Here is a 112,630-nt window from a genome sequence, read left to right as displayed (position 1 = left end):
TGCTTCGGCAAGGGCACGGCCACGTTCATGATCATGGGCGACAAGTGCACCCGCCGCTGCCCGTTCTGTGACGTGGGCCATGGCCGCCCCGACCCGCTCGACACCAAGGAACCGGAAAACCTCGCGCGCACCATCGCCGCGATGAAGCTGTCGTACGTGGTGATCACCTCGGTCGACCGCGACGATCTGCGCGATGGCGGCGCCGGCCATTTCGTCGACTGCATCACCCACATCCGCGAACTGTCGCCCAGCACGCGCATCGAGGTGCTGGTGCCCGATTTCCGCGGCCGCCTGGATCGCGCCCTGACCATCCTGAACGCCGGCCCTCCGGACGTCATGAACCACAATCTGGAAACCGTGCCGCGCCTGTACAAGCAGGCCCGCCCGGGTTCGGATTACATGCACTCGCTCAAGTTGCTGGCCGAGTTCAAGAAGCTGCACCCCGACGTGCCGACCAAGTCGGGCCTGATGCTCGGCCTGGGCGAGACCGACGAGGAAATCCTGCAGGTGATGCGCGACATGCGCGAGCACAACGTCGACATGCTCACCATCGGCCAGTACCTGCAGCCGTCGGAACACCACCTGCCAGTGCTGCGCTACGTGCATCCCGACACCTTCGCGATGTTCGAGCGCGAAGCCTATGCGATGGGCTTCTCGCACGCGGCGGTGGGCGCCATGGTGCGTTCGTCGTACCACGCCGACGAGCAGGCGCATGCGGCGGGCGTGCCCAACTGAGGGCCGCATCATCGCCAGGCCAGAATGAAAAATGCCCCGCAAGGGGCATTTTTCATTCCGTGGCCTGGCGCGACACCCGGCTGGTCCAGAACACGTCAGGCCTGCCGGCCTCGCGGTTCAGGTAGCGCGCGAGGACGAACATCAGGTCCGACAGCCGGTTCAGGTATTGCCGCACAGGGGCGTTCACCGCTTCCTCGCGCGCCAGCGCCACCACGGCGCGTTCGGCGCGGCGGCAGGCGGTGCGCGCCAGGTGTGCCTGCGCCGCCGCGCGCGAGCCGCCCGGCAGGATGAATTCGCGCAGCGGCGGCAGGGCCGCGTTGTAATGCGCCAGCCGCGCATCCAGGTGCGCCACCTGGGCGTCTTCCAGCGCGACATGGCCGGGAATGCACAATTCGGCACCCATATCGAACAAATCGTGTTGGATCGTCAGCAGATCGGCGGCCACGTCGGCCGGCATGGGCTCGGTCAGCAGCAGGCCGATGACGCTGTTCAGTTCGTCCACGTCGCCCAGCGCGGCAATGCGGGTCGCGTCCTTGGGCACGCGCGACCCGTCCCCCAGTCCGGTGCTGCCGTCGTCTCCGGTGCGGGTGGCGATGACTGACAGGCGATTGGCCATGAAACGTCCTTTGCAAACAACCGTCAGAATTGTTGCGTTATTGCGGGGAAACTATTGCACGAGGACGGTATCCTAGCATTGTGGAAAGCGTGCGCGGGCCGCAAGGCCGGCATGGCGCTTTCGTCGCAATCGGAGGATAAAGCATGGCTTTCAACCGCAAGTACGCAACGCCCATGGCTGTCGCCACCGCGATGGCCGTCGTGTCGCTGGCCACGCCGCTGGCGTTCGCGCAGCAGGCCGAGGCCAGCGGCGAGGTGCGGCGCGTGGACCCGGGCGCGGGCAAGGTCACCATCAAGCACGACGCCATCAAGGCGCTGGATCTGCCGGCCATGACGCTGGTGTACGACGCCGATCCGGCGTTGCTGGCCAAGATCAAGGCCGGCGACAAGGTGCGTTTCACCGCGGAGCGCAAGGATGGCAAATACGTGGTGACCGCGATCACCAACTGAACTGCCTGGCCGGGCGCCGCTGGCGCGTCCGCCCGGCGACAGATTCCGCTGCCGGTGGTTTCGGTGGAGGTGGCCTTCGCACGAAAAAGGCCCGCCGCAATTGCTTGCGGCGGGCCTTTTCGTATTCGTGCCGCCGGCCAGGCCGGGACGCGAGGCTTAGAGCACGTAGCGGGCCAGGTCCTGGCTGCTGGCGGCTTCGGCCAGTTGCGCGTTCACGTAGGCGGCATCGATCTTGACCGTCTTGTCGGTGCTGGAGGTCGCGTCGAACGACAGTTCGTCCAGCAGCTTTTCCATCACGGTGTAGAGGCGGCGGGCCCCGATGTTCTCGGTGGTTTCGTTGACCTCGTAAGCCAGTTCGGCCAGCCGGCGCACGCCTTCTTCGGTGAATTCCAGCTGCACGTCCTCGGTGGCCATCAGCGCGGTGTACTGCTTGGTCAGCGAGGCGTCCGTATCGGACAGGATGCGCACGAAGTCCTCGGCGGTCAGCGATTCCAGTTCGACGCGGATCGGGAAGCGGCCCTGCAGTTCGGGAATCAGGTCCGACGGACGCGCCAGGTGGAAGGCGCCCGAGGCGATGAACAGGATGTGGTCGGTGCGGACCATGCCGTAGCGCGTGTTGACGGTGGTGCCCTCGACCAGCGGCAACAGGTCGCGCTGCACGCCCTGGCGCGAGACGTCGGCGCCGCCGCTTTCCTGGCGCGCAGCGATCTTGTCGATCTCGTCCAGGAACACGATGCCGTTCTGCTCGACGTTGTTGATCGCGGCGGTGCGCAGGTCTTCCTCGTTGACGCGCTTGGCGGCTTCCTCGTCGACGATCAGCTTGAAGGCCTCGCGCACCTTCATCTTCTTGGATTTCTTCTTGTCGCGCGCCATCCCGGCGAACATGCCGCGCAGCTGCTCGGCCATTTCTTCCATGCCAGGGGGCGTCATGACGTCCATGTGCGGCGCGGTCTGGGCCACTTCGATCTCGATTTCCAGATCGTCGATCTTGCCCTCGCGCAGGCGCTTGCGGAACGTCTGGCGGGCGCTGTTGTCCTCGCCGCGCTCGGGCTCGCCCGAGGTGCCGCGGGGCGGAGGAACCAGGGCGTCGAGGATGCGGTCTTCGGCGGCGTCCTCGGCCTGGGTGCGCACGCGGCGCATTTCCAGTTCGCGGGTCTGCTTGATCGAGTATTCGGTCAGGTCGCGGATGATGGTGTCGACGTCGCGGCCGACGTAGCCCACCTCGGTGAACTTGGTGGCCTCGATCTTGATGAACGGCGCGTTGGCCAGCTTGGCCAGGCGGCGCGCGATCTCGGTCTTGCCCACGCCGGTGGGGCCGATCATCAGGATGTTCTTGGGGTGGATCTCGTGGCGCAGCGGCTCGGCCACCTGCTGGCGGCGCCAGCGGTTGCGCAGGGCCACCGCCACCGCGCGCTTGGCGCGGTTCTGGCCGACGATGTACTTGTCGAGTTCGGAGACGATCTCTCCGGGCGTCATGTTGGATGCGGACATGAGGGCGGATCCTTGAAGCAGGGCTGGGCTGGGGGACGGGCCGCGGCGCCCCGGACGGGCGCCGCGAGGTTGGCGTCAGTCGCCCAGCGTCTCGATGACGTGGTTCTGGTTGGTGTAGATGCAGAGGTCGCCGGCGATCTCGAGCGATTGCTTGACGATGGTCTCGGGCGCCAGCTCGGTATTGCGCAGCAGCGCCAGCGCGGCGGACTGGGCATAGGCGCCGCCCGAGCCGATGGCGGCCAGGCCGTGCTCGGGTTCGAGCACGTCGCCGTTGCCGGTCAGCACCAGCGTGTGCTCGGCGTCGGCCACGATCAGCATGGCTTCGAGCCGGCGCAGGACGCGGTCGGTGCGCCAGTCGCGGGTCAGTTCGACCGCCGCGCGCATCAGGTTGCCTTGGTGTTTCTCGAGCTTGGCTTCGAAACGCTCCTGCAGCGTGAACGCGTCGGCGGTGGCGCCGGCGAAGCCGGCCAGGATCTTGTCGTGATACAGGCGGCGGATCTTGCGCGCCGTGCCTTTGATGACGATGTTGCCCAGGGTGACCTGGCCATCGCCGCCGAGCGCGACGCGGTTACCGCGACGCACGCACACGATGGTGGTGGCGTGAAATTGTTCCATGCGTTCCTTCCTTTGAAAGGACTAGCTGGGGGCGATGCGGACGAAATCAAGCCTTGCGGGTCGATGAAAATCGATCCGCGCGTCGCGCCTTCGGCTTTGCTGGCGCAGATTGCGGGCGCTTTCGCCCCGAGGCGGTGCGGCAATGAAAAAAGGCCATGCTGGAAACCAGCATAGCCTTTTGGTGTGGCGCTTGAATAACGGGACGGATCAGTCGCCGTACAGCTTCTGCCGCATTTCGCGCCGTTCCTGCGCTTCCAGCGACAGGGTGGCGGTGGGACGGGCCAGCAGGCGCGGGATGCCGATGGGTTCGCCGGTTTCCTCGCACCAGCCGTATTCGCCACTGTCGATGCGGGCGATGGACTGTTGCACCTTCTTCAGCAGCTTGCGCTCGCGGTCGCGGGTGCGCAGCTCCAGGGCGTGTTCTTCCTCGATGGTGGCGCGGTCGGCGGGATCCGGCACGAATTGCGTTTCACGCAGGTGCTCGGTGGTTTCGCCGGCGTTGGCCAGGATGTCCTGTTCGAGTTGTTTGAGCCGTTCCTTGAAGAACGCCAGCTGGCGTTCGTTCATATAGTCGGACTCGGGCATGGCCAGCAATTCCTTCTCGCTGGGCAGATCAATCGCCGTATCGCTCGTCGACTTGCTTGATTTTTTGGTTGCTGCCTTGGTAGCCATGAAAACACTCCACTATGAATCGATCCTGGCGCGGGCTTGTCTTCCCGGTCCGTGTGCTTGCTGCCTACGCTATTCGTACCTCACAGTACTGCCTTCGTCGCACCGCGTCACGTATCCAAAAAGGGGATCACCCCGCCAGGCACTGCTCCAAGCCCCGGGTAAAAATCTCCTGGGGCAGCTTGCGGCCAATGAAGACCATCTTGGTGGACGGCTTTTCGGCCGCGGTCCACGGTTTGCCGGGTTCGGCGCCCATCATCATGTGCACACCCTGGAACAACATGCGGCGGTTGATGCCCTTCATGTACAGGATGCCCTTGTAACGCAACAGGTCCGGGCCATAGACCTGCACCACGCCGCCCAGGAATTCCTCGAGGCGGGCAGGATCGAACGGCTTGTTGGAGCGGAACACGAAGGCGCCGATCTCGTCGTCGTGCTTGGGGTGGTGATGATGCGCGTGATTGCAGTGCGCCCCGCATTCGCCGTCGTGATCGTGGTCATGGTCGTGACCGTGGTGGTCGTGGCCGTGATCATGATCGTGGCCGTGCCCGTGGGCATGGCTGTGGGCGGCATCGGGATGCTCATCGGCCAGGAAGTCCGGGTCGATGTCCAGAATGGAATTCAGGTTGAAGCCGCTGATGTCGATGATCGACTTCAGGTCGGCGTCGCCGAAGTTGACCGCGGTGATGGGCGCGCGCGGATTCATGCGCAGCAGGCGGTTGCGCAGGGCTTCGTAGTCGACGTCGTTGACCAGGTCTTTCTTGGAGATCAGGATGCGGTCCGCGAAGCCAACCTGCTTCTGGGCTTCGGGCTGTTCATCCAGCGTCGCCATGCCGTGCTTGGCGTCGACCACCGTGACCACCGCGTCCAGGCGGTAGTACTCGGCGATGTCGTCGTCCATGAAGAACGTCTGGCACACCGGGCCGGGATTGGCCATGCCGGTGGTTTCCAGGATGACGCGTTCGAAATTCAGGGTGCCGGCCTCGCGCTTGGCGCGCAGGTCGGACAGGGTGCGCATCAGGTCGCCACGCACCGTGCAGCAGACGCAGCCGTTGGACAGTTCGATGATTTCCTCGTCGCTGTCCTGCACCAGCAGGTCGTTGTCGATGCTTTCCGGCCCGAATTCGTTTTCGATGACGGCGACGCGGCGGCCGTGGAATTCGGTCAGGATGCGCTTGAGCAGGGTGGTCTTGCCCGCACCGAGAAAGCCGGTGAGGATGGTGACGGGAACCATTTTGTCCAAACTGCGCGGGGTGTTCATGGCGAAGCTGCTTGCGTGAAGTAAAGGCGGTTAGACACGGCGGTCAGGCGCTGGGGTCTGGCGGGCGGCAGCGGGTGCCGATTGCCTGCCAGACATCGCTCGACCGATGTTACTGCCACAGGCTGCGAGGGCCGCCGTTAGCGGCCGGACGCAGGATTACAGCACAGTCGGGGGCGGGGGGCAAACCCCGGGCCAACCCGGGGGCGTAGCCGCCCAGATCGCGGCTGTACGCCGTCAAGTATCGGGCGATATCACTATTTTGGGGCGATTTTCCGGATTTCAAGGGCCGGATCGAGGCGCACCCGATGGGACGGGCGACCGGTGAGCCCGTCGGGCGCCGGCGGCCGTGCCCGATGCCTTCAATGATGATGGTGATGGTGCCCGCCATCGGCGGGTTGCTGCTTCTGGCACTGCGGGCACAGCGCGCGGATTTCGGTCTCGTGGGTGGCCAGCGTGTAGCCGGTCTGGGCAACGCGCTCGGCCAATTGCCGGCTCATGGCGGGATCGGACACCTCGGCCACCGCGCCACAACTGGTACAGACCACCAGCAGATCGTGGGGAGCGCCGCCAGCGTCGTGGCAGGCGCTCCAGGCGTTGACGGCGTCCAGTCGGTGGATCAGGCCTTCGTCCATCAGGAAGTCGAGGGCGCGGTACACCGTCGGGGGCGCGGCGCCCGGATGCACTTCACGCATGGCGTCGAGCAACTCGTAGGCTTTCAGGCTGCGGCCATGGCGCAGCAGCAGTTCCAACACCTTGCGGCGGATGGGGGTCAGGCGGCGGCCGCGTTGTTCGCACAGCGCCTCGGCGACGCTGAGTTGGGCGCCTACGGTGTCGCTGCGGGGAGAGCGGGGCGGAGCGGGCATGGCGGGTTTCATCTGGAAAGGGAACGCGCGCGAGCGCGCGAGATGCCTGGAAGGTAGCAGAAAACCTCCAGGTGCGGGCGAAACCCTCCCATTCAAGCGGGTGTAGTTATGATATAACATAATAATATTCCGCTGTTTCTCTTCGTCATGTCCCATTTTTCGCTTTTGCCCCCGCGGTCCGGCGCCGCGCCGGGTCCGGGCGCCTCCTTGCGCTCCGCTTTCCTCGCCTCCGCCTGGCGCCGCATGGCTGCCGCGCTGGCCGCGGCGGCGGCGTTGTGGGCGTTGACCGGCTGGGCGCTGGACTGGTGGGCGCGATGAGCGTTGCGCCGGTGGCCATCGAGTTGTGCAACGCCTCCTTCGGTTGGCATGGCCATGCCGCCTTGCGCGGCGTGTCGGGCCGCTTCGAGGCGGGCGCGATGACCGCCGTGGTCGGTCCGAACGGGGCCGGCAAATCCACCTTGATCAAAGGCATCATGGGCGTATTGCGGCCCCTGTCCGGCAGGGTCAGCGTCGGCGGCGTCGGCCGTTCCGAACTGGCGTGGTTGCCGCAGGCCGCGGAGCTGGATCGCTCCTTTCCCGTGACGGTGCTGGACCTGGTCGCGATGGGAGCCTGGCGCCGGGTCGGCGGTTGGCGGCGCTATGGCGGCGAAGAGATCGACCGCTGCATGCAGGCGTTGCAAACCGTTGGCCTGGCCGACATGGCTGGCCGGGGGATCGATACGCTGTCCGGCGGACAGCTGCAGCGCACGCTGTTCGCGCGCATGCTGGTGCAGGATGCGCCGGTGTTGCTGCTCGACGAACCCTTTACCGCTGTCGACAGCCATACCGCCGATGAGCTGATGGCGTTGCTCTGCGGCCTGCACGGCCAGGGGCGTACGGTGATCGCGGTGCTGCACGACATGGACCTGGTGCGTGACCACTTTCCACAGTGCCTGCTGCTGTCCGGTTCGGTGGTGGCGTGGGGCGATACCGCCGAGACGTTGACCGAGGCGAATCTGAAGACGGCGCGCCAATGGCACGCGAGGGCCTTCGCATGAGCGTGTCGCAATGGTTGATCGGCCCCTTTCTCGACTACGGCTTCATGCGGCGCGCGCTGGCCGGCGCCAGCGCCCTGTCCCTGGGGGCCGCGCCGCTGGGCGTCTTCCTGGTGCTGCGGCGCATGAGCCTGATGGGGGATGCCATGTCGCACGCGATCCTGCCGGGCGTGGCGGCGGGCTTCCTGCTGGCCGGCCTGTCGTTGGGCGCGATGATGCTGGGCGGCATCGCCACCGGGCTGGCCGTGGCGCTCCTGGCCGGCCTGGTCGCGCGCCTGACGCCGCTGCGGGAAGACGCCAGCTTCGCCGCCTTCTACCTGATATCGCTGGGCCTGGGGGTGCTGCTGGTGTCGCTGCGCGGGTCGAACATGGATCTGCTGCACGTGCTGTTCGGCACCGTGCTGGGGCTGGACGACGCGGCGCTGCTGCTGGTGACGGCAACGGCCAGCATCACGCTGCTGGCATTGGCCGCGCTTTATCGCATGCTGGTGGCGGAATGTCTCGATCCGGGCTTCCTGCGCGCCAGCGGCGGCCAGGGCGGCTGGGTCCACATGGGCTTTCTGGTGCTGGTGGTGGTGAACCTGGTGGCCGGCTTCCAGGTGCTCGGCACGCTGATGGTGGTCGGCATCATGATGCTGCCGGCCGCGGCCGCCCGCTTCTGGATGCGTTCGGCTGCCGGCCAGATCCCGCTGGCCGGCGGCGTTGGCGTGGCCGCTTCGGTGACGGGCCTGCTGGTGTCGTATCACTTCAACGTGCCGGCCTCGCCCGCGATCATCCTGGCGGCCGGCGGTTGCTATCTGTTTTCCATCGTCTGCGGCCCGTATGGCGGGCTGCTGCGGGCGTCGCGCGCATCGCGCCGGGCCTGAACCCTCAAGGAGATTCGCTATGCGTTCCATTCTGCCGGCGTTCCCGCGCCGCCGCGCCTTGCTGGCCGCCGCCGGCCTGTGGCTGTCCACGGCCTTCGGCGCGGCGCATGCCGCCGAACCGCTGCCGGTCGTGGCGAGCTTTTCGATCCTGGGCGACATCGTGCGCGAGGTGGGCGGCGACGATATCAAGCTGGGCACGCTGGTGGGCCCGGACGGCGACGCCCATGAATACGAGCCAACGCCAGGCGATGCCAAGAAACTGGCGGCTGCCAGGATACTGTTCGTCAACGGCCTGGACTTCGAAGCGTGGTTGCCGCGGCTGGTGAAGGCCGCGGGCTTCACGGGTCCGACCGTCGTCGCCTCCAAGGGAGTGACGCCGCGCAAGTTCGCCGGCCATGAGCATGGCAAGCACGATCACGGCCATGGCGACAAGGACCATGACCATGACCATGGCGCTGGCGAGGGCCATCACCATCATGGCGACGCAGACCCGCACGCCTGGCAGAACCTGGCCAATGGCGTGACCTATGCGCGCAATGTGGCCGCGGGCCTGGCCGCCGCCGATCCCGCCCACGCCGACGCCTATCGCAAGCGCGCCGATGCCTACATCGCCCGCCTTCAGGCCGCCGATACCGCCGCGCGCAAGGCCTTCGCGGCGATCCCGGCCGAACGCCGCAAGGTAGTCACTTCGCACGATGCCTTTGGCTATTTCGGCGATGCGTATGGCGTGGATTTCATTGCGGCAATGGGCGTATCGACCGCGGCCGAACCGTCCGCCGGCGACGTGGCGCGCATCATCGAGCAGGTCAAGCGCGACAAGGTGCCGGCGGTGTTCGTCGAGAACATCACCAGCCCGCGCCTGGTGCAGCAGATCGCGCGTGAAACGGGCGCCAAGGTGGGTGGTACGCTGTATTCCGATGCGCTGTCCAAGCCTGGACAGCCCGGCGCCACCTACCTGGAAATGTTTGAATGGAACGTACGTCAGCTCACCGCCGCGTTGCGGCCCTGATCGCTGTCACGGGCGCACTGGCGGCCAGCACCGCCGGCGCCCATCCGCACATGTGGATCGATGCCCGCGCCGTGATCGACCTGGACGAGCAACATCGGGTCACGGCCGTGAGGCAGGTCTGGCTGTTCGACGAAATGTTCGGCGCCTATGCCACCCAGGGTCTCAAGAAGGGCAAGGGCGGCGCCCTGCCCGACGACACCTTGAAGACCATGGCGCAGGATTGGATGAAGGCGCTGGGCGAGCCGGTGTCGCATTACTTCACGCGTGTCACCGTGGCCGGCAAGAGCGCGGTGTTCGCCGCGCCGCGCGATGCGCGCGTGACCTGGAACCCCAAGACCGGTCGATTGGCGTTGGCGTTCACCTTGCCGCTGGCCGAGCCTGCCGCGCTGGACTCCGCCGGCGCCCAGGTCGATATCTATGACCCGACCTATTTCGTGGCGTACGCCTTCGAAGAAAAAGGGGCGGTCGCGTTGGGCGGACCCGGCGCGGCGGCCTGCAAGCAGGCTTACCGCAAGCCCAAGGAACTGGATTGGAACACCATGCAGCAACTGGCCGCGATCCCGGCCGATCCGGATGCCCTGCCGGAAGAGCTTTTCGCCATCACCAAGGGGCTGACGCACCGCATCGAGGTGCAATGCTCCTGACGCGGGGGCGGCCCATCGTGGCGGCCGTGTGCGCGTGGCTGCTGGCCCTGGGCGCGCTGGCCTGGACCGGCATGGCCGCGGCGCAGGGCGCCCATCCTTTCGGCGTGCCGGAAAGCGGCGCGGGGCTCGCGGGCGGTCCCGGTTGGTTGTCCGCGTTTTTCGGCCAGGTGTCGGTGTGGCAGACGCATTTCTATCGCCAGCTCACTGCCGCCGTGCGTGCCTGGCAGGCCGACGGCGGCGCTGCCTGGACGCTGATCGGCCTGTCTTTTGCGTACGGCGTGTTCCACGCGCTTGGGCCGGGACACGGCAAAGCGGTGATTTCCTCTTATGTGCTCGCCAATCGCCAGACGGCCCGCAATGGCGCGCTGCTGGCGTTGCTGTCGTCGTTGGTGCAGGCCCTGGTGGCCATCGCGATGGTGGCGGCGCTGGCGTTGGTGTTCAACGCCACGGCGGCGGTGATGAATCAGGCGACGCGTTGGCTGGAGCTGGCATCGTATGCGTTGGTGACGTTGCTGGGGGCCTGGCTGGTCTGGATCAAGGCGATCCGGCCGTTGTTGCGCCGTCGGCGGGCCGCGGCAATGGCCACGGTCGCAGCGCCGACACCCGTGGCGTCCGCCCCGGCCTTGAAGGGCGCCGCGGCCTTGCGAGCCATCGCCGTACGGGCCTCGGCGCCGCATGGGGATGCGGCGGCACCTGCCCAACCGCATGACCATGCCCATGGCCATGCGCATCACGACGATTGCGGCTGCGGCCACGCGCATGTGCCGCCGCCCGACCAGGTGGCGGGGCCGTTGAATTGGCGTCGCGCCTGGTCCGCGATCTTCGCGGTGGGCCTGCGGCCCTGCAGCGGCGCGTTGATCGTGCTGGTGTTCGCGTTGTCCCAGGGATTCTTCCTGGCGGGGGTGGCGTCGGCGCTGGCGATGGGGCTGGGCACCGGCCTGACCGTGGCCGCGCTGGCCTGCCTGGCGGTCGCGGCCGGCGGCGCCGCCACGACACTGGGATCCCGCCTGTCGGGCGTGGCGGCGGCGCGGTTGCGCTACGGCGTGGAGGCGTTGGCCGCCCTGGCCGTGCTGGCATTGGGCGTGTTGCTGTTGGGCGGCATGCTGGCCGGCGGCGGATGAGCGCGCCCGGTGCTCAGGATTTGCGGCCGGCGCGTGGATGCGCCTGGTCGTAGGCGCGCGCCAGGTGTTGGAAATCCAGCCGGGTATAGATCTGGGTCGTGGAGATGTTGGCGTGGCCGAGCATTTCCTGCACGGCGCGCAGATCCTGCGCCGATTGCAGCACATGGCTGGCGAAGCTGTGGCGCAGCACGTGCGGATGCACGTGGGTCGGCAGGCCCGCGGCCTGCGCGACGTGCGCCAATTGCAGCTGCACCACGCGCGGCGAGATGCGGCGTCCGCGTGCGCCCAGGAACAGCGCGGCGGCATCTGACGGCGATGCGGCGGGCGGGGCCAGTTGCGGCCGCACCTCGATCCAGCGTTGCAGCGCCGCCACGGCCGCCTGGCCCACGGGCACGGAGCGGCGCTTGCCGCCCTTGCCCAGCACGATCACTTCCGCTTCCTCCAGATTGAGCCAGCCGCGCGATTCATAGTCGGCCGAGCGCGCGTAGCGCAGGTCGAGCCCGACCAGTTCCGACAGGCGCAAGCCGCTGGAATACAACAATTCGAACATGGCCTGGTCGCGCAGCGCGGCCGGTTCGGTCGTCACTTTGGCAGGCGCGCGGTCCAGCAGGGCCTGCGTCTGTTCCACCGACAGGGCCTTGGGCAGGCTGCGCGGCGCCTTCGGCGCGCGCACGCCGGCGACCGGATTGCCGGCCAGGCCGACGGCGGGCGCCCACCACTGGTAGAAGCCGCGCCAGGCCGCCAGCGTGCGGGCCAGGCTGCGCGGGCCGCGGCCCTGGGCATGCAGCCGCGCGACGAACTGGCGGATATGGCCGTTGCCGAGCCGCTCGAGGGGCAGTTTGGCGCGTTCGGCCAGTTCAATCAGGAAACCCAGCTCGCGCCGGTAGCCGTCCAGCGTGTGGGGGGAATAGCGGCGGTTGCTTTCCAGATGGCGCAGCCATGCGGCCATCGGATCGGGCAGGGGAGCGTCCGGCGCCGGGTCCTGCATGGCGTGTTCCGGGGCTCCCGCGCTCATGGCTGGATCACGCCTTGGGGGCGGCCGGGTTCAACCGGTGCAGCGCGGCCGAGGCCAACTGGCCGATGGACTCGAGGAACGCGGTGCCCATGTCGGGCGTGAAACGCTCGGCGTCGTCCGAACCCAGCACCAACAGGCCCACGCTGGCGCCTTCGGCCTCCAGGCGCAGGGGCACCAGCGCCAGCGACTTGGGCTTGGCGTCCAGCCAGGCGACCGCCTCGAAGGCCGTGTCAGTGCCGCAGTACGGCGCCTTCAGGCTGTCGGTGAAGGTGCGCACGTCCTGGCTGACGGGTTCGCCGTAGCCGGTTTCGGGCAGGTCGGGCAGGTTCCACAGGCGCAGCGCCACGTGGTTCAGTTCGAACTGTTCGGCCAGCCCCAGGGCGATCTCGCCAGGCACCAGCTGCGGATCCGGTTCAGACAACAGTCGGCAGCACCATTTGGAGATGTGGCTGCCGATGGTTTCGTTGGCGGTGGCGTTGCGCACCAGTTCGTTTAGGCGCCATTCGAGTTCGCGGTTGCGTTCGCGCAGCGTGAGGATCTGGCGTTCGCCCAGCGAGATGGCGCGCGAGCCGTGCGGATGCGGCACCTGCAGCGTGGCGAAGACGTCGGCGTGTTCGTCGAAGAAGCCGGGATGTTCCTGCAGGAAAGCGGCGATGTCCTGGGCGGTGAAAGCGGTATCGGTCATGGGGTCAGCGGTTCAGCGCCATGGAGAAGACGAGCTTGTCGATATCGACCTGGCCCGTGAAGACGGATTCGGCAGGGCCGGTCAAGCGCAGTTGTTCGCCATTCCAGGCGATGGTCAGCACGCCGCCGCGCGTCTGCACGCGCACCGGGGAGTCGAGCAGACCGCGGCGGATGCCGGCAGCGACGGCGGCGCAGGCGCCGGTGCCGCAGGCCAGCGTCTCGCCGGCGCCGCGCTCATGCACGCGCAGGCGGATGCTGTGGCGATCGACGATCTGCATGAAGCCGGCGTTGACGCGGCGGGCGAAGCGAGGATGGTTTTCGATCAGCGGGCCGACGATGGCGACGGGCGCGGTGTCGACGTTGTCCACCACTTGCACGGCGTGCGGATTGGAAATGGCCACGGCCGACAGGGCCACGCTGCGCGGCAGGCCGGCGGGCACGTCGAGCTCCAGCTGCCAGAGCGTGTCATGGCCTTCGGTGCGCGAGGCCAGGCCGGCGGTGTCGAACGGCAACGCGGCCGGGTCGAAACGGGTGCTGCCCATGTCGACCGTGACCTGTTCGTCGTCGCCTTCGTCCAGCACCAGGATGCCGGTGGCGATTTCGGCGCGCAGCGGGTTACGGTCGGACAGGCCTTGTTCATGCACGAAGCGCACGAAACAGCGGGCGCCATTGCCGCAATGCTCGACCTCGCTGCCGTCGGCATTGAAGATGCGGTAGCGGAAGTCGGCATCGGGCCGGGTGGAGCGTTCGACCAGCAGGATCTGGTCGGCGCCGATGCCGAAATGGCGGTCGCCGAGGGCGCGGGCGCGCTCGGGCGTCATTTCGATGGCCTGGCGGACACCGTCCAGGACGACGAAATCGTTGCCCGCGCCATGCATTTTGGTGAAATTCCAGTTCATGGGAGGATTATCGCCCATTCTGGCCCTGAAAACCGCGCCGCCGCACGGTGCATGTCCGAACGCGCGCTAGTAGATCTTGGGCTCGCCCGGCGGCCGCGTCTTGAAGCGGCGATGCACCCAGTAATACTGGCTGGGACAGCGGCGCACCCAGGCTTCCAGTTCCCGGTTCAGGCGCGCGGTGGCCTCCTCCAGCGTATCGTCGCCGGGGAAGTTCTCGAGCGGCGGCAGCACTTCGGCATGGTAGCGGCCTGTTTCCGGGTTCCAGAAATCCAGGATGGGCAGCACCGCCGCATTCCATTTCTTGGCCAGTTGGGCGGTCGCCAGCAGGGTCGCCGCGGGAATGCCGAAGAACGGCACGAATACCGAGCCCTGGCGGCCGAAATCCATGTCTGGCAGGTAGTACACCGGCCGCGGTGCGCGCAGATGGCGCAGCAGTTCGCGCACGCCGTCCTTGCGGCTGACCAGGAAGACCTCGTTGAAGCGGGCGCGTCCGGCCGCGACGACCGCGTCGATGTGCGGATCGCTTTGCGGCGTGTACATGGTGGCCGCGCTCGGCACTTCCATGGTGAGGCGGGTGGCGGCGGCATCCAGGCCGATGAAATGCGGCGCCAGCAGGATGACCGAACGGCCCTGGGCGGTCAGCTCGTTGATGCGCTCGGCGCCGCTTTGCGTGACCATGTCCTGGATTGCCTCGGGCGTGCCGTACCACAACACGCCGCGGTCGACGATGGACTGCGCCAGCGCCCTGAAGTGTTCGCGCACCCAGCGTTCGCGCACCTGCGCGGGCTGTTCGGGGAAGCACAGCTCGAGGTTGCGGCGCACGATGCGGGTGCGCGATCTGGCCAGCCGCATGGCGAGCCAGCCGAGCGCGGCGCCGATGCGTTGCCGGTTGGCGGGCCGCATGCGGCCAAACCACTTCAGCAGGGAGACCAACGTGCGCGTTTTTGAATCGTTCATGGGTAAAAAGCGTGGGACCAGGGCGGCGGGACGGAATGGGGCGACGGCCTCAGCCGGAGGCGGCGGCGGTGTCGTCGGCTGGCGCCGGGGGCGCGCCGCGAGGGGTCTTGTAGCGGTTGTAGCTCCAGAGATACTGCTGCGGGCAGCGGCGGATCAGGGTTTCCATGGCGGCGTTGAGCAACGCCGCCTGGGCCTGGGGATCGGCCGGCAGCGGTTCCGGCACCCGCACGTAGTGGATGCGCCAGCCGCGCCCGCCTGGCAGGCGCTCGCCCGCGGTCAGGATGATCGGCACGCCGGTCTGGGTGGCCAGCTTGCCCGGCAGCGTCATGGTGTAGGCCATGCGTCCGAAAAAAGGCGCCCAGACGCCGTCGCCGACGCCCGGAGCCTGGTCCGGCAGCATGCCGACGGATTCGCCGCGTCGCAGGGCGCGCACGAATTCGCGCACGCCCTGCATGGTCGCCGGCACGGCATTGACGGCCGAGCTGTTGCGCGCGGTTTCCAGCAGCGGCGCCAGGATGTCCTTGCGCGGCGGGCGGAACATCACGGTCATGGGCATCAGGCGGGCCAGGTAGCGCGCGGTGATCTCGAAACAGCCCAGGTGCGGGGTCAGGAACAGGATGCCGCGGTTTTCGGCGCGTGCGGCGCTGACCACGTCGTTGTCATCGGAAACGACCTGGGCCAGGCTTTGCTCGTTGCGAAACCAGACCCGCGGCATTTCCAGGATCATGGCGCCGGCCTCGCCCGCCGCCCGCCGGGCAAAGGCCGGCTCGGGATAGCCCGCCTGCGCCGCATTGGCCTGCAGGCGGCGCCGGTACTTGCCCGGAAACGCATACGCGGCGCGGCCAAGCAGGCGTCCCAGCGCGTGCGCGACGGGCAGGGGCAAAGAGGCGAACAGGCGAAATAGGACGAGCAGCATGCGGCAAATGAGCGATATCGGGCATGGTGATGCCGGTGCTCGCGGGAAAGACCCCACCCCCGGCACAAGCATAAGACCGACATTTTCGCTTAAAATCGACCCGTCGCCGAGTTAACCGACAACTTGCGGGGCGACGGCAGGATACCGATGCGTCATGCATCGCTTGCCAAATCCGCTAAAGCGTCGCGCCCAGATTAGCGTATGCCATGCAGTCCGGGGTGCAACGCGCCTCGTGAACCCATGTTCCGGCTGTATCGGACACGAAAGGACGCATCTGTGGCCAATAACGACTTTCTCTTCACTTCCGAATCCGTTTCCGAAGGGCACCCCGACAAGGTAGCCGACCAGGTTTCCGACGCGATTCTGGACGCCATCTTCACCCAGGACCCCAACGCCCGCGTGGCGGCGGAAACCCTGTGCAACACGGGCCTGGTCGTGCTGGCCGGTGAAATCACCACCACCGCCAACGTCGACTACATCCAGGTCGCGCGCGACACGATCCGCCGCATCGGCTACGACAACACCGAGTACGGCATCGACTACAAGGGTTGCGCGGTGCTGGTCGCCTACGACAAGCAATCGCCCGACATCGCCCAGGGCGTGGACCGCAGCTCGGAAGACTACCTGAACCAGGGCGCGGGCGACCAGGGCCTGATGTTCGGCTACGCCTGCGACGAAACGCCCGACCTGATGCCGGCCCCGATCTGGTACGCGCACCGCCTGGTGCAGCGCCAGAGCGAACTGCGCAAGGACGGCCGCCTGCCGTGGCTGCGCCCCGACGCCAAGTCGCAAGTGACCTTCCGCTACATCGACGGTCGCCCGGCGGAAGTCGATACGGTGGTGCTGTCGACCCAGCACGCGCCGGAAGTCACGCAAGAGACCATCCGCGAAGCGGTCATCGAAGACATCATCAAGCCCAGCTTCCCCGAAGGCCTGATCACGCCCAAGACCAAGTTCCTGGTCAACCCGACCGGCCGCTTCGTCATCGGCGGCCCGCAAGGCGATTGCGGCCTGACCGGCCGCAAGATCATCGTCGACACCTACGGCGGCGCATGCCCGCACGGTGGCGGCGCGTTTTCGGGCAAGGATCCGTCCAAGGTCGACCGTTCGGCCGCCTACGCCGCCCGCTACGTGGCCAAGAACATCGTGGCCGCCGGCCTGGCGCGCCAGTGCCAGGTGCAGGTCAGCTACGCCATCGGCGTGGCCGAGCCGATCAACATCACCGTCTACACCGAAGGCACCGGCGTCATCCCCGACGACCAGATCGCCAAGCTGGTGCGCGAGCACTTCGACCTGCGTCCGAAGGGCATCGTCAACATGCTGGACCTGCTGCGTCCGATCTACACCAAGACCGCCGCCTATGGCCACTTCGGTCGTTCCGAGCCGGAATTCTCGTGGGAAGCCACGGACAAGGTGCAGGAACTGAAGAAGTCGGCCTGAGCGTCGCGCCTTCGCAAAAAAAGCCCCTGCAGGGGCTTTTTTTTACGGCCGAGGTTGGGATCAGAGACCCCAGGCTGACAGGTCGGGCGTGCGCAAGACCGGCGCCAGGATGCGTTCCAGCGCGGCGGCGCAGTCCAGCAGCGCGGCATCCGCGCCGGCGGGCGCCAGCAACTGCACCGCCATCGGCATGCCGTCGACGTCATGGCCGGCCGGCAATGCGATGGCCGCCGCGCCCAGGAAGTTGGCCGGACGCAGCAGCTTGCCCAGGCCGGTGTGGCGCGTGTCGGCAGGGTCCAGCGCCTGTGCGGCCTGGTCGCAGGCCGGCATCAGCAAGGCATCGATGCCCTGCATGGCGGCGGCGAACGTGGCCATGTCCGCATGCCGCCGTTGCAACGCGGCGGCGTAGTCGGCCGGCGCGATGCGGCCGCCGGCGGCGATGCGCGTGCGCACCACTTCCCACAGCGGTTGATCCGGGTCGTCGGCCAGGTGGCCGAAATGGCGGTAGGCCTCGTAGGCCAATACCAGCGAGTTGTCGTCCGCCATGCGCGCGAACGACAACGACGCCGGCGGATGCCAGGCCTGGGGCGTGATGCCGGCCTGGTCCAGCCGTTCCTGCGCTTCGTGCCAGATCCGCAGGCCTTCGTCGGCCAGTGTCGCGGGCCAGGCCTGTGGCGCGAGCACGGCCACGGCGCCGCCACGGCGGGCGGCGGGACGCCGCAGGGCGGCGATGCTGGCAGCGGGCAGGGCCTGCGTGGCGACATCATCGATGTCGGGGCCGGCCAGCAATTGCGTCAGCAGGCGGGCGTCGGCCACGCTGCGGCAGATCGGGCCCAGCACGTCCAGCGTTTCGGACAAGGGCAGGCAGCCAGCGCGGCTGATCACACCTGAGGACGGCTTGTAGCCGACCACGCCATTGAGCGCCGCCGGCGCGCGCACCGAGCCGCCGGTGTCGCCGCCCACCGCCAGGGGCGCCAGGCCGGCCGCCACCGCCACGCCGGCCCCGCTGGACGAACCGCCGGGCGCGCGCGCCGTGATGGCATCCCACGGGTTGCGGGCCGTGCCCTGTGTCGGGTTCTGGCCCGACAGGCCGAACGCGAATTCAGTCATGCGGGTCTTGCCCAGGATCACCATGCCCTGCGCGGCCAGGGCGCGTACGGCGGCTGCGGTTTCGTCGCTGATGACGCCGCTGCGGGCTTGCGATCCGCCGCTGGCGACCGTGCCGGCCCAGTGCAGGCTGTCCTTCACCGCCACCGGCACGCCGTGCAGGGGCCCCATCGAGATGCCGGCTGCCAACAGCCGGTCGGCGGCTTCCGCCTGGGCCAGCGCGCGCTCGGCCGTGACCTGGCTGTAGGCGGCCAGCGCCGGCGCGCGCTCGATGCGGTCGAGAAAGTGGACGGTGACCTGGCGGGAGCTGATTGCGCCGTCACGGATGGCGCGCGCGAGTTCGCGGGCTTCGCGGAAATGCAGGGGAGTGTCTTGGTCGGGCATGGCGCTCACGGAAATGGAAAAGCTTTCCGGCCCTGGCGGAGCCGGAAAGCGCTGTGGGGAGGCGTCGGGGCGCGGTTGCGCACGCGTCGAGGATTACTTCAGCGACTGCCCGCGGGTCTCCGGCATGCGGATGAAGGTGATCAGCGTGATGACGGCGCCGGCCAGCACGTAATAGAAGAACCAACGCTCCATGCCCTTGCTTTGCAGCCAGGTCAGCAGGTACGGGGTGGTGCCGCCCAGCAGCGCCACGACCAGGTTGTAGGGCGTGCCGATACCGACGGCGCGCACGCTGGTGGGGAACTGCTCGGACATGATGGCCGGCGCGATCGAGGTGTACATGGCGTACAGCACCAGGCCGAATAGTTCGACGGCGAGGATCGAGCCGAACGACGGGCCCAGCGTGGTCATCAACGGGTAGAAGAACACCAGATAGCCGGCGGCGAAGAAGATCAGCTGCGGCTTGCGGCCGATGCGGTCCGACAGCATGCCGAACACGGGCTGCACCAGCATGAACACGATCAGCGCGACGGTGTTGGCGGCGAACGCGACCTGCGGATCGGCCTTGACCTGGCGGATGGCGTAGGTCGGCACATAGGCCACGAAGATGTAGAACGCGAACGTGGTCAGGATCGAGAAGCCGACGATGCGCAGCACTTCACGCGGATGTTCGCGCATCAGGGTGCGCAGCGGCTGCTTTTCGACGCCGGCCTTCTTGGCGTGCGAGAACGCCTCGGTTTCCGGGATCGCGCGGCGGATCCACATGCCGGCCAGGCCACCCAGCGCGCCCAGGAAGAAGGGGATGCGCCAGCCCCAGTCGGCCATTTCGGCCTTGCTCAGGGTCGAGGTCAGCAGCCAGCCCACGGCGGACGCGGCCAGGATGCCCACCGCGGCGCTGAAGAAGACGAAGCTGGAATAGAAGCCGCGCTTGTTGGGCGGCGCCATTTCCGCCAGGAAGGTCGTGGCCGAGGCATACTCTCCGCCCAGCGACAGGCCTTGCAGCAGGCGCGCGGCGGTCAGCAGCAGCGGGGCGGCCAGGCCGATGGTGGCGTAGGTCGGGGTGACGGCGATGATCAGCGAGCCGCCGGCCATCATCAGGATGGTCAGGCCCAGCGCGGCCTTGCGGCCATAGCGGTCCGAGAAGATGCCGAGCACCCAGCCGCCGACGGGCCGCATGAAGAAGCCGACGGCAAAAATACCGAAGGTCGCCAGCAATGCGGCGGTTTCGTTGCCCTCGGGGAAAAACTGCTTCGAAAAGAAGATGGCGAACGACGCATAGATGGTCCAATCGAACCATTCCACCGCATTGCCTACACTACCGGCCAGAATCGTGCGGACGCGCGACACGGGCGCGGCGTTTGCCCCCTGCGTGGCGCGCAGGGTTGCGGAAGGGGTACTCATAACGTCCTCTGTTTTATTTTTGGTCAAATAGACCGTTAAATTTTGTGTTTTTTTCAATGCGCGAACGTTAGATTAATGAATATAGTCACGTCAAGTAAGGGTAAGCCCCTAATGCCGGCGCTCGATGACACCGATCTCGCCTGCCTGATCGCCCTGCAGGCCGACCCGCGCGCGTCCTGGCGCGAGCTGGGCGCGGCCACTGGTATCGCCGAACGCACCGTGGCGCGGCGCATCAAGCGGCTGATGGACGCCGACGCCCTGCGGGTCATCGCCGAAGCCGATCCGCTGGCCACGGGTCGTGGCGTGGTGCTGCATGCCTGGGTGCGCTGCCGGTCGGGACGCGTGGCCGAGGCGGCCGACGCCCTGGCGCAGCTTGGCATCACTCAGCTCGTGGTGACGCTGGCCGGCACGGCCGATTTGATGGCGGAACTGACGCTGGCGGACGCGGCCGACATGCCCGACGTGGTGACGCGGGTGCTGCCGTCGATCGATGGCGTCGAGCATGTGGAGGCGCGATTGGTGCTGCGGCCATTCCGCCGCGCTGGTCAATGGCGCATCCAGGCCGGCGACGCCCCGCCCGAGGGGCCGGAGTCCGCCGTTACGCAGCCGCCCGCAGCGCTGACCGAGTCCGAACAGCGCATCGTCGCGCACCTGATGCGCGACGGCCGCGCCAGCCTGGCCGAGCTGGCCGCGCATGCCGACGTCAGCGAGCCCACTGCCCATCGCCTGCTGCAGCATCTGGTGGAGCGGCGCGCGCTGAGCTTTCGCGTGGAAGTCGAGCCCGCCCTGGTGGGCTTTCCGGTCGAGGCGGTGATCTCGGTGCAGGTGCGGCCGCAGGCGGTCGATGCCCTGGCCGCGCACCTGGCGCTGGATCCGAATACGCGCTGCCTGTTCGGCACCAGCGGCGCCTCGCAACTGTTCTGGCACGTGCTGTGCCGCGACAGCCTGCACCTGTGGGACGTGGTCACGCGCAGGCTGGGTGAACTCGATGGCGTGTTGGCCAGTGAAGTGGGCGTGGTGATGCGCGCCTACAAGCGCTGCGGCATCGTGCGCGAGGGCGCGCGGCTGGGTGCTGACGCCGCCTGAGTCTGCGCAAAAGCAAGCCTGGTGTGCCAGGCTTGCTGCATTCAGGTGCCGAGGTAGGCGCGCGCCAGCGCCCCATCCGCGGCGATTTCCCGCGCCGTGCCGTGCGCCGTCACGCGGCCGGACTCCAGCACGTAGGCGCGGTCGGCCAGCGCCAGCGCCAGCGCGGCCATCTGGTCCACCAGCAGGATCGTCATCGATTCCGCCCGCAGCCTGTCCAGCGCTTCGAACAATTCGTCGATGATCTTCGGCGCCAGGCCCAGGGATGGCTCGTCCAGCAACAGGATCACCGGCTTGGACATCAGCCCGCGCGCGATCGCCAGCATCTGCTGTTCGCCGCCGGACAGCAGGCCGGCCCGCTGGTGCAGCCGTTCGCGCAGGCGCGGAAAACGCGTCAGCATCTCCTCTACGCGCGCTTCGCGATCGGCCGGATGCAGGAAGGCGCCCAGCCGGATGTTCTCTAGCACGCTCAGGTCCGGGAACACCTGCCGCCCCTCGGGCACCAGGACCAGCCCTCGCGCCACGATGCGGTCCGCGCTCAGTCCCTGCAATTCCTGCCCTTGCAGGTGCATGCCGCCCTGGACGGGCCGGTGCAGCCCGGCCAGCGTGCGCATCAGCGTCGACTTGCCGGCGCCGTTGGCGCCCAGCAGCGCGACCATTTCGCCCTCGCGCACCTGCAGGTCGATGCCATGCAGCACCGGGTTGGCGCCGTAGCCGGTGGTCAGGTTGCCCACTCCCAGCACTTCCGGCGCGACGCCGCCGGTAACCGGACGCGCACGCGCCGTGGGCGCCTGGCGCGCCGCATCGTCGCCCAGGTAGGCTTGCCGCACGGCTTCGGACTGCTGGATCTCGCCGGTGGATCCCTGCGCCAACTCGCGCCCCGCGTCGATGGCGACAACGTGGTCCGAGACGCCCATCACCAATGCCATGTCGTGCTCGACCAGCAGCACGCCGGCGCCGGCCTCGGCAATGCGCCGCAGCAGGGCGGCCAGTCGTGTCTTGTCCTCGCGGGACAGGCCCGCCGCGGGCTCGTCCATCAACAGGACGTCGGCGTCGGTGGCCAGCGCGCGGGCGATCTCCACCAGCCTGCGATCCACGTGCGCAAGATCGGCGGCCGGCGTGTCCAGGGCGCCTTCGTATCCGCAAAAGGCCAGCAGGGCGCGGGCCCGCTCGCGCGCATCGGACGACAGATAACGGCGCGCGGCCAGCAGGCCGCCCAGCCGGCCGCGCAACAGGCCCAGTGCGACGTTGTCCTCGACACTCAAAGTGTCGAACAGCTGCGAGGTCTGATAGGTGCGCGCGATGCCCTCGCGCGCCACGCGGTGGGCCGGCAGGCCGGCCAGTGGCGCGGCGCCCAGCGCGACGTTGCCGCTGGTGGGCTGGTAATAGCCGCTGAGCATGTTGATGACGGTGGACTTGCCCGCGCCATTGGGGCCGATCAACGCGGTGATGGCGGCGGGCGCGACATGAAACGATACGCCCTGCACCGCGCGCACCCCGCCGAACGTCATGGTCAGCGTGTCGGCGCGCAGGGCGCGGCGGGCCCGGCCGTTGGCGGCCAGGCCACCCTGGCGTGGGGCCAGACGCGGTGTCAGGGCGCGTCGCCGCCAGCGGGCCAGCAGTCCCGCCGCGCCTTCGGGCGCCGCCCACAGCACCACGAGCAGGAAGGCGCCGAAGAACAACAGGCGATATTCCTCCAGGCTCGACAGCAGTTCGGGCAGCAGTCCGACCACCACCGCGCCCAGCAGGGGCCCCGCCAGCGAACCGGCGCCGCCGATGGTGACGGCCAGCACGAACAGGATCGACTGCATGAAGTTGAAGTTGTGCGGCGTGATCATGCCGGCCTGCGGCGCATACAGGCCTCCCGCCAGGCCGACCACGGCCGCCGACACCATGAAGGCCACGGCCTTCACCACCAGCGGGTTGATGCCGATGGATTCGCTGGCCGTTTCACTGTCCTTGACCGCGCGCATGGCCGCGCCCCAGCTGCCGCGCGCCAGCAGGGCATAACCGGCCAGCGCGGCGAACACCGTCACGATCGCGAGCATCGCCACCCCGCGGTCTCCGCCCAGCGCGCCGAGCGCGGGCTGGGCGATGCCCATCAACCCGTTCTGGCCGCCTGTGAGATCGCCGCCCTCGACCAGGGTGTGTTCCACGATGAAGCCGAAGGCGATCGTGATCATCGCCAGGTAGGGCCCTTGGACTCGCAGCGCCGGGAGCGCCAGCAGCAGCCCGAACACGCCCGCCACCGCCGCGGCAACGGGCCATGCCAGCCAGAAATTCCAGCCCGCCTGGCCGGTGAGGATCGCCACCGTGTACGCCCCGATGGCGTAGAACGCGGCATGGCCGAACGACATCTGGCCGGTCAGCCCCAGCAGCACGTTCAGGCCGATGCCGGCAAGCGCCAGCAAAGCCACGTTGCCGATCACGAAAACGTAATAGCCGTTGACGCTGGCCGCCAGGGCCAGGCTGACGACCGCCAGCACGGCATAGACGGCCAGCGCCGGCCAAGAGAATGCAGATCGCCGGGCCATCAGACTTTCCTCACGGCCGCGCGGCCGAACAATCCGTTGGGCCGCATGGCCAGGATGGCGATGACCAGCGTGAAGCTGATGATCTGGGTATAGCCGGAACCCAGGGCGACGGTGATCAGCCCTTCGGCCACGCCGAACAGCAGGCCGGCGAGCATGACGCCCCAGGCGCTGGTGATGCCGCCCAGGATGGCGACCACGAAGGCCTTCAGTCCGAACAGGGTGCCCATGTCGGCCTGCACGTTGAACAGCGGCGCGACCAGCGCGCCAGCCACGCCAGCGAACAGGGTCGAGACGGCAAAGGCGACCATGATGGCGCGCCGCACCGGAATGCCCATCAGGCGCGCCGCGTTCGGGTTCTGCACCACCGCAAGCAGCGCCACTCCCCAGCGTGTGCGGCGCGACAGCGCATGCAGGGCGGCAGCCAATGCCAGTCCGACCAGCGGGATCAGCAGTTGCAGCGGATACACGCCCAAGCCCATGCCGCCGATTTCCAGCGGCGCTTGCGCCAGCGCAGACGGCAGGCTGCGCGGCTCCTTGCCGAAGGTGAACATCACCAGGTTGTCCAGCACGATGCCCAAGGCCACCGTCGACATGAGCCAGGCGTTCGAGCCGCGGCTGGCGAACGGTCGGACCGCCAGCCGCTCGACCACCAGGCCATACAACGCACACAGGGCCAGCGCCAGCGGCAAGGCGGCCAGCAGCGGCCAGCCCAGCGTCTGCGCAAAGGTAAAGGTCAGCACCGCGCCCAGCATCATGGAGCTGCCTTGCGCGAAGTTGACCGTGCCGGATACGGCGTAGGTCAGGTAGAAGCCCAGGGCCATCAGCCCATACATGCTACCCAGGCCCAGGCCGCTGACAATGGCGGACATCCACAGCATGCGTCTCTCCCCTAGCGCTTACTGCGCGCCCTTGACGGGCAGGATGCGGTTGTCGACGAAGTGCGTCCACACGTAGTCGTCTTCGCGCAAGGCGTCGTGCGAGGCCGGCGTGAAGGGCTGCTCGTAGGTCTTGATCAGGCCTTCGTATTTGCCGATCTTGTAGAAGCCCTGGCGCACGGCGTCGCCGTCGGTGGAACCGGCCTGCGCGATCGCCAGCGCCGCCAGTTGCATGCCGTCATAGGCATTGGCCACGCCCACGGCCGGGGTGATGTCCTGCGGGTCCTTGATGTCGGAATACTTGGCCTTGAGCGCCTGCATCACTTTCTCGCCCACCGGGCCCTGCTTGCCGAAGAAGCTGTAGGTCTGCACGAAGTGCACGTTCTTGGCGTTGGGGCCGGCCAGCTCGGTGAAGCGGCCGCCGGCCGGGCCCCAGTGCGACACCACCGGCACCTTCCAGCCCATGCGGTCCAGCGACTTCACCACCTGCGCCGAGGGCCCGACGTTGCCGACCAGGAACAGCGTGTCGGCGCCGGCCGCTTTCAGGCGGCTCAGCTGCGGCGTGACGTCGAGGTCGGCGGGCTGGAATTTCTCGACGCCGGCCGGCGTGATCTTGGCGGCGGCGAGCGCGGCGTCCAGCCCCTTTTCGTTCGATTCGCCCCAGGGGTTGTTCACCAGAATCATGCCCGGCTTGGCGCTCTGGAACGTCTTGCGGGCGTACTGCACCATGGCGCTGTCGACGATCTCGTCCATCGCCGAGACGCGGAACACGAAGTTGGGGTTGCCCTTGTTGTGCGTGATCGCGGTGCCGGCGGCCCAGGGCCCCATGAATGGCACCTTCTCCTGGTTGACGATGGGCACGATCGCCATCGACACCGGGGTATCCAGGCCGCCGAACAGCACGGCAACCTTTTCCTTGTAGATCAGCTCGCGCGCCGCGGCCATGCCCTTGGCGGGGTTGCCTTCGTCGTCGCGTCGCACCAGCACCACCTGGCGCCCGCCCAGCAGGCCGCCCTTGGCGTTGATCTCGTCGATGGCGACGGTCATGCCGCGGGTCAAGGCTTCGCCGGCACGCGCCGATTCACCCGACAGGGCGGTGATCAGGCCAATCTTGATGGGGTCGGCGGCCAGCGCGGGTTGCGTGACCAGGCCGGCCGCGAACAGGGCGGCGGCAGTGGCGCGGAGCATGAAGGAACGGCGGGTCGGGCGCATCGGGGCACTCCTGGAAAGTGGAATGGATCTTGCATGGGAGAGGTGCTGCTGCCGTTCCCGATGCAAGATCCATGCCACCCGCGCTTCGGTGGCGTGCCCCAGGGGAAAAACGGTGGTTTGTCGACGTTGGATCCTGTTTTTGTTTTCAAAAGAACAGGGTTTTTGTTCACAATCATGCATCAGGATTTGCACCAAAATGAATCCATCCCTGCTTCAAGGCACTAATGCGGGGCCTGCCGCGCCCTGGACTCCCGCGCCGCTGGCCGGCCACGACCGTTTCGCCTACCAGCCCATCACCGGCCGCGCGGACTACGCCTGGCCCAACGGCGCGCGGCTGGCCGTCTACCTGGGGTTCAACATCGAGCATTTCGCCTTCGGCGAGGGGCTGGGCGCCGAGTTGGGGCCGGCCTCGCCGCATCCCGATGTGCTCAATTACGCCTGGCGCGAGTACGGCAACCGGGTGGGCGCCTGGCGCTGCCTGGAACTGTTCGACGCGTTGGGTCTGCCGACCGGCGCGCTGATCAACACCGCGCTGTATGACCATTGTCCGGAACTGGTCGATGCCTGCCTGGCGCGCGGCGACGAGCTGATCGGCCACGGCTACAGCAACGCGCATCGCCAGGGGGGGCTGGGCGAAACGGAGGAGCGGGCGTTGCTGGAACACTGCCGCGACCGCATCGGCCGCCACGCCGGCAGCGCCCCGGCCGGCTGGCTGTCGCCGTGGATTTCGGAAAGCCGCGCCACCCCGGACCTGCTCGCCGAGACCGGCTACCGCTACACCTTGAACTGGTGCCACGACGACCAGCCCACGCGCATGCGCACGCGTGCCGGCGATCTGTGGGCGATTCCCTACCCGCAGGAGCTGAACGACATCCCCATGATCATGGGCCGCAAGATGGATGCGCGCGATTTTGCCGATATGATTCTCGACCAGTTCGAGGAAATGCGGCTCCAGGCGCAGCGCCAGCCCCTGGTGATGGGCATCGCGCTGCATCCGTATATCGTGGGGCAGCCCTACCGCCTGCGGCACCTGCGCCGGGCGCTGGCCCCGTTGGCGGCCGCGCGCGACCGGGGCGAGATCTGGTTCCCCACGCCGGGCCAGATCTGCGCGCACGTCGATGGGCTGCCACCGGCGACCGGACTGTCTTCCCGTTGATCGACCCTTTGCCTTCGTTGCCACCGAGTCCGCCATGCCTACCCGCGATCCCGCCAAATCCCGTCCCAGGGCGACGCCTTCGCGCCGCGCCGCTACCGCCGCCGTGTCCGAACACCTGGAGGACACGGCCCCCGATGCCGACATGGAGCGCCGCATTTGCGAGGCGGTCTATGAAAGTGTCATGAGCCAGCGGCTGACGCCCGGCACCAAGCTGCCCGAGGCGGCGCTGTGCGACATCTTCGGCGTTTCGCGCTCGGTCGCGCGCAAGGCGCTGCAGCGCCTTGCCCACGAGCATGTGGTCGACCTGCACCACAACCGCGGCGCGGTGGTGGCCGAACCCACCCCCGAGGACACGCGCCAGATCTTCGAGGCGCGGCGCGCGCTGGAAGCGGCCCTGTTGCCGCTGGCGGCCGCGCGCGCCACCAAGGCCGACTACGCCTCGCTGCGCAAGCAGTTGCGCGACGAGCATGCCTTGCTGCACCGCGCCGGCCAGCCTGCCTGGGCGCGCCAGGCCAGCGCCTTCCATGTGCGCCTGGGCGAACTGTCGGGCAACGCCATCCTGCACGGCTACCTGGCCGAACTGGTGTCGCGCTGCTCGCTGATCGTGGCGCTGTATGAACCGCCCGGCAACGCCGCCTGCGAGCATGGCGAACACGTGCAGATCGTCGACCTGATGGAACAGGGGCAGGTGGCCGAGGCGGTCAAGATCAACGACAACCATCTCGCGGACCTGGAGCGGCGCATCAGCCTGGAGCGCCCGCAGCCCGCACAAACCCTGGCCCAGATGCTGGGAATGGCCTGACATGGACATCGACTTCGATTCAATCACCGAATACCAGCGCTACAAGCTGATGGCCAGTCTGATCGTGCCAAGGCCGATCGCGCTGATCACCACCCTGTCCGAAACCGGCGTGGTCAATGCCGCGCCCTTCAGCATGTTCAACATGCTGGGCGAGGATCCGCCCATCGTCATGGTCAGCATCAACCGGCTCGAGGACGGCAACCTGAAGGACACGGCGCGCAATATTGCGCGCGACCGCGAATTCGTGGTGCACCTGACCGATGAGGCCATGGCCGAGAAGATGCACCGCTGTGGCGATCGCCTGCCGGCCGACGTCAGCGAGCTGGCGCACGCCGGCCTGGACGCCGCGCCGAGCCAGCGGGTGGCGCCGCCGCGCATCGTGCAGGCGCCGGTGGCATTCGAATGCACCCTGTTCGAGACCCTGGAAACCGCCAGCCGCCAGATCTTCATCGGCCAGGTGCGCTGGCTGCATGCACGCGACGGCCTGATCGACACGGACACCTGGCGCGTGCGGCTGCAGGATTATTTTCCGGTGGGCCGCTTTGGCGCCAGCTTCTACGTCACCACGCGCGACCGCTATGCCATCGGCGACATGCCGGCCAGCACCGCCATCGACGAGATCTGACAGCGCGCGGGACGTCCGTCACCACACGGCGGCCTGCGAACCCGGCGCGCGCAGATGGCGGGCGAAGCGCTGCGCCAGGAAATCGACGAAGGCCAATGTCTTGGCAGGCAGGTTTAGCCGCTCCGGGTACAGCACATGGATGTCCGCCGGCGGCGTCGCCCAGTCGGTCAGCACCTGGCGGAGGCGGCCGGCGCGCAGCAGCGCGGCGGTCTCCCATTCCGAACGCATGACGATGCCGTGGCCGTCTAGGGCCCATTCCAGCGCGCTCTGGCCGTCATTCGAACTGACCGGGCCGCGCACTTTCACCGTTTCCGTGCGTGTGCCGGATTCGAGCCGCCAGGTGCCGTAGGCGACGTCGTTCTCGCGCACCACGATGCAGCGATGCCGTTGCAGCTCGCCCGGCGCGCGCGGCTCGCCAAAGGTGTCCAGGTAGCGCGGCGACGCGCACAGCAGGCGCCGATTGGAGGCGATCTTGCGCGCGGTCAGGCGGGCGTCGGGCAGGTCGCCGAAGCGCACCGCGGCATCGAAGCCTTCTTCGATCAGGTTCAGGGGCCTGTCGGTCAGGCGCAGCTGCACTTCGACTTCAGGGTATTGCCGCGCAAAATCGGAGATGGCGGGCGCCACGTGGGCACGGCCGAAACCGAAGGTGGCGTTCAGGCGCAGCAAGCCCTGCGGCTGGGCGCGGCTGCTGGACACGGATCGTTCCAGTGCCTGCAGATCGGCCAGGATACGGCTGCCCTCGGCCAGGTACAGCTCACCCTCCTGCGTGACGCTGACGCGTCGCGTGCTGCGATTGAGCAGCCGCACGCCCAGGCGCTGCTCAAGCTTGGCCAGCCGCGTGCTGACGGCGGGCGGCGTCAGACCCAGTTCGCGCGCGGCCGCCGACAGGTTGCCGTGCTTGACCAGTAGCGAGAAGAAGGCGAGATCGGAGAGCGCATCCATGGCTTTATTTATAAATCAAATTTAATAAAGATTTATTTATTTCACAAATTATAAGAATGGAATGGGCTTATACACTGGCCTGACCGATAGCAGAGCCGCCTGACGCGGCCACCCATGAGGAGACCCGACCCATGAAACCCCCCCATCTGTTGCGCACGGTGTGCGCGTTGGCCGCCGCGGCGTCCTGTTGGATGACGCCAGCCACTGCCGCCGACGCCTTCCCGCAGCGTCCGGTCACCTTGATCGTGCCGTTCGCGCCCGGCGGCAGCGTCGATATCGCCGCCCGCCTGATTTCCGACGCCTGGGGCAAGACCCTGGGCCAGAGCATGATCGTCGAGAACCGCGCCGGCGCGTCCGGCAATATCGGCATGGCCGCCGTGGCCCGCGCCGAGCCGAACGGCTACACGCTGGCCATCAACACCATGTCGCTGGCGATCAACCCGGCGCTGTTTCGCAACATGCCGTTCGACACCGCGCGCGACCTGCGTTCGGTCGGCACGGTGGGCACCTCGCAGCATGTGCTGACGGTGTCGCCGTCGCTGCCGGTGAACAATGTCAAGGAACTGCTCGACTACATCCGCGCGCGTCCCGCCAATGAACTGAGCTTCGGTTCGGCCGGCACCGGCAGCACCTTCCACATGGCCGCCGAACTGTTCAAGTCGGTGTCCGGCACGCAGATCCTGCACGTGCCCTACAAGGGCGGCGGTCCGGCCATGGTGGACACCATCAGCGGCCAGGTGCAGATGAGCTTCCCCGTGCTGTCCGCGGCCAAGCCGCAGGTGGACGGCAAGAAGCTCAAGGCGCTGGGCGTCACCGGCACCACGCGTTCGCCGCTGCTGCCGGACGTGCCCACCATCGCCGAGTCCGGCCTGCCCGGCTACGCTTTCACCACCTGGTTCGTGATCAGCGCGCCCGCCGGCACGCCGCAGGCGGTGGTGGACACGCTCAACGTCAGGCTGGCGCAGGCGCTGCAATCGGCCGAGCTGTCCGAACGCATGCGCCGCGAGGGCTTCGATCCGCTGGTCTCCACGCCCGCCGAGACCGATGCCATGGTCAAGGGCGAGATCACGCGCTGGGCCGGCATCGTCAAGGACGCCGGCATCGAGGCGAACTGAGCGGCGACACAGGTTTCATCGCGCCCCCGCGCGGGCGCGTTTTTTTGCAAGGAAGCACCGACATGCCCGGCATGACGCTATACGACAAGCTGGTGGCCAGCCATGAGGTGGCCCGCATCGACGATGAACACATCCTGCTGTACGTCGACCTGCACATCATGAACGAGTACACCAGTCCGCAGGCCTTCAGCGGCCTGGCCGCGCGCGGCCGCCAGGCGCTGCGGCCCGGCCAGCAGATGGCGGTGGTGGATCACATCATTCCCACCCATCCGGTGCCGGCCGCGCTGCGCGTGATTCCCGACGATGCCTCGTCGCGCCAGGCCAGCAATCTCAAGCGCAATTGCGACGAGCAGCGCATCGCGCTGTTCGACACCACCGACCCGCTGCAGGGCATCGAGCACGTGATCGCGCCCGAGCACGGCATGATCCTGCCGGGCATGGTGGTGCTGTGCGGCGACAGCCACACCACCACCTATGGCGCGCTGGGGGCGCTGGGCTTTGGCATCGGCACCTCGGAAGTCGAACACATCCTTGCTACCCAGACCCTGGTGTACCGGGTCGCGCGCAATATGCGCATCCGCGTCGACGGTCATCTGCCCGCCGGCGTGTCGGCCAAGGATTTGGTGATCTACGTGGTGCATCGCATCGGCGCGCAGGGCGCGCGCGGCCACGCGGTGGAATACTGCGGCAGCGCCATCGATGGCCTGTCGGCAGAGGCCCGCATGACCCTGTGCAACATGACGGTGGAAGCCGGCGCCCGCGCCGCGCTGATCGCGCCCGACGCCACCACCGACGCCTATGTCGCCGCCCGTGCCCGGCACCTGGACGCCGCGGAACTGGCGCAGGCGCGCGCCTATTGGGCGACCCTGCGCTCGGACGCCGATGCGGCGTTCGACGCCGAACATGTCTTCGACGCCAGGCAAATCGCGCCCTTCGTGACCTGGGGCACCAGCCCCGACCAGGCCATGCCGATCACCGGCACGGTCCCCGATCCCCAGTCCGAGCCGGACGCGCTGGCGCGCCTGGCGCTGGAAAAGGCCGTGGAATACATCGGCTTGCAACCGGGCGCGCCGATCGCCGGCGTGCCCATCGATCGGGTCTTCATCGGCTCGTGCACCAACGGCCGCATCGAGGACCTGCGCGTGGTGGCCGATGTCGTGCGCGGGCGCAAGGTGGCCGGCGGCGTGCGCGCGATGGTGGTGCCCGGCTCGGGCGCGGTGCGCGCCCAGGCCGAGGCCGAAGGCATCGCCGCCACGCTGGTCGACGCCGGTTTCGAATGGCGCCAGCCGGGCTGTTCGATGTGCCTGGCCATGAACGACGACGTGCTGCGGCCGGGCGAGCGCTGCGCGTCCACCACCAACCGCAACTTCGAAGGCCGCCAGGGCCGCGCCGGACGCACCCATCTGATGAGCCCCGCCATGGCCGCCGCCGCCGCCCTGGCCGGCCGCATCGTCGACGTGCGCGACCTGGAGAACCCGCAATGAACCAGATCATCAGCGGCGTCGCCGCGCCCCTGCCGTATTCCAATCTGGACACCGACCAGATCATGCCCAAGCAGTTCCTGCGCATCATCGACAAGGCCGGGCTGGATCGTGGCCTGCTCTATGACCTGCGCTTTGACGCCGACGGTGCGCCGCGTCCGGACTGCGTGCTGAACCAGCCCGCCTACGCCGGCGCCGCGGTGCTGGTGGCAGGGCCCAATTTCGGTTGCGGCTCCAGCCGCGAGCACGCGGTCTGGGGCCTCATGCAGTACGGCATCCGCGCGGTCGTGGCCGCCAGCTTCGGCGAGATTTTCTACTTCAACGCGCTCAACAACGGCCTGCTGCTGGTGAGCCTGCCGCCGGCCGACGTTGACGCGCTGCTGGCGCGGGTGTCCGATCCCGCCGGCAACCGCGTCGAGATCGATGCGCTGGCGGGCACGGTGCGGGCCGCGGACGGCTGGAGCGGGCATTTCGACCTGCCGGCGCGGCACCGCCGCATGTTTTCGCAGGGGCAGGACATGGTGGGTGCCTCGTTACAGCAATTGGCGGATGTGGAACACTTCGAGGCCGGCCACTGGGCCCGGCATCCCTGGATGAAAGACGTGGCGCGCCGCGTGCGCGACCGGCTCGGCCAATGAATGCCACAGACTGAGAGGCACAGACCGCAATGACCGCATTCTTCAATCTGCCCGTGCGCCGCCACGAGGTCAATGGCATCCACATCGCCGCCCGTGTCGATGGCTCGGGACCGCCCTTGCTGCTGTTGCACGGCCATCCGCAGACCCACGCCATCTGGCATCGCGTCTGGCCCGAACTGACGCGCCGCCACACCTGCGTGGCCGCCGACCTGCGCGGCTATGGCGACAGCGACAAGCCCGCGGCCACGCCGGACCACGCCGCGCATTCCAAGCGCGTCATGGCGGCCGATATGGTGGCGCTGATGCGTGCCCTGGGGCACGAGCGCTTCGACGTCCTGGCCCACGACCGCGGCGCCCGCGTGGCGCACCGGCTGGGCCTGGACCACGCGGAGGCGGTCGGACGCATGATGCTGCTGGATATCGCGCCGACGCTGGACATGTACGAAAACACCACCCGCGCCTTCGCCCAGGCCTACTACCACTGGTTCTGGCTGATCCAGCCCGCGCCCATGCCCGAGACCATGATCGAGCGCGATCCGGTGTTCTACCTGCGTTCGGTGATGGGCGGCCGCCCCGGCGGGCTGGCGCATTTTTCCGACGAGGCGATGGCCGAGTACGAGCGCACGGCGCGCCTGCCGGGCTGGGCCACCGGTATCTGCGAAGACTACCGCGCCTCCGCCACGCTTGACCTGGAGCATGACCGCCAGGGCCGCGCGGCCGGCGAGCGCCTGCGCATGCCGCTGCGCGTGCTGTGGGGCGCGCGCGGCGCGGTCGGGCGCAATTTCGACGTGCTGGGGTTGTGGCGGGCGGTGGCCGACGAGGTCGACGGCGGGCCGTTGCCCGGCGCCCACTATCTGGCCGAAGAAACCCCGGACGCGTTGCTGCGCGAGGTATCCGCCTTCTTCGGCTGGGAGCGGAAGTAGGGGCAAATGCGGCCCGGATTGACCCCTTCCCGCGTTGTCAATCAAGCCACGGCGGGCGATAGGGCTATCCAAAAAGGGACGCACCGCTGGTGTTAACCTTTCGGCCATGAATCCGTCTTTTGCCGATCTGACCGAGTTGCCCGAGCCCGAGGACGCGCAGCGTGCCTTCCGCACCTCGGATTCCCCCTGCGTTGCCGTTTGTTCCACGCTGTTCGACGATATCTGCCGGGGCTGCGGCCGCACGGCCATGGAAGTGGCCAACTGGGTCTTCATGACGGAAGAGGAAAAGCGCGAGGTCTGGACCCGCATCAAGGCGCAAGGGTATCCCCGCCGCAACAACTAGGCCGGCCGCGCCGGGCGCGGTCTTGAGGGTGTCACATGGCGCGGGCTAAATCGCGCTATTGCCCACTTCCGGCCCCATCATGCGCATCGTCCTGGTTACGGATGCCTGGCATCCGCAAGTCAATGGCGTCGTCCGCACCTGGACGACCATGCAGCAGATCCTCACCGAGTGGGGCCACGAACTGATCGTGGTGAATCCCCAGGGCAGCCGCACCGTGCCGGCCCCATCCGAGCCGGACCTGCGGCTGTGCCTGCAGCCCGGACGGCAATTGCGCCGCATCCTGGGCGATACCGTGCCCGACGCGCTCCACATCGCCACCGAAGGCCCGCTGGGCCTGGCGGCGCGCCGCATGGCGCTGTCGCGCGGCTGGCGCTTCACCACTTCGTTCCACACGATGTTCCCCGACTACCTGCAGGCGCGCATGGGCATTCCGGCCGCGCTGCCGTGGCGCTTCCTGCGCTGGTTTCACCGGCCGTCGCAATGCGTGCTGGTGCCCACGCCGACGGTGCGCGACATCCTGGTGCGGCGCGGCTTCGCCAATCTGCGCATCTGGTCGCGCGGTGTCGATCCCCGCAAATTCCAGCCCACCCCCGGCCAGGCGTTCCAGGACCTGCCGCGGCCCGTCTTCCTGTCGGTCGGCCGCGTGGCGCGCGAGAAGAACCTGGATGCTTTCCTGTCACTGGACCTGCCCGGCAGCAAGGTGGTGGTGGGCGCGGGGCCCGACGAGGCGCGTCTGAAAAAGCGCTTTCCCCAGGCGGTGTTCCTGGGCATGCAGAACGACGAGGCCCTGCCGGCGTTCTACGGCGCGGCGGATGTCTTCGTGTTTCCCAGCCTGACGGACACGTTCGGCCTGGTGATGCTGGAGGCCATGGCCTGCGGCACGCCGGTGGCGGCGTTCCGCAGCGAAGCGCCGCTGGCGGTGGTGACGCAAGGCGTCACCGGTTTCTTGGATGACGACCTGGTCCATGCCTGCCGCGCCGCCTTGCCGCTGGACCGGCACGCCGTGCGCGAGCACGCCCTGACGCGCAGCTGGGACGCCGTGGCCACGGATCTGCTGGCATCGCTGGTGCCGCTGACCCCCGGCGCGGAGCTGGCCGGGCCCTTGGCCCCGGCAGGCTGACCGCCGCCGATCCGACATTGCATGCCGGGCTTTCCACTGCCCGGGCCAAACCGGTACAATGCCCGTCAATCCTGAGGAGCGTTGCGACGACCTTGCGGTTCCCGCCATGTCTCATGGCCCGCGGAACCCGGTTCGCCAGGCTCAGGAATCCTTGTTCAAGCGCCGTGCCTTGCACGGCGTTACAGCAACGGCGCTCACCTTTGTCGCGTACGGCGGAAAAGGCGAGCACTCGATTGTCGTGGTGGTTTCGCGTTGTCCGGCCGTATCGTGCGCCGTTCGTCATTCACGTGGAGCCTACACACCATGAACGCTGTCACCGATAAATCCTTCTCCGACTACATCGTCGCCGACCTGTCGCTGGCAGGCTGGGGCCGTCGCGAGCTGGCCATCGCCGAAACCGAAATGCCCGGCCTGATGGCCATCCGCGAAGAGTTCGCCGCCAAGCAGCCGCTCAAGGGCGCCCGCATCGCCGGCAGCCTGCACATGACCATCCAGACCGGCGTTCTGATCGAAACGCTGGTGGCGCTGGGCGCCGAAGTGCGCTGGGCCTCGTGCAACATCTTCTCGACCCAGGACCACGCCGCCGCCGCCATCGCCGCGTCGGGCACGCCGGTCTTCGCCGTCAAGGGCGAAACGCTGGAAGAGTACTGGCAGTACACCCACAAGATCTTCGAATGGCCCAATGGCCAGAACGCCAACATGATCCTCGACGACGGCGGCGACGCCACGTTGATGCTGCACCTGGGCACCAAGGCCGAGAAGGACATCTCGGTGCTGGCCAACCCCGGCAGCGAAGAAGAGCGCGTGCTGTTCGCCGCCATCAAGAAAACGCTCGAGCGTGATCCGAAGTGGTACTCGACGCGCCTGGCCCTGATCAAGGGCGTGACCGAGGAAACCACCACCGGCGTGCACCGCCTGTACCAGATGTCGCAGAAGGGCGAGCTGGCCTTCGCGGCCATCAACGTCAACGACTCGGTCACCAAGTCCAAGTTCGACAACCTGTACGGCTGCCGCGAATCGCTGGTCGACGGCATCAAGCGCGCCACCGACGTGATGGTCGCCGGCAAGATCGCCGTGGTCGCCGGCTATGGCGACGTGGGCAAGGGTTGCGCCCAGGCGCTGGTCGCCCTGCGCGCCCAGGTGTGGGTCACCGAAATCGACCCGATCTGCGCCCTGCAGGCCGCCATGGAAGGCTTCAAGGTCGTGACCATGGAAGAAGCCGCCGCCCATGGCGACATCTTCGTCACCGCCACCGGCAACTACCACGTCATCACGCGTGAGCACATGAACGCCATGAAGGACCAGGCGATCGTCTGCAACATCGGCCACTTCGACAACGAAATCGACGTCGCCAGCCTGGCCGACTGCAAGTGGGAAGAGATCAAGCCGCAAGTCGACCACGTCATCTTCCCGGACGGCAAGCGCATCATCCTGCTGGCCCAAGGCCGCCTGGTGAACCTGGGCTGCGCCACCGGCCACCCCTCGTTCGTGATGTCGTCGTCGTTCGCCAACCAGACCATCGCCCAGATCGAGCTGTTCACGCGCAACGAAGCCTACAAGTCGGGCGAAGTCTACGTGCTGCCCAAGCACCTGGACGAGAAGGTCGCGCGCCTGCACCTGAAGAAGCTGGGCGTGAACCTGACCACGCTGCGCAAGGACCAGGCCGACTACATCAGCGTGCCGGTCGAAGGTCCTTACAAGCCGAATCACTACCGCTACTGATGCTTGTAGCAAAATAGGGAGGTGCCGCGCCATGTCGGCGCGGGCTTTCCGGTCCGCGGGGCTTGCCCGTCTCGCCTGGCGACGACGGGGCCGCGGAGCGTCAATACAGGAGGTCGAACAATGGCATTGATACTCGTCTGGATCCTGAACGCGGTGGCCCTGTTGGCCGTTGCCTACCTGCTGCCCGGCATCACCGTGGCCAGCTTCGGTTCGGCGCTCATTGCCGCGCTGGTGCTGGGTCTGGTCAACATGCTGGTCAAGCCGGTGCTGGTGCTGCTGACACTGCCCATCACGATCGTCACGCTCGGTCTCTTCCTCATCGTCATCAACGCCTTGTTGTTCTGGTTCGTCGGCTCCGTGCTGAAGGGCTTCCAGGTCAACGGGTTCTGGTGGGCCGTGGGCGGTGCGATCCTGTACAGCATCATCTCGGGCCTGCTTACCAAACTGATCCCCTGAATTCCCACCCCCGAGCGCCACGCGCTCCCCTCAAGGGGGCGTGCCAGCGGGCCGGCAAAGCCGGCTCCGCGGCACCCCGAGGGGGGCGGCACCCGTTTCATGCGATGCGCGTGGCGCTATGGATAACTGATCCGATATGTCCGACTCGACTTCTCCGGCGTTCAGCCTGGAATTCTTTCCACCTCGTGACCTGGCTGGCCAGGAGCGGCTGGTCCGCGCGGCCAAGCAGATGCTGGCGATCCAGCCCAAGTACGTCAGCGTGACGTTCGGCGCCGGCGGCTCCACCCGCGCCGGCACGGCCGACGCGGTGCGCACGCTGCGTAACCTGGGCTGCGATGCGGCGCCGCACCTGTCGTGCGTCGGCGCCTCGCGCCAGGACCTGCGGGACATCCTGCAGGCCTACAAGAACGAAGGCGTGCGGCGCGTGGTCGCCCTGCGCGGCGACCTGCCCTCGGGCATGGGCGGCGACGCCGGCGAACTGCGCTACGCCAACGAACTGGTGTCGTTCATCCGCGAGGAAACGGGCGATTGGTTCCACATCGAAGTGGCGGCCTATCCCGAAATGCACCCGCAGGCCGCCAATCCGTCGGCGGATCTGGATCACTTCGTGGCCAAGGTCAAGGCGGGCGCCAATGCCGCCATCACCCAGTACTTCTTCAACGCCGACGCCTACTTCGACTTCGTCGACCGGGCCCAGGCCAAGGGTGTGCGGGTGCCGATCGTGCCGGGCATCATGCCCATCACCAACCACACCCAGCTGCTGCGCTTCTCGGAAATGTGCGGCGCCGAAGTGCCGCGCTGGATCCGCCTGCGCCTGGCCGAACTGGGCGATGACAAGGCCTCGATCCGCGCCTTCGGCGTGGACGTGGTCACCGAGCTGTGCCAGAACCTGCTGGACAACGGCGCGCCCGGCCTGCACTTCTACACCCTCAACCATGCCGAAGCGCCGCTGGCGGTGTGGAAGGAACTGAGCGTGTAGCAGCCAGGCTGCTCGTCAGGCGGCAACGGAAAGGCCGGCAATCATTGCCGGCCTTTTTTCGACGTGTCACAGCCACGTCGCGGGGCTGCCGGCATGCGCCTCTTGCCGCCGCCACTTGTCGGCAGGGCGGTGGCGGCAGGCGCACGTCCGGGGCGAGCCCGGTGCTTCAGTCCGCGTACACGCCCGCCTTGCGGATGATCGGCCCCCACTTGTCCACTTCCGACTGCAGCCAGCTTTGCAGGCCGGCCGGCGTCTGCTTGGCCTCGGGCACGATCTCCGCGCCCAGTTCGGTCATCTTCTGCGTGAAGGCGGGGTCCTTCAGCGCCGCGCGCAGCGACTCATTGAACTTTGCCACCACTTCCGGTGGCGTGCCCTTGGGCGCATAGACGCCGTGCCAGACCTTGACCTCGAAGCCCTTCACGCCACTTTCCTGCAGGGTCGGCGAGTCCGGCAGCGTCCTGATGCGGTCGAGCGTGGTGACGCCGTACAGCTTCACCCGCTGCGCCTTGATGTGCGGAATGGTCTGCGTGGTCTGGTCGCACAGCACATCCACCTGGCCGCCCAGCAACGCCGTCAGCGCGGGCGCGGTGCCGGCATACGGAATGGTGGTGAACTGCGTCCCGAGCGCTTCCTGCAGCAGCATGCCGCACAACTGCGAGACCGCGCCCAGGCCGGCGTTGGCCAGGTTGATCTTGTTGCCATTGGCGCGCGCGTACTTGATGAATTCGACCATGTCGCCCGGCGGCAGGTCCTTGCGGCCCAGCAGCGTCATGGGGACGTCGGCCACCTGGCCGACGTAGGCGAAGTCGGTGAGCGGGTTGAACGGCAGCTTGCGATACAACGCGGGCGCCGTGGCCATGCCGTTGTGGTGGATCAGGAAGGTATAGCCGTCCGGCGCTGCCCGCGCCACGTGCGTGGCCGCCAGCGTGCCGCCCGCGCCCGGACGATTTTCGACCACGATGCTCTGGCCCAGCGTCTTGGACATGGCGGCGCCCAGGCTGCGGGCCACTACGTCGGTGGGACCGCCCGCCGCGAACGGCACGACCAGGGAAATGGGATGGTTGGGATAGCCGCCCTGGGCCGCGGCGGAGCCGCCGGCCAGGCAGCCCAGCGCCAGCAACGGCACGGCCAGGCGCCGCAGGGCGCGCGGGAAATTCGGGGTCATGTCTCGTCCTTATGGTGTTATGGCGACCCGCAAGACGAAGCATGGCGGGCTGGCGCCAGTGTGGCGCGCCAGCCGCAAGATGAGAATTTGCGGTTTTACAAGCCGGGCTTAGGGAAGCGGAAAGCCGGGTTTGTACGGTGAGACAGGTCCTGCCTAGTTTGGCTGGTCCTTCCCCGGGTCTTGCGCCAGCACCTGCGGCGTCGGATAGGCCGGCGGCGTCATGTCCACCGGTTCGGCGCGCAGCGGCTGGTGGATACGGCTGGCGGGCACCAGCGAGCCGGGGTCTTCCGGACGGGTCCAGAGCGGATCGGGGATCTCGGCGAACACCTGGCGCAGGCGCTCGCCCCAGGTGCCGCGGATCATGCGGAAATATTCGTTGTGTTCGTCAATGCTGGCGAAATGGGTGACGCGCAGCGCGTCGGCGTCGTAGACCAGCAGGTCCAGCGGCAGGCCTACCGAGATGTTCGAGCGCAGCGTCGAATCCATGGAGATCAGCGCGCACTTGGCGGCCTCGTCCAGCGAGGTGTCGGGACGCAGCACGCGGTCCAGGATGGGCTTGCCGTACTTGGCCTCGCCGATCTGGAAGTACGGGCATTCCGAGCCGGCCTCGATGAAGTTGCCGGCCGAATACACTTGGAACAGGCGGCAGCGCTCGCTGCCGATCTGGCCGCCGAAGATCAGGCTGACGTTGAAGTCCACGCCCTGTTCGTGCAGGGCCGCGGCCTCGCGGTGGTAGACCGCGCGCACCGCCGCGCCGACGTGGCGGGTGGCCTCGAACATGTCGGGCGCGTTCCAGACGGTTTCGCCGCCCTCGTCGTGCTGTCGCGCCAGCGCGTTCAGCACCGCCTGGCTGACGGCCAGGTTGCCGGAGGTCATCAGCACCATCATGCGTTCGCCGGGACGCTCGAAGACGGTCATCTTGCGGAATACGCTGATCTGGTCGACCCCGGCATTGGTGCGGGAATCGGACAGGAAAACCAGGCCGGCGTCTAAGCGGGCGGCTACGCAGTAGGTCATGATCGAAAAAAGGGAAAAGCCACACCGCATTGTATTGCGGCGTGGCCGGACGGGGTTATTGCTGGGCCGCGGTCTGGACCTGCACGTTGACCTCCATGGATTCCTCGCCGCCGCCGCTGCGCACGCCGCGCACCGGCGAGGCCGAGTCGTAGTCGCGCCCCACCGCCAGGCGGCAGTGGCAATCGGAGGCGAACTGGCGGTTGGTCACGTCCACGCTGGTCCAGCCGGCGCCTGCCAGCCAGACGTCGGCCCAGGCATGGCTGGCGGCGTGCTGGGCCGTGGTGTACAGGTAGCCGCTGACGTAGCGGGCCGGCACGCCCAGGCCGCGCACGCAGGCCAGGAACAGATGGGCGTGGTCCTGGCAGACGCCATGGCCCAGCGCCAGCACCTGGCCGGCGGCGGTGGTGACGTCAGTGGTGCCGGGCTCGTAGGCGACCCGGTCGTGGATCGCGGTGGCCAGTGTCAGCACGTCGGCGGGCGTGTTCAGGCCGTCGGGCAGCACGGCGTGGGCGAAGGCGAGGATGGTGTCATCAGCCTGCGTCAGCGGCGTCTGCACGCAATAGGCGTGCACCGGCAGGCGGCTGTCCTCGCCGCCCAGCGCGCCCTGCGTCAGCGAGCCGACCAATACCTGCCCGACCACGCGCAGCTCGATCTCGGTGTGCGGGCGGTTCAACGTCAGCGTGTGGGTGATGTTGCCGTAGGCGTCCACCTGCTGCTCGAGCGCGCCGGGCGCCTCGATGTGCCAGCGCAGCACGCGCTGGTGTTCGTCGTCGCGCGGCGTCAGCCGCAGGGTCTGGATGCTGTAGGTGACGGGCGCCGTATAGCGGTAGTGCGTGACGTGCGTGATGATCTGTTTCATGCCTGTCTCCTTGTCATGCCGACAACGGCACCAGGAAGTCCTGGCTGATCCGGTTGCCCAGGTCGTTGATGCGGTCCAGGAAGTGCTCCAGGTACTGGTGCAGACCGCTGCGCAGGATGTCCTCGACGCGGCCGAATTGCAGTTCGGCGCACAGCATGCCGGCGCGTCGCTGGGTTTCGGTCGAGCGCTGGTTGGACACACGGGCCAGATCCTCGGATACCGCCCGCATGGCCGCCAGCAGCGAGCGCGGCATGTCGGGATGCAGGATCAGCAGCTCGGCGACGCGGTCCGGCGTGATGACGTCGCGGTACACCTTGCGATAGATCTCCAGCCCGGACACCGAGCTGAGCAGCGCCGACCAGCGGTAGAACTCGCTTTGCAGCGCGCCCGAAGGGCTGCCTTCGCCGCGGCCTTCCTGTTGCTGTTGCGGCGCGCCGTCGCCGTCGCGCTCGTGGAACTTCACATCCAGCATCCGCGCGGTGTTGTCCGCCCGCTCCAGGTGCATGCCGATGCGCAGGAAGTACAGCGCCTCGTCTTCCAGCATGGTGCCGATGGTGACGCCGCGCGCAAGGTGCGAGCGGAACTTGACCCATTCGAAGAACTCGCCCGGGTTGCGTTCCAGCAGGCCGGTGTGCAGGTGCTTGAGCAGTTCCAGCCAGGTGGTGTTGTAGGTCTCCCAGACTTCGGTGGTGAGGCTGCCGCGCACCGCGCGGGCGTTTTCGCGCGCGGCGCGCATGCAGCTGTAGATGGACGAGGGGTTCTCGGCGTCGCGCACCATGTACTGCAGCACGTCCTGCGGCGATATCGCGGCGTGCTTGGCGTGATAGAGGCGGTGCAATTCGGAGATGCGCAGCACGGCGTTCCACGAGCCTTCGCGGGTCTGCGCGTCCTGCGGCAGCAGCGACATCTGCAGGTTCACGTCCAGCATGCGGGCGGTGTTCTCGGCGCGCTCGGTGTAGCGGCACATCCAGAACAGATTGTCGGCGGTTCGGCTCAGCATCGTTATTCCTCCAGAACCCAGGTGTCCTTGGTGCCGCCGCCCTGGCTGCTGTTGACCACCAGCGAGCCTTCGGTCAGCGCCACGCGGCACAGGCCGCCCGGCACCGTGCGGATGTCCTTGCCGCACAGCACGTAGGGGCGCAGGTCGACGTGGCGCGGCGCCACGCCGGATTCAACGTAGGTCGGCACCGTGGACAGGGCCAGCGTGGGCTGCGCGATGTAGTTGGCGGGGTTGGCGCGCACGCGCTCCTTGAACGACTCGACCTCGGCGCGCGAGGCGGACGGACCCACCAGCATGCCGTAGCCGCCAGCGCCATGCACTTCCTTGACCACCAGGTCGTGCATGTTGGCCAGCACGTGCGACAGCTCGTCGGGACGGCCGCAGCGCCAGGTCGGCACGTTCGACAGGATCGGCTCCTCGCCCAGATAAAAGCGGATCATGTCGGGCACGTAGAGATAGGTGGACTTGTCGTCGGCGATTCCCGTGCCGATCGCATTGGCCAGCGTAACGCGGCCGGCGCGGTACACCGACAGCAGCCCCGGCACGCCCAGCGCCGAGTCGGCGCGGAACGACAACGGATCCAGGAAGTCGTCATCCAGCCGGCGGTAGATCACGTCCACCTTGCGCGGCCCCTGCGTGGTGCGCATGTAGACCGTGTTCTGCTCGACAAAAAGATCCTGGCCCTCCACCAGTTCCACGCCCATCTGCTGCGCCAGGAAGGCGTGCTCGAAATAGGCCGGGTTGTACATGCCGGGCGTCAGCACCACCACCGTGGGATCATCGCCGCCGTGCGGCGCCACTTCGCGCAGGTTGTCCAGCAGCAGGTCGGGATAGTGCGCCACCGGTTCGACCTTGATGCGGCTGAACGCGTCGGGCATCAGCCGCATCGACATCTTGCGGTTCTCCAGCATGTACGACACGCCGGACGGCACCCGCAGGTTGTCCTCCAGCACGTAGAACTCGCCGGCGCCGGCGCGCACGATGTCGACCCCGGCGATGTGGCAGTAGATGTCCTCGGCCACGTCCACGTCCTGCATTTCGGGGCGGTACTGGGCGTTCAGGAACACCTGCTCGGCCGGCACCACGCCGGCGCGCACGATCTCATGGCCGTGATAGATGTCGTGGATGAACATGTTGAGCGCCCGCACGCGCTGTTTCAGGCCGGCCTCCAGGCGGCGCCATTCGTCGGCGGGAATGATGCGCGGGATCATGTCGAACGGGATCAGGCGCTCGGTGCCGGCGGCGTCGCCCGCCACCGAAAAAGTGATGCCGACCCGCCGGAAACTCAGGTCGGCCTCCAGGCGGCGCGCCGCCATGGCTTCGGCCGATTGCTCCTGGTGCCAGCGCTCGAAGGCCTGGTAGTGGGAGCGTATGCCGCCGGCGCTGTCGCGCATTTCGTCATAGGCGGCGGGACGGGATGATCTGTCCTTCATGGCTCCTCCGTTGCAGATGCTGACGGCCGGCTTGGGCGCGGCCGTTGTCCGGCCATGCGTGGCCGGTCTGAATGAATAAGCAACCCGTGTGCCAGCTTGGGCTGGCGCCGACGGGGGGCCGCCTGGAGGTAAATATCCTCTGGTCGGCGGCGGCTGGCTACCCTCCGGATGTACGGAGGCAGCGATGGCGTGGGCGGGACGACGGCTTCCGCTGCCGGCTGGGCGGGGCGGAACGGGTCCGAATGTGGGGCTGCGCGACGGCATGGCGTCGGCGCGGACGGCGCGCGCAGGCGGAGCGGGGTGGTGCCCGCGAGGGATGCCGCGGCAAGCGGCAATCGGGGATATCAGGGTCAGATCATAGGGCTTGCACCGTTCTGGTGCAAGCCCCGGGGCAAAACTGGTGCGTCAGCGCAGCGTGTAGCGTTGCACCGTGGTGCCGCCCTGGCCGGGTTGTTCCTGCGGGGCATGCGGCACCCAGCCGTCCGGCGTGATGACGGCGTCAAGGCGGAAGTCGTGGGCGGCGGGTTCATAGCCGGGGTCCAGTTCGCCACAGCTCCAGGCCACGCCGATGGTGGTGAAGGCGTGGCCGCGCTCGCGCAACGCCGCCAGCGTGCGGTCGTAGTAGCCACCACCGTAGCCGAGCCGGTCGGCGGATTCGGTGTAACCCAGGGTGGGCACCAGCAGCACGTCGGGCAGCACCTCGGCCCCTCGCGCCGGTTCCTGGATGCCATAGGGGCCGGCGCGCAGTTCGGCGTCGGGCGTCCAGGGCAGGAAGGCCAGCGGCGCGTTGCGTTCGCGCACCACCGGCAGCGCCACCGTGACACCATTTTCGGTCCATTGCTCCAGCAGCGGCCGCAGGTCCGGCTCGTCTTCCATGGGCCAGAAGGCCGCCACGACGGCGGGCGCGCGGCGGCCGGCCCGCACGGCTTCGTCGCGGGCCACGTTGAGCCAGGTGAACAGCCGCGCGCGCATCAGCAGACCGCCGCGGCTGCGTTGGTCTTCAGGCAGTTCGGCGCGCAGTTTCCGCAATCGCGTGCGTAGCTGGCTTGCGGTATCCTCTGGAGTATTTTGCGTAGTCATGCGGTAGCTGTAACAGGGGTGGAAAATGAAGGCGACAATGCGGGTCAGCGATAACACGTCTAACGGTGCGAACCTGCGCGCGGGCCATCGCGCAGGCGGTCGCCACGCCGGCGGCCGCGCCAACGATCACGCGCATCGCCGCGCCTGCCTCTGCGCCTATCACTGCGCGGATCCGCAAGCTGCCCTCAAGGTCCGCGCATGAAGCCCGCGCGCAATCCCATGGCCGCGCTCCACGGCCCGCAATCCGGACGGTATCAGAAAACCGCCATGAAATCCCCGCGCACCGCCGACGCCCGCGCCGGCCTGCGCCGCTGGCTGCCCTTGCTGGCGCTGTTCACGGCGGCCTGCGCGCCCGTCGACGCCCAGCAGCGCACCGCATCCGTCAATACCCAGCCGCAACCCGCCGCGCAAGCGCCGCAACCGGCCATCGCCGTGCCGCCGGCCGTGCTGGCGGGCTTGCCGCCCACCGCCGAAACGCCCGCGCTGGCCGCCGTGGTGGCCGCGCGCGAAGCCATGAATCGCAAGCAGTGGTCGATCCTGGGCGCCCTGGTGCCCCAGGCCAAGTCCGATCCGCTCGGCATGTATCCGGAGTACTGGCTGTTGCGCTATCAGCTGTGGAGCCCGCCCGCGGGCGGGCGTCCCAACGCCGAGCTGCAGAAGTTCATCAACGGCAATGGCGATGCCTATCTGGCGGATCGGCTGCGCGCCGACTGGCTGCTGGCCGCCGCGCGCAGCGGCGACTTCGAGACCGTGCGCAAGCTGGCTCCGGTCAAGAACAGCAACGCCCAGGTCGAATGCGCCATCCTCAACGCCAAGCACATGACCGGCCAGCGTGCCACGGCCGCGCAGGCCATGGCGGTGTTCGCGCCGGGCAGCGCCTGCTGGACGCTGTACGACCAGCTGGTGGCCGACAACGTCCTGGGCTGGGACCAGCTCGAACCGCAGTTGCGCGACGCCATCGAGGCCAACAAGACCACCGACGCGCGCAAGTTCGTGCAGTACATGTTCGAGCCGCGCGACCAGAAGACCTACGACGTCCTCATCAAGGACCCGATGCGCTGGCTGACGCGGCAGGACCGCCTGCCGGTGGGCCGCAACGAAAAAGAACTGGTCACCATCGCCCTGGCGCGCCTGGCCCGTTCCGACATCAACGTGGCCGATTCCTACCTGCGGCGCGAATGGGCCAAGTCCATGGCCAAGTCGAACCTGGCCTGGATCCGTGGCCAGTACGCGCTGGTGGCCGCGCTCAACCTGGACAGCCGCGCCGACGACTGGTACCACGAAGCCGGCCATATCCGCATGACGGAATACAACGCCGGCTGGAAGGTGCGGGCGGCGCTACGCCAGCCCAAGATCGACTGGAAGTGGGTCATCGAGTCCATCGACCAGATGCCTGCAGCACAACAGCAGGATCCATCCTGGATCTACTGGAAGGCGCGCGGCATGGCCGCCACCGGCCGTCGCGAGCAGGCCAACGCGGCCTACGCCTCCATCGCCGACCGCTTCGACTTCTACGGCCAGCTGGCCGCCGAGGAACTGGGCCGGCGCATCACCGTGCCGCCGCGCCCGGCGCCCATCAGCGACAGCGAGATCGCCGAAGCCCGCGCCAACCCGGGCCTGCGCCGCGCGGTGCAGCTGTTCCGCCTGGGCTGGCGCCAGGAAGCCGTGCCCGAATGGAACTTCGCGTTGCGGGGCATGAGCGACCGCCAACTGCTTGCCGCCGCCGAACTGGCACGCGCCGAGAACATCTACGACCGCGTGGTCAACACATCCGACCGCACCGAGAAGGAATTCGACTTCAGCCAGCGCTTCATCGCGCCGTTCGAGGGCCGCGTCACCGCCAAGGCCAACGCCATCGCGCTCGACCCCGCCTGGGTCTACGGCCTGATCCGCCAGGAATCGCGCTTCATCATGGACGCGCGCTCGCACGTCGGCGCCTCCGGCCTGATGCAGCTGATGCCGGCCACGGCCAAATGGGTCGCGGGCAAGATCGGCATGAGCAACTTCACGCCCGACAGCGTCAACGACTTCGATACCAACACCGAGCTGGGCACCAACTATCTGAACATGGTGCTGCGCGACCTGAACGGTTCGCAGATGCTGGCCAGCGCCGGCTACAACGCCGGTCCGCGCCGCCCGCACAACTGGCGCTCGACCTTCAATCACCCCGTCGAAGGCGCGATCTTCGCCGAGACCATTCCGTTCAACGAGACGCGCACCTACGTCAAGAACGTGATGTCCAACTCGGTCTACTACGCCGCCATGTTCAGCGGCCAGCCGCAGTCGCTGAAAGAGCGGCTGGGCAACGTCGTGCCGCTGGGCGCGGAAAGCACCACCCTGCCATGACGGCGGATGTGGCGACGCAGGGCTTGCAGGCCTACATCGTGGGCGGCGCGGTGCGCGACGCGCTGCTCGGCCTGACGCCCGGCGATCACGACTGGGTGGTGGTCGGCGCCACGCCCGAGGACATGGCGCGGCGCGGCTTCATTCCGGTGGGTGGCGATTTCCCGGTGTTCCTGCACCCGGTCACCAAAGAGGAATACGCGCTGGCGCGCACCGAACGCAAGTCGGGCCGCGGCTACAAGGGTTTCACGTTCTACACGGGCACCGACGTCACGCTCGAAGAGGACCTGCGCCGCCGCGATCTGACGGTCAACGCCATTGCGCAGAAGCAGGACGGCGAACTGGTCGATCCGCTCGGCGGCGCCGCCGACGTCCGGGCCCGCGTGTTCCGCCATGTGGGCGAGGCATTCCAGGAAGATCCCGTGCGCATCCTGCGCCTGGCCCGCTTCGCCGCGCGTTTCGCCGACTTCAGCGTCGCGCCCGAGACCATGGCCCTGTGCCGCCAGATGGTCGAGGCCGGCGAGGCCGACGCCCTGGTGCCCGAGCGCGTCTGGAAAGAAGTGTCGCGCGGCTTGATGGCGGCCGCGCCGTCGCGCATGCTGGACGTGTTGCGGCAGTCGGGGGCGCTGGAGCGCGTCATGCCCGAATTGACAGGGTCCGAGGAGACCGGTGGCGACGTCGATCGCGCGGCCGCGCGCAAGCTGTCGCTGCCGGGCCGTTATGCGCTGCTGTGCCGGCTGTCGCCCGGACGCGAGGCCCTGGGCCGGCGCTTGCGCGTGCCTACCGAGTGCAACGACTACGCGCGTCTGTTGCCCGAGATGTTGACGGGTCTGGATGCCGCGCAGGCGGCTGGCGCCGACCCGGCCGATGCGCAGCTTGGGCTGATGGAGCGGGTCGATGCGTTGCGCAAGCCCGAGCGCTTCCTTGATCTGCTGGCGGCGGCGGCGGTGCTGCGCCCGGTGGATGGCAATGCCTGGCGCGATCGGGCCGAAGCCGTGCGCGGCGTGGATGCCGGCGCCATCGCTCGCTCCTGCGCGGGCGATCCGGCGCGCATCAAGCAGAGCCTGCGCGAGGCGCGCCTGCAGCGGCTGCGCGCCGCCTGACGCCGCCCCTTCCTACAGCTTGCCGAGGCGGTCGCCGCGCGCAAAGCCGATCAGCGGCTGCGTGATGCCGCGGCCCACCGCCAGCACCTTGAACAGTTCGCCCATCTCGGCTTCCGACAGCAGCTTCTGCACCGGCGCCACCGCCTGCGCGTAGGTCCGCGCGTCGGTCGGATCCAGTTGCGCGAGCAACTCCATCAGTCCGGCGTTCATCAGGAAGCGCGCCTGCGAGGTATATCCCAGCACCTGCAGACCCGCTGCCTGCGCCGCATCCGCCATGGCGGTGAAGTCGACGTGCGCCGTGATGTCCTGCAGCCCCGGCGCGGTGAACGGATCGCCATGCGCGTGGTGGCGCAGATGGCACATCAGCGTGCCGCCGGCGCGTTGCGGGTGGTAGTACTCACCCTGCGGAAAGCCATAGTCGACCAGCAGCGCCGCGCCCTGTTCCAGCCAACCGCTCATGCCGTCGATCCAGGCTTCGGCCTGCAGGTTGATCTCGGACACATACCCCGGCAACGCCGGCATGCGCGCTGCCACCGCCTCTGCCAGGCGCCGCGGAGCCGGCCGGTCTTCCCAGATGAAACCCTGGGCCGGGTCCAGCGTCACGCCGCGTTCCAGCACCACGCCGTCATCGCTCCAGCGGAATAGCGACACTGGCATCGCGTCCAGCACCTCGTTGGCCAGCACGCAACCGCGGAAACGTTCGGGCAGCGCATCCAGCCAGCGCACCCGCTCGCCGAACGGCGCCAGCCGCTCGGCCTGGCGCGCGCGCAGGTCGGCCGACACTTCGAGAATCAGGTACTGCGTATCCTGCAGCCCCTGCGCATCCAGCTCGCGCAGCACGCCTTCGGCCAGCGCGCCGGTGCCGGCGCCGAACTCCAGCACCGTCTGGGTATCGGTCTGGCGCAGCACCTGGGCGACTTGGCGCGCGAGGGTACGGGCGAACAGCGGCGTCAGCTGCGGCGCGGTGATGAAATCGCCTGCGGGCGCGCGCGCATCGGCTTGGGCCAGCTTGACGTTGCCGGCCGCGTAGTAGCCCAGTCCCGGCGCATACAGCGCCTCGGCCATCCAGTGGTCGAACGGCAGCCACCCGGAGGCGGCGGCGATCGCGCTGCGCAGATGCGCGGCGGCGGCGTCGCTATGGGCCTGGGCGGCGGGGGAGAGCGGGGGCAGGTTGGCGGGGGCGGGGCGTTGCATGGCGGGGAACGGGACGTCGTGAATGAGGCATTTTCCCAAAAAACAAACCCCGCGACAGGCGCGGGGTTTGCTGGGTGCCGATCAGGGCTTAGCCGCGGCGGGCGCCGGCCGGCTTGCTGAAGCGCTTGGCGGGGCCGCCGGGACGCTTGTCGAAGCTGGGACGATCACGGAAACCGCCTTCCGAGCGGTCGCCGCCGCGGAAGCCGCCTTCGCGCTGCGGACGGTCGCCAAAGCTGGGGCGATCGCTGAAGCTCGGACGCGAATCGCGGTCGCCGCCACGGAAGCCGCCTTCACGCGGGCCGCGCTCGTTGAACGGGCGCGGATCGCGCTGCGGGCGATCGCCGAAGCTGGGACGGTCGCTGAAGCTCGGGCGCGAATCACGGTCGCCGCCACGGAAACCGCCTTCACGCTGGGGGCGGTCGCCGAAGGGACGATTGCCCTGGTAGCCGCCTTCGCGCTGGGGACGATCACCAAAGCTGGGACGATCGCCGAACGAACGGGCCGGGCGGTCGCCGAACGGGCGGTTGCCTTGGTAGCCGCCGCCTTCGCGGGCGCCCTGGTAGCCGCCTTCGCGCGGCTTGAATTCACCACGCGGACCGCCGAACGAGCGGCCTTCACGCGAACCGCCGTCACGGTGGCCCTGGTAGCCGCCGCCGAAGCCGCCCGGACGCTTGCCGAAAGGCTTGCCGCCGCGCGGCGCGCCGCCGGTCGACGGACGCGGGGTGCGCTTGGGTTCCAGGCCGGCGATCACTTCGGGCGTGATGGACTGGCCAATGTAGTGTTCGATACGGCGCACCTTGTGGCGCTCGGAATGCGTGGCCAGCGTAAACGCCAGGCCGTTGCGACCGGCGCGGCCGGTACGGCCGATACGGTGCACGTAGTCCTCGGCCTGCATCGGCAGGTCGAAGTTGACGGCGTGGCTGATGCCTTGCACGTCGATGCCGCGGGCGGCCACGTCGGTGGCGACCAGGATGCGCAGTTGGCCGCGCTGCAGCTGCGACAGCGTGCGGGTGCGTTGGCGCTGGTTCATGTCGCCGTGCAGGGCGGCGGCGGCAAAGCCCTGGTCGGCCAGGTGGTCGGCCAGATCGTCGGCGCCGCGCTTGGTCGACGTAAAGACGATGGCCTGGTCCAGCGAAGCGTCGCGCAGGACGTGGTCCAGCAGCTGCATCTTGTGGCTGGCGTCGTCCGCGTACAGCAGGCTCTGCGTGATGTTGGTGTGCTTTTCCTTGGCGCCGGCGACTTCGATGCGCTGCGGGTCGCGCATCATGCGCGCGGCCAGCTTGGCAACGGTGCCGTCCAGCGTGGCCGAGAACAGTAGCGTCTGGCGTTCGGCCGGCAGGCGGCTGATGATGGTTTCGATATCCTCGATGAAGCCCATGTCCAGCATGCGGTCGGCTTCGTCCAGCACCAGGGTGTGCACGGTGTTCAGTTTGACGCGGCCCGAATTCAGGTGATCGATCAGGCGGCCGGGCGTGGCCACCAGCACATCGACGCGGCGCGACAGCGCCTTCAGCTGGGCGCCATAGGGCATGCCGCCGACGACGGTGGCGGTGCGCAGGTCGGCCAGCTTGCGGCCGTAGGTGGCGGTGGCGTCGGTGACCTGCAGGGCCAGTTCGCGGGTCGGGGCCAGCACCAGCACCTGCACGCCGACGCCCTTGTTGGCGGGCATCTGGGCGATGCGGTGCAGCGCCGGCAGCATGAAGGCGGCGGTCTTGCCGCTGCCGGTCTGCGACGACACCATCAGGTCGTGGCCGGCCAGCGCCTGCGGAATGGCCGAGGCTTGAACGGTGGTGGGGGTGGTGAAGCCAGCGTCTTGCAGGGCCGACAGCAGGGCGGGCGCCAGGCCCAGGTTTTCGAAAGACATTACTTTCCCTTGCCGCGATCAAATGCGGCGCAGTGCTTGGTCGGGCCAGGGGATTAGGCGGCCGGATCCAGGCGACGGTTGATGGAGCATCGTGCCGACCGAATCAACCGTGCGCGTGGCGCGTTCCCGTGATGCTGCTTGGAACGCAGGGCGAAAGGAAAGGAGGTCAGGAATCGATGATGTTCGGCATGGGGCTGGGCTTGGTTGCCCGGCAGACTGCTGAAATTTCCGCTAAATCAAGGCGGTAAATGCCGAACTCGTTTGGTGCAGTGCGGCGATCATAACCCGAATTCGCCTTGTGCGGGAATTATTTTTTTGTCCAGCTTCCAATCAATAGGGTTTTTCCCTTGGTCGCTCAACCACCGGTTGGTCGCCAGGAAATGGCCGCAGCCCAGGAACGGCACGGGCGGGCGCCGGGCGGACAGGGGAGAAGGATGATTGGCCATCAGCACCAGATGGCCACTGTCGTGCGGAAGCAACGCCTGCTTGGCCTGGGCGTGGGCGCCCCACAGCATGAAAACCTTCGGAGACGGGTCTTGCGCCACCAGGGCGATGAGCGCGTCCGTCACGGTTTCCCAACCCCGCTTGGCGTGGGACGCGGGTTGCCCGTCCTCCACCGTGAGGGCGGTGTTTAGCAGCAACACGCCTTGAGCGGCCCACGGCGTCAGGTCATTGCCGGCCGGCAGCGGCGTGCCGGGATATTCCTGCGCGATTTCATTGAAGATGTTGCGCAGGCTGGGCGGACGCTTGCAGTCGTCCGGCACCGAGAATGCCAGCCCTTGTGCCTGTCCAGGGCCGTGATACGGGTCCTGGCCCAGGATCACCACTCGCACGTCCGAGGGCGCCAGGCCGTGCAGGGCGCGAAAGGGCGTGGCCGGATAGATCACCGCGCCTTCGGCAAGGCGCTTTTCCACATGGGCGGTCACGGCCTGTAGCGCCGTGGCGACGCGTGGGGCCTGCAGGGCGGCCTGCCAGGCGGCGGGCAATTGTGCCGTCTGGGCGGCGAGGGCGGAGGGAATCAGGCGGTTATCGATCGGCATGGGCGCGATTTTGGCACAGCGCGGGGCGCGTCACAGGTACCGGCGCGGCCATGATTTTCCGGCAGTTTCAGACTGTTCCTATCGCCATGAGCGGGCCGAGCGACTAATTTAGCGGCGTAAGAGTGCGTAACAGAATGGCCGCGTGCTCCACGCTGCATATTTTCGATTGTCGCCAAAAAACCTTTGAAAAAGCCGGCATAAATTGAAATATGCGCTTAATTAACGCGATGTCCTTCCGTTATTGAAAGAAACCGGCAATTTCAATAAGAAACAAGTGCATACCATCGTACCGCGAAGCCGCCTCCGGCAGAGGCTGCTTCCCTGCCTGGCGCTGTGCGTTTCATCCATCGCCTCGCTGACCATCCCGCCTGGGCTGGCCGCGCAATCGTTGCCCGCAGAGGCCGCCACTCGCGCCAGCGACATCCAGCGCCGCCAGGAGCAGGAGCTGGACGCCCAGCGCGCCCGCGCCGCCGAGCGGCCGGACGTGCTGTCGGCGCCGTCCACAGGCGCCGGCGAGGGGCCGCTGGTGTTTCCGGTGGAGTCTCCCTGTTTCACGCTGGACAAGGTGGTCTGGGACGGTTCACCGCCACCCGCCGCGCTGCGCCGCGACAGCGAGGCGGCGCTGGGCCGGTGCGTGGGCGGCCGGGGCCTGCAAGCCCTGCAGGCCCACCTGATGGCCCGGCTGATCGACCGCGGCCTGATCACCGCCCGCGTGCTGGTGCCGGAGCAATCGCTGGCCAGCGGCACCCTGACCCTGCGCTACGTGCCCGGCCGCATCTCCGGGGTCAAGAGCGAGGGCGCGCCCGGCTGGTGGCGCACCGCGCTGCCCACTTGGCCGGGCGGCGAGGTCAATCAGCGTGACCTGGACCAGGCGCTGGAAAATATCCGCCGCCTGGCCGGCCAGGCGGACGCGTCGATCGACGTCGCGCCCGGTCCCGAGCTGGGCGATTCCGACATCATCATCAAGCCCGGCACCGGCAAGCGCTGGCATGCCTACGTGGGTGGCGACAACGCCGGCATGGAATCGACCGGCAAGAACCAGGTGAACGCCGGACTCACGCTCGATTCGCCGCTGTTCCTGTACGACCAGTTGTCGGTGTCCTGGAACAGCAACGCCGACCTGCGCAACAACGACGCCGGCTCGCGCGCCGCGTCGGTCAACTACAGCATTCCGTTCGGCTACTGGACCCTGTTCGCCGGCGCCAGCAAGTCGCGCTATCGCCAGACGGTGGCCGGTTTCGAAGAGCCCATCGTCTACGGCGGCACCAGCAAGCAGATCGAGGCGGGCGTGTCGGTGGTGCCGTACCGCGGCGCCAGCTACAAGGGCACCGCCATGTTGAAGTTCCTGCGCAAGCGTGCCAACAGCACCCTCAACGACATCGACATCGAGGTGCAGCGGCGCGACGTGGTCGGCTACGAGTTCAGCTACGGCCACCGCCAATACATCGACCAGATGGTGCTGGATCTTGGCGGCGGCGTGCGCGGCACGTTGCCGCAGTTCTCCGACCAGCCCGGCTACGTCTACGGCGATCCCGACTGGAACGGCCGCAGCACCATCCTGACGGCCAACGCCGGCCTCTACCTGCCCTTCAAGGTGGCCGGCCAGCAACTGGCCTACCAGGCCAATTGGCAGATCCAGCACGCCAAGACGCCCATCGTGCCCGCGGATTACTTCACCATCGGCAACCGCTATGCGGTGCGCGGCTTCGATGGCCAGATGACGCTGGCCGCGGAAGACGGCTGGACCCTGCGCAATGACCTGTCGCTGAACCTGGGCAACCTGGGCCAGCAACTTTACACGGGCCTGGATGCCGGCCGCGTTGGCGGCCCTTCGGCCGAGTACCTGGCCAGCCGCACGCTGGTCGGCGCGGTGGCCGGCTTGCGCGGCCGCATCACCATCCCCGGCGCTGCCAATGCGGTCAACGCCAGCTACGACCTGTCGGCCGGCTGGCCGCTGAAAAAGCCGGACAACCTGAAGACCCAAAGCACGGTCTTCGCCGCCACGCTGATGTTCGAGTTCTAGACCGGGCGGGGTCCGTGCGCCCCGGCCGCCGTCCGACAAGTTGCTTCACGCTTACCGAGAGTTGCCTCGCCATGTCCAAGCTTCGCTCCGCAGTTGTCTGGTTGGTCCTGTACACGCAGATCTGGACGCCCGTCCTGGCGCAGACCCTGCCCATCTCCGTCGACAAGAGCGTGCCGGGCCAGAAGCCCGTCGTGGGCGTGGCCAATGGCGTGCCGGTGGTCAATATCGCCCCGCCCTCGGCCGGCGGCGTCTCGAACAACCGCTACACCCAGTTCAACGTCGGTCCCTCGGGCGTCGTGCTGAACAACAGCGGGGCGGCGAGCCAGACGCAACTGGCAGGCCAGGTGGCGGGCAATCCGATGCTGGGCAACCAGCGCGCCGCCACCATCCTGAATCAGGTCACAGCAAACAATCCGTCGCGCTTGATGGGCATGCTGGAAGTCGCGGGCAACCGCGCCAACGTCATCGTCGCCAATCCGGCCGGCATTACTTGCAACGGCTGCGGCTTCCTGAATGCCAACCGCGCCACGCTGACCACCGGCAAGCCGGTGATCGGTCCGGACGGCACCCTGGGCTTTGACATTGCCAGCGGTCGTCTCGCCATCGAGGGCGCGGGCCTGTATGGCGCGAACCTCAGCCAAGTCGACCTGCTGGCTCGAACACTGGAGCTGAACGCGCAGGTGTGGGCTGATCGCCTGAACGTGGTGGCGGGCTCCGCGCGCGTGGGCTACGACGGCATCGATGTGTCGGCATTGGCCGGCGATGGCGCCGGCACGGGCGTCGCGCTGGATGTGGCGGCCCTGGGCGGCATGTACGCCAACAGCATCCGCCTGATCGGCACCGAGGCCGGCGTGGGCGTGAACGTGGGCGGCAACCTGGCGGCCCTGACCGGCACCCTTACCGTCAGCGCCAATGGCGACGTCAGGATCCTGCCGTCGGGCCGCCTGCAGGCCGCCACCGACCTGTCGGTCCGAAGCGGACGCGACATCATCAACGATGGCACGGCCGCCGCGGGCGGCGCGCTGGCATTGAACGCCGCCGGCAAGTTCGCCAACAACAACGCCATGTCTTCTGGCGCGGGCGCCAGCATCGTGGCGCGTCAAATGGAGAACCCGGGCGCATTCACGGCAGGCCTGCGCAGCGACGGCACCATCAGTCCGTTGGGTGCGTTGAGCGTGCGGGTCGACCAGCTGCTCAACCCCGGCTCGCTCGTGGCAGGCGGCGATGCCACGGTAACCGCCGGCGTGCTGGGCCTGTCCGGCGGCAAGTTCGTCGCCGGCGGGCTACTGACGCTGGACGCCAGCGGCGCGATCAGCAATCGCGGCGGCGCCGTTTATGGCGGCTCGGTGGCGCTGCGCGCCGCCAACCTCGACAACACCGCGGGCAAACTCACCAGCGGCGGCGCGCTCGAGGGCCGCGTGGCAGGCGTGGTCGACAACACCGGCGGCACGCTGGCAGGCGCGGGCGCCGTCGACATCAGCGGCAAATCCTTGGTCAACGCAGCGGGGGGAGTGGTTTCGGGCGACAGCGTGGCGTTGCGCGGCAACGCCGGCATCGACAATCAGGGCGGATCGGTCCAGGCCAATGGCGCGCTCCGTGTCGAAACGGCGGGTGCGTTGGACAATCGGGGCGGCAAGCTGTTGGGCGGCAGCGCCGAGATCCAGGCGGCCAGCCTGGACAACCGCGCTGGCGTGGCGCAGGCGGATGGCAAGCTGGCCATCGCCAACACCGGCGCGCTGCGCAACCAGGGCGGCGGTCTGTATGGCGGTTCGGCCGACTTGAAGACGGGCAGCTTGGAGAACGCGGGCGGGCGCATCGCGACCGGCGGCGCGCTCGATCTGAATGCGGACGGCGCCGTCGACAATATCGGCGGCACCATCGCCGCGCAGGGCCAGGCGACGCTGAATGCGCAGCGCCTGGGCAATACCCGCGGTATCGTCGCCGCGAGCGGCCTGACGCTCAAGACACAGGGAGTGCTCGACAACAGCGGCGGCCTGATCCAGGCCGACAATGGCCTGGCCCTGGACGCGGGCAGCTTGAACAACCGCGACACGCTCGCCAACGGTATCGCGGGCGCTGGCGGCACCACTGCCGGGGCCCTCGGGTTGATGGGCAAGCAGGTCACCTTGAACACCGGTTCGGTCGACAATCAGGCCGGCCGTATCGGCGCCGGACAGGACCTGGCGCTGACCACCGGCACGCTCGAGAACGCGCGTGGCAACGTGTCGTCCGATGCCAAGGCCACGCTGGCTTTCACCCGCCTGGCCAACACGGGCGGCGCGCTGACCGCGGGAGCATCGCTGGAACTCGTGACCGGCAACCTGGACAACGATGGCAAGATCCACTCGGGCCAGGACCTGAAGATAACGGCGGATACGCTCACCAACCGCGCGGGCGGTGAATTGATCGCCGTGCGCAACAACGAACTGGTCATCGGCGGCCTGCTGGCCAACGCCGGCCTGATCGACGGCGGCTACACCCGCATCACCGCCGGCAACCTGGTCAACACCGGACGCATTTATGGCGACCGCATAGGCATCCAGACGCCGTTGCTGCAGAACGAGCCCAACGCCGTCATCGCCTCTCGTGGCGACATGGACCTGGGCGTGGGCACGCTGACCAACCGCGAGCATGCGCTGATCTATGCGGCAGGCGACCTGCGGATCGGCGGCGCGCTGGACGGCGCCGGCAAGGCGGCGGGGCAGGCGACACTGCTGGCCAACGAATCGGCCACCATCGAGGCCGAGCGCAACGCAGACATCGCCGCGGCCAGTATCCAGAACCGCAATCTGCACTTTGCCAGCGAAACGGTGGAGGTCGGCCGCGGTCCCAAGCTGTATTACCGCCTGGAGAATTCCACCGAGTTCCTTGACGGCTCCAAGTTGTGGCTCTGCGATGCCGTGACGGAACTGTGCGGCCGTGATCCCGTGACGTTCCTGGAGGACGATTCGGAGCGGCGCCTGTTGCTGCCGTCCACAAAATACCCCGAGTCGCGCTACGGGCCGCCCTTCGACTATTTCAAGGGACAGCGGGGCAAGGCCGGCGTCAGCGCGCCCATTCCGCCTGCGTGGCTGCCCGACCAATATGTCTGCGACGGACCCGGCGGCGATGCCGGCGGGTCTTGCGCCACCGAGCCAGGAGGGCCGCGCTACAAGGCGGGCGAACGCATCTGGAGCGTGTTCGATGTCGCCGAACCCGTGGCTGTTCCTCCCATGGTGGAACAGAAATGCAACGGCAATCAGATTTGCCTCGTATCGACGCCGGAACGCGAGCAGGCGCTGGCCCTGAACAAGGCGCGCCACGATGAACTCGCGGGAAAGATCTACGCCTTCAACGCGGACTTCAACAGCAGGTTGGTCAAGAACTTCTTCTACTACAAGGTTGAAGAAGTCGTCATGGAAAGCCGCACCTTGTCGACAGATCCCGCCAAGATCATTGTCGGCGGCGCCGCCACATTCACCGGTACGGTCACCAATGACAAGAGCCGCATTGTCGCCGGTGGCACCTTGTCGGTGGTGGGTCCCGCGATCAATAACCTGGGCGCCGAAGGTGTCCGTTCAATCGAGCGGACAGGCATCGAAGTGCGCACGGTCGGCAAAGGGCAAGATCGCAATGAAAGCACCTCCGACTACAAGGACGTCGTGGCGCCCCAGCGCATCGAACTGGCCGTGGCCAGCTCGGACGGCAATACCGCGCCGCCCCAGACCGGCAATCGGTCGCCAGGCGCCAGCGCCATCGCCAACATTCAGGCGCCCGCGCGGGTCCTGGAGGTCGGCCTGCCAGGCAAGGGGATCATTCGGGTCGTCACCTTGCCGCCCACGGTTCCCACCAACGCCCTGTATCGGGTCATGACGGCGCCGGAAGCGCCGTACCTGATCGCCACCGACAGCCGGTTCCTGGGCCAGCGCCAACCCGTATCAAGCGACTTCCTGCTGCAGAAAATCAACCAGGACAGCGGCCACATTCTCAAGCGTCTGGGCGACGGCTTCTATGAGCAGAAGATGGTCGCCGAGCAGATCATGCTGGCCACCGGGCAGCGCTTCGTCGGCGACTATACCGACAATGAAACCCAGTACAAGGCCCTGCTGGCCGCGGGCGCCGACTTCGCCACTCAATACGGGCTGACGGTGGGGACGGCCCTGACCGAAGACCAGATGCGGCACCTGACCAGCGACATTGTGTGGCTGGTGGAACAGACGGTCACGCTGCCTGATGGAAGCCAGCAGACGGTGCTTACGCCGCAGGTATATCTTGCCGTCAAGCCGGGCGACCTGCGTGGCGACGGTACGTTGATCGCGGGGCGCGACACGCGCATAAACACCTCGGGCGACGTCAATAACAGCGGCACCATCGGCGCGCGCAACGCGTTGATCGTCGAGGCCGAGAACGTACGCAATACCGTTGGCTCGATGCAGGGCAAGACAGTAAACCTGGCGGCGCGCAACGATATCGAGAATCTGGCGGGGTTGCTCAAGGGTGACAAGGTCGCGTTGAGCGCCGGGCGCGATGTCAATCTGAAAGCCTCGACGCAATCGAACGCCAGCGGCGGGGTCAGCAGCACGCGGGTCGACGGCGTGGCGCGTATCGATGCCGGTGACTTGAACGTGCAAGCCGGGCGCGACGTCAACGCGCAGGCCGCGGGTATTGCCGCGACCGGGGACGCGCGTATCCAGGCGGGCAACGATATCAACCTGACCACCGAGCAGGAGCGGTATGCCGAGTCATACGACTACGGCAAGAAGAATCGCTCCGAGATGCGGTCGGCCACCGAAGTGGGATCGCGCATCGTCGCTGGCGGCAACCTCACGCTGATTGCCGGACAGGACGTGAACGCTCGCGCGGCCGAAGTCACCTCGGACAAGCAGCTGGCCGTGGGGGCGGGACGCGACATCAATGTCGTTGCCGGCACCGACAGCAATTACGCCTACAGCGAGACCTATTACAAGAAGCGCGGGTTCCTGTCGAGCAAGAGCGAACACCGCAAGACCGAGTCGGACTGGACAACATCGGCTTCCTCGACTTTCACGGGCGACAGTGCAGTGCTGATGGCCGGACGCGACCTGAACGTCGTTGGCTCCAATGTGGCAGCCCAGAACGACCTTGTCATGTCGGCTGACCGCAACGTCAATATCGTGGCAGCGCAGAACACGTCGGAGGAGTACCAGTACGAAAAGGTCAAGAAATCTGGTTTTGGCGCGATGGGGGGTCTGAGCTATGGCTCGCGCCAACAGACCGATATTCTGGATGGCGATAAGGTGCTGCATACCGCGAGCACGGTGGGCAGTGTCCAGGGTAACGCGCTCATCAACGCCGGCAAGTCGCTCAATGTTGTTGGCAGCAATGTGCTGGCGCGCCAAGGCGATGTGACGCTGATCGGGCGTGACGTGAACATCGCGGCCGCAGTCGATACCGCGCGCGAGAAGGAGTTCCACGAGGTCAAACAGAGCGGCTTGAGCATCAACGCGAGCACGCCGCTGTTGAGTGCGATGCAGACCGCCGGCAAGATGAGCAACGCGGCGGGCAAGACCGACAACAAGGTCATGCAGGGGCTAGCCCTGGCCACGACCGGCTTGGCCGGCGTCAATGCCTATGACGCGATTCAGGCAGATCCCCGTGCGGCGGGCGGCCTGAACATCAGTATCGACCTGGGATCGAGCAAGAGCCAAAGCACCACAAAGCGCGAATCCGCGTCGGTTCGTGGGTCCACCGTGGCTGCAGGACGGGATCTGACCGTTATCGCGCAAGGCGGGGGCCAGGCTTCCAACGTTACGGTGACGGGATCGAGCCTGTCGGCCGGCAACAACGCGGCCATCAAGGCGGACGGTGACATTGCCCTGCGCGCCGCCCAGAACACCTTCGAGCAGCACAGCACGAACAAGAGCACCAACGCCAGTATCGGCGTCGGTGTGACTGTGGGCTCACAGGGGGTGGGCTTCACGCTGAACGTCGCGGCCAGCGCCGCGCGCGGCAAGGCCGATGGCAAGGACACCAGCTGGACCAGCAGTACGGTGACGGCGGGCAAGGTGCTTGGCCTGCAGTCTGGCGGCGACACGTCGTTGATCGGCGCCATCGGCCAGGCTGATCGGATCGTGGCGTCGGTCGGCAACAACCTGCGCATCGAGACCTTGCAGGACATAAGCACCTACGCGTCCAAACAGCAAAGCGCGGGCATCGCAGGCAGTCTTTGCTATGGGTATTGCACCAGCACCATATCTGGCAATGTGTCGCAAGGCCAGATGAAGAGCAACTTCAAGTCAGCCTCGGAGCAGGCGGGCCTGAAGGCGGGGGATGGCGGCTTCATCGTCGATGTCAAGAACAACACGACACTGATAGGCGGGCTCATCGCCAGCAGCGACAAGGCCGTGGCCGAGGGGCTGAACACGCTGGCGACGGGCACGCTGGTGACCGAGAACCTGAAGAACAGCGCCAGCTACAAGGCGAGCCAGGTCGGGATCAGCGGCGGGTACGGATGGGGCGGCTCGGGCGGAAAGGATGGTGGCAAGGATGCTGGGCTGGGTACGGACGCCAAGGGCAACGTGGCCGGTGGCTCGAAGGCGCAGCCGGGCACGAGCGTGCCGCAGACATCGGGCGGGCTGGGGATGGGCACCCCGGTGGTGGCAGCCGCCAGCGGCCGGGACAGCTCGACCACGTATAGCGCGATCAGCGGCGGCACGGTGTTGATCCGCGATGAGGTTGCTCAGCAAAATCTGACGGGAATGACGGCGGCCGAGACGATCGCCTCGCTCAATCGTGACACGTCGTCCGATACCTTGAATGCGCTTAAACCGATCTTTGACAAGGAGAAGATCGAGGCGGGGTTCGAGATCGTGGCGGAGTCTCAGCGGCAGGTGGGGCAGTTCTTGACGAATCGGGCCAAGGAAGCCAAAGCGCTGGAAGATGCGCTGAAGAATGAGCCTGAAGGACCCCGTCGAGATCAGTTGCGGCAAGCCCTTGAGGATGCGAAGACGTGGGGGCCGGGTGGCGAGAGCCGTCGTTGGCTGACCGCGATCCTGGGGGCGGTGAGCGGCAATGTGACCGGCGCCACCGGTGACGCGATACAGGCTGTCGCGGTCAACTATTTGCAAGGGTTGGCGGCGTCCCAGGTAAAGGAAATTGTCTCGGCACTGGGAGACGGGCCGCAGGCGGAAGCCGCTCGCGCCGCAATGCACGCGATTGTGGGATGTGCGGGGGCCGCCGGCAAGGGCAGCGATTGCAGCGCGGGAGCACTTGGTGCGGGTTCCGGGGCTGTGATTAATGCGTTGCTGAGTGGTGATGCATCAAAGATGACCCCGGAAGAGAAGGAGGTACGTCGCAACCTGGTCGGCTCGCTGGTAGCGGGAATCGCGCAAGCGTCAGGCGTGTCTGGCGCCGAGGCGGTTTTCGCGGCTACCAACGAGACCGAAAACAACTATCTCAAGCCAGACGAGCTCAAGTCGTACCTCGCGGCCCTTCAAGCATGGAAGGAATGCAAGGGGGGGACTTGCAAGCAAGCTGAGATGGAGGTCCGTAGGCTGCAGGCCATCAGCACGGAACGCAACTATGCAGCGGACAGTGCGTGCCTTGAGAACCCAGGCGCCTGCGTGGCGGCGGCGCAAGAATTGCGCGCCGATATTTCGGCGCTTGAGGAGCAGGCCAAGAGTCTGGATCGCACGGAAGCGGCCACAGCTGCCAATAACTTGCTGCAGGCACGCAAGCAATACTATTCGAACCTAGAGTGGCGGGCGTATGCCGCCCAGCAAGAACTCGAAGCGGCCGGCAACGGTCCGTGGCTGGCCTCGATGTCGGGGCAGGAACTGTATGAAAGCGGCTATCTGACTCAGCAAGAGGCCCAGGACTTGCAGGCGATGCGGCGCGAAACGCTGGCTGCGGCATTTGTGCCGCCAGCGTTGGCTGCGGGGCTAAAGGGCGGCGGATCAGCAGCGGGCCGGAGAATACAATCGGTAGCTGAGGAGGCCAAGGCGTCGGCCCTTAGCGGTGCAAAAGCGACTACGACACAGCGTACTCCATTAACTGGTCCTACTGAAAACTGGAAATCCTTTGTTAATGCTGAAAAGCAGATTCAACTGGAGGCAGGTGCCGCGCAGCGCGTAGATCAAGTTATCAGTGAAACTTTATCTGGTAAGAAAAATTTCACGAGCTCTATGACGCTCACAACCGATGAGGCCTTATCTGCAGGACAGAAATATCTCGGTCCCGGATACAGGGAAATCGGTAGGCCTGGCTCTGGGGTATTTCATAGCGCCGATGGCACCAAGGAGTTCCGTATCGACTCAGGATCTATATCAGGAGCACACGCTCCGGGAGTTCCGCATGTGCATTTTGGAGTTAAAGACCCTGTGACTGGGAAATATGTTTCTAACAATCATGTTCCCTATAAGGACTGAGGTGTAAATATGTCTATTGTTCGAAGGGGTGTTGTTGTAAGTGGCGAATATTCTGGCTGGGAAATCCTTGTTGCTGATGATCGTGATGGCGACACTGGCGGATATTATCTTTACTTGAAGAGAAGTGATACTGAGGGGTTTGATTGCTGGTTCGAGCGTGAGGCAGAACTTCAAACTCAGCTAGCTGATTTTGAGGTTAAGTGGATAGGTTAGTATATTTTATTGGACCAATTTTTAGTTTGCTTTGGTAGAAAATGGAACAATAGCAGCCATCGGCAGTGGAGTTGTTTCCGAGAGTTGTAGTTGAATGAACTGCAGATTGCATGAGGCGATTGTGGCCTCGATTAATGCAATGGCGTACTGCGAAGTCTGAGCTATCAGGAGTCAAGATTCGCATAAACCAGCATTTGCGAAAAGGGCGTCAGATGCCCTCCGCTCTATGCAGACGTTTATTGAAGGCATTGTTAAGATATCTCGAGCGTGATGTGCCCATAAAGAGTCAAAAATATCTCGATAGTCGCATCCAAAATTATGCTCGATACTCGATAAGCACACATATATAGAGGCGAGCCGCGATGCAGGCGAATTGGCTGGCCTGAAGGTCGAGCGTTTCATCCACGAGCCGACCGCGGCGGCGCTGGCGTATGGTCTGCATCAACGTGAAGACGAGACCCAATTCCTAGTCTTCGATCTGGGCGGTGGCACCTTCGATGTGTCGGTACTGGAACTATACGAGGGTGTGATGGAGGTTCGCTCCACCGCGCGCATCCACCTTTAGTCTGATATTCTCCCGCCCCGCCCCTTTCCGGCTGCCCGCAACCCAGGTCCATGACGCCAAACAAGTCGTGCCCAGTCTCGATTCTCTACTCTTTCCAAATGGGGCAAATCAATCGTTGCCGCCTCAGTTGAAGGAGCCAAGCATGAACCTGGATGAATCGATTCAAAAGCACGCCGAGTGGAAACTGAAGTTCCGTTCCGCCATCAGCAGAAAGGAGCAGATGGATGCGGAAACCATTGGCAAGGACAATTGTTGCCAGCTCGGGGTCTGGCTATATGGGGAAGGGAAGCTGAAGTACAGCGCGAAGCCCGAGTTTGGCGCGATCGTCCAGAAGCACAAGGCGTTTCATGCCGAGGCAGGCAAGATCGCCCGTCTGATCAACAGCAATCAGTACGAGCAGGCGGAGAAGGAGATGGGCACAGGCACGCCCTATTCGCAGGCCTCCAGCGCGGTTGGCGCGGCCATCATCGCTTTCAAGCGACACCTGTAAGGGAAGGCGCCTGTCACGCGGCAGGCGCCGCCGCGTCCCTCACACCGCCCATTCTCCCAGCCGATATGCCGAATCCCAGAACATCCACTCCAACTGCGCCGCATGCGTATACGCCCGGTGCATCTCGTCCCGCGTCTGGGGCGAGGCCTTCTCGGCCGCCTGGTCCACCGACGCAATCACTTCACGCACCAGCGCGTGGAATTCCTCCCCGGCGTACGTATCGATCCACGCCCCATACGGATTCGGACGGGTCGCGCGCGAGTGGATGTCGCGCCCGATCTCGGCATAGATCCAGAAGCACGGCAGCAACGCCGCCAGCGCCACCGGGTACGGCGCGCTCCACGCCGTGGCGATGAGGAAGCTGGTGTAGTGATGGCTGGCCGGCGATAGCGGGGTGCTGGCGAAGGTCTCGGCGTCGATGCCGAACTGCTTCATGAAGCCTTCATGCAGGCTGCGTTCGACCACCACGGCGTTCTTGGCCGCGTCGGCGAACTGCACCACGCCGTCGGCATGGTCGGCCTTGGCGGCGGCGACCGCCAGGGCGCGGCCGAAGGCCAGCAGGTAGTGGGCGTCCTGGATCATGTAGTGGCGGAACGCCTGTTCGCTGAGCTGGCCGCTGGCCAGTTCCTGGTTGAACGGCATGGTGCGCGTTTTTTCGTACAGCGCGGCGTTGCGCGCCCAGGCGTCGGTGCTGAAAGACATGGCAATCCTCGAGTCGAAATCGGACGGCGCGTACAGGAAGCAAGCGCGCCTGACCGCGACCCAAGGATATCAAGACTTACTGCATATACCACCCATGGCTGACCACGAACGACTGCCCCGTGAACGCCGCGCTGGGGAAGGCCGACAGGAACAGCGCCGTCTGCGCCACGTCCTCGACGGTGGTGAAGACGCCGTCGACGGTATCGCCCAGCATCACTTTCTTGACCACGTCTTCTTCGCTGATGCCCAGTTCCTTGGCCTGCTCGGGAATCTGCTTTTCGACCAGGGGCGTGCGCACGAAGCCGGGGCAGATGACGTGCGAGCGCACGTTGTGCTTGGCGCCTTCCTTGGCCAGTACCCGCGCCAGGCCCAGCAGCGCGTGCTTGGCGGCGACGTAGGCGGACTTGAGCGGCGAGGCTTCGTGCGAATGCACCGAGCCCATGTAGATGACCACGCCGCCGCGATCGTCCTTGTACATGTGCTTGAGCGCGGCCTTGGTGGTGAGGAACGCGCCGTCGACGTGGATGGCCTGCATTTTCTTCCAGTCGGCGAAGGCGAAGTTCTCGATGGGATTGACGATCTGGATGCCGGCGTTCGAGATCAGGATGTCGATGCTGCCATAGGCGGCGGCGACGCGGTCGATGCATTGGTTGACGGCGTCTTCGTTGGTGACGTCCATGGCCACGCCCATGGCCTTGCCGCCGGCCTGTTCGATTTCGCGGGCGACGGCGTCGGCGCCGGCCTGGTTCAAGTCGGCAATGGCGACCGCGGCGCCGGCGCGCGACAGGGTCAGCGCGATTTCCTTGCCGATGCCGCTGGCGGCGCCGGTGACGACGGCGACTTTTCCGTTCAGATTGCTCATGCTGGGGACCTCCGGGTAAGGATGCCGCGAGCCGGGATGCGCCCGCGGATGCGAGGGGCATGGCTTTGATGGTAGCGCGCCAAAATGAGAGCGGCCTGAACGCCACGCGCCGGTAACCATCCATGTCATTTGCTTCCACGCGGGCATCGCGCCGATGTTCATGCGGCGATGCGCGGGTGAGAGGCAATCGTGGACGACAGGCGACGGGCAATGCGTGGGTTGTTACGAATCCGCCCCGCAGCGCTGCAAGCTGCCATTGCCGGCCGCGGCCGGCTGCGCGAGAATCCGCGGCAGTCGGTGCCGCCACAGGGGTGGCTACCCGGGTTCTTTACAGGGCGAAGACAAACGTGCCAGCAGTCATGGATGGTCGAGTGGGCGGGAAAATGGCGGGCAGATGGGCGCGCCGCATCGCGGCGTCCGTGCTGGGGTTGGCGGCGGGCTTGGCGCAGGCCGCCCATGTCGTGGTCGACACCGGCCATACGCCCCGGCAGCCGGGCGCGACAGGCGCCAGCGGGCGGGTGGAGTACCTGTACAACCTGGACCTGAGCGGCGCGGTGGCGGCCGACCTGCAGGCATCGGGTGATCGCGTGACGCGGGTGTCGGCCGACGGCGCCGAGGTGCCGCTGGGTCGCCGTACCCGGATCGCGCCGGGTGCGGATTTCTTCATCTCGATCCACCACGACTCGATGCAGCAGCACTACATCGACGCCGGCCGCCAGCGCGAATTCGCGGGGTTTTCTATTTTCGTGTCGCGGCTCAATCCCCGTTATGAGGACAGCCTGCGCTGCGCCAAGGCGATCGGCGAAGCGCTGCTGGCGGCGGGCGAGAAGCCGTCGCTGTATCACGCCGAACCCATCGCCGGTGAAAACCGGCCGTTGCTGGACCCGCGCCTGGGTGTGCATCGCTACGATGGGCTGGCGGTGCTCAAGACCGCCACGATGCCGGCGGTGCTGGTGGAGGCGGGGGTGATCGTGAACCCGGATGAGGAAGCCCGGCTGGCCAAGCCCGAGACCATCCAGCGGCTGGCTCGCGCGATTGCCGATGGCGTGCAGGCTTGCCAGGCGCGCTAGCCTGGCGCGCGGGGCGGGGCAACGGGCCGGAAAAATGGCGATGTCCGGCGAGATGGATAAAATCCCGGTTTCGAGGGGGCCGCGCCATCTCGCGGATGTGGCGGCGCGAAGCGAAAACGACCCCGGAGGCGATCCGGCCCGTGGCATGCGTTGCGAGGACAAGGACTGAGAATGCTGAAAAGAAAACTGACGGCGCTGGGCATGAGCCTGGCGCTCACCCTGATGGGTGTTTCCATGTCGCCCGCCCAGGCCCAGGCGCCCGCGCAGCAAAAGGAAGAGCCCGAGCGCTATGGCCCGTTCTTCTACCTGCCCAGCGAGCCGAACCTGCTGATCTACGTCGGCGCGGTCAGCGCCAACGACCTGCTGCACATGAAGAAGGCGCTGCGCGAGCATCCGACCATCTCCACCCTGATCCTGCAGAACAATGGCGGCGGCCTGGTGCACATCGGGCTGGTGGTGGCCGAGGAGGTCTACGAGCGCGGGCTCAATACCTACATCCCCAAGGACAGCTACTGTGCCTCGGCATGCGCGTTCGTGTTCTTCGCGGGTCGCCAGCGGCTGGCCGAAGGCCGTCTTGGCGTGCACCAGATCACCGCGCCCGAAATGACGGGCGAGCAGGCCCAGTTCGGCGTGTCGGATATCGTCACCACCCTGCCCAAGTACGGGGTGTCGGCGGACGTGCTGGGCATCATGTTCAGCACGCCGTCCAAGGACATGTATTTCTTTTCGCCGCAGGAAATCGCCAAGTACGGCATCAACCGCACGGGCAATGTGAAGACGGCTTCCAGCGAGCCGCAGCAGGGCGGCGCCCCGCGCACGGTGCCGGCGGCCGGACCCGCCACCGCGACCGCGCCGCAGGCCCAGGCGCCGGACGACGATACCCGGCTGCCGCCGCGCAAGCCGGCCGCGCCCAATGCCGCGCCGGCGCCATCCGGCCCCCCGCCGGTGACCAATCCGTACATGACCAAGAATCCTCCCGCGCCGGCGCCGCTCTCGGACGAGCAGCGCGCGATCAACGCCGCGACGCTGATGATCCAGGCGGGCAGCGGGACCAATGAAGAGGCGATGAATTTCACGCGCGAGTTCTACGCGGATACGGTCGACTACTTCAAGAAGTCGCGCCCGAAGTCGGAGATCCTGGCGGACAAGACGGCCTACTTCGCCCGTTGGCCGGTGCGGCGCTTCGTGGTCGACCAGAATTCGCTGAAGGCCAAGTGCCAGGACCAGATGTGCATGGTCAAGGGGCTCTACGATTTCAAGGTGTCGAGTCCGGAGCGCGGCAAGACCGCGACCGGCACCTCCAATTTCACTTACGTCCTTGACCTGCGCAACCGCTACCGCATCGTCATGGAAGACAGCGAGGTCGTCAGCCGCTGAACCAGCGGCCAGGCGCCAGGGAGAAACACCATGGGTTTCACGAATCGCGCGGCGCGGCTGCTGTGCCTGGCCGGGCTGGGCGCCCTGTCGGCGCCGGCGTGGGCGATCGATTGCCACAAGGCCGGCACGCCCGCCGAGAAGCTGATCTGCTCGGACCGCGGCGCGGTGGCCGCCGACGCCGAGTTGAACCGGGCCTACGCCGCCTTGCTCAAGCAGGCGCCGGATGCGCAGATCCGCGCGATGCTGGTGGACAGCCAGCGCCGCTGGATCGAGGCCCGCAACATGCGCCTGGAGGGGTTGGTGTCCGACCCCGAATCGCTGCCCGATGAGAAGACGCCGGGCGCCGTCGCGGCCGACCTGATCCGCTCCCGCGCCAGCGAGTTCAAGGAACGCGGGAAGGGCGACAGTCTTCCCAGGTTGATCCGCGTGGCGTTGAGCCAGCGCGAGTTCCGCAAGCAGTTCACGGGCGGCCCTTACTCGGGCTATGAGACGTCATGCGATGTCTTGCCGCCCGACTACAAGTACTACGCCTGCTTTTCGACCCGGCATTACCAGAACGATGATCGCGTCTGCAGCACGGAAGAGTATTGGGCCACCGGCTCGGTGTACGTACAGCGCTATGTGGCCAAGGTGGTCGACAACAAGCCGGTGCCGGTCGCGTCCTGCTCGTACAACGGCAACGACGCGAGTTGCCCGGGCAGCATTGACGACGACGCGCGCTGGAATACGGGCCCCAAGGTGAAGGCGCCGACGTATTCGTCCAAGCCCTTGCCCCAGTTCGATGGCGAGGTCGACGACAGCGACGACCATGCCTGGATCAAGGCCTGCCTGACCGACAGCGGCTTCCCGTTGTCCAACCCGACGAAGGCGGGCGGCTAGGCTGCACGCGAAGCGCGTCGGCGGGTCGACGCGCCCCTTGCGGACAGCATTGGCGTGTCGAGGGCCTAGCCCCCGGCCCGCGCCAGGCGCTTGCGGTGATGCCGGGCGTATTCTTGCAGCGCGTCGCGCAATACCACCGCCTGGTTGTGCTTGGTATCGCGGGCGCCATACAGCAGGGTCACCGGGCGCTCGCCGGCGGCCTGCAGCAGGGCGTCCATGCGGGCCTGCTGCTCGGGTTCGGCCAGTTCGGCCAGGTATTTCTCGCGGAAGGTGTCCCAGCGTTCGTCGACGTGGCAAAACCACTTGCGCAGTTCGCTGCTGGGAGCGAGGTCCTTGGCCCATTCGTCCAGCGCCAGGTCGGCGCGGCGCAGGCCGCGGGGCCACATGCGGTCCACCAGGGCCCGGTAGTGCCCATCGGGGCCGATACCTTCATAGACGCGCTGCACGGAGATGGCGGACGGCTTCATGGCGGCTCCTGTCGGGGATGCCACCAGTCTACTTCCGCGGCGTACCGAGCCAAGCCGTGGCCTTGGCCTCGCTTTCCGTGGCGCCGCTGGCGCGCAGCAGCAGGAAGCCCGCCACCGCCGAGGCCAGTGAACCGGTCAGCACGCCGATCTTGGTGGCATCGACCGCGGCCGGATCGGTGAACGCCAGCGCGCCGATGAACAGGCTCATCGTGAAGCCGATGCCGCACAGCAGGGCCACGCCATACAGCTGCGTGAAACTGGCATGGCGCGGCAGGCTGGCGATGCCGGACCGGATGGCCAGCCAGGCGAAACCGAACACGCCCAGCTGCTTGCCCAGGAACAGGCCCAGCGCCACGCCCAGCGGCACGGGTTGCGCCAGGCTGGACAGCCCCATGCCTGCGAATGACACGCCGGCATTGGCGAAGCCGAACAGCGGCACGATCAGCAGGGCCACGGGCTTGTGCAGCGCGTGTTCCAGCGCGTGCAGCGGCGAATGCGCGCCCGCGTGGCCCTGGTTCTGCGGACGCAGCGGGATGGTCAGGGCCAACGCGACGCCGGCCAGCGTGGCGTGCACGCCGGACTTCAGCACGAAATACCAGAGCACCACGCCGATCAGCAGATAGGGCGCCAGGCGCAGCACGCCCGCCCGGTTCAGGCAGACCAGGCAGGCCAGCAACGCGCCGGCCATGGCCAGCGCGAACAGGTTCAGTTCGGACGTGTAGAACAGCGCGATGATGACGATGGCGCCCAGGTCGTCCAGGATCGCCAGCGCGGTCAGGAATACCTTCAGGGAGGTCGGCACGCGGCTGCCGAGCAGGGCCAGGATGCCGAGGGCGAAGGCGATGTCGGTGGCGGCTGGAATGGCCCAGCCGCGCAGCGTGTCGGGGCCGCCCAGGTTGACCAGGACGTAGATGAGGGCGGGCATCGCCATGCCGCCCAGGGCGGCGATGCCCGGCAGCACGATGCGGGCCGCCCCGCGCAACTGGCCGTCCAGCACTTCGCGTTTGATCTCCAGCCCGACCAGCAGGAAGAACACGGCCATCAGGCCATCGTTGATCCAGTGCAGCACCGATTCCTTGAGTATCACCGGGCCGGCCTGGAAGCCCAGCTTGGCCCCGAGCGCTTCGAAATAGTGGGGGGCGAGCGGACTATTGGCGATGGCCAGGGCGACCACGGCGGCCAGCATCAGGACATAGCCGCCAAGGGCTTCGGAGCGGAGGAATGCCTGCAGGAAAGAAACGGGCCGGGACGGGGGCGGGGCCTGCAGGGTCAATATTCGCTCCTTGATTGCTGCGGTGCAGCGTAATGCTGGGAAAGTTGAATATTACCTGAATTGTGCTTGTTCTCTGACGGAGAAGGCCTTGATTTACATAGGATTTGGATGGATTCGATCGCCGCCGGCCTGACCGTTCTGTACCGCGGCCGCCCGTCTCAATGCCACAGCAGCGCGTTCATGGCTTCGACCAGCCGATTGCGGTAACGCGGCAGCAGCGCCTGGACACGGGCCTGGCGTTCGGCCCATCCGGCCGGCTCGGCGCCGGCCGCGATACGCGGGGCCGCCCAGATCGGATCCGGAAAGTGGCGGTCGCCACGCCAGCGCGGAATGACGTGCCAGTGCAGGTGCGGCACCATGTTGCCGAGCGATGCCAGGTTGATTTTGTCGGGCGTCAGGATCGCTTGCTGTGTTTCCTCCACCACGTACACGGCGCGCATCAGCAGATCGCGGCCATGGGTCGACAGGCTGGTCATTTCGGCCAGATGCGCATTCCAGACCACGCGGGTGAAGCCTGGGTAGTCGGGATCATCGACTTCGATCAGGCGCAGGTGCGGTCCCCGCCACAGCAGTGTGCCGCCATCGGTCTGGCACAGCGGACAGTCCGGATCGCGCGCGCTCACGGCAGCACCTTGCGGTATTGGACGAAGCCGGAGCGGTCGGCAATGCGGTCGTACAGCTGCATGGCGGTGGCGTTGGTCTCGTGGGTCAGCCAGTACACGCGGGCGCAGTTGGCGGCGGCGGCCTGTGCATAGACGTGTTCGATGAGCTTGCGACCGGCGCCGGTGCCGCGGGTGTCCGGTTCCACGTACAGGTCCTGCAGATAGCAGTAGTCGCCCGCGGTCCAGGTGGAGCGGTGGAAAATCCAGTGCACCATGCCGACGGCCTTGCCGCTGTCGTAGGCCAGGGCGGCGTGCACCGGTTCGGCCGGGTCGAGGAAGCGGGCCCAGGTGTTGCGGGTGACGGCGTCGGCGATGTCGACGCGGTAGAAGTCCTGGTAACCCTTCCACAGGGGCAGCCAGACGTCAAAATCGGCGGCGACGACGGGGCGGATTTCGGCGGAGCTCATGGCGCGTGGCCTCCTTGGGGTCAGAGTTGGTTTTCCAGGGTTTCGACGATGTGCCGCAGCACCTGCAGGCGAGCGTAGCGCTTGTCGTTGGCCGACACCAGATGCCACGGGGCATGCTTGACGTCGGTGCGGGCCAGCATCTCGTTGGTGGCGGCCGCGTATTCCTTCCACTTGTCGCGGTTGCGCCAGTCGTCGGGGGTGATCTTGAAGTTCTTGAACGGCGATTTCTCGCGGTCCTTGAAGCGTTCGAGCTGCACGTCGGCGGTGATCGCCAGCCAGAACTTCAGCACCAGCGCGCCGCTGCCCGCCAGTTGCGCCTCGAAGTCGTTGATTTCGGCGTAGGCGCGGCGCCAGTGCGCCGGCGGGGTGATCTTCTCGACCCGTTCGACCAGCACCCGGCCATACCAGGAGCGGTCGAAGATGGCGATGCGGCCGCGCCGCGGCACGTGGCGCCAGAAGCGCCACAGGTAGGGGCGCGACAGCTCGTAGCTGTTGGGCGCGGCCACCGGCGTGATGTCGAACTGGCGCGCGTCCAGCGCATGGGTGATGCGGCGGATGGCGCCGCCCTTGCCGGCCGCGTCCTGGCCCTCGAACACCAATACCAGCGAGCGTTCCTGGAACTTCTTCGAGCGCGCCGCGCGCGCCAGCCGGCCTTGCAGCAGGCCAAGCTCGGACTCGTAGTCTTCACGGTCGAGCTTGGCGTCATAGTCCAGCTGGCCGAGCCGGTCGAGAATGCGGGCCGGGCCGGTATGGGCCACGAACGTTGGCGGAATGCGCGGCACGGTCTGCTGGCGCATGGCGGCCAGGACCGCCTCGGCGGTGCGCGCGGCGCGCATGTTCTCGTCGGCGCTGGGAATCACCACCCAGGGCGCATGGCCGCTGTCGGTGTGATTGATGACGACCTGGCCGCTGTTGCGGATGCGGTCGTACTTCTTGTACACCTTGAGATCGACCGGGCTGACCTGCCACGAGGTTTCGGGACTGGCCAGCAGGCGCCTGGCGCGCGCCCGCTGGGCGTCGGACGACAGGTGGAACCAGAGCTTGAGTATTTGCACGCCCTCGGCCGCCAGCATGGCCTCGAAGCGCCGGATGGCGACCGATTGCGCCTCGATGTTGTCCTGGTTGGGTTTCTTGCGCGCGGCTTCGCGGATCAGCGGCGTGTACCAGGAACCGAAGACGATGCCCGTGCTGCCCTTGGGCGGCAGGTCTTTCCAGTAGCGCCACATCGGCGGGCGTTCCAGTTCATCGCCTTCCGGCGGACCATAGGCCAGCGTCCTGATGTGACGCGGGTCCATCCACTCGTTGAGCAGGTTGACCGTGGCGCCCTTGCCGGCGCCATCGATGCCGGCCACCACCACCAGCAGGGATTTCTCGGCCTTCTGCAGGCGCTGGTACTGCGCATTGAGCAGCGCGACGCGCAGCTTGGCCTCCAGCGGCTTGAAGGCTTCCTTGGACAGGACGGGGTCGGCTTCGGCTTCGGCGAACATGGGAGGTTCCGTCGGATCGGCAATCTTGTGACCGGCCGATCTTGCGGGATATCCCGGCGGCGCGCAAGTGCGCGCCCGGCCGTGCCGCCGCGGACGCCGGCTAGAGCGCGTCGACGGGGATCTTGAGGTAGCGCACGCCGTTGTCTTCGGCCGGCGGGAAATGGCCCGCGCGGATATTGACCTGGATGGCGGGCAGGATCAGGGTCGGCATGGACAGGGTGGCGTCGCGCCGGGTGCGCATGGCGACGAAGTCGTCTTCGCCGATGCCGTCGCGCACGTGGATGTTGGCGTGGCGCTGCTCGGCCACCGTGGTCTGCCAGGCGGCCTCGCGCCCGGCGGGCGGATAGTCATGGCACATGTAGAGGCGGGTGTCGCCGGGCAGGTCCAGCAGGCGCCGGATGGAACGGTACAACTGATGGGCATCGCCGCCGGGGAAGTCGCAGCGCGCGGTGCCGACGTCGGGCATGAACAGCGTGTCGCCGACGAAGACGGCGTCGCCGATGCGGTAGGCCATGTCGGCCGGCGTGTGGCCGGGCACGTGCATGGCGCTGGCGGTGAGGGCGCCGATCCGGAAGGTTTCGCCATCGGCGAACAGGCGGCCGAACTGCGAACCGTCGAGTTGGAATTGGGGTTCGAGGTTGAAGATCTTCTTGAACACGCCCTGCACGGTGCGGATGCTCTGGCCGATGGCGATGACGCCGCCCAGCTCGCGCTGCAGATAGGGGGCGGCCGACAGGTGGTCGGCGTGGGCGTGGGTTTCCAGCAGCCATTCGGTGCGCAGTCCGTGTTCGCGCACATAGGCGATGACGCGGTCGGCGCTGGCGGTGGTGGTGCGGCCGGACTTGGGGTCGTAGTCCAGCACCGAATCGATGATGGCACAGGCGCCGCCCGCCACGGGCTCGTGGACCACGTAGGTGACGGTGGCGGTGACCGGGTCGAAGAAGGCCTGGATATGCGGGTTCATGAGAGGGGGGGCCGGGAGCAAAGGAGGGGCGCAGAACAATATATATTTTTCAATAATATTGTTGGATAGTTTATCCGTCAATATAATGATCAAACTCTTTCCCGCCGATTGATCCCCATCAAATGCTGACTGCCCTGAACGATTGCGAAGTCGCCGCGCTGCGCGAATCCGCCTCCCAGGCCTGCGCGCTGCTCAAGGCGCTGGCCAACGAAGACCGGCTGCTGCTGCTGTGCCAACTGGTGCAGGGCGAGCGCAACGTCGGTGAACTGGAATCCCTGACCGGCATCCGCCAGCCGACGCTGTCGCAGCAGCTGGGCGTGCTGCGCGACGAAGGCCTGGTGAGCACGCGGCGCCAGGGCAAGTACGTGTACTACCAACTGGCCAGCTTCGAGGTCAACCAGGTCATGAAGACGCTGTCGAGCCTGTATTGCGGTCGGACCATGGCGGCGCTCGCGTCATGATCGACCTGTCCGCCTTTACTCCCGCAAGCGCGCTTGCCGGCGGCGCGGTTATTGGCGTGGCCGCCGTTCTCATGATGCTGGGCGCGGGCCGCATCGCAGGCATCAGCGGCATCCTCGGCGGGCTGTTGCCGCCTGATCGAAATGCCGGCTGGCACCTGGCGTTCCTGCTGGGCCTGTGCCTGTCGCCCTGGCTGTATCGGTTGGGCAGCGCGCTGCCGCCGATCGTGGTGGAGGCGGGCAATGCGCGGCTGATCGCGGCTGGCCTGTTGGTCGGCATCGGCACGCGTTACGCGTCGGGGTGCACCAGCGGCCACGGCGTCTGCGGGCTGGCGCGCGGCTCGCGCCGTTCCTTGGCGGCGACGGCGCTCTTCATGGCGGCGGGGTTTGCCACCGTGTATGTCGCGCGGCACCTGATGGGAGGCTGACATGGTGGCCTTGTTCGCGTTTCTCTCGGGATTGGTGTTCGGGCTGGGATTGCTCGTTTCCGGCATGGCCAATCCCGCCAAGGTGTTGGGCTTCCTGGACCTGGCGGGAAGCTGGGACCCTTCGCTGGCGTTGGTGATGGGCGGTGCGCTGGCCGTGACGGCAGCGGGCTTTGCCTGGTTGCGCCGTCGTCGTGCCAGCCTGTCCGGCGAGCCGCTGCATTGGCCCACGGCCACGCGTATCGATCCGCGGCTGGCGTTGGGCAGCCTGGCGTTCGGCGCGGGCTGGGGGCTGGCGGGTTTCTGCCCCGGCCCCGCGCTGGTGGCGGCGGCGGCCGGCGTGCCGGAGGCCCTGATCTTCGTGGCGGCCATGGTGGCCGGCATGGCGCTGTACTCGGCAATTCAATACATGACGAACCGGCCACCCCGGACCGGTCGATAGCAGGGAGACAAGCATGCAGATGGCAGCACAGGCGCAGCGCGATTTCGATGTGGTGGTGGTCGGGGGCGGTTCAGCGGGCATCGGCGTGACCGCCAGCCTGCTGCGGCGGCGCCCGGACCTGCGCATCGCGGTCATCGAGCCCAGCGACAAGCACTACTATCAGCCGGCCTGGACGCTGGTCGGCGGTGGCGCGTTCGATGTGGCCAAGACCGTGCGGCCGACAAGGGCGGTGATGCCGGGCCGCGCCACCTGGCTGCAGGCCGCGGCGGCCGGTTTCGAACCCGAGGCCAATCAGGTCCGGCTGGCGGATGGCAGCGCCGTCAGCTATCAGCAATTGATCGTGTGTCCGGGCCTGCGCCTGGCCTGGGACAAGGTCGAGGGCCTGTCGGAAACGCTGGGCCGCAATGGCGTCAGTTCCAACTACCGCTTCGACCTGGCGCCCTACACCTGGGAACTGGTGCGCGGCCTGAAAGGCGGCAAGGCACTGTTCACGCAGCCGGCCATGCCGATCAAGTGCGCCGGCGCGCCGCAGAAGGCGATGTACCTGGCGTGCGACCACTGGCGCCGCAGCGGCGTGCTGGATCGTATCGATGTCGAATTCGACCTGGCCGGCGCGGTGCTGTTCGGCGTGCCGACCTTCGTGCCGCCGCTGATGCGCTATGTGGAAAGCTACGGCATTTCGCTGGCGTTCAATTCGGCGCTGGTGGCGGTGGACGGCCCGGCGCGCAAGGCCTGGTTCGACGTCAAGGACGCCGAGGGGGCGGTGACCCGTGTCGAGAAGTCATTCGACATGCTGCACGCGGTGCCGCCGCAGGTGCCGCACGATTTCCTGCGCCAGAGTGCACTGGCCGATGGGGCCGGCTGGTGCGAGGTCGATCCGGCCACCCTGCGCCATGTGCGCTACGACAATATCTTCGGGCTGGGCGATGGCATCAGCACCACCAACGCCAAGACCGCGGCGGCGGCGCGCAAGCAGATCGTCACGGTGGCCGAGAACCTGCTGGCGGTGCGCGAAGGGCATGCGCTGCCGGTCACGTACGACGGCTACGGCTCGTGCCCGCTGACGGTCGAGCGCGGCCGCATCGTGCTGGCCGAGTTCGGCTATGGCGGCAAGCTGCTGCCCACGTTCCCGCTGGACCCGACCGTGCCGCGCAAGAGCGCCTGGTTCCTGAAGGCGACGATGCTGCCGTGGATCTACTGGAACGGCATGCTCAAGGGCCGCGAGTGGCTGGCCCGCCCGCTGGGCAATTGAGCCTGCCGTTGCTGGCGGCGCTGTCGCGCCCGGGCTTTGCCGGTCCCGGGCGCGCGCCTTTCTTCTTCTTATCCTTGTTATTCGTAGGTGCGGATGTCGTCGATGACCTTGCCGTCGTTTGGCAGGGAGCCGGCCTCGGCCCATTCCACGTCGCTGCGCAGCTTGGTCACGTCGCGCACCGATTCGGCGATGCGGGCGCCCAGGTCTTCGCCGCGCACGCGTGATTCCACCCGCAGCACCATCTTGTCCGAACCGGTGGTGCCGCTGATCACCAGGCGTGCCCGCAGGATTTCCGGATGGCGGCGCACCACGTCGGCCACCTGCGAGGGATGCACGAACATGCCGCGCACCTTCGTCGTCTGGTCGGCGCGTCCCATCCAGCCCTTGATGCGGGTGTTGGTGCGGCCGCAGGGCGAGATGCCCGGCATCACCGCCGACAGGTCGCCGGTGCCGAAGCGCACCAGCGGGTAGTCGGGGTTCAGCGTGGTGACCACGACTTCGCCCACTTCGCCATCGGGCACGGGTTCGCCGGTGCCGGGGCGCACGATCTCGACGATGATGTCCTCGCCCAGCACCAGGCCCTGGCGCGCCGGCGTCTCGAACGCGATCATGCCCAGGTCGGCGCTGCCGTAGGCCTGGTAGCCCTCGATGCCGCGCGCGGCCAGCCAGTCGCGCAGCGACGGCGGGAAGGCTTCGCCGGACACCAGGGCGCGGCGCAGCGAATCCAGTTTCACCCCGAGCTCGTCGGCCTTTTCCAGGATGATCTTCAGGAAGCTGGGCGTGCCGGTGTAGCCGCTGGGCGCCAGGTCCTGGATGGCGCGCACCTGCTGTTCCGTCTGGCCCGTGCCGCCAGGAAACACGGTGCAGCCGACGGCGTGCGCGGCGGTCTCCATCATCGAGCCGGCTGGCGTGAAGTGATAGGAGAAGCAGTTGTAGGCCAGCTCGCCGGCGCGGAAACCGGCGGCGTACAGCGCGCGGGCAAAGCGCCAGTAGTCGGCGCGGGCGCTTTCAGGTTCGTAGATCGGGCCGGGCGAGGCGAACACGCGCATGGCTTCGCCCCAGCCTATGGCCGAGAAGCCGCCGAAGGCCTTTTGCGGTCCGGCCGGTTGCGCGGCCTGTTCGCGGCAGTGCTGCTGGCGTTCCAGCAGCTCATGCTTGCGCAGCACCGGCAGGCGCGCCAGCGCGGCGCGCGAGGTGACCGTGGCGGGGTCGATGCCGCGCAGCTGCTCGGCAATGGCCGGCGCGCGCGCGATGGCGCGGGCGATGGCGCCGGGCAGGGCCGCCATCAGGTCGCGCTCGCGTTGCTCGGGCGCTCGGGTTTCCAGGACATCGAAAAACTCGGACATGGGATAGCACCCTCTCGTGTGCCGTACTGCGGTGTCGTTGCCGGCGGCGAGCCGGACCGCGCCGGCGTCGCCGCTCCAGGGATCAGGCCAGCCAGCGTTTGCGGCGGCGGTAGAACTTGTTGTCGCGGAAACTCTTGCGCTCGCCGCTGGAAATGCCCAGGTAGAACTCTTTCACGTCCTCGTTCTGGGCCAGGTCCTGCGCCGCGCCGTCCATCATCACGCGGCCGTTCTCCAGGATGTAGCCGTAGTCGGCGTAGCGCAGCGCGATGTTGGTGTTCTGTTCGGCCAGCAGGAAGCTGACGCGCTCGCGCTGGTTCAGGTCGCGCACGATCTCGAAGATCTCCTCGACGATCTGCGGCGCCAGTCCCATGGACGGCTCGTCCAGCAGGATCATGTTGGGGTTGGCCATCAACGCGCGGCCGATGGCGGTCATCTGTTGTTCACCGCCCGAGGTGTAGCCGGCCTGGCTGGATCGGCGCTGCTTCAGGCGCGGGAAATACTGGTAGACGCGGTCCAGCGCCGCGCTGGTGTCGCCGCGGCCGAGGTCGCGGGTGTAGGCGCCCGTCAGCAGGTTCTCTTCGATGGTGAGGTGGGCGAAGCAATGGCGGCCCTCCATCACCTGCACCACGCCGCGCTTGACCAGTTCGGCCGGCGACAGCTTTTCGATGCGCTGATCGCGGTACTGGATGTGGCCCTTGGTGACGTCGCCGCGCTCGCCCTTGAGCAGGTTCGAGATGGCGCGCAACGTGGTGGTCTTGCCGGCGCCGTTGGCGCCCAGCAGGGCCACGATCTTGCCTTCCGGCACCTGCAGGGACACGCCCTTGAGCACCAGGATGACGTGGTTGTAGATCACCTCGATGCCGTTCACATCGAGCAGCACCTTGGGGGTGTCGGCGGTAGTAGCGGTAGTGGTTGCTGCGGTCATGGCGGTTCCTGCGGCTTGGTGGCGGCCGACGCCGTGGGGCGCCGGCCGCCGGTTCACATCAGTTCTCGCAAGTGCGGGGCGTGATGTTCTTTTCCTTGGCGTACTTCGCCGCGGCTTCCTTCACCATCGGGTCCAGCAGGGTCTTGTCGGCCTGGTACCAGTCCGAGACGACCTTGAACTTGGCGCCGTCCCACTGCACGATGCGGGCCCAGTCGTCACCCTTGTGGTTGCTGCAAGAGGTCTTGACCGGACGCATGATCTGGCCGAAGCCGAGCTGGTTCAGGCGTTCCTGCGTCAGGTTCAGGTTCTCGAAGCCCCAGCGCACCTGGTCGGGCGTGAGCGCCTTGCCCTTGCCGAACTTCTCCTGCGCGGTGCGGATCGCCTCGACCTGCAGCATCGAGATCATCATGCCGCGGGTGTGGGCGATGGTGCCGAGCGTGGTCTTGCCCGTCTTGTCCGAACCCTGGCCCTTGTCGTAGACGTACTTCTTCAGATCGTCATAGACCTTGTCGTGGTCGGCGCCGCTGTTGTGGATGGTGATGGCGTTGTAGCCCTTGGCGACATCGCCCAGGTCCTTGACGTCGCCTTCGGAGCCGGCCCACCAGATCGCGTACATCTTGTCGCGCGGGTAGCCGCTGGCCTGGGCTTCGCGGATGGCGGTGGGCGTCATGATGCCGGCGCTCCACAGCAGCACGTAGGCCGGACGCGCCTGGCGGATCTGCAGCCAGGTGGACTTCTGTTCCACGCCGGGGGCGGTCACCGGATACAGCAGCAGTTCGAAGCCTTCCTTGGCGGCGCGCTTCTGCAGCAGCGGGATCGGTTCCTTGCCGTAGGGCGAGTCGTGGTAGACCAGGGCGATCTTCTTGCCCTTGAGCTTATCCATGCCGCCTTCTTTCTTGGCAATGTCCTGGATCATCACGTCGGCGGCGGTCCAGTAGGTGCCCAGCAGCGGGAAGTTCCATTCGAACACGCTGCCGTCGACCGATTGCGACAGGCCGTAGCCCATCGTCTCGACCGGCACCTTGTCGACCATGGCCTTGTCGCTGACCGCGAAGGTGATGCCGGTCGATTGCGTGTCGAAGCCCGATGCGCCGGTGCCCTTGCCCTTCAGGCGCTCGTAGCACTCGACGCCGCGATCGGTGGCGTAGGCGGTTTCGCATTCCTCGTAGGTGATCTTGACGCCGTTGACGCCGCCGTCGCGTTCGTTGACCAGCTTCAGGTAGTCCAGCTTGCCGTCGGCCCAGGGAATGCCCAGCGGCGCGAACGACCCGGTCCGGTACACCAGCAACGGAACGAACTGCTCTTCCGCCGCCATTGCCGGCGTGGCCACGGCGCCGATGGCACCGGCTGCGGCCACCAAGGCTGCCGCCAACTTCAGGTTAAGACGCTTCATCTCCATTTACCTCCTGCGTGGTGTTTGGGTCATAAACCCTCGGACACCGGGGTTGGCCCGGTCTGGAGCCGGGTATTCAGGATGTCGGTCGTGGCGCGCATACCGCCACTACCGACGATGATCACAACGGGAGCCGCACCATCCGGGCCGCGGCGGATCCGGCTTTGCCGGTCCCCTGCGGCGCCCCCTTGAGGGGGAAGCGCCGCAGGCGCTTCGGGGGTGGGCCCATCATTAGTGGGGGAACGGCCAGATGCGAAGTTTCTCCTTGCCGATGCTCCACAACCGCGCCAGCCCGTGCGGCTCGGCGATCAGGAAGAACACGATCAGCGCGCCGAACACCATGTGTTCGACGTGCGCGGCGGTGTCCACCGACAGCGACAGGCCCAGCATGTGCGGCACGTTGGTCAGCGCCACCGGCACCAGCACGATGAAGGCCGCGCCGAAGAAGCTGCCGATGATGGAGCCCAGGCCGCCGATGATGACCATGAACAGCAGCTGGAACGATCGCGTCAGGTCGAAGGCCAGCGGCTCCCACGAACCCAGGTGGATGTAGCCCCACAGCGCGCCGGCCACGCCGACGATGAACGAGCTGACCGCGAACGCGGTGAGCTTGGCGTACATCGGGCGGATGCCGATGACCGAGGCGGCCACGTCCATGTCGCGGATCGCCATCCACTGGCGGCCGATGGCGCCGCGCACCAGGTTCTTGGCCAGCAGGCTGAAGATCACCACCAGGATCAGCACGAACAGGTACTTTTCCAGCGCGCTCTGCACTGGCAGGCCGAAGGCGGTCAGCGGCGGCACCGAGACGTTGCCCGACGACGAGTAGTTGGTGAAGAACGGAATGCGCAGGAACGCCCAGTCGACGAAGAACTGCGCCGCCAGCGTGGCCACGGCCAGGTACAGGCCGCGGATGCGCAGGCTGGGAATGCCGAAGATGACGCCGACGATAGTGGCAAAGCACCCGCCAAGCAGGATCTGGACGATCAGCGGCATGCCCGGGAAGCGCACGCCGAAGTTCCAGGCGGCATACGCGCCCACCGCCATGAAGGCGCCCGTGCCCAGCGAGATCTGGCCGCAGTAGCCCACCAGGATGTTCAGGCCGACGGCGGCCAGCGACAGGATCAGGAACGGAATCAGGATGGCGCGCAGCAGGTAGTCGCTGGACAGCGCCGGGATGGCGATGAACGCCACCGCCAGCAGCAGCCAGATGAAGACGCGGTCCTGGCGGATCGGGAAGATCTGCTGGTCGGCGCGATAGCTGGTCTTGAATTGGCCGTTTTCGCGATAGAACATGTTTGTATCCCAGAGTGCCTGCGGTCAGACGCGGTCGATGATCTTCTCGCCGAACAGCCCTTGCGGACGGAACAGCAGGAACACCAGCGCCAGCACATAGGCGAACCAGATTTCGATGCCGCCGCCCACCAGCGACCCCAGGTAGACCTCGGACAGCTTTTCGCCCACGCCGATGATCAGGCCGCCGAGAATGGCGCCCGGCACCGAGGTCAGGCCGCCCAGGATCACCACCGGCAGCGCCCGCAGCGCCGCGGTCGAGAGCGTGAACTGCACGCCGAACTTGGAGCCCCAGATGATGCCGGCCACCAGCGCCACCAGGCCGGCGACGCTCCAGACGATGACCCAGATGCGGTTCAGCGGAATGCCGATGGACTGCGCCGCCTGGTGGTCGTCCGCCACCGCGCGCAGGGCGCGGCCGGTGGAGGTGAACTGGAAGAACAGCGCCAGCGCCGCCACCAGCAGTGCGGCGATGACGGCGGCGGTCAGGTCTTCGAGGTTGATGAGCAGGCCGCCTTCGAACACCGAGTCCAGGATCATCAACGGGTCTTTCGGCATGCCGACGTTGATGGAATAGACCGAGCTGCCGAACGCGATCTGGCCCAGGCCGTCAAGGAAATAACTGATGCCCAGCGTGGCCATGAGCAGCGTGGTGGCTTCCTGGTTGACCAGGTGGCGCAGCACGAAACGCTCGATCGCCACCGCCAGCAGGAACATCACGATGGCGCTGACGATGAACGCCAGCACGTTGGCCAGGATCATGTTTTCGAAGCCGAACCAGCGCGGTAGCCACTCCGAGAAGCGCGCCATCGACAACGCCGCCACCAGCACCATGGCGCCCTGGGCGAAGTTGAACACGCCCGACGCTTTGAAGATCAGCACGAAGCCCAGGCCGATCAGGGCGTACAGCATGCCGCTCATCAGGCCGCCGAACAAGGTTTCCAGAAAAAATCCCATCATTCGCCCCTTAAGTCCGTGCAGCCAGTGAGTTTTCTCCCTCCCCCTCGGGGGGAGGGTTAGGGGCGGGGGCTGTTGCCTGCGCTTCGGCGTCCTTGGTGACGGCGGCTTCGCCGCCGACGCCAAGGTACGCTCGGATGACGTCTTCGTTGGCGCGCACCTCATCGGGCTTGCCGTCGCCGATCTTCTTGCCGTAGTCCAGCACCACCACGCGGTCGGAGATGTCCATGACCACGCCCATGTCGTGCTCGATCAGCACGATGGTGGTGCCGAATTCGTCGTTCACATCGAGAATGAAGCGGCTCATGTCCTGCTTCTCCTCGATGTTCATGCCGGCCATCGGCTCGTCCAGCAGCAGCAGGCGCGGCTCCATGGCCAGCGCGCGGCCCAGGTCGACGCGCTTTTGCAGGCCGTAGGGCAGGCGTCCCACCGGGGTCTTGCGGTAGGCCTGGATTTCGAGGAAGTCGATGATGTTCTCGACGAACTGGCGGTGCTCGATCTCTTCGCGCTCGGCCGCGCCCAGGCGGAAGGCCTGCGCCAGCAGCCCGCATTTCATGCGCAGGTTGCGGCCTGTCATGATGTTGTCCAGCACGCTCATGCCCTTGAACAGGGCCAGGTTCTGGAAAGTGCGGGCGATGCCCATTTCGGCGGCGCGGCGCGGATTCATGCGCGAGAAGCGCTCGCCGCGAAACTCGATGCCGCCCTGCTGCGGCGTGTAGACGCCGTTGATGACGTTCAGCATCGAACTCTTGCCCGCGCCGTTGGGGCCGATGATGGCGCGGATCTCGTGCTCGCGCACGTTGAAGGAAATGTCCGTCAGCGCCTTGACGCCGCCGAAGGACAGCGAGATGTTCTGCATGTCCAGCATCACGTCGCCGATGCGCTGGTCGCGGTCGTTGTTGCTCATGGTCTCTACGCGGCTCGGGCGGTGATGGCGGGGAACGTCTTGACCGGGCGGATCTTCAGGTCGGCGGAGATCTTGCCGCTGCGGCCGTCCTCGAACTTCACTTCGGTTTCGATGTACTGGGACTGCTTGCCTTCGAACAGGGCGTCGATCAGCACGCCATACTTCTGCGCGATGAAGGCGCGCCGCACCTTGCGGGTGCGCGTCAGTTCGTCGTCATCCGGATCCAGTTCCTTGTGCAGGATCAGGAAGCGGCTGATCTGCGAGGCCGACAGCTTCGGATCGGTGGCCAGGTCGGCATTGACCTGTTCGACGCAATCGGCGATGAGCTGGTAGACCTCGTCCTTGCCCGCCAGGTCGGTATAGCCGGCGTAGGGCAGGCCGCGGCGCTCGGCCCAGTTGCCCACGGCTTCCAGGTCGATGTTGATGAAGGCGCACACGTCCTGGCGGCCGGCGCCGAACGCCACCGCTTCCTTGATGTGCGGGAAGAACTTGAGCTTGTTCTCCAGGTACTTGGGCGCGAACAGGCTGCCGTCGGCCAGCTTGCCGACGTCCTTGGCGCGGTCGATGATCTTGAGCTGGCCGTCAGTGTCCAGGTAGCCCGCGTCGCCCGTGTGGAACCAGCCGTCGGCGCTGCGCGCTTCCTGCGTGGCGTCCGGGTTGCGGTAGTACTCCTTGAACAGGCCGGGGCTTTTGACCAGGATCTCGCCGTTGTCGGCCACGCGGATCTCCACGCCGGCCACCGGCGGGCCGACGGTGTCGTCGCGCACCTGGCCGTCCGGCTGCACGCAGACGAACACCGACGTTTCGGTGGAGCCGTACAGCTGCTTGAGGTTGATGCCGATGGAGCGGTAGAACACGAACAGGTCGGGGCCAATCGCCTCGCCGGCAGTGTAGGCCACGCGCACGCGGCTCATGCCCAGCGCATTGCGCAGCGGGCCGTAGATCAGCACGTTGCCCAGCGCGTAGCGCAGGCGGTCCCAGGCGTTGACGGATTCGCCGTCCAGGATGCGGGTGCCGACGCGGCGCGCCAGTTTCATGCAGGCATGGAACAGCTTGCGCTTGAGGTAGCCGGCGTCCTCCATGCGGATCATCACATGGGTCAGCAGGCCTTCCAGCACGCGCGGCGGCGCGAAGTAGTAGGTGGGCCCGATGTCGCGCATGTCGATCGAGACCGTGTCGGGCGACTCCGGATGATTCACCGTGAAGCCCGTGACCAGCAACTGCGTGTACGAGAACATGTTCTGCCCGATCCAGGCCGGCGGCAGGTAGGCCAGCACGTCCTCGCGGTCGGTCAGGTTTTCCATTTCGGACACGGCGCGGGCGCGGTCGATCAGCGCATGGTGCGTCAACACCACCCCCTTGGGCTTGCCGGTGGTGCCGGAGGTATAGAACATCGCGGCCGCGTCGTGCGGCTGCACCGCGGCCACCGCGCGGGCGAAGAAGTCGGGATGCTGCGCGGCGTAGTCGCGGCCGATTTCCTCGAGCCGGTCATAGGACAGCAGCATCGCATCGGTGTAGTGGCGCAGGCCGCGCGGATCGTCATAGACCACGTGCTTGAGCGCGGGGCATTGCTCGCGCACTTCCAGCATCTTGTCGACCTGTTCCTGGTCCTCGACCACCGCGACGCTGATCTCGGCGTCCTGCAGCACGTAGACCATTTCCTGGGCCACGGCATCCTGGTAGAGCGGCACGGGGATGGCGCCGAGCGATTGCGCGGCCATCATGGCCATGTACAGGCGCGGGCGGTTCTCGCCGATCACGGCCACGTGCATGCCGGGCTGGATGCCCAGCGACGCGAGTCCGTGGGCGACCTGGCGCACGTGCTCCGCCACTTGCGACCAGGTAAGGGTTTGCCAGATACCCAGGTCCTTCTCACGTATGGCGGGCCGCGACCCGCGTACGTCGGCATGCGCGAACAGCAGCGCTGGAAAGGTGTCCAGCGCCGCCGGCATCTGTGCGGATGCGGGCGATGAATGTGCCACGTTGTCTCCTCCGGTTTGGGCGCATCGCGCCCGCTGCCGCGAGATGCGGCGCACGGGAGGTTGCGCTTGACCAGTTGGTTTTAGATTTACGGCAGGAGTTAAGGTATAAGGTTGGGTTGCTACCAACTGTCACCATCGCGACATTCAAGGAACTTTTAGGGTATTCCCGATGCAGCTATCCGACTCCCTGCAACTGGCCGCGGCCTGGTTTCGCGTACTCGACGCCGAGCAGCAAGCGCGCGTCGAGCGAGACCTGTCCGTGCAGCAGGTTGCCGCCGGGTCGATCATAGAGCGCAAAGGCGAACTCGCCCAGGCTTGGATCGGCGTGCTGGCCGGCCTGGTGAAGGTGTCGGTGGGAAATGCCGAAGGCAAGGTTGCGTCGCTGACCGGCGTGCCCGCCGGCGGCTGGATCGGCGAAGGCTCGCTGCTCAAGCGTGAAGTCCGCAAGTACGACATCGTGGCGCTGCGCGATTCCGTCGTCGCCCGCCTGCCGGCTGCCACCTTCGACTGGCTGCTGGACACCAGCATCCCCTTTAACCGCTACCTGCTGCACCAGTTGAACGAGCGCGTCGCCCAGTTCATCGGCAAGGCCGAATACGATCGCCTGCTGGATCCGGACGCCCGGGTGGCGCGCTGCCTGGCGGAACTGTTCAATCCGTTGCTGTACCCGGGCATGGGCATGCGCCTGACCATCACGCAGGAAGAGGTCGGCTACCTGGCGCGGGTCTCGCGCCAGCGCGCCAACCAGGCGCTGCGCAAGCTGGAAGAGGCCGGGCTGCTGAACGTCGAGTATGGCGCCGTGCGGGTGCTGGACCTGGATGGCCTGAAGCTGTACGGCTCCGACCGCGGCGCGCTGGAAGGCGAACACGCCGCCTGAGTCGTGTGATTCGCTGCGGTTACAAAAGTCGGATGAAAAAGTGCTTGACGATAAATAGCGCGCTATTTAATATTGCGCAATGAAATCCAGATCCCAGCCCAAAAGCGCATTCAACCCGCTGCTGCTAGACAGCCAGCTGTGTTTCGCCCTGTACTCGACCTCGCTGGCGATGAACAAGGTGTACCGCAAGCTGCTGCGCGGCCTGGATCTGACGTACCCGCAGTACCTGGTCATGCTGGTGCTGTGGGAACGCGACGAAATCACGGTCACCGACATCGGCGAACGCCTGTTCCTGGACTCGGCCACCCTGACGCCGCTACTCAAGCGGCTGGAAGCGGCGGGCCTGGTTACCCGGACCCGCGCGCAGGATGACGAACGCCAGGTCATCGTCACCCTGACCCGGCAGGGCCGCGACCTGCGCAACCAGGCCGAAGCCGTGCCCCACGCCATCGCCGCAGCGGCCCAGTGTTCGCTGGAAGAGGCGCAGGGCACCATGAAGTCGTTGCACGAATTGCGGGAAAAGTTGGTCAGCAGTCTTTGATTCGCAGTCTTTGCGGGGGATGATGGCAATCGCTGTCATTCCCGGGTATAAATAGCGCACGATGTAATAGTGTGCTATCAAATCAGTAAGGGTCGAAGCGGGAACGGTCCCGCCAGCCCGGCAGTCCCTCACCTTCATCCAAAAGGAAAGCACCATGTCCATCGAAAAAGTCCTCTACCGCGCCCACGCCCACGTTACCGGCGGCCGTGAAGGCACCGGCGTCTCCAGCGACGGCAACCTGAACGTCAAGCTGACCACCCCGAAGGAACTGGGCGGCGCCGGCGCCGCGGGCACCAACCCCGAGCAACTGTTCGCCGTCGGCTATTCGGCCTGCTTCATGGGCGCCATGAAGTTCGTCGCCGGCCGCGACAAGATCGCCATGCCCGCCAACGCCACCATCGACGGCTCGGTCGGCATCGGCCCCATCCCCACCGGTTTCGGCATCGAAGCCGAGCTGAAGATCTCGCTGCCCGGCATGGACCGCGCCGAAGCCGAAAAACTCGTCGCCGCCGCCCACATCGTCTGCCCCTACTCGAACGCCACCCGCGGCAACATCGACGTCACCCTGACCATCAACGTCTAAGCAAAGCGCGCGTTGCGCGCGCCAAAAGCAAAGGCAGGATTGCACCAAGCGCAATCCTGCCTTTTTTCATCCGCCCCACTCCAAGAGCAGGCGACCCGCCAAGCCGCTTCCCCCAGCGCGCAGCGTCATCCGCCAACACACCAAGTCGCGTAAGCCCAAAAAGGCCGCCCGCGCGGCCGCCTTTGGGCGGGCCCTGCAAGATCTTCAGCGAGAACACCCACGGCAAAAGAACGCCAAGCACACGGCTCACCCCAGCAACGCCGGAACCAAAGCAATCGCGAGCACGGCGGGGCGGCGGGCGGTGGCGGGCGGGGCGTGTAGATGCGCCCGAGGGAAACCGTAGGGAGCCGAAGGCGTACGAGGTTGACAACGGGGCAGTCCGGAGCGAAGGCTCCGGACCGCAATCGTAGCCCCGCCCGCCACCGCCCGCCGCCCCGCCGTGCGGCTCAAGAACTCAACCCCATGTCAGCAAAAACTCAATGCGCCCCCCCAAGATAAGCCGCCACCACAGCCGGATCATGCTTCAACTTCTCCGCACTCCCATGCACAGAAATCCGCCCGTTCTCCAACACATACCCATAATCCGCGACATTGAGCGCCGCCGCCGCAAACTGCTCGACCAGCAACATCGTCACCCCTTCATCCTTGAGCCGCGCAATGATCCGGAACACCTCTTCCACCAGGATCGGCGCCAACCCCATCGACGGCTCATCCAGCAGCACCAATTCCGGATTCAGCATCACCGCCCGCGCCATCGCCAGCATCTGCTGCTCGCCGCCAGACAGCGTCCCCGCCAGTTGCTCGCGCCGCTCCTTCAGCCTCGGAAACAGATCCATCGCCCGCCCCAGGTCCGCCTGCACGTCACCCTTGGGCCGGCTCCCCGTCAGGCGCGGAAACGCGCCCAGCAGCAGGTTGTCCGTGACGGACAGTGTCGGAAACACCCGCCGTCCTTCCGGCGAATGCGCCAGCCCCAGCCGCGCGATCCGATGCGATTCCAGTCCGTCGATGCGCTTGCCGCCCAGCGTGACCTCGCCCGCGGTCGGCCGGATCATCCCCGACAGCGCCCGCATCGTCGTCGTCTTGCCGGCCCCGTTCGAGCCGATCAACGTCACCACCTTGGCCTTCGGGACCTCCATGCTGATGCCGTGCAGCACCTTCACCTTCCCGTAGCCCGCTTCCAGATTCTTGATCGATAGCATGTTGTCGTCCTTGGCGTCAGGCGGGCGCGCCGCCCAGATACGCCTCGATAACCTTGGCGTTGCTCTGCACTTCATTGGGCAGCCCCTCGGCGATCTTCTGGCCGAAGTCCAGCACCGACACGGTGTCGCACACCCCCATCACCACATCCATGTGATGCTCGATCAGGATCAGCGTAATGCCGTGGTCGCGCACCTTGCGGATGATCGTCAGCAGCTCGGCGATATCCGGCGCCGTCAGGCCGGCGGCCGGCTCGTCCAGCAGCAGCAATTGCGGGTCCAGCGCCAGCGCGCGGGCGATTTCCAGCAGGCGTTGCTTGCCATAGGGCAGGTTGCGGGCCTCTTCGCTGGCCAGGTCCTCCAACCCTACGAATTCCAGCAGCGCCAGGGCGCGGGCGCGCGCGCCTTGTTCCTCGCCCTTCCACTTCGGCGTGCGCAGCGCGATGCCCGCCAGTCCCGTCGTGAAGGTGTGGTGCAGGCCCACCAGCACGTTCTCCAGCGCCGTCATCTCGCCGAACAGCTGCACGTTCTGGAAGGTGCGGGCGATGCCCGTGGCGGCGATGTCGGCCGGCGCCAGGCCCACCAGTGACTTGCCGCCGAATTCCACCGCGCCCGCCGTGGGCACATAGATGCCTGTCAGCACATTCATCATGGTGCTCTTGCCCGAACCGTTCGGTCCGATCAGCCCATGGATGGTGCCGCGCTTGACCGTCAGGTCGACCTGGTTCAGCGCCTTCAGGCCGCCGAACTGCATCAGCACCTGCTTGGCCGCCAACAGCGTTTCGCCATGGCCCCGCGCCGCGTCGGGCACCGCTTCCTGTTCCTTGACCAGGTCCTTCTTGACCGACAGCGCCGCGCGGCGGGTCGAGAAGAACAGGTTGCGCACGAAGCCGACGATGCCGTCGGGCAGGTAGTACACGACGAACAGGATCATGGCGCCGAAGATCGTCAGGCGCCAGTCGGTCACCGCCTCCAGCCAATACGAGAACACCGCCAGCAGGATGGTGCCGACCACCGGCACCGCCACCCGGCGGGCCTCGGTGCGGCCCTTGGAGATGGCGATCGCGCTGCCCACCGTCACCAGGATCGCCACGCCCAGCGCGATCAGGCGGAAGGTGGCGATGTCGTCCAGCATCTTGGGCAGCAGCACGATGATCGATGCGCCCAGCAGCGCCCCGGTGCGGCTCTTGCGCCCGCCCATGATGATGGCCAGCAGGAACAGGATGGTGAGTTCGAAGTTGTAGGTGTTGGGCGAGATGTACTGCTCGGAGTAGGAATACAGCGCGCCCGCCAGGCCGGCGAAGCCGGCGCTGATGACGAAGGCGAACACCTTGTGGCGATAGACCGACACGCCCATGCAGTCCGAGGCGATCGGGCTGTCGCGCAGGGCCTCGAACGAGCGGCCCAGGTGCGATTTGAGGATCCGGTGCACCACGATCAGCGACAGCACCAGCAACGCCGCCACCAGCCAGAAGTACTCGCTCTTGGTCAGGATGTGGCCGCCGATCGACGGTTTGGGGATCTTGATGCCGAGCGGGCCTTCGGTCAGGAAGGTCATCTCGTTGATCAGGATCTGGATGATGGTGCCGAAGGCCAGCGTCACCATCGCCAGGTAGGGTCCGGTGACCCGCAGCGCCGGCAACGCCAGCACCGCGCCGAAAGCCGCCGCGATCAGGATGGCGGCCGGCAGGATCACCCATATCGGCATCTGCAGATGGAAGAACAGCACGCCGGCGACATACGAGCCGATGCCGAACAGGCCGGCATGGCCCAGCGACACCTGGCCGGTGTAGCCCACCACGATATCGAGCCCGAACAGCAGGATCGAATAGATCATGATGGTTTCGATCAGGTGCAGGTAGTACGTGTTGGTCACGCCCAGGGGCACGGCGGCCAGGCAGGCCACCGCCACGATGGAAAGCAGCAGGTGCAGGGGTTTCATCGCTTACACCTTCTTGATCGCGGTCTTGCCGAACAGGCCGGCGGGTTTGAAGGTCAGTACGAGCAGCAGCAGGACCAGTCCCGGCACGTCTTTGTACCCCGTCGAAAGATAGAAACCGGTGGTGGTTTCGGCGATCCCCAGGATCAGGCCGCCCACCACCACGCCCATGCCGCTGGACAGGCCGCCGATGATGGCGACCGCGAAGGCTTTCAGGCCCAGCACCGCGCCCATGGTGGCGCCGGTCAGCGTCAGCGGCGCCACCAGCACGCCCGCGAAGGCGGCCGTCAGCGACGACAGGGCATACGAAAACGTGATCACCATGCCGGTGTTGATGCCCATCAGCCCGGCGGCGTCGCGGTCATTGGACGTGGCGACGAAAGCCTTGCCGTAGATGGACTTGCGGTTGAACAGTTCCACCAGCAGCATCATGGCCAGCGCGCCGAACACCACCAGCAGTTCCATCGGCAGCACGTTCGCGCCCAGCACCTCGATCGGCGCCTCGGGCAGCGGCGAGGGGAATCGCAGGTCGTCGCGGCCCCAGATGTTCTCGGCCACGTTCTTGAAGATGATGCCCAGGGCGATGGTGGCCATGATCCAGCCGAATTCGGACCGCGTCTTGATGGCCGGCCGCACGCCGACCCGCTCGACCAGCGCGCCTTGCGCGAAGCCGAAGATGCAGACGATGGGAATCATGACCCAATAGTTCACGCCCAGGCCGACCAGCGTGAGCCCGACCAGCGCGCCCAGCATCAGGGCTTCGCCCTGGCCGAAGTTCAGGGTGCCGGATGTGGCGAAAGTGAGCTGGTACCCGAACGCGATGACGGCATAGATCATGCCCAGCGCGATACCGCTATAGATAAGCTGTAGAAGAATCATGGTGTGTGTCGTGAGGCGCTGTGTTCCGTCCCAACCCCCTTGGGCAGAACGCTGTTGTCAGGCGACTGCATGCCGGCGCCCCGCGCGCGGGAACGCCGGCGGCGGCGGCTGGGCAGCCGCCGCCGCACTGCTTCGGACGAACTTAGTTGGCCTTGACCACGCGGCCGCCCTTGACCTCGCCGATGACCACTTCCTTGGCGCCGATGGCGTCGTGGTTGTCGTGGGTGAAGGGCTTGTTGTAGGTCATCACCACGCCCTCGACCGGCGTCTGCAGGTTCTCGAGCGCTTCACGGATCTTCGGGCCTTCGGTGGAGTTGGCCTGCTTGATGGCGGCAGCCAGCAGGAAGATCGAGTCATAGCCCTGGGCCGCCGACACCGGCGAGTCGATGCGATTGTTCTTGGGCTTGAACTTGGCCAGGTAGGCATCGATGAAGGCCTTGCGCTTGGGCGTATCCGGATCCTGGATGAAGGTCTGCGGCATGCGCGCGCCTTCGCCGTTGGCGCCGGAGTTGTCGATGTAGTTGGCCATCGACAGCGTCCAGCTGCCGATGATCGGCACCTTCCAGCCCAGCTTGGCCATGCCGTTGGCGATCTGCGCCAGCTCGGGGCCGATGCCGTAGGTCAGCACGGCTTCGGCGCCCGCGGCCTTGGCCTTGAGCAGCTGGGCCGTCATGTCGACGTCCTTGATGTTGAACTTCTCGACGGCCACAGGCTTGATGCCCTTGGCGTCCAGGGCCTTTTCCAGGTCCTCGCGGCCGAGCTGGCCGTAGTTGGTGGAGTCGGCCAGGATCGCGACCTTCTTGAAGCCGCGGCGGGTGATGGCCTCTTCGACGATCATCGGCGCCTGGATGCTGTCGTGCGCCGCGTTGCGGAATACGTAGTTGTCCGGGTATTCGGGCGCCTTGAACTGGTGCGTGATGACGCTGCCGGTGGCCACGTTGTTGAACACCGGGATCTTGGCGTCCTGGTAGAAGCGTTGCGAGGCCAGCGCCACGCCGGTGTTGATGTAGCCGACCGTGGCGGTGACCTGTTCCTTGTTGATCAGTTCCTGGGCGATCTGCACGCCGCGCTCGTTCTTGGCTTCGTCGTCGCGTTCCACCGCGACCAGTTGCCGGCCGAGCACGCCGCCATTCTTGTTGATTTCCTCGATGGCCAGGCGCACGCCGTCGCGCATGCTCACCCCCATGGATGAAGAGCCGCCCGTATAGGGGCCGGCCACGCCGATCTTGATGGGGTCGGCGGCGTAGCCCGCGGCCGATACGGCAAAAGCAAGGGTTCCTGCAAGCAGCTTCAAACGAAAATCCATGGATGTCTCCGTTGTAATTGGTAGAACTGCGTGGAAAACCGTGTGCCGGCGCCAGGCGGCGTGAAGAAGGTGGGTGGCGCACTCCTGTTGCGTGTTGTGACTGTCTGCTTAATCGCTTACGCGAATCTGACCCGGCGGGGTTTTTCCGCGTAAATACCTAGTACCGTCGCACCCGCCGACGGCCCGGCATTGCGATGCAGCATGGGACGGCCAAAGATCGGGGCAGGCCCGGCGCGCGGAGCCGGTTTGCGCGCGCAGGCCATGTTGGGCGCATGCTAGCCAGCGACGCGAGGCGGCGCGCGGAATTTCCTTCCGCCCGGGGCTGGAAATTTATTCCGGCTTGGCCGAAGAAGCCCGTGGCCATTGGGCCGCGCGTTCACAGACGGCGGCCAGCCATAGGGAAAACGCTTGGGCCGCGCCGCCCGGAGGGCGCGAGATTTCAGTACACAGGTAGTACTGGGATTCACCCGCCGTCTCGATGTCGAGCACCCGCAGCAATTTGCCCTCGTCCAGCCACTCGGCCGCCAGCGTGCGGCGGGTCAGCGCGATGCCCTGGCCGGCTCGGGCCGCCGCCAGCATCATGCCCAGGTCGACCAGCCAGACGCCGCGCGCGGGTTCGGGCCAGTCGAGCCCGGCCGCCGCCAGCCAGGGACGCCATGGCTCCATCGGGCAGCGCAGCAGGGCGGCGCGCGACAGGTCCTGCGGGCGTTCGAACGGTCCGTGCGCATCGCGGTAGGCGGGCGAGCAGACCGCGAACACCGGATCGGTGGTCAGCGGCCGCGCGTGCAGGCCGGGATATTTGCCGCTGCCGAAGCGGATCCAGACGTCCGCGTTCGGCGGCATGATGTCCAGGTAGGGAATGGACAGCATGATTTCCAGCTCGACGTCCGGGTGCGCGGCGGTGAAGCCAGGCAGGGCGGGGATCAGCACCTGGCGGGCAAAGGTCGGGGTGGACACCACCCGCAGGGGTTCGAGCTTGGGCTCGCCGCGCTTGTGCAGCGAGGCATCGGACAGCAGGTCCAGCGCGGTGCGCACTTGTTCCAGGTATTCGCGCCCGGCGGCGCTCAGGGTGGCGCCGCGGCTGCTGCGGATGAACAGGGTGACGTCGAGCTGCGCCTCGAGCGCGGCGATGCGCTTGCCGATGGCGCTGGCGGTGACGAACAGTTCTTCGCTGGCGCGCTCGAACGAACCGAGCCGGGCGGCGGCCTCGAAGGCCTGGATGGCGGCCAGCGGCGGCAGGCGCACGTCTTTGGAAGGGGAGGGTCCGCGCATGATCGTCTGGCGGGCCGGCCATGCGCCCGACGAAAGAGTGGCAACGCGGCGATTATAAAAGTGCCTGGCTGGCTAGCCCGTCCCCGTATTTCCGCCGCCTGCGCAACGACCCGTCCCGTAGCCGTCCAGCCAGCGCGACTGCGCCAACCCTCAGACGCCCTTGACCGCCAGGCTGATCGCCAGGCCCGCCATGACCACGGCGATGACGCCGTCGAGCACGCGCCAGGCCGAGGCGCTGGCGAAGAAGCGCGCGAACAGGCGCGAACCGATGCCCAGCACGGCCAGCCACAGCAGGCTGGCGGTGAAGGCGCCGGCGGCGAACGCCATGCGGGCATCCTCGAAACCGTGGGCCAGCGAGCCCACCACCACCATGTCGAGCCAGAAATGCGGGTTCAGCAACGAAAAGCCCAGCGCGCCCAGCATCGCGGCGCGGCGCGAGGGCACCACGTCGCGCGCGGCGGCCAGCCCGCCGGTGGCGTTCCAGGCGCGGCGCGCCGATTGCAGCGCGTACCAGGACAGGAAGGCCACGCCGAACCACAGCACCGCCGTGGTCAGCCAGGGGAACCAGGCCGTCAAGGCCTGCAGGCCCGACACGCTGGCGAAGATGAAGACGGCGTCGATCAACGCGCAGATGGCAACCACCGACAGCAGGTGCGCGCGCATCAATCCCTGGCGCAGGATGAATGCGCTTTGCGCGCCGACGACGGCGAACAGGCCCAGCCCCGTGGCCGTGCCGCTGGCCCAGGCGGTGAGAAAGAGGGGAGATGACAACGTGGCGAACATGACGCGAACCTTTTGACTGCAACGCCTTGTGGCGGCGCTTGGAATACCGGGCCGGCAGCGTTGCGCATGCCGACAATGCATCATTTTCGCTTGTCACTGGTATGAAATACAGCTAATTTTGCTTCATTATCTTAAGCAAAACTAATTCTATGAAAATCGATCACGGCAACCTGCGCGCCCTGGCGGCGGTGGTGCGCGAAGGCAGTTTCGAACGCGCCGCGTTGGCGTTGAGCGTGACGCCGTCGGCGGTGTCGCAGCGGATCAAGGCGCTCGAAGACCGCATGGGAAGGCTGCTGGTCCAGCGCACCGTGCCCGCCGCGGCCACCGGCGATGGCCAGGTGCTGGTGCAGCTGGCCGAGCAGACCGCGCTGCTGGAACACGACGCGCTGAACCGGCTGGGCGTGGCGGACGACGACGTGCCGCACGCCAGCATCCCCATCGCGGTCAACCACGACAGCCTTGAGACCTGGTTCGTCGAGGCGGCGCTGCAGTTCTCCAGCCGTACCCGCGCCACGCTCGACATGCAGTCCGAGGACCAGGACCACACCGCCGCGCTGCTGCGCAACGGGTCGGTGCTGGGCGCGGTGACGACGCTGGCCGATCCGGTGCAAGGCTGCCGCATCCATGCGCTGGGCAGCATGCGCTATGTGGCGACGTGTACCCCGGCCTTCCACAAGCGCTATTTCGCGCAGGGCGTGAATGCGCAGACACTGGCGCAGGCGCCGGTGCTGGTGTTCAACCGCAAGGATGCGTTGCAGGCCCGTTTCGCCCACAAGATCTCGGACCCGGCGCCATGGCAACCGCCGGTCTGGTGGGTGCCGTCGACCCGCGCCTTCGTGCAGGCCACCCTGGGGGGCCTGGGCTGGACCATGAATCCGCTGCCGCTGGTGCAGGAACACCTTGATGCAGGTCATCTGATGCTGCTGCGGGGCCGCGCCTGGGAGGACGTGCCGCTGTACTGGCAGCATTGGCGGGTAAACTCCGAAGCGATGGAAGCTTTGACCGACTCGGTTCTGTCAGCCGCCCGCAGCCTGGTCCGGCGGCGTTAACCCATAGGAGAACACCCCATGAACATCCGCAAGTTCGCCGCTGTTGCCGTCCTGGGCCTGTGCGCGGCCGGTTCGGCCTGGGCCAAGGACTACAAGGTCGGCCAGGTCGAGATCGACGATCTCTGGGTGCGTGCGTCCGCCCCGGGCCAGTCCAACGGCGCCGGCTACATGGACATCGACAACGATGCAAAGACCCCCGATCGCCTGCTGTCGATCTCGTCCGACGCCGCCGAGCGGGTCGAGCTGCACACGGTCGAGACCACCAACGGCGTGGCCAAGATGCGCCAGGTCGAGGGCGGCATCGCGCTGCCGGCCGACGGCGAGGTCAAGCTGGCCCCCGGGGGTTACCACGTCATGTTCATCAAGCTGAAGGCGCCGTTCGCCGAAGGCGCCACGGTGCCCGCCACGTTGAAGTTCGAGAAGGCGGGCGAGGTGGCGGTGCAGTTCAAGGTCAAGCCGGCCTCGCACAACCCCGGCATGAGCCACGATCACGGCGCGATGAAGCACTGATCCCGCCGCGCGCGGCCCAGAACAAAAAAAGGCGGCAGGCTCGAACAGCCTGCCGCCTTTTTTGTCGCTGGCCGGTACCCCCACAATGGGGCGCCGGCCTGTCGATCAGTACAGCCCTTGCTGGCGCATTGCGTCGGCGACCTTGACGAAGCCGGCGATGTTGGCGCCGTCCAGGTAGTTCACGTATTCGCGCTCGCTGTGGCCGTGGCGCACGCAATTCTCGTGGATATCGCGCATGATGGCGTGCAGGCGCGCGTCCACTTCCTCGCGGGTCCATGCCAGGCGGGCCGAGTTCTGGGCCATTTCCAGGCCCGACACGGCCACGCCGCCGGCGTTGCTGGCCTTGCCCGGCGCGTACAGCACGCGGGCGGCGATGAAGGCCTTGGCGGCGTCCAGAGTGGCGGGCATGTTGGCGCCTTCGGCCACGCATTGCACGCCGTTCTTGATCAGCGTTTCGGCATCGGCCAGTTCCAGTTCGTTCTGGGTGGCGCAGGGCAGGGCCACGTCCACCGGCACGTGCCAGGGACGCTTGCCGGGCTCATAGACCAGACCGAACTGGCGGGCATAGGTGTCCAGGCGGCCGCGCAGGTCGTTCTTGACGTGCATCAGCGCCACCAGCTTTTCGTGGTTGAAGCCGGCTTCGTCGACCACCGTGCCGTTCGAGTCGGACACCGTCACCACCTTGGCGCCCAGCGCCATGGCCTTTTCGATGGCGTACTGGGCCACGTTGCCCGAGCCCGAGACCGACACGCGCAGGCCGTCGAACGACTTGCCGACGCGCTTGAGCATCTCCTCGGCGAAGTAGACGGTGCCGTAGCCGGTGGCTTCGGGGCGGATCAGGCTGCCGCCGAAGGTCAGGCCCTTGCCGGTGAAGACACTGGCGGTGGAGTTCGACAGTTTTTTCATCATGCCGGCCATGAAGCCGACTTCACGCGCGCCCACGCCGATATCGCCGGCCGGCACGTCGGTGTCCGGGCCCAGGTGGCGGTACAGCTCGATCATCAGGGCCTGGCAGAAGCGCATGACTTCGGCGTCGGACTTGCCCTTGGGGTCGAAGTCGGAGCCGCCCTTGCCGCCGCCCATGGGCAGCGTGGTCAGCGAGTTCTTCAGAGTCTGCTCGAACGCCAGGAACTTCAGGATCGACAGGTTCACCGAGGGGTGGAAACGCATACCGCCCTTGAACGGTCCGATGGCCGAACTGTGCTGGATGCGGAAAGCGCGGTTGACCTGCGCCTGGCCCTTGTCGTCGGTCCAGCACACGCGGAACTGGATCACGCGTTCCGGTTCCACCAGGCGCTCGAGCAAAGCGTGCTCGGCGTAGTGGGGGTGCTTTTCGATGAAAGGCCACAGACTCAGCATCACCTCCTGGACGGCTTGCATGAATTCCGGTTGCTGCGGATCGCGCACGGCGACGCTACGCAGGAAGTCGTCCAGACGCTGCACTTTCAACATGATCTCCTTGGGGGGCGCTTCGAATGAGTGCGGAGATGCGCTGTTTCGGGGCGTCGAATCTCCGTTTTGGTGCGGATTGCACCGGCTTGGTGCGAGATTGTAGGGCTAATTTGTTGCCCTGCGCAAAACGGCGGGCTGCTCCATCACCTTGATATCAAAGCGCTTTTTTCTTTAATTATTGGGGTCGCATTGCGGTTTGGAGGGCGGGGAGATCACCCCGGGTTCCATAGAGAGAAGGGTGGGGCATTGAATTCACAGGGAAAATTAATGCGTCCCCAATATAATGCCAAGTTCACGGCAGGAAAGGCATGGGCGCTTCATAGGGGAATGCACCCGGCAGCAGGGGCAGAGTCCTATATTTGCCGGGCGGATTTCTTTTGGTGTGTCCCTAATTATACTTTGCGCCAGATCATGCGTCAGGCGGTGGAACGGACGTCCCACCGCCTGGTTGCTACAGCGTGGCGTCGTAGTCGATCGTCAGCGGCGCGTGGTCGGAAAAGCGTTCGTCTTTATAGATCGCGACGCTGCGGGCGCGGGCGGCGATGCCGGGCGTGGCGATCTGGTAATCGATACGCCACCCGACGTTCTTGGCCCAGGCCTGGCCGCGGTTGCTCCACCAGGTGTACTGGTCCGGCCGCTCGTCGATGGTGCGGAACACATCGACGAAGCCGCGCTTGTCGAACACGTCGGTCAGCCAGGCGCGTTCCTCGGGCAGGAAACCGGAATTCTTCAGGTTGCCCTTCCAGTTCTTCAGGTCGATTTCCTTGTGGGCGATGTTCCAGTCGCCGCAGATGACGAATTCGCGGCCGGTCTTCTTGTGCTCGTGCATCAGTTCGTCGATCCACGGACCGAAGCGGTCCAGGAAGCGGTACTTGGCCTGCTGGCGTTCGTCGCCGCTGGAGCCCGAGGGCAGGTAGGCGCTGATGACCGACAGGTTCTTCCAGTCGGCGCGGATGATGCGGCCCTCGGGATCGAATTCTTCGCAGCCCAGGCCGATGCTGACGCGCTCGGCCGCATCACGCAGATAGATGCCGACGCCGCTGTAGCCTTTCTTGACGGCATGGTGGAAGTGGCCGGTGTAGCCGGGCGGGTGGCGCAGATCCTCGGTCAGATCCTCGTCCGACACCTTGATTTCCTGCAGGCACAGCACGTCGGCGGCGTGCTTTTCCATCCAGGGTTGCAGGCCCTTGCGGAAGGCGGACCGGATGCCATTGAGGTTGATCGACGTGATGCGCAGCAAAGCGGGACTCCTGTAGAGCGGCCGGGAACGGCCGGAACAATGCCAGGAATTTAACCGACTGGGCGACGTTGCCCGGCAATAGCCCCGACAACGGATAAAATGCCGGGGTTTGCCACCTCTCGGACCCCGCTCGCATGTCTGCCGCCCATTCTGCCAACTCCGCCACCTCGCTTGATTTTGTCCGCTTCGCCCTGAACGAAGGCGTGCTGCGCTTCGGCAGCTTCAAGGTCAAGTCCGGCCGTATCAGTCCCTATTTCTTCAATGCGGGCCTGTTCAACAGTGGTGGTTCGGTCGGCAAGCTGGCAGGCTTCTATGCGCAGGCGCTGCTGGATTCGGGCGTGGCCTTCGACATGCTGTTCGGCCCGGCCTACAAGGGCATCCCGCTGGCCACGGCCACCGCCGTCGCGCTGGCCAACCACCCGGCGATGCAGGGCCGCGGCGACGTGCCGTTCGCCTACAACCGCAAGGAAGCCAAGGACCACGGCGAAGGCGGCACCCTGGTGGGCGCGCCGCTCAAGGGCAAGGTCGTCATCATCGACGACGTGATCACCGCGGGCACCTCGGTGCGCGAGTCGGTGGAGATCATCCGCAACGCCGGCGCCGAGCCGGCCGCCGTGCTGATTGCCATGGACCGCATGGAGCGCGCGGGCGCCGACGATGCGCTGTCGGCGCACTCGGCGGTGCAGGACGTGGCCAAGACCTATGGCATCCCGGTGGTGGCGATTGCATCGCTGGCGGACATCATGGCGCTGCTGCAGGACGACGCCGCGTTTGCCGAGCACCGCGACGCAGTGCAGGCGTACCGGACGAAGTACGGGGTGAAGTAGCGCCCGGCTGGCCGGTTGCGGTACGAAGGGCGGCTGTTGGCCGCCCTTTGTCATTGAGACAGGTATCGCGCGGCGGGTTCCGCAACGCCGTGAGGTTGCCCGAATACGGTGACGCCGCTGGCTCGCGCCGCATCCGCCAGCTTGCGGTCAAAGGTGGCAAGGCAGGCCCGATGCCTGATGGAGAGCTCGAGGTAGCTGGCGTCATAGGCCGTCAGGCCGTGGGCGCGGGCGAGCTGGCAGGTGCGCGAAATGCTGGAAGCCGCGTCGCTCGGATCGGGAGTGATGGGCAGGGTGTCGAGAAGCTGGTTGAACGCGAACACCTGGCCATCGGAAATGCGCTGGCTGCGTTCGGCGCGCAGGACGCCGTTCGCGACCTCCACGCGCCAGATGGGCGGCACGGTATTGTGCGAACCGTGGGCAACTTCGAGCAGATGCCGGGCCAACAGCGATTCGTGGACGTCGACGCGATCCAGCAGCCAGGCAAGCGCGACCGACGCGTCCGGCACCAGGTGGATGGTGTTCATTCCCGGCCCTCTTCGATCCACGAGCGGATTATCTCGTGGGGAACGGCCGCCCCCGTATTGAGCCGCTTCATGGCCTCCAGGGCGTCGTGGGCGTCCAGCGAGGTTTCGGGCAGGACGGGGGTTAGCCTGGCGCGACGCACGCCATCGACGGCGATGATGAAATGCTGCCCGTTGCTGACGGCCTGCAGGTAGTCGGCGAAGCGGTGCAGCAGGTCGTTGCTGCTGATCTCGATGTAGTTCATGGCCAAGTCTCCGGCGCGAAATCGACCGAACCATTCTTGGCCAAACAAAAAGCCGCGGCAAGATGCCGCGGCCTTCGGTTCGGTCTGATACTGCGCCGGTCCTCGTGATGACGGGCCGGCGCGGGGATCAGCTATCCAGCTTCTGCTTGAGCAGGTCGTTGACCTGCTGCGGGTTGGCCTTGCCGCGCGCGGCCTTCATGATCTGGCCGACCAGCGAGTTGAACGCCTTCTGCTTGCCGGCGCGGTATTCCTCGACGATGGCCGGATTGGCCGCAAGCACCTCGTCGATCATGGCGCCGATGGCGCCGCTGTCGCTGATCTGCTTGAGCCCGCGGGCTTCGATGATGGCGTCGGGCTGGCCGCCGTTCTCGCCGGCCCACATGGCGCCGAACACTTCGCGCGCGATCTTGTTGGAGATGGTGCCGTCGATGATGCGGTTGATCAGCGCGGCCAGGGCTGGCGCCTGCACCGGCGCGTCGGCGATGGCCTTTTCTTCCTTGTTCAGGGTGGCGGCCACTTCGCCCATGATCCAGTTGGCGGCCAGCTTGGCCTGGCCGGCCGGCAGCGCGTGCGCCACGGCCTCGAAGTAGGCGGCCAGGTCGCGGCTGGCGGTCAGTTGCGCGGCGTCGTAGGCCGGCAGGCCGTACTCGGATTCGAAGCGGGCGCGCTGGGCGGCCGGCAGCTCCGGCATGGCGGCGCGGACCTCGTCGACCCATTCGCGCGAGATCACCAGCGTGGGCAGGTCGGGATCGGGGAAGTAGCGGTAGTCGTGCGCGTCTTCCTTGCTGCGCATGCTGCGGGTTTCGTCGCGGTCGGCGTCGTACAGGCGGGTTTCCTGGACCACCGTGCCGCCGTCCTCGATCAGCTCGATCTGGCGCCGCGCTTCGTAGGTGATGGCGCGTTCCAGGAAGCGGAACGAGTTAACGTTCTTGATCTCGGTGCGGGTGCCGAATTCCTTCTGGCCGACCGGGCGCACCGAGACGTTGGCGTCGCAGCGGAACGAGCCTTCCTGCATGTTGCCGTCGCAGATGCCGAGCCAGACGACCAGGCTGTGCAGGGCGCGGGCATAGGCCACGGCCTCGGCGGCCGAGCGCATTTCCGGTTCGGTGACGATTTCCAGCAACGGCGTGCCGGCGCGGTTCAGGTCGATGCCGCTGGCCGGCGAGCCGTTGGCCAGGGTGAAATTGTCGTGCGAGGACTTGCCCGCGTCTTCTTCCAGGTGCGCGCGCGTCAGGTTGACGGTTTTTTCTTCCTCGCCGACGAAGAACGACAGCGAACCGCCCACCACCACCGGCAGCTCGTACTGGCTGATCTGGTAGCCCTTGGGCAGGTCAGGGTAGAAGTAGTTCTTGCGCGCGAACACCGAACGCGGCGCGATCTCGGCGCCGACCGCCAGGCCGAAGCGGATGGCGCGTTCGGCGGCGCCGCGGTTCATGACCGGCAGGCTGCCGGGCAGGGCCAGGTCGACTTCGTTGGCGTGGGTGTTGGGCGCGGCGCCGAATTCGGTGCTGCTGCCCGAAAAGATCTTGGAGTCGGTGGAAAGCTGGGTGTGCGTTTCCAGGCCGATTACGATTTCCCAGTTCATGCTTAGGCGTCCTGCTGGGCCGGCGTGGCCTTGTGCCACGTCGTGACTTGTTGGTAGCGGTCGGCGATGGCCAGGAGGCGGCCTTCGTCGAAGTAGTTGCCGATGATCTGCAGGCCGACGGGACGCTTGGCGCCGGCGCCGGTGCCGAAACCGCAAGGGATCGACATGGCCGGCAGGCCCGCCAGGCTGACGCCCAGCGTGTAGACGTCGGCCAGCCAGTCGGCGGTGGGGTCGTCGCGGTTGTCGCCGATGTTCTTGGCGACCGTGGGGGTCACCGGGCCCATGATGACGTCGCACTGGCCGGCGAAGGCGCGCTGGAAGTCCTGGGCGATCATGCGGCGCAGGCGCTGGGCCTGCAGGTAGTAGGCGTCGTAATAGCCGTGCGACAGCACGTAGGTGCCGATCAGGATGCGGCGCTTGACCTCGTCGCCGAAGCCTTCGGCGCGCGAGCGGCTGATCATCTCGTTCAGGTCGCCGTACTGTGCGGCGCGATGGCCGTAGCGCACGCCGTCGTAGCGCGCCAGGTTGCTCGACGCTTCGGCGGGGGCGATGACGTAGTAGGCGGGGATGGCCAGCTCGGTGCGCGGTAGCGACACCGGCACGCGCACCGCGCCCAGCGTTTCGAACTGGGCCAGCGCGGCCTGTACCGCGGCGGCCACGTCCGGGGCCAGGCCGGCACCGAAGTATTCCTCGGGCACGCCAATGCGCAGGCCCTTCAGGGGCTGGCTGCCGGCCGCGTCGAACCTGCCTTGCGCGGCATCGAAATCGCGCCGCACGCGGCCCGGTTCGTTGGCGGCGGCATCGCATTTTTCCAGGCTGGTGGCGTCGCGCGGGTCGAAGCCGCTGATGACGTCCAGCAGTTCGAGCAGGTCGCGGCTGCTGGGGGCCAGCGGGCCGGCCTGGTCCAGGCTGGAGCCGAAGGCCACCATTCCGTAGCGCGAGACGGTGCCGTAGGTCGGCTTGATGCCGCTGACGCCGCACAGCGCGGCGGGCTGGCGCACCGAACCGCCGGTGTCGGTGCCGGTGGTGGCGGCCACCAGGCGGGCGGCGACCGCGGCGGCCGAGCCGCCCGAGGAGCCGCCGGGCACGGCCGCCGGATCCCACGGATTGCGGACCACGCCGTAGGCCGAATTCTCGTTGCCCGAGCCCATGGCGAACTCGTCGCAGTTGAGCTTGCCCAGCGACACGGCGCCGGCGGCCTGCAGGCGCTCGACCACGGTGGCGTCGAACGGGCTGACGTAGCCGTCCAGCATCTTGCTGCCGGCGGTGGTGCGCCAGCCGCGGGTGACGAAGGCGTCCTTGTGGGCGATGGGCACGCCGGCCAGGGGGCCGGCGTTGCCGGCGGCCAGCGCGGCGTCGGCGGCGCGGGCCTGGGCCAGCGTCAATTCGGCGTCAATATGTAAGAAGGCGTTCAGGCCGCTGGCCGCGTCGGCGGCCGCCAGCGAGCTTTGCGCCAGCTCGACGGCGCTGACCTGGCGTTGAGCGAGGGCCGCGCGCAGGGCGGCGATCCCCTCGAATTGGGTGTGCAGGGCGGGTTGGGTCATGGCTTAGTCGAGAACCTTGGGGACCAGGAAAAGGCCGTCCTGGGCATCGGGAGCGTTGGCCAGCAGTTCGGCGCGGCGGGCCTCCGAAGCGGTTTCGGTGACCGCGTCCTGGCGCAGGCGCAGCACGATGTCCTCGTGGGCCGACAGCGGGTGGGCCAGGGGTTCGACGCCTTGGGTGTCGACGGCCTGCAGCCGTTCGATCAGGTGGAGGATGCCATTGAGCTCGGCTTGCGCGTGGCCGCGCTGGTCCGGGGTCAGTTCGATTCTGGCCAGCCTGGCAATGCGGGCCACATCTGTGTCATTGAGCGCCATGGGGATTGCGAATATCGAGAAGCGAAGGCCGAGGGGCGGGACTGGGCAGTATGCACATGCCAAACCCGTTACAAAGCTTGAATAGCCTGCATTTATGCGCTATTTCCGGGGAAATTATAAGTTATGATTCACGGTTTAATCGCCGTGATGACAGGCGCACCCAGGCTTTCCCGGGTGGTACGCCCCGCGGCATGACCCCAATTCCCCCCAGAATTTAGCTGAGCTCCCATGTTCGGATTCCTGCGCAGTTATTTTTCCAGCGATATGGCGATCGACCTCGGTACCGCCAATACGCTGATCTACGTCCGCGGCAAGGGCATCGTGCTCGACGAGCCCTCCGTGGTCGCGATCCGTCATGAAGGCGGGCCTCACGGCAAGAAGATCATCCAGGCCGTCGGCCACGAAGCCAAGCAGATGCTCGGCCGCGTGCCCGGCAACATCGAGGCCATTCGGCCCATGAAGGACGGCGTCATCGCCGACTTCACGGTCACCGAGCAGATGCTCAAGCAGTTCATCCGCATGGTGCACCCGCGCAACATGCTGGCGCCCAGCCCGCGCATCATCGTCTGCGTGCCCTGCGGCTCCACCCAGGTTGAACGCCGCGCCATCCGCGAATCGGCCCTTGGCGCCGGCGCCTCGCACGTGTTCCTGATCGAAGAACCCATGGCCGCGGCCATCGGCGCCGGCCTGGCCGTCTCCGACGCCAGCGGCTCCATGGTCGTCGACATCGGCGGCGGCACCACCGAAGTGGCGGTCATCTCGCTGGGCGGCATGGTCTACAAGGGTTCGGTGCGCGTCGGTGGCGACAAGTTCGACGAGGCCATCGTCAACTACATCCGCCGCAACTACGGCATGCTGATCGGCGAACCCACCGCCGAACTCATCAAGAAGGAAATCGGCTCGGCGTTCCCGGGTTCCGAAGTCCGCGAAATCGAAGTCAAGGGCCGCAACCTGGCCGAAGGCGTGCCGCGCAGCTTCACGGTCTCGTCCAACGAGATCCTGGAATCGCTGACCGATCCGCTCAACCAGATCGTATCGGCCGTCAAGATCGCCCTGGAACAGACCCCGCCCGAACTCGGCGCCGACATCACCGACAAGGGCATCGCCCTGACCGGCGGTGGCGCGCTGCTGCGCGACCTCGACCGCCTGCTGCAGGAAGAGACCGGCCTGCCGGTGGTGGTTGCCGATGATCCCCTGACCTGCGTCGTGCGCGGCTGCGGCGAGGCGCTGGAACATCTTGAGAAACTGGGCGCGATCTTCATCAACGACTAATACCGCCCGCCAGCCCGGAGCCCCGCTTTTCCACGGCTCCGGCCGCTGCGGGGGCTGCGGGCGCGGGCGCCCGGGCTGAGATTCATGCAACGACAAGGGACTCCCCCCCTATTCAGGCGCGGCCCTCCCGCGGAGGTGCGGCTGGTCATCCTGGTCGTCCTGGCTCTGGCTCTGATCATCATGGATTCGCAGTGGCGCATGCTGGAACCGGCGCGCCGGGCGATGTCCGTGGCGCTGTATCCCTTCCAGCGCGCCGTCATGGCGCCGCGCGACCTGGTCCAGCAGGTCAATGAATGGGTCAACGCGGCCAACCTCATCCGCAGCGAAAACGAAGCCCTGCAGCGCCAGCGCATCGAACTGGCCCAGGTGGCCACGCACGCGGCGCAGCTGGCCGCCGAAAACGCCCAATTGCGCCGCCTGCTCGGCGTGACCGACACCGTGGCCCAGTCGGCCGTGGTGGTCGAAGTGCTGTACGAACCCACCAACGCCTTCAACCAGCGGCTGGTGTTCAACAAGGGCAGCAAGGCCGGCCTGGCGCCGGGCATGCCGGTGATCGATGAAGGCGGCGTGGTCGGCCAGATCGTGCGCGTCACGCCCATGACGGCCGAGGCTGCCCTGGTCACCGACGAACAGGTATCGATCCCGGTGCAATTGCTGCGCAACGGCCTGCGCCTGATCGCCTTTGGCGGGAACTCTCCCGGCAAGATGGAGGTCCGCTACCTCGCGGCCAATGCCGACATCAAGGAAGGCGATACCATCGTCACCAGCGGCGTCGGCGGCTTGTTTCCCGCCGGCCTGCCGGTGGCCAAGGTGACCTCGGTCGAGCGCGACACCGCTTCCGGCTTCGCCCGCGCTGTCTGCGAGCCGCTGGCCCACCCTGAGCGCTATCGCCACTTCCTGGTCCTGCAGGTGGATGTGGAACGTGCCGAGTCCAACCGTCAGGAGGTCGATTCCGGTGGATCGGACTAACCAACCATCATCCGGCCAGCCCCGGCGCCGCCTGGGCACGCCCAGCAACGTGCAGCCTGACCGCCTGTCGGGGCCGGCGCACGGCCTCTTCGTGTGGGGCACCATCCTGCTGGTGTGGCTGGTGTCGCTGCTGCCGTGGCGGTTGTGGCAGGGCGCGCCCGACGTGCTGATCCTGATCATCGCTTTCTGGTGCGTCCATGAGCCGCGCCGCGTCGGCCTGTTCACCGCCTTCTGCTTCGGCCTGCTGATGGACGTGCATGACGCGGGCCTGCTCGGCGAGCACGCGCTGTCCTACACCCTGGTCGCCTACGGCGCCGTGGTGCTGCACCGCCGCCTGCAACGGTTCGACCTCTGGAGCCAGGCGATGCACATGTTGCCGGTGTTCCTGATCGCGCGCTTCATCACCCAGATCATCCATGCCTGGCTGGCCGGCAAGTGGCCGGGCTGGGACTGGAGCATCAGCGTGGCCATCACCGCCGCGTTGTGGCCGCTGGCGGGCTGGGTGCTGCACTTGCCGCAGCGCGGTGCCGACGACGCCGAATCCTCCTCCGCCTGACGGCGGCGCCGCGTCTCATGTTCGAATTCAAGAAAACCGGCCAGCAGCAGAAGCAGCGCTTCCGCCTGCGCGCCTGGGTCGGCGGCATCTTTGCGCTGGTCTGCTTCGGCGTGCTGATAGGCCGGTTCTGGTACTTGCAGGTCGACCGTTACGAAGGCCTGTCCGAACGCGCCGACCGCAACCGCATCGCGGTCGTGCCGATCCCGCCGCGCCGCGGCGAGATCCTCGACCGCAATGGCGAAGTGCTGGCGCGCAACTACCGCACCTACACCCTCGAAGTGGTGCCGGCCCAGGCCGGCAACATGAATGCGCTGTTCGAGCGCTTGACCGAGGTGGTCTACATCAGCCCGGCCGATCAACGCCGCTTCAAGCGCCGCGCCGCCGAATCCAGCCGCTACGCCAGCCTGCAGCTGCGCAACAACCTCAACGAGACCGAAGCGGCCTGGTTCGCGGCCCACGCCTTCCAGTTCCCCGGCGTCGAGCTGCGCGCCCGCTGGGTGCGCGAGTATCCGCAGGGGCAGTCCGCCGCCCACGTGGTGGGCTACATCGGCCGCATCGCCGAAAACGACAACGAGGAACTCGAACGCGCCGGCCTGCTGGGCAACTATCGCGGCACCGACGTGATCGGCAAGAAGGGCATCGAGAAGACCTGGGAAGAAGCCCTGCATGGCCGCACCGGCCTGGAAGAGGTCGAAGTGACCGCGGGCGGCCGCCCCATGCGCACGTTGCGCCGCATCGACCCGGTGCCGGGCTCGGACATCATGCTGTCGATCGACCTGGGCCTGCAGAAGGTGGCCGAGGAAGCCTTCGAGGGCCAGCGCGGCGCGCTGGTGGCGATCGATCCCGACACCGGCGAGGTGCTGGCCTTCGTCTCGCAGCCCTCGTTCGACCCGAACCTGTTCGTCGACGGCATCGACGTGGACAACTGGCGCATGTTGAACGAGTCGCCGGACCACCCGCTGATCAACCGCCCGCTGTACGGCACCTACCCGATCGGTTCCACCTACAAGCCTTTCGTCGGCCTGGCGGCGCTGGAACTGGGCAAGCGCCGCGCCACCGACCGCATCTCGGACCCCGGCTACTACGAGTTCGGCGGCCAGAAATTCCGCAACGCCGGCGGCGCCGCCTATGGCATGACCGACATGCACAAGGCCATCGTGGTGTCGTCGGACACGTACTTCTATTCGCTCGGCCCCGAGATCGGCGTGAACGCGCTGCACGATTTCACCAAGCAGTTCGGCTTTGGCCAGATCACCGGCATCGATCTCGAAGGCGAGAAGCGCGGCGTGCTGCCCTCGACCGAGTGGAAGCGTTCGGCCTACAAGGACAAGGACCGCCAGCGCTGGTACGCCGGCGAGACGATTTCGGTGGCGGTGGGGCAGGGCTACAACGCCTTCACCCTGCTGCAACTGGCGCAGGGCACCTCGACCCTGGCCAATAACGGGCTGTACCGCCGTCCGCACCTGGTGCACGCGGTGCGCGACCCGCGTTCGGGCGTGGCCAAGCCTACGGAATCCGCGCCCGACTACCGCATCCCTCTCAAGCAGGCCAACGTCGACGTCATCAAGAACGCCATGGCCGACGTGGTCCGCGCTGGCACCGCGCGCCGTGCCTTCGCCAACGCGCCCTATCAGGCCGCCGGCAAGACCGGCACAGCCCAGGTGTTCAGCCTGCGTGGCGGCCATTACCGCGCCAGCGCCATCGACGAACGCCTGCGCGACCACGCGCTCTTCATGGGCTTCGCGCCGCTGGAACACCCGCGCATCGCCGTCGCGCTGATCGTCGAAAACGCCGGCTGGGGCGCCAGCGTCGCCGCGCCGGTGGCGCGCAAGGTGTTCGACTACTGGCTGGCCAAGGATCGCCAGGACAAGATCCAGCGCCCCGAGCGCAACGCGTCGACGGCCTCGGTCGAAAACATCACCTCCGATCTGGTGCGCCAACAATGAAGCGTCTCGGCCTGATCCTGCTGCGCGTCTTCACGGCCTTCGACTGGCCGCTGCTGGCGATCCTGCTCATGTTCGCGGCGCTCGGCCTGACGGTCATGCATTCGGCGGTGGGCGGCACCGACTGGCGCTTCGCCGAACAGTCGCGCAATTTCATCATCGCTTTTTTCGCCATGTGGACCATGGCGCTGATCCCGCCCAAATGGCTGATGAAGCTGGCGCTGCCGTTCTATGTGATCGGCGTGGTGCTGCTGCTGGGGGTGGAATTCTTCGGCGAGACCAGCAAGGGCGCGACGCGCTGGCTCAACCTGGGCGTGACCCGTATCCAGCCGTCCGAAATGATGAAGATCGCCGTGCCCATGATGCTGGCCTGGTATTTCCAGCGCCACGAGGGCGCGGTGCGCATCCGCGACTTCCTGGCCGCCGCCGCGATGCTGGCCGCGCCCTTCGGGCTGATCGTGCTGCAACCCGACCTGGGCACCGCGCTGCTGGTGTTCGGCGCCGGCTTCTTCGTCATCTACTTCGCCGGACTGTCGTTCAAGCTGCTGGTGCCGGTCATGCTGGCGGGCATCATCGCCATCGGCACGCTGGTGTACTACGAAGACCAGTTGTGCGAACCGGACGTCAACTGGGTGGTGCTGCACGATTACCAGAAGCACCGCGTCTGCACGCTGCTCAACCCCAGTTCCGATCCGCTCGGCAAGGGTTTCCACACCATCCAGTCGATGATCGCGGTGGGCTCGGGCGGGGTCTACGGCAAGGGCTACATGAAGGGCACGCAGACGCACCTGGACTTCATCCCCGAACGCACCACCGACTTCATCTTCGCCGTCTACGCCGAGGAATTCGGCCTGTACGGTGGTATCGCCATCCTGGTTCTGTATGGCCTGATGATGGCCCGCGGCCTGACCATCGCTTCGCGCGCGTCATCGCAGTTCGGGCGGTTGCTGTCCGGGGCGTTGACGATGATGCTGTTCATCTATGTATTTGTGAACGTGGGCATGGTGACGGGGATTCTGCCTGTCGTGGGCGTGCCATTACCTTTCATGAGCTATGGCGGTACCGCGTTGTTCACCATGGGGATTGCGTTTGGGATCATGATGAGCATTAGTCGGCATCGGTCGGTCAAGAGCTGAGCTTTTTTTTTCTTCGTAGGCCGCCCGGGGCGGTGGGCGCACGGGTGGGCGCGCCTACGATTGCGGTCCGGAGCCTTCGCTCCGGACTGCCCCATACTCAACCTCGTCCGCCTTCGGCTCCCTACGGTTTCCGTCGGGCGCATCTGAACGGCGCGCCCACCCGTGCGCCCACCGCCCCGGGCTACCGGTGTCGAGGAATGTGGCGCTGCTGCAGCGTGGGGCAAGGAGAGAGTCTTGCGTCGCCCGCCGTTGACGGCCGCGCGGGCGGCCATCAACGGCATACATGGTGTCTGGCGTCGGGGCGGGGTTCGCTGCGCGCCAATTTCTCGACGCCCCTCATCGCGTAAGCCCAAAAAGGCCGCCCGCGCGGCCGGCTTTGGGCGGGCCCCGCAAGATCCTCCCCTCCATTCCAGTCGTTGGCAAAAACGCCAAGCACACTGCTCGTCCCTGCAATGGCGAAACCAAGACGACGTGAGCCCGTTGCGTTGGCGGGCGGGGGCGGCGGGGCGTGTAGATGCGCCCGAGGGAAACCGTAGGGAGCCGAAGGCGTACGAGGTTGACAACGGGGCAGTCCGGAGCGAACGCTCCGGACCGCAATCGTAGCCCCGCCGCCCCCGCCCGCCAACGCAACGGGCGGCTCAAGAACCCTTGAGCCGCCCGCAAAACACAACCATCCTGCAAACCATCAAGGCAACGCGTCAGCCACCCCAACGTCCGCGGCCAGCTTCTTCAACCCCTCCCAGATGGGCGGCGAAAATTCCAGCGAATCTGCGTTCAGCTCCCGATTGCGGGCTTCATACTCGCCCGGGTACTGAACCCCATCCACGCCCGGTTGCGGCGGGCAGGCATGCAGGTAGTCGATGAACGCGCCCACTTCCATCGAGCGCCAGTCCGTATTGAAGTCCACCTGCGGATCCAGCAGCAGCGCGAACATATTGTTCGTGGCCACCCCGTTGCGCGGGTGTTCTGGCTGGATCGTGCCGCCGCCGGACAGCACGCCCGCCAGCAGCTCGGCCACCAGGCCCATCGCGTAACCCTTGTGGCCGCCGAATGGCAGCAGCGCGCCCGGCGGATCGGTGAACAGCGCGCCCGGATCCGTGGTCGGATTGCCGTGCGCGTCGATCAGCGAGCCCGGCGGCGCCTGCTCGCCCTTGGCCGCCAGCACGCGCGCCTTGTTCACCGCGATCGAGCTGGTCGCCATGTCGACGATGAACGGCGGGCGGCCGCCCGGCAACGGGCCGGCAAAGCACAGCGGATTGGTCGTCAGGCAGGCGCGCGCGCCGCCGAAAGGCGCCACCGTGGGGGCACGGTTGATCACGTTGGTGAAGGCCAGCAGGATCAGGCCCTTGGCCGCCACCATCTCGCCGTAGTGGCCCATGCGGCCCAGGTGATGGCTGCGGCGCAGCGTCAGGATGCACTGGCCGTGCGCCTGCGTGCGCTCGATGGCCTGCTCGATCACGACCTTGCCCACGTACTGGCCCAGGCCGTTGTGGCCGTCGTAGGCCAGCATGGCGCCACGGTCGTTGAGCAGTTCGGGGCGGCCGTCGGCCTGCGCCAGGCCTTCGGCCAGCACACGCCGATAGTTGGTCAGGATGGACAGGCCGTGGCTGGTGTAGCCCACGCGGTCGGACTCCACCAGGTGCTCGGCCACGTCGCGCGCGATATCTTCCGGCACGCCTTGCGCCATCAGCACGCGACGGCCGTATTCATTGGCTTGGGCAATGGAGATCTTCATGATGCGGTCTCCTTACAGCCAGCCCAGCCAGCGCCAGTAGGTCATGCCCATCAGCATCATCAGCGCGTAGCCGATGATGGTGACCAGGATGCCGACCTTGGCGAACTGCTTGGCGTTGAAGGTTTCCGTGCCCAGGCACACCATGTTCTGCGGCGCGTTGATCGGCAGGATGAAGCCATAGCTCACCACGAAGCCCAGCAGCATGGTCATGCCCAGGCGGCTGAAGTCGCCCGGCAGCGTGGCCAGCACCGAGATCAGGATCGGCAGCATCGCCGAGGTCAGCGCGGTGGCGCTGGCGAACCCCAGGTGGATGATGATCAGGAAGGCCGACAGGATCGCGAAGATGGCCAGCGGGCCGAGATGGTCCAGGCCGGTGTGCGCCACCACCTGGTTGCCCAGCCATTGGCCGGCCTGCGTGGTCAGCAGCGCGGTGCCCAGGCTGATGCCGACGCCGAAGACGATCACGGTGCCCCATGGAATGCGCGATTGCACGTCTTTCCACGTCATCACGCCAAAGCGCGGCAACAGCAGCAGCACCAGGCCGAAGTAGGTGGTGGAGGTGGTGTCGAACTTGTGCAGCTTGCCTTCGGTCGACCAGAACAGCAGCAGCATGACCGACACGGCCATCAGGCGCTTTTGCGCGCCCGTCATGGGCCCCAGTTCAAGCAGCGATTTCTCGACGGCTTCCTTGCCCCCCGCGATGCTGTCGCTTTCCGGCGGCAGCAGCTTGAGCACAATGATGATCAACACCGCCGACATGATCAGCGACCAGGGCGCGCCGGCGATCAGCCAGTCCGACCAGGCCACGCGCTGGCCCAGCATCTTTTCCATGAAGCCGACCGTCAGCAGGTTCTGCGCGGCCGCGGTCTGGATGCCCAC

Annotated in this window: 100 protein-coding genes, 1 pseudogene and 1 riboswitch (2 of these 102 running past the window's edge); of the genes and pseudogenes, 45 read left to right on the top strand and 56 right to left on the bottom strand. The window is 66.8% G+C overall.

The features are described from left to right. Positions 1–735, top strand: partial view of a lipoyl synthase gene (gene lipA / locus ACVN9Z_RS06175; protein WP_006391921.1) — the 3' portion only. It extends 273 nt beyond the left edge of the window; only the last 735 of its 1,008 coding nucleotides appear in the window; its start codon lies beyond the left edge, outside the window; the stop codon is at positions 733–735. A 52-nt stretch (positions 736–787) separates the two neighbouring features. Here lipA and ACVN9Z_RS06170 read toward each other — a convergent pair whose 3' ends face one another. Continuing rightward, positions 788–1,351, bottom strand: coding sequence for a cob(I)yrinic acid a,c-diamide adenosyltransferase (locus tag ACVN9Z_RS06170; RefSeq protein ID WP_054517705.1), 564 nt, complete (start codon positions 1,349–1,351; stop codon positions 788–790). Between the two features lie 143 nt (positions 1,352–1,494). Here ACVN9Z_RS06170 and ACVN9Z_RS06165 point away from each other — a divergent pair, with 143 nt between their 5' ends. Further along, on the top strand, positions 1,495–1,800 hold the full coding sequence (locus ACVN9Z_RS06165; protein WP_006389749.1) for a copper-binding protein: 306 nt from the start codon (positions 1,495–1,497) through the stop codon (positions 1,798–1,800). A gap of 156 nt (positions 1,801–1,956) precedes the next feature. On the opposite strand, the gene hslU is transcribed toward ACVN9Z_RS06165, so the two are convergent. The 5 genes from hslU to ACVN9Z_RS06140 all read right to left on the bottom strand — a co-directional run bounded on the left by hslU (position 1,957) and on the right by ACVN9Z_RS06140 (position 6,699). After that, positions 1,957–3,291, bottom strand: coding sequence for an ATP-dependent protease ATPase subunit HslU (hslU, locus tag ACVN9Z_RS06160; protein ID WP_020925902.1), 1,335 nt, complete (start codon positions 3,289–3,291; stop codon positions 1,957–1,959). A gap of 75 nt (positions 3,292–3,366) precedes the next feature. Further along, complete coding sequence (gene hslV / locus ACVN9Z_RS06155; protein WP_006389751.1) at positions 3,367–3,906, bottom strand: ATP-dependent protease subunit HslV; 540 nt, start codon at positions 3,904–3,906, stop codon at positions 3,367–3,369. Between the two features lie 207 nt (positions 3,907–4,113). Beyond that, entirely contained in the window at positions 4,114–4,578 is a 465-nt protein-coding gene (gene dksA / locus ACVN9Z_RS06150; RefSeq protein ID WP_006389752.1) for an RNA polymerase-binding protein DksA, read from the bottom strand. A 127-nt stretch (positions 4,579–4,705) separates the two neighbouring features. Next, positions 4,706–5,836 (bottom strand): CobW family GTP-binding protein, encoded by a 1,131-nt coding sequence (locus tag ACVN9Z_RS06145; RefSeq protein WP_024070720.1) that lies wholly within the window; start codon positions 5,834–5,836, stop codon positions 4,706–4,708. 359 nt (positions 5,837–6,195) lie between these two features. Further along, positions 6,196–6,699, bottom strand: coding sequence for a Fur family transcriptional regulator (locus tag ACVN9Z_RS06140; protein WP_006389754.1), 504 nt, complete (start codon positions 6,697–6,699; stop codon positions 6,196–6,198). 314 nt (positions 6,700–7,013) lie between these two features. Between ACVN9Z_RS06140 and ACVN9Z_RS06135 the strand changes: the two genes are divergently transcribed. Genes ACVN9Z_RS06135 through ACVN9Z_RS06115 form a run of 5 tightly spaced genes read left to right on the top strand, consistent with a single transcriptional unit; the run spans position 7,014 to position 11,373 of the window. After that, positions 7,014–7,736: a metal ABC transporter ATP-binding protein gene (locus ACVN9Z_RS06135; protein ID WP_035184230.1), complete on the top strand. Its 723-nt coding sequence runs from the start codon at positions 7,014–7,016 to the stop codon at positions 7,734–7,736. Beyond that, on the top strand, positions 7,733–8,599 hold the full coding sequence (locus ACVN9Z_RS06130) for a metal ABC transporter permease (protein ID WP_006389756.1): 867 nt from the start codon (positions 7,733–7,735) through the stop codon (positions 8,597–8,599). Before ACVN9Z_RS06135 ends, ACVN9Z_RS06130 begins: the two co-directional genes overlap by 4 nt. Positions 8,600–8,618: 19 nt before the next feature. Next, positions 8,619–9,608, top strand: a complete 990-nt coding sequence (locus ACVN9Z_RS06125) for a metal ABC transporter substrate-binding protein (RefSeq protein WP_080982217.1) — start codon at positions 8,619–8,621, stop codon at positions 9,606–9,608. 50 nt (positions 9,609–9,658) lie between these two features. Continuing rightward, a complete protein-coding gene (locus ACVN9Z_RS06120) occupies positions 9,659–10,252 on the top strand; it encodes a DUF1007 family protein (RefSeq protein ID WP_230846565.1) in 594 nt (197 codons plus the stop codon). Beyond that, positions 10,243–11,373, top strand: a complete 1,131-nt coding sequence (locus ACVN9Z_RS06115) for a nickel/cobalt transporter (RefSeq protein ID WP_054448276.1) — start codon at positions 10,243–10,245, stop codon at positions 11,371–11,373. Before ACVN9Z_RS06120 ends, ACVN9Z_RS06115 begins: the two co-directional genes overlap by 10 nt. A 13-nt stretch (positions 11,374–11,386) precedes the next feature. Here ACVN9Z_RS06115 and xerC read toward each other — a convergent pair whose 3' ends face one another. The 5 genes from xerC to ACVN9Z_RS06090 are packed head-to-tail and all read right to left on the bottom strand — an operon-like array spanning position 11,387 to position 15,844. Continuing rightward, on the bottom strand, positions 11,387–12,361 hold the full coding sequence (xerC, locus tag ACVN9Z_RS06110; protein WP_458213505.1) for a tyrosine recombinase XerC: 975 nt from the start codon (positions 12,359–12,361) through the stop codon (positions 11,387–11,389). A 34-nt stretch (positions 12,362–12,395) separates the two neighbouring features. Then, on the bottom strand, positions 12,396–13,073 hold the full coding sequence (locus ACVN9Z_RS06105; protein WP_024070714.1) for a DUF484 family protein: 678 nt from the start codon (positions 13,071–13,073) through the stop codon (positions 12,396–12,398). A gap of 4 nt (positions 13,074–13,077) precedes the next feature. Then, positions 13,078–13,989, bottom strand: coding sequence for a diaminopimelate epimerase (gene dapF, locus ACVN9Z_RS06100; protein WP_427200146.1), 912 nt, complete (start codon positions 13,987–13,989; stop codon positions 13,078–13,080). 48 nt (positions 13,990–14,037) lie between these two features. Then, positions 14,038–14,928 carry a lysophospholipid acyltransferase family protein gene (locus ACVN9Z_RS06095; protein WP_020925911.1) on the bottom strand — a complete coding sequence of 297 codons (891 nt, stop codon included), beginning with the start codon at positions 14,926–14,928 and terminating at the stop codon, positions 14,038–14,040. A gap of 49 nt (positions 14,929–14,977) precedes the next feature. Further along, complete coding sequence (locus ACVN9Z_RS06090) at positions 14,978–15,844, bottom strand: lysophospholipid acyltransferase family protein (protein WP_006389764.1); 867 nt, start codon at positions 15,842–15,844, stop codon at positions 14,978–14,980. 276 nt (positions 15,845–16,120) lie between these two features. Between ACVN9Z_RS06090 and metK the strand changes: the two genes are divergently transcribed. Then, positions 16,121–17,284: a methionine adenosyltransferase gene (gene metK / locus ACVN9Z_RS06085; protein ID WP_006389765.1), complete on the top strand. Its 1,164-nt coding sequence runs from the start codon at positions 16,121–16,123 to the stop codon at positions 17,282–17,284. A 60-nt stretch (positions 17,285–17,344) separates the two neighbouring features. On the opposite strand, the gene ACVN9Z_RS06080 is transcribed toward metK, so the two are convergent. Continuing rightward, complete coding sequence (locus ACVN9Z_RS06080) at positions 17,345–18,772, bottom strand: amidase (RefSeq protein ID WP_047993164.1); 1,428 nt, start codon at positions 18,770–18,772, stop codon at positions 17,345–17,347. A gap of 93 nt (positions 18,773–18,865) precedes the next feature. Further along, positions 18,866–20,170: an MFS transporter gene (locus ACVN9Z_RS06075; protein WP_458213239.1), complete on the bottom strand. Its 1,305-nt coding sequence runs from the start codon at positions 20,168–20,170 to the stop codon at positions 18,866–18,868. 111 nt (positions 20,171–20,281) lie between these two features. Here ACVN9Z_RS06075 and ACVN9Z_RS06070 point away from each other — a divergent pair, with 111 nt between their 5' ends. Next, positions 20,282–21,256 (top strand): Lrp/AsnC family transcriptional regulator, encoded by a 975-nt coding sequence (locus tag ACVN9Z_RS06070; RefSeq protein ID WP_223308573.1) that lies wholly within the window; start codon positions 20,282–20,284, stop codon positions 21,254–21,256. A gap of 41 nt (positions 21,257–21,297) precedes the next feature. Here ACVN9Z_RS06070 and ACVN9Z_RS06065 read toward each other — a convergent pair whose 3' ends face one another. From ACVN9Z_RS06065 to ACVN9Z_RS06055, 3 genes are read right to left on the bottom strand one after another with little or no spacing between them, the layout of a single operon-like run. Then, positions 21,298–23,787 (bottom strand): branched-chain amino acid ABC transporter ATP-binding protein/permease, encoded by a 2,490-nt coding sequence (locus ACVN9Z_RS06065; protein WP_458213238.1) that lies wholly within the window; start codon positions 23,785–23,787, stop codon positions 21,298–21,300. Continuing rightward, a complete protein-coding gene (locus ACVN9Z_RS06060) occupies positions 23,787–24,665 on the bottom strand; it encodes a branched-chain amino acid ABC transporter permease (protein WP_173000094.1) in 879 nt (292 codons plus the stop codon). The genes ACVN9Z_RS06065 and ACVN9Z_RS06060 overlap by 1 nt, the downstream gene beginning before the upstream one ends. An 18-nt stretch (positions 24,666–24,683) precedes the next feature. After that, complete coding sequence (locus tag ACVN9Z_RS06055; RefSeq protein WP_458213237.1) at positions 24,684–25,874, bottom strand: ABC transporter substrate-binding protein; 1,191 nt, start codon at positions 25,872–25,874, stop codon at positions 24,684–24,686. A 196-nt stretch (positions 25,875–26,070) separates the two neighbouring features. Here ACVN9Z_RS06055 and ACVN9Z_RS06050 point away from each other — a divergent pair, with 196 nt between their 5' ends. From ACVN9Z_RS06050 to ACVN9Z_RS06040, 3 genes are read left to right on the top strand one after another with little or no spacing between them, the layout of a single operon-like run. Further along, complete coding sequence (locus tag ACVN9Z_RS06050) at positions 26,071–27,030, top strand: polysaccharide deacetylase family protein (protein WP_458213236.1); 960 nt, start codon at positions 26,071–26,073, stop codon at positions 27,028–27,030. Between the two features lie 34 nt (positions 27,031–27,064). Beyond that, a complete protein-coding gene (locus tag ACVN9Z_RS06045; RefSeq protein ID WP_054497962.1) occupies positions 27,065–27,832 on the top strand; it encodes a GntR family transcriptional regulator in 768 nt (255 codons plus the stop codon). Between the two features lies 1 nt (position 27,833). Next, a complete protein-coding gene (locus ACVN9Z_RS06040) occupies positions 27,834–28,457 on the top strand; it encodes a flavin reductase family protein (protein ID WP_020925921.1) in 624 nt (207 codons plus the stop codon). An 18-nt stretch (positions 28,458–28,475) separates the two neighbouring features. Here ACVN9Z_RS06040 and ACVN9Z_RS06035 read toward each other — a convergent pair whose 3' ends face one another. Further along, positions 28,476–29,399, bottom strand: a complete 924-nt coding sequence (locus tag ACVN9Z_RS06035; RefSeq protein WP_458213235.1) for a LysR family transcriptional regulator — start codon at positions 29,397–29,399, stop codon at positions 28,476–28,478. A 131-nt stretch (positions 29,400–29,530) separates the two neighbouring features. On the opposite strand from ACVN9Z_RS06035, the gene ACVN9Z_RS06030 reads away from it, so the two are divergent. The 9 genes from ACVN9Z_RS06030 (at position 29,531) to metF (ending at position 38,176) form a co-directional block, all read left to right on the top strand. After that, a complete protein-coding gene (locus ACVN9Z_RS06030) occupies positions 29,531–30,514 on the top strand; it encodes a Bug family tripartite tricarboxylate transporter substrate binding protein (protein WP_458213234.1) in 984 nt (327 codons plus the stop codon). Positions 30,515–30,576: 62 nt separating this feature from the next. Next, positions 30,577–31,998: a 3-isopropylmalate dehydratase large subunit gene (leuC, locus tag ACVN9Z_RS06025; protein ID WP_458213233.1), complete on the top strand. Its 1,422-nt coding sequence runs from the start codon at positions 30,577–30,579 to the stop codon at positions 31,996–31,998. Then, positions 31,995–32,633 (top strand): 3-isopropylmalate dehydratase small subunit, encoded by a 639-nt coding sequence (gene leuD, locus ACVN9Z_RS06020; RefSeq protein WP_006389779.1) that lies wholly within the window; start codon positions 31,995–31,997, stop codon positions 32,631–32,633. Before leuC ends, leuD begins: the two co-directional genes overlap by 4 nt. A 29-nt stretch (positions 32,634–32,662) precedes the next feature. After that, positions 32,663–33,556 (top strand): alpha/beta fold hydrolase, encoded by an 894-nt coding sequence (locus ACVN9Z_RS06015; protein ID WP_458213232.1) that lies wholly within the window; start codon positions 32,663–32,665, stop codon positions 33,554–33,556. 106 nt (positions 33,557–33,662) lie between these two features. Next, the gene (locus ACVN9Z_RS06010) at positions 33,663–33,899 is read left to right on the top strand and encodes a DUF1289 domain-containing protein (RefSeq protein WP_006389781.1); all 237 of its coding nucleotides are present in this window, start codon (positions 33,663–33,665) and stop codon (positions 33,897–33,899) included. A gap of 79 nt (positions 33,900–33,978) precedes the next feature. Continuing rightward, positions 33,979–35,019, top strand: coding sequence for a glycosyltransferase family 4 protein (locus tag ACVN9Z_RS06005; RefSeq protein ID WP_054485600.1), 1,041 nt, complete (start codon positions 33,979–33,981; stop codon positions 35,017–35,019). A 67-nt stretch (positions 35,020–35,086) separates the two neighbouring features. Continuing rightward, positions 35,087–35,222: riboswitch (S-adenosyl-L-homocysteine riboswitch) on the top strand. Between the two features lie 100 nt (positions 35,223–35,322). Further along, entirely contained in the window at positions 35,323–36,741 is a 1,419-nt protein-coding gene (ahcY, locus tag ACVN9Z_RS06000) for an adenosylhomocysteinase (RefSeq protein ID WP_006389783.1), read from the top strand. Between the two features lie 120 nt (positions 36,742–36,861). Next, positions 36,862–37,197: a phage holin family protein gene (locus ACVN9Z_RS05995; protein WP_006389784.1), complete on the top strand. Its 336-nt coding sequence runs from the start codon at positions 36,862–36,864 to the stop codon at positions 37,195–37,197. A gap of 136 nt (positions 37,198–37,333) precedes the next feature. Continuing rightward, positions 37,334–38,176: a methylenetetrahydrofolate reductase [NAD(P)H] gene (gene metF, locus ACVN9Z_RS05990; RefSeq protein ID WP_020925929.1), complete on the top strand. Its 843-nt coding sequence runs from the start codon at positions 37,334–37,336 to the stop codon at positions 38,174–38,176. A gap of 166 nt (positions 38,177–38,342) precedes the next feature. On the opposite strand, the gene ACVN9Z_RS05985 is transcribed toward metF, so the two are convergent. The 6 genes from ACVN9Z_RS05985 to ACVN9Z_RS05960 form a co-directional block, all read right to left on the bottom strand. Then, complete coding sequence (locus tag ACVN9Z_RS05985; RefSeq protein ID WP_458213231.1) at positions 38,343–39,341, bottom strand: tripartite tricarboxylate transporter substrate-binding protein; 999 nt, start codon at positions 39,339–39,341, stop codon at positions 38,343–38,345. A gap of 153 nt (positions 39,342–39,494) precedes the next feature. Then, positions 39,495–40,358 (bottom strand): peptidase, encoded by an 864-nt coding sequence (locus ACVN9Z_RS05980; RefSeq protein WP_458213230.1) that lies wholly within the window; start codon positions 40,356–40,358, stop codon positions 39,495–39,497. Between the two features lie 55 nt (positions 40,359–40,413). Beyond that, on the bottom strand, positions 40,414–41,217 hold the full coding sequence (locus ACVN9Z_RS05975) for a transglutaminase family protein (protein WP_024070704.1): 804 nt from the start codon (positions 41,215–41,217) through the stop codon (positions 40,414–40,416). A 13-nt stretch (positions 41,218–41,230) separates the two neighbouring features. Continuing rightward, a complete protein-coding gene (locus ACVN9Z_RS05970; RefSeq protein WP_049055700.1) occupies positions 41,231–42,217 on the bottom strand; it encodes an alpha-E domain-containing protein in 987 nt (328 codons plus the stop codon). 2 nt (positions 42,218–42,219) lie between these two features. Beyond that, on the bottom strand, positions 42,220–43,650 hold the full coding sequence (locus ACVN9Z_RS05965) for a circularly permuted type 2 ATP-grasp protein (protein ID WP_458213229.1): 1,431 nt from the start codon (positions 43,648–43,650) through the stop codon (positions 42,220–42,222). Between the two features lie 405 nt (positions 43,651–44,055). After that, complete coding sequence (locus tag ACVN9Z_RS05960; RefSeq protein ID WP_035184374.1) at positions 44,056–44,730, bottom strand: 5-formyltetrahydrofolate cyclo-ligase; 675 nt, start codon at positions 44,728–44,730, stop codon at positions 44,056–44,058. 267 nt (positions 44,731–44,997) lie between these two features. On the opposite strand from ACVN9Z_RS05960, the gene ACVN9Z_RS05955 reads away from it, so the two are divergent. Both ACVN9Z_RS05955 and ACVN9Z_RS05950 read left to right on the top strand, forming a co-directional pair. Beyond that, on the top strand, positions 44,998–47,076 hold the full coding sequence (locus tag ACVN9Z_RS05955) for a lytic transglycosylase domain-containing protein (RefSeq protein WP_161801354.1): 2,079 nt from the start codon (positions 44,998–45,000) through the stop codon (positions 47,074–47,076). Beyond that, complete coding sequence (locus ACVN9Z_RS05950; RefSeq protein WP_458213228.1) at positions 47,073–48,176, top strand: CCA tRNA nucleotidyltransferase; 1,104 nt, start codon at positions 47,073–47,075, stop codon at positions 48,174–48,176. The genes ACVN9Z_RS05955 and ACVN9Z_RS05950 overlap by 4 nt, the downstream gene beginning before the upstream one ends. Before the next feature lie 12 nt (positions 48,177–48,188). Here ACVN9Z_RS05950 and ACVN9Z_RS05945 read toward each other — a convergent pair whose 3' ends face one another. The 3 genes from ACVN9Z_RS05945 to ACVN9Z_RS05935 all read right to left on the bottom strand — a co-directional run bounded on the left by ACVN9Z_RS05945 (position 48,189) and on the right by ACVN9Z_RS05935 (position 52,274). Then, a complete protein-coding gene (locus ACVN9Z_RS05945) occupies positions 48,189–49,370 on the bottom strand; it encodes a class I SAM-dependent methyltransferase (RefSeq protein WP_458213227.1) in 1,182 nt (393 codons plus the stop codon). A gap of 88 nt (positions 49,371–49,458) precedes the next feature. Beyond that, a complete protein-coding gene (locus tag ACVN9Z_RS05940; protein WP_458213226.1) occupies positions 49,459–51,234 on the bottom strand; it encodes a DEAD/DEAH box helicase in 1,776 nt (591 codons plus the stop codon). Positions 51,235–51,512: 278 nt separating this feature from the next. Then, entirely contained in the window at positions 51,513–52,274 is a 762-nt protein-coding gene (locus tag ACVN9Z_RS05935) for a uracil-DNA glycosylase (RefSeq protein ID WP_049054922.1), read from the bottom strand. Positions 52,275–52,548: 274 nt separating this feature from the next. Between ACVN9Z_RS05935 and ACVN9Z_RS05930 the strand changes: the two genes are divergently transcribed. The 4 genes and pseudogenes from ACVN9Z_RS05930 (at position 52,549) to ACVN9Z_RS05915 (ending at position 63,949) form a co-directional block, all read left to right on the top strand. Then, on the top strand, positions 52,549–54,297 hold the full coding sequence (locus ACVN9Z_RS05930; protein ID WP_458213225.1) for a ShlB/FhaC/HecB family hemolysin secretion/activation protein: 1,749 nt from the start codon (positions 52,549–52,551) through the stop codon (positions 54,295–54,297). A gap of 71 nt (positions 54,298–54,368) precedes the next feature. Then, entirely contained in the window at positions 54,369–62,681 is an 8,313-nt protein-coding gene (locus ACVN9Z_RS05925) for a hemagglutinin repeat-containing protein (RefSeq protein WP_458213224.1), read from the top strand. Positions 62,682–63,243: 562 nt separating this feature from the next. Continuing rightward, positions 63,244–63,444: pseudogene (locus tag ACVN9Z_RS05920) on the top strand (Hsp70 family protein); the annotation flags it as partial. A gap of 157 nt (positions 63,445–63,601) precedes the next feature. After that, entirely contained in the window at positions 63,602–63,949 is a 348-nt protein-coding gene (locus ACVN9Z_RS05915) for a CZB domain-containing protein (RefSeq protein ID WP_006389811.1), read from the top strand. A gap of 39 nt (positions 63,950–63,988) precedes the next feature. Here the strand turns inward: ACVN9Z_RS05915 and tenA are convergent, their stop codons facing one another. Together tenA and ACVN9Z_RS05905 are read right to left on the bottom strand one after the other, a co-directional pair. Then, the gene (gene tenA, locus ACVN9Z_RS05910) at positions 63,989–64,651 is read right to left on the bottom strand and encodes a thiaminase II (RefSeq protein WP_026382094.1); all 663 of its coding nucleotides are present in this window, start codon (positions 64,649–64,651) and stop codon (positions 63,989–63,991) included. Positions 64,652–64,727: 76 nt separating this feature from the next. Further along, positions 64,728–65,513, bottom strand: coding sequence for a 3-hydroxybutyrate dehydrogenase (locus ACVN9Z_RS05905; protein WP_458213223.1), 786 nt, complete (start codon positions 65,511–65,513; stop codon positions 64,728–64,730). A 383-nt stretch (positions 65,514–65,896) separates the two neighbouring features. Here ACVN9Z_RS05905 and ACVN9Z_RS05900 point away from each other — a divergent pair, with 383 nt between their 5' ends. The 3 genes from ACVN9Z_RS05900 (at position 65,897) to ACVN9Z_RS05890 (ending at position 68,839) form a co-directional block, all read left to right on the top strand. Continuing rightward, positions 65,897–66,583, top strand: a complete 687-nt coding sequence (locus ACVN9Z_RS05900) for an N-acetylmuramoyl-L-alanine amidase family protein (RefSeq protein ID WP_045952945.1) — start codon at positions 65,897–65,899, stop codon at positions 66,581–66,583. A 171-nt stretch (positions 66,584–66,754) separates the two neighbouring features. Beyond that, positions 66,755–67,960 carry a COG3904 family protein gene (locus ACVN9Z_RS05895; RefSeq protein ID WP_020925945.1) on the top strand — a complete coding sequence of 402 codons (1,206 nt, stop codon included), beginning with the start codon at positions 66,755–66,757 and terminating at the stop codon, positions 67,958–67,960. Positions 67,961–67,990: 30 nt separating this feature from the next. Beyond that, entirely contained in the window at positions 67,991–68,839 is an 849-nt protein-coding gene (locus ACVN9Z_RS05890) for a lysozyme inhibitor LprI family protein (protein ID WP_458213222.1), read from the top strand. 65 nt (positions 68,840–68,904) lie between these two features. On the opposite strand, the gene ACVN9Z_RS05885 is transcribed toward ACVN9Z_RS05890, so the two are convergent. The 6 genes from ACVN9Z_RS05885 to ACVN9Z_RS05860 all read right to left on the bottom strand — a co-directional run bounded on the left by ACVN9Z_RS05885 (position 68,905) and on the right by ACVN9Z_RS05860 (position 74,099). Continuing rightward, positions 68,905–69,306 (bottom strand): DUF488 domain-containing protein, encoded by a 402-nt coding sequence (locus ACVN9Z_RS05885; RefSeq protein ID WP_076407789.1) that lies wholly within the window; start codon positions 69,304–69,306, stop codon positions 68,905–68,907. A gap of 28 nt (positions 69,307–69,334) precedes the next feature. Next, the gene (nhaA, locus tag ACVN9Z_RS05880; RefSeq protein ID WP_458213221.1) at positions 69,335–70,579 is read right to left on the bottom strand and encodes a Na+/H+ antiporter NhaA; all 1,245 of its coding nucleotides are present in this window, start codon (positions 70,577–70,579) and stop codon (positions 69,335–69,337) included. Positions 70,580–70,737: 158 nt separating this feature from the next. Continuing rightward, positions 70,738–71,202: an HIT family protein gene (locus ACVN9Z_RS05875; RefSeq protein ID WP_020925947.1), complete on the bottom strand. Its 465-nt coding sequence runs from the start codon at positions 71,200–71,202 to the stop codon at positions 70,738–70,740. Beyond that, entirely contained in the window at positions 71,199–71,648 is a 450-nt protein-coding gene (locus ACVN9Z_RS05870; RefSeq protein WP_006389822.1) for a GNAT family N-acetyltransferase, read from the bottom strand. Before ACVN9Z_RS05870 ends, ACVN9Z_RS05875 begins: the two co-directional genes overlap by 4 nt. Before the next feature lie 20 nt (positions 71,649–71,668). Continuing rightward, on the bottom strand, positions 71,669–73,135 hold the full coding sequence (pap, locus tag ACVN9Z_RS05865; RefSeq protein ID WP_047993189.1) for a polyphosphate:AMP phosphotransferase: 1,467 nt from the start codon (positions 73,133–73,135) through the stop codon (positions 71,669–71,671). Positions 73,136–73,235: 100 nt separating this feature from the next. Then, a complete protein-coding gene (locus tag ACVN9Z_RS05860) occupies positions 73,236–74,099 on the bottom strand; it encodes an MBL fold metallo-hydrolase (protein ID WP_458213220.1) in 864 nt (287 codons plus the stop codon). Positions 74,100–74,221: 122 nt separating this feature from the next. On the opposite strand from ACVN9Z_RS05860, the gene ACVN9Z_RS05855 reads away from it, so the two are divergent. From ACVN9Z_RS05855 to ACVN9Z_RS05840, 4 genes are read left to right on the top strand one after another with little or no spacing between them, the layout of a single operon-like run. Continuing rightward, complete coding sequence (locus ACVN9Z_RS05855) at positions 74,222–74,560, top strand: ArsR/SmtB family transcription factor (RefSeq protein WP_054505676.1); 339 nt, start codon at positions 74,222–74,224, stop codon at positions 74,558–74,560. Beyond that, the gene (locus tag ACVN9Z_RS05850) at positions 74,557–74,985 is read left to right on the top strand and encodes a YeeE/YedE family protein (RefSeq protein ID WP_409142430.1); all 429 of its coding nucleotides are present in this window, start codon (positions 74,557–74,559) and stop codon (positions 74,983–74,985) included. The genes ACVN9Z_RS05855 and ACVN9Z_RS05850 overlap by 4 nt, the downstream gene beginning before the upstream one ends. Position 74,986: 1 nt before the next feature. Further along, positions 74,987–75,424, top strand: a complete 438-nt coding sequence (locus tag ACVN9Z_RS05845) for a YeeE/YedE family protein (protein ID WP_054485596.1) — start codon at positions 74,987–74,989, stop codon at positions 75,422–75,424. Positions 75,425–75,437: 13 nt separating this feature from the next. Beyond that, entirely contained in the window at positions 75,438–76,676 is a 1,239-nt protein-coding gene (locus tag ACVN9Z_RS05840) for an NAD(P)/FAD-dependent oxidoreductase (RefSeq protein ID WP_054505674.1), read from the top strand. A gap of 77 nt (positions 76,677–76,753) precedes the next feature. On the opposite strand, the gene ACVN9Z_RS05835 is transcribed toward ACVN9Z_RS05840, so the two are convergent. From ACVN9Z_RS05835 to ACVN9Z_RS05805, 7 genes are all read right to left on the bottom strand, one after another. Further along, the gene (locus tag ACVN9Z_RS05835) at positions 76,754–78,022 is read right to left on the bottom strand and encodes a phenylacetate--CoA ligase family protein (protein ID WP_024070680.1); all 1,269 of its coding nucleotides are present in this window, start codon (positions 78,020–78,022) and stop codon (positions 76,754–76,756) included. Positions 78,023–78,104: 82 nt separating this feature from the next. Next, on the bottom strand, positions 78,105–78,947 hold the full coding sequence (locus ACVN9Z_RS05830) for an ABC transporter ATP-binding protein (protein WP_024070679.1): 843 nt from the start codon (positions 78,945–78,947) through the stop codon (positions 78,105–78,107). A gap of 58 nt (positions 78,948–79,005) precedes the next feature. After that, positions 79,006–80,346, bottom strand: coding sequence for an ABC transporter substrate-binding protein (locus ACVN9Z_RS05825; RefSeq protein WP_081089634.1), 1,341 nt, complete (start codon positions 80,344–80,346; stop codon positions 79,006–79,008). Between the two features lie 225 nt (positions 80,347–80,571). Beyond that, positions 80,572–81,636, bottom strand: coding sequence for a branched-chain amino acid ABC transporter permease (locus tag ACVN9Z_RS05820; RefSeq protein WP_049076964.1), 1,065 nt, complete (start codon positions 81,634–81,636; stop codon positions 80,572–80,574). Between the two features lie 24 nt (positions 81,637–81,660). Then, positions 81,661–82,590: a branched-chain amino acid ABC transporter permease gene (locus ACVN9Z_RS05815; RefSeq protein ID WP_006389833.1), complete on the bottom strand. Its 930-nt coding sequence runs from the start codon at positions 82,588–82,590 to the stop codon at positions 81,661–81,663. 10 nt (positions 82,591–82,600) lie between these two features. Then, positions 82,601–83,497, bottom strand: a complete 897-nt coding sequence (locus tag ACVN9Z_RS05810; RefSeq protein ID WP_020925956.1) for an ABC transporter ATP-binding protein — start codon at positions 83,495–83,497, stop codon at positions 82,601–82,603. A 5-nt stretch (positions 83,498–83,502) separates the two neighbouring features. Further along, positions 83,503–85,479 carry an AMP-dependent synthetase/ligase gene (locus tag ACVN9Z_RS05805; protein ID WP_054472652.1) on the bottom strand — a complete coding sequence of 659 codons (1,977 nt, stop codon included), beginning with the start codon at positions 85,477–85,479 and terminating at the stop codon, positions 83,503–83,505. 169 nt (positions 85,480–85,648) lie between these two features. On the opposite strand from ACVN9Z_RS05805, the gene ACVN9Z_RS05800 reads away from it, so the two are divergent. The 3 genes from ACVN9Z_RS05800 to ACVN9Z_RS05790 all read left to right on the top strand — a co-directional run bounded on the left by ACVN9Z_RS05800 (position 85,649) and on the right by ACVN9Z_RS05790 (position 87,480). Beyond that, positions 85,649–86,356 (top strand): Crp/Fnr family transcriptional regulator, encoded by a 708-nt coding sequence (locus tag ACVN9Z_RS05800; RefSeq protein ID WP_006389836.1) that lies wholly within the window; start codon positions 85,649–85,651, stop codon positions 86,354–86,356. 79 nt (positions 86,357–86,435) lie between these two features. Beyond that, entirely contained in the window at positions 86,436–86,897 is a 462-nt protein-coding gene (locus tag ACVN9Z_RS05795; RefSeq protein ID WP_020925958.1) for a MarR family winged helix-turn-helix transcriptional regulator, read from the top strand. A gap of 154 nt (positions 86,898–87,051) precedes the next feature. Further along, positions 87,052–87,480, top strand: a complete 429-nt coding sequence (locus ACVN9Z_RS05790) for an organic hydroperoxide resistance protein (protein ID WP_006389838.1) — start codon at positions 87,052–87,054, stop codon at positions 87,478–87,480. Between the two features lie 476 nt (positions 87,481–87,956). On the opposite strand, the gene ACVN9Z_RS05785 is transcribed toward ACVN9Z_RS05790, so the two are convergent. From ACVN9Z_RS05785 to ACVN9Z_RS05760, 6 genes are all read right to left on the bottom strand, one after another. After that, positions 87,957–88,679 carry an ABC transporter ATP-binding protein gene (locus tag ACVN9Z_RS05785; protein WP_047992089.1) on the bottom strand — a complete coding sequence of 241 codons (723 nt, stop codon included), beginning with the start codon at positions 88,677–88,679 and terminating at the stop codon, positions 87,957–87,959. Between the two features lie 16 nt (positions 88,680–88,695). Next, positions 88,696–90,618 (bottom strand): branched-chain amino acid ABC transporter ATP-binding protein/permease, encoded by a 1,923-nt coding sequence (locus ACVN9Z_RS05780; RefSeq protein ID WP_006389840.1) that lies wholly within the window; start codon positions 90,616–90,618, stop codon positions 88,696–88,698. A gap of 3 nt (positions 90,619–90,621) precedes the next feature. Next, positions 90,622–91,494: a branched-chain amino acid ABC transporter permease gene (locus ACVN9Z_RS05775; protein WP_006389841.1), complete on the bottom strand. Its 873-nt coding sequence runs from the start codon at positions 91,492–91,494 to the stop codon at positions 90,622–90,624. Between the two features lie 142 nt (positions 91,495–91,636). Continuing rightward, the gene (locus tag ACVN9Z_RS05770; protein ID WP_006389842.1) at positions 91,637–92,800 is read right to left on the bottom strand and encodes an ABC transporter substrate-binding protein; all 1,164 of its coding nucleotides are present in this window, start codon (positions 92,798–92,800) and stop codon (positions 91,637–91,639) included. 330 nt (positions 92,801–93,130) lie between these two features. Further along, positions 93,131–94,072: a LysR substrate-binding domain-containing protein gene (locus ACVN9Z_RS05765; protein ID WP_035184243.1), complete on the bottom strand. Its 942-nt coding sequence runs from the start codon at positions 94,070–94,072 to the stop codon at positions 93,131–93,133. 150 nt (positions 94,073–94,222) lie between these two features. Next, positions 94,223–94,855 (bottom strand): LysE/ArgO family amino acid transporter, encoded by a 633-nt coding sequence (locus ACVN9Z_RS05760; protein ID WP_006389844.1) that lies wholly within the window; start codon positions 94,853–94,855, stop codon positions 94,223–94,225. Between the two features lie 149 nt (positions 94,856–95,004). Between ACVN9Z_RS05760 and ACVN9Z_RS05755 the strand changes: the two genes are divergently transcribed. Beyond that, entirely contained in the window at positions 95,005–95,904 is a 900-nt protein-coding gene (locus ACVN9Z_RS05755; RefSeq protein ID WP_006389845.1) for a LysR family transcriptional regulator ArgP, read from the top strand. Between the two features lie 18 nt (positions 95,905–95,922). Continuing rightward, positions 95,923–96,414, top strand: a complete 492-nt coding sequence (locus ACVN9Z_RS05750; protein ID WP_020925962.1) for a copper chaperone PCu(A)C — start codon at positions 95,923–95,925, stop codon at positions 96,412–96,414. Positions 96,415–96,519: 105 nt separating this feature from the next. Here the strand turns inward: ACVN9Z_RS05750 and gdhA are convergent, their stop codons facing one another. Both gdhA and ACVN9Z_RS05740 read right to left on the bottom strand, forming a co-directional pair. Continuing rightward, complete coding sequence (gdhA, locus tag ACVN9Z_RS05745; RefSeq protein ID WP_006389847.1) at positions 96,520–97,866, bottom strand: NADP-specific glutamate dehydrogenase; 1,347 nt, start codon at positions 97,864–97,866, stop codon at positions 96,520–96,522. A 451-nt stretch (positions 97,867–98,317) separates the two neighbouring features. Continuing rightward, positions 98,318–99,106, bottom strand: coding sequence for an exodeoxyribonuclease III (locus tag ACVN9Z_RS05740; RefSeq protein ID WP_006389848.1), 789 nt, complete (start codon positions 99,104–99,106; stop codon positions 98,318–98,320). Between the two features lie 134 nt (positions 99,107–99,240). Here ACVN9Z_RS05740 and pyrE point away from each other — a divergent pair, with 134 nt between their 5' ends. Next, positions 99,241–99,933, top strand: coding sequence for an orotate phosphoribosyltransferase (gene pyrE / locus ACVN9Z_RS05735; protein WP_006389849.1), 693 nt, complete (start codon positions 99,241–99,243; stop codon positions 99,931–99,933). A 50-nt stretch (positions 99,934–99,983) separates the two neighbouring features. On the opposite strand, the gene ACVN9Z_RS05730 is transcribed toward pyrE, so the two are convergent. From ACVN9Z_RS05730 to gatC, 5 genes are all read right to left on the bottom strand, one after another. Further along, positions 99,984–100,457 (bottom strand): type II toxin-antitoxin system VapC family toxin, encoded by a 474-nt coding sequence (locus ACVN9Z_RS05730; protein WP_060720936.1) that lies wholly within the window; start codon positions 100,455–100,457, stop codon positions 99,984–99,986. After that, a complete protein-coding gene (locus ACVN9Z_RS05725; RefSeq protein WP_026382118.1) occupies positions 100,454–100,699 on the bottom strand; it encodes a hypothetical protein in 246 nt (81 codons plus the stop codon). The genes ACVN9Z_RS05730 and ACVN9Z_RS05725 overlap by 4 nt, the downstream gene beginning before the upstream one ends. Before the next feature lie 127 nt (positions 100,700–100,826). Next, positions 100,827–102,284: an Asp-tRNA(Asn)/Glu-tRNA(Gln) amidotransferase subunit GatB gene (gene gatB, locus ACVN9Z_RS05720; RefSeq protein ID WP_458213219.1), complete on the bottom strand. Its 1,458-nt coding sequence runs from the start codon at positions 102,282–102,284 to the stop codon at positions 100,827–100,829. Between the two features lie 2 nt (positions 102,285–102,286). Continuing rightward, positions 102,287–103,828: an Asp-tRNA(Asn)/Glu-tRNA(Gln) amidotransferase subunit GatA gene (gene gatA, locus ACVN9Z_RS05715; RefSeq protein ID WP_020925965.1), complete on the bottom strand. Its 1,542-nt coding sequence runs from the start codon at positions 103,826–103,828 to the stop codon at positions 102,287–102,289. Between the two features lie 3 nt (positions 103,829–103,831). After that, the gene (gene gatC, locus ACVN9Z_RS05710) at positions 103,832–104,140 is read right to left on the bottom strand and encodes an Asp-tRNA(Asn)/Glu-tRNA(Gln) amidotransferase subunit GatC (protein ID WP_006389855.1); all 309 of its coding nucleotides are present in this window, start codon (positions 104,138–104,140) and stop codon (positions 103,832–103,834) included. A gap of 228 nt (positions 104,141–104,368) precedes the next feature. Between gatC and ACVN9Z_RS05705 the strand changes: the two genes are divergently transcribed. The 5 genes from ACVN9Z_RS05705 to rodA all read left to right on the top strand — a co-directional run bounded on the left by ACVN9Z_RS05705 (position 104,369) and on the right by rodA (position 110,016). Next, positions 104,369–105,412 carry a rod shape-determining protein gene (locus ACVN9Z_RS05705; RefSeq protein ID WP_006216320.1) on the top strand — a complete coding sequence of 348 codons (1,044 nt, stop codon included), beginning with the start codon at positions 104,369–104,371 and terminating at the stop codon, positions 105,410–105,412. An 84-nt stretch (positions 105,413–105,496) separates the two neighbouring features. After that, a complete protein-coding gene (gene mreC / locus ACVN9Z_RS05700) occupies positions 105,497–106,381 on the top strand; it encodes a rod shape-determining protein MreC (RefSeq protein ID WP_006389856.1) in 885 nt (294 codons plus the stop codon). Continuing rightward, on the top strand, positions 106,368–106,937 hold the full coding sequence (mreD, locus tag ACVN9Z_RS05695; protein WP_020925967.1) for a rod shape-determining protein MreD: 570 nt from the start codon (positions 106,368–106,370) through the stop codon (positions 106,935–106,937). Before mreC ends, mreD begins: the two co-directional genes overlap by 14 nt. A gap of 17 nt (positions 106,938–106,954) precedes the next feature. Further along, a complete protein-coding gene (gene mrdA, locus ACVN9Z_RS05690; protein ID WP_006389858.1) occupies positions 106,955–108,883 on the top strand; it encodes a penicillin-binding protein 2 in 1,929 nt (642 codons plus the stop codon). Beyond that, entirely contained in the window at positions 108,880–110,016 is a 1,137-nt protein-coding gene (rodA, locus tag ACVN9Z_RS05685; protein WP_006389859.1) for a rod shape-determining protein RodA, read from the top strand. The genes mrdA and rodA overlap by 4 nt, the downstream gene beginning before the upstream one ends. Before the next feature lie 685 nt (positions 110,017–110,701). Here the strand turns inward: rodA and ACVN9Z_RS05680 are convergent. Together ACVN9Z_RS05680 and ACVN9Z_RS05675 are read right to left on the bottom strand one after the other, a co-directional pair. Continuing rightward, entirely contained in the window at positions 110,702–111,751 is a 1,050-nt protein-coding gene (locus ACVN9Z_RS05680) for an Ldh family oxidoreductase (RefSeq protein WP_054482035.1), read from the bottom strand. Positions 111,752–111,763: 12 nt separating this feature from the next. Next, a protein-coding gene (locus tag ACVN9Z_RS05675) for a DASS family sodium-coupled anion symporter (protein WP_006389861.1) crosses the window boundary here: on the bottom strand, positions 111,764–112,630 show its 3' portion. The gene runs 627 nt beyond the window's last position; 867 of the gene's 1,494 nt are visible here — the last part of the coding sequence; the start codon falls outside the window, past its right edge; the stop codon is at positions 111,764–111,766.

Source organism: Achromobacter sp. KK8 (genome assembly GCF_054188005.1).
This window is presented reverse-complemented; position numbering and strand designations above follow the sequence as displayed.

Coding starts and splice junctions, on each gene's coding strand:
- ACVN9Z_RS06170 (WP_054517705.1), bottom strand. CDS start 1,351: ATGGCCAATCGCCTGTCAGTCATCGCCACCCGCACCGGAGACGACGGC.
- ACVN9Z_RS06165 (WP_006389749.1), top strand. CDS start 1,495: ATGGCTTTCAACCGCAAGTACGCAACGCCCATGGCTGTCGCCACCGCG.
- hslU (WP_020925902.1), bottom strand. CDS start 3,291: ATGTCCGCATCCAACATGACGCCCGGAGAGATCGTCTCCGAACTCGAC.
- hslV (WP_006389751.1), bottom strand. CDS start 3,906: ATGGAACAATTTCACGCCACCACCATCGTGTGCGTGCGTCGCGGTAAC.
- dksA (WP_006389752.1), bottom strand. CDS start 4,578: ATGGCTACCAAGGCAGCAACCAAAAAATCAAGCAAGTCGACGAGCGAT.
- ACVN9Z_RS06145 (WP_024070720.1), bottom strand. CDS start 5,836: ATGAACACCCCGCGCAGTTTGGACAAAATGGTTCCCGTCACCATCCTC.
- ACVN9Z_RS06140 (WP_006389754.1), bottom strand. CDS start 6,699: ATGCCCGCTCCGCCCCGCTCTCCCCGCAGCGACACCGTAGGCGCCCAA.
- ACVN9Z_RS06135 (WP_035184230.1), top strand. CDS start 7,014: ATGAGCGTTGCGCCGGTGGCCATCGAGTTGTGCAACGCCTCCTTCGGT.
- ACVN9Z_RS06130 (WP_006389756.1), top strand. CDS start 7,733: ATGAGCGTGTCGCAATGGTTGATCGGCCCCTTTCTCGACTACGGCTTC.
- ACVN9Z_RS06125 (WP_080982217.1), top strand. CDS start 8,619: ATGCGTTCCATTCTGCCGGCGTTCCCGCGCCGCCGCGCCTTGCTGGCC.
- ACVN9Z_RS06120 (WP_230846565.1), top strand. CDS start 9,659: ATGTGGATCGATGCCCGCGCCGTGATCGACCTGGACGAGCAACATCGG.
- ACVN9Z_RS06115 (WP_054448276.1), top strand. CDS start 10,243: ATGCTCCTGACGCGGGGGCGGCCCATCGTGGCGGCCGTGTGCGCGTGG.
- xerC (WP_458213505.1), bottom strand. CDS start 12,361: ATGCAGGACCCGGCGCCGGACGCTCCCCTGCCCGATCCGATGGCCGCA.
- ACVN9Z_RS06105 (WP_024070714.1), bottom strand. CDS start 13,073: ATGACCGATACCGCTTTCACCGCCCAGGACATCGCCGCTTTCCTGCAG.
- dapF (WP_427200146.1), bottom strand. CDS start 13,989: ATGGGCGATAATCCTCCCATGAACTGGAATTTCACCAAAATGCATGGC.
- ACVN9Z_RS06095 (WP_020925911.1), bottom strand. CDS start 14,928: ATGAACGATTCAAAAACGCGCACGTTGGTCTCCCTGCTGAAGTGGTTT.
- ACVN9Z_RS06090 (WP_006389764.1), bottom strand. CDS start 15,844: ATGCTGCTCGTCCTATTTCGCCTGTTCGCCTCTTTGCCCCTGCCCGTC.
- ACVN9Z_RS06080 (WP_047993164.1), bottom strand. CDS start 18,772: ATGCCCGACCAAGACACTCCCCTGCATTTCCGCGAAGCCCGCGAACTC.
- ACVN9Z_RS06075 (WP_458213239.1), bottom strand. CDS start 20,170: ATGAGTACCCCTTCCGCAACCCTGCGCGCCACGCAGGGGGCAAACGCC.
- ACVN9Z_RS06070 (WP_223308573.1), top strand. CDS start 20,282: ATGCCGGCGCTCGATGACACCGATCTCGCCTGCCTGATCGCCCTGCAG.
- ACVN9Z_RS06065 (WP_458213238.1), bottom strand. CDS start 23,787: ATGGCCCGGCGATCTGCATTCTCTTGGCCGGCGCTGGCCGTCTATGCC.
- ACVN9Z_RS06060 (WP_173000094.1), bottom strand. CDS start 24,665: ATGCTGTGGATGTCCGCCATTGTCAGCGGCCTGGGCCTGGGTAGCATG.
- ACVN9Z_RS06055 (WP_458213237.1), bottom strand. CDS start 25,874: ATGCGCCCGACCCGCCGTTCCTTCATGCTCCGCGCCACTGCCGCCGCC.
- ACVN9Z_RS06050 (WP_458213236.1), top strand. CDS start 26,071: ATGAATCCATCCCTGCTTCAAGGCACTAATGCGGGGCCTGCCGCGCCC.
- ACVN9Z_RS06045 (WP_054497962.1), top strand. CDS start 27,065: ATGCCTACCCGCGATCCCGCCAAATCCCGTCCCAGGGCGACGCCTTCG.
- ACVN9Z_RS06040 (WP_020925921.1), top strand. CDS start 27,834: ATGGACATCGACTTCGATTCAATCACCGAATACCAGCGCTACAAGCTG.
- ACVN9Z_RS06035 (WP_458213235.1), bottom strand. CDS start 29,399: ATGGATGCGCTCTCCGATCTCGCCTTCTTCTCGCTACTGGTCAAGCAC.
- ACVN9Z_RS06030 (WP_458213234.1), top strand. CDS start 29,531: ATGAAACCCCCCCATCTGTTGCGCACGGTGTGCGCGTTGGCCGCCGCG.
- leuC (WP_458213233.1), top strand. CDS start 30,577: ATGCCCGGCATGACGCTATACGACAAGCTGGTGGCCAGCCATGAGGTG.
- leuD (WP_006389779.1), top strand. CDS start 31,995: ATGAACCAGATCATCAGCGGCGTCGCCGCGCCCCTGCCGTATTCCAAT.
- ACVN9Z_RS06015 (WP_458213232.1), top strand. CDS start 32,663: ATGACCGCATTCTTCAATCTGCCCGTGCGCCGCCACGAGGTCAATGGC.
- ACVN9Z_RS06010 (WP_006389781.1), top strand. CDS start 33,663: ATGAATCCGTCTTTTGCCGATCTGACCGAGTTGCCCGAGCCCGAGGAC.
- ACVN9Z_RS06005 (WP_054485600.1), top strand. CDS start 33,979: ATGCGCATCGTCCTGGTTACGGATGCCTGGCATCCGCAAGTCAATGGC.
- ahcY (WP_006389783.1), top strand. CDS start 35,323: ATGAACGCTGTCACCGATAAATCCTTCTCCGACTACATCGTCGCCGAC.
- ACVN9Z_RS05995 (WP_006389784.1), top strand. CDS start 36,862: ATGGCATTGATACTCGTCTGGATCCTGAACGCGGTGGCCCTGTTGGCC.
- metF (WP_020925929.1), top strand. CDS start 37,334: ATGTCCGACTCGACTTCTCCGGCGTTCAGCCTGGAATTCTTTCCACCT.
- ACVN9Z_RS05985 (WP_458213231.1), bottom strand. CDS start 39,341: ATGACCCCGAATTTCCCGCGCGCCCTGCGGCGCCTGGCCGTGCCGTTG.
- ACVN9Z_RS05980 (WP_458213230.1), bottom strand. CDS start 40,358: ATGACCTACTGCGTAGCCGCCCGCTTAGACGCCGGCCTGGTTTTCCTG.
- ACVN9Z_RS05975 (WP_024070704.1), bottom strand. CDS start 41,217: ATGAAACAGATCATCACGCACGTCACGCACTACCGCTATACGGCGCCC.
- ACVN9Z_RS05970 (WP_049055700.1), bottom strand. CDS start 42,217: ATGCTGAGCCGAACCGCCGACAATCTGTTCTGGATGTGCCGCTACACC.
- ACVN9Z_RS05965 (WP_458213229.1), bottom strand. CDS start 43,650: ATGAAGGACAGATCATCCCGTCCCGCCGCCTATGACGAAATGCGCGAC.
- ACVN9Z_RS05960 (WP_035184374.1), bottom strand. CDS start 44,730: ATGACTACGCAAAATACTCCAGAGGATACCGCAAGCCAGCTACGCACG.
- ACVN9Z_RS05955 (WP_161801354.1), top strand. CDS start 44,998: ATGAAATCCCCGCGCACCGCCGACGCCCGCGCCGGCCTGCGCCGCTGG.
- ACVN9Z_RS05950 (WP_458213228.1), top strand. CDS start 47,073: ATGACGGCGGATGTGGCGACGCAGGGCTTGCAGGCCTACATCGTGGGC.
- ACVN9Z_RS05945 (WP_458213227.1), bottom strand. CDS start 49,370: ATGCAACGCCCCGCCCCCGCCAACCTGCCCCCGCTCTCCCCCGCCGCC.
- ACVN9Z_RS05940 (WP_458213226.1), bottom strand. CDS start 51,234: ATGTCTTTCGAAAACCTGGGCCTGGCGCCCGCCCTGCTGTCGGCCCTG.
- ACVN9Z_RS05935 (WP_049054922.1), bottom strand. CDS start 52,274: ATGCCGATCGATAACCGCCTGATTCCCTCCGCCCTCGCCGCCCAGACG.
- ACVN9Z_RS05925 (WP_458213224.1), top strand. CDS start 54,369: ATGTCCAAGCTTCGCTCCGCAGTTGTCTGGTTGGTCCTGTACACGCAG.
- ACVN9Z_RS05915 (WP_006389811.1), top strand. CDS start 63,602: ATGAACCTGGATGAATCGATTCAAAAGCACGCCGAGTGGAAACTGAAG.
- tenA (WP_026382094.1), bottom strand. CDS start 64,651: ATGTCTTTCAGCACCGACGCCTGGGCGCGCAACGCCGCGCTGTACGAA.
- ACVN9Z_RS05905 (WP_458213223.1), bottom strand. CDS start 65,513: ATGAGCAATCTGAACGGAAAAGTCGCCGTCGTCACCGGCGCCGCCAGC.
- ACVN9Z_RS05900 (WP_045952945.1), top strand. CDS start 65,897: ATGGCGGGCAGATGGGCGCGCCGCATCGCGGCGTCCGTGCTGGGGTTG.
- ACVN9Z_RS05895 (WP_020925945.1), top strand. CDS start 66,755: ATGCTGAAAAGAAAACTGACGGCGCTGGGCATGAGCCTGGCGCTCACC.
- ACVN9Z_RS05890 (WP_458213222.1), top strand. CDS start 67,991: ATGGGTTTCACGAATCGCGCGGCGCGGCTGCTGTGCCTGGCCGGGCTG.
- ACVN9Z_RS05885 (WP_076407789.1), bottom strand. CDS start 69,306: ATGAAGCCGTCCGCCATCTCCGTGCAGCGCGTCTATGAAGGTATCGGC.
- ACVN9Z_RS05870 (WP_006389822.1), bottom strand. CDS start 71,648: ATGAGCTCCGCCGAAATCCGCCCCGTCGTCGCCGCCGATTTTGACGTC.
- pap (WP_047993189.1), bottom strand. CDS start 73,135: ATGTTCGCCGAAGCCGAAGCCGACCCCGTCCTGTCCAAGGAAGCCTTC.
- ACVN9Z_RS05860 (WP_458213220.1), bottom strand. CDS start 74,099: ATGAACCCGCATATCCAGGCCTTCTTCGACCCGGTCACCGCCACCGTC.
- ACVN9Z_RS05855 (WP_054505676.1), top strand. CDS start 74,222: ATGCTGACTGCCCTGAACGATTGCGAAGTCGCCGCGCTGCGCGAATCC.
- ACVN9Z_RS05850 (WP_409142430.1), top strand. CDS start 74,557: ATGATCGACCTGTCCGCCTTTACTCCCGCAAGCGCGCTTGCCGGCGGC.
- ACVN9Z_RS05845 (WP_054485596.1), top strand. CDS start 74,987: ATGGTGGCCTTGTTCGCGTTTCTCTCGGGATTGGTGTTCGGGCTGGGA.
- ACVN9Z_RS05840 (WP_054505674.1), top strand. CDS start 75,438: ATGCAGATGGCAGCACAGGCGCAGCGCGATTTCGATGTGGTGGTGGTC.
- ACVN9Z_RS05835 (WP_024070680.1), bottom strand. CDS start 78,022: ATGTCCGAGTTTTTCGATGTCCTGGAAACCCGAGCGCCCGAGCAACGC.
- ACVN9Z_RS05830 (WP_024070679.1), bottom strand. CDS start 78,947: ATGACCGCAGCAACCACTACCGCTACTACCGCCGACACCCCCAAGGTG.
- ACVN9Z_RS05825 (WP_081089634.1), bottom strand. CDS start 80,346: ATGGAGATGAAGCGTCTTAACCTGAAGTTGGCGGCAGCCTTGGTGGCC.
- ACVN9Z_RS05820 (WP_049076964.1), bottom strand. CDS start 81,636: ATGTTCTATCGCGAAAACGGCCAATTCAAGACCAGCTATCGCGCCGAC.
- ACVN9Z_RS05815 (WP_006389833.1), bottom strand. CDS start 82,590: ATGGGATTTTTTCTGGAAACCTTGTTCGGCGGCCTGATGAGCGGCATG.
- ACVN9Z_RS05810 (WP_020925956.1), bottom strand. CDS start 83,497: ATGAGCAACAACGACCGCGACCAGCGCATCGGCGACGTGATGCTGGAC.
- ACVN9Z_RS05800 (WP_006389836.1), top strand. CDS start 85,649: ATGCAGCTATCCGACTCCCTGCAACTGGCCGCGGCCTGGTTTCGCGTA.
- ACVN9Z_RS05795 (WP_020925958.1), top strand. CDS start 86,436: ATGAAATCCAGATCCCAGCCCAAAAGCGCATTCAACCCGCTGCTGCTA.
- ACVN9Z_RS05790 (WP_006389838.1), top strand. CDS start 87,052: ATGTCCATCGAAAAAGTCCTCTACCGCGCCCACGCCCACGTTACCGGC.
- ACVN9Z_RS05785 (WP_047992089.1), bottom strand. CDS start 88,679: ATGCTATCGATCAAGAATCTGGAAGCGGGCTACGGGAAGGTGAAGGTG.
- ACVN9Z_RS05780 (WP_006389840.1), bottom strand. CDS start 90,618: ATGAAACCCCTGCACCTGCTGCTTTCCATCGTGGCGGTGGCCTGCCTG.
- ACVN9Z_RS05775 (WP_006389841.1), bottom strand. CDS start 91,494: ATGATTCTTCTACAGCTTATCTATAGCGGTATCGCGCTGGGCATGATC.
- ACVN9Z_RS05770 (WP_006389842.1), bottom strand. CDS start 92,800: ATGGATTTTCGTTTGAAGCTGCTTGCAGGAACCCTTGCTTTTGCCGTA.
- ACVN9Z_RS05765 (WP_035184243.1), bottom strand. CDS start 94,072: ATGCGCGGACCCTCCCCTTCCAAAGACGTGCGCCTGCCGCCGCTGGCC.
- ACVN9Z_RS05760 (WP_006389844.1), bottom strand. CDS start 94,855: ATGTTCGCCACGTTGTCATCTCCCCTCTTTCTCACCGCCTGGGCCAGC.
- ACVN9Z_RS05755 (WP_006389845.1), top strand. CDS start 95,005: ATGAAAATCGATCACGGCAACCTGCGCGCCCTGGCGGCGGTGGTGCGC.
- ACVN9Z_RS05750 (WP_020925962.1), top strand. CDS start 95,923: ATGAACATCCGCAAGTTCGCCGCTGTTGCCGTCCTGGGCCTGTGCGCG.
- gdhA (WP_006389847.1), bottom strand. CDS start 97,866: ATGTTGAAAGTGCAGCGTCTGGACGACTTCCTGCGTAGCGTCGCCGTG.
- pyrE (WP_006389849.1), top strand. CDS start 99,241: ATGTCTGCCGCCCATTCTGCCAACTCCGCCACCTCGCTTGATTTTGTC.
- ACVN9Z_RS05730 (WP_060720936.1), bottom strand. CDS start 100,457: ATGAACACCATCCACCTGGTGCCGGACGCGTCGGTCGCGCTTGCCTGG.
- ACVN9Z_RS05725 (WP_026382118.1), bottom strand. CDS start 100,699: ATGAACTACATCGAGATCAGCAGCAACGACCTGCTGCACCGCTTCGCC.
- gatB (WP_458213219.1), bottom strand. CDS start 102,284: ATGAACTGGGAAATCGTAATCGGCCTGGAAACGCACACCCAGCTTTCC.
- gatA (WP_020925965.1), bottom strand. CDS start 103,828: ATGACCCAACCCGCCCTGCACACCCAATTCGAGGGGATCGCCGCCCTG.
- gatC (WP_006389855.1), bottom strand. CDS start 104,140: ATGGCGCTCAATGACACAGATGTGGCCCGCATTGCCAGGCTGGCCAGA.
- ACVN9Z_RS05705 (WP_006216320.1), top strand. CDS start 104,369: ATGTTCGGATTCCTGCGCAGTTATTTTTCCAGCGATATGGCGATCGAC.
- mreC (WP_006389856.1), top strand. CDS start 105,497: ATGCAACGACAAGGGACTCCCCCCCTATTCAGGCGCGGCCCTCCCGCG.
- mrdA (WP_006389858.1), top strand. CDS start 106,955: ATGTTCGAATTCAAGAAAACCGGCCAGCAGCAGAAGCAGCGCTTCCGC.
- rodA (WP_006389859.1), top strand. CDS start 108,880: ATGAAGCGTCTCGGCCTGATCCTGCTGCGCGTCTTCACGGCCTTCGAC.
- ACVN9Z_RS05680 (WP_054482035.1), bottom strand. CDS start 111,751: ATGAAGATCTCCATTGCCCAAGCCAATGAATACGGCCGTCGCGTGCTG.